This window comes from Pseudomonas sp. URMO17WK12:I12, assembly GCF_000514395.1.
Classification (GTDB): domain Bacteria; phylum Pseudomonadota; class Gammaproteobacteria; order Pseudomonadales; family Pseudomonadaceae; genus Aquipseudomonas; species Aquipseudomonas mucoides.
The window spans coordinates 1-115,343 of the sequence record NZ_AZVV01000003.1 but is presented as its reverse complement, the minus strand read 5'-3'; the positions used below and the strand labels follow the sequence as shown (position 1 = coordinate 115,343).

Genomic DNA, 115,343 nt, shown 5'->3' with positions numbered 1-115,343 from the left:
GGTGATCGATGAAATCCCGATGGCCTACAAAAACATCGACGACGTGATGCACGCCCAGCGCGAACTGGTGGAAGTGCTGCACACCTTGCGCCAGGTGGTGTGCGTCAAGGGCTGAACACTTCCACTCACCGAGCGATTACTTGTACTTGATCACGATGCCTTTGAGCTTGCGGCCCTGAATCGTTTCGATGTCGCGGCTCCACAGCGGCCCGCTGACATACGCGCCGACGGTCCCGATATGGTCGTAAACCACGACCACGGCATCGCCGCCAAGCTTGGCGGATTCCTCCCGCAGCTTTTCTTCAACCTGTGTAATCGGCGGGGCTGGGTCGACGCTGGCATCGATCAGCACTTCACCCAACCGAACATGCGGGCGAAGGGGCTCGGTGCGCAACACCACCACTTCACTGGCCAGTGTTGGGGCCGGATGTTCGACACCCACATAGGCTGTGGTCTGGGCATCGACGGTGGCGCAGCCATTGAGCGCGAGCAGGGCGGCGGCGAGCCCTCCCGCCAGCAGCGACATTTTGCAGCGGGTGGACCAAGGGGCATGGGCAGGCATAGCGGGTGTCCTCCGAACAATCCGTTGCCACGCGGGTGGCTTGTTGACGGTAGCAGACGGTCCGGGAGTTGCCAGAAAGCCCAACGTTCGCAGGTTGGGCTTTTTCAGGCCGGAGGCCAAAGCGTGTTACTGATCCTTCTCGCAGTTGACCATCCACGACACGCCGAACCGGTCCACCAGCATGCCGAAACGCGCCGCCCAAAACGTCTGTTCCAGCGGCATTTGCACGGTGCCGTCTTCCGACAAGGCATTAAAGACCCGTTCCGCTTCAGCGATGCTGTCGACATTCAGCGACACCGAAAAACCGGCCATGTCATCGACGGGACGATCCGGTGTGGTGTCAGACCCCATGATCGCCTGATCGCCCACCACCAGGCGGGTGTGAATGATCAGGTTATGAAGGTCTGTCGGCACGTGCTCGCCGGCCGGGGTTTCACCGAAGGTCATCATGGCTTCGATCTTGCCGGGCAAACTTTTCTCATAGAAAGTGAACGCCGCTTTGCAGTCGCCGTTGAAGATCAGGTAGGGGTTGATTTTCATGGTGTGCTCCCGGTAACGAAGGAGGCCGGGCGTGGCTGATCGACCCCCGGCCCACAGTAATTGGACGCCATTAGCAAAGCGTTAGAGGGAGGGTTTGGCAAAATTCGTTTAGATGATTTTTCTATTGAAGCGGGGTGTTTTATCGCCTGGACACGCGTGCACCTGACCTTGCATCAGGTGCTCACGCCACCGCGCGTGGCGCCGAAGGCCGCAGTAGACGCTCAATGGCCCCGCTCACCATGTTTTCCAGCAGTTCATCGCGCTCATGGTCGTTCAGCGGATGTTGCATCAACCAACTGGGGGCGCTGTTGAGCAAATTGGCGATGGCGTGTGCTGTGGCGCGTCTCGCCTGTTCACCGACCCGCGGTTTGGTGCCGAGCATCAGCAGCAGGCGGTGTTCGTATTGCTCGCGCAATTGCCGGACGCGCGCCTGTTGCTCGTCATTGAGGCAACCGCTGTCGCGTTCCGCCAGACGAAAATGCCACGGCATTTCCCGGTGCAGATTCAAATGCGCACGGATCAGGTTTTGCAGCTTGTCGCGTTTCGCCGGGCCCTTTTGATCGAGGCGATCCAGGGTCGCCAGCAGCTCTTCGTAGAACTCCTCGATCAGGTCGAGCAGCAAGTGCTGCTTGCTCGGGTAATGGTGATACAACGAGCCCGCGGAAAGCCCCAGGCACGTCGCCAGCTCACGCATGCCGACCTGACCGAAACCCTTGCTGGCAAACAACTCCAGCACTTTGTCCCGGTACTCGGCAAAGCGCGAGCAACGCTCAGGCATAGGCATGGAAGCCACGTCCTGTTTTACGACCCAGATAACCGGCGGCGACCATTTCCTTGAGCAGCGGAGCCGGGCGGTATTTGCTGTCGTTGAAGCCGTCGTAGAAGGCTTCCATGATGGCCAGTAAGGTATCCAGGCCGATCAGGTCGGCCAGGGCCAGCGGGCCGATCGGCTGGTTGCAGCCCAGGCGCATGCCCGCGTCGATGTCTTCGGCACTGGCCAGTCCTTCCTGGAACACCAGAATGGCTTCATTGATCATCGGCACCAGAATCCGGTTGACCACGAAACCCGGGCGGTTGCCGGCGGTGATCGCGGTTTTGCCCAAGGTGGTCGCCATGTCCAGGGCCAGGGCATGGGTGGCGTCGCTGGTTTGCAGGCCGCGAATCACTTCAATCAGGCCCATCACCGGCACCGGGTTGAAGAAGTGCAGGCCGATGAAACGCTCAGGCTGGCTGACGCTGGCGGCGAGTTGGGTAATCGACAGCGACGAGGTGTTGGAGGCAATCACGCACTCGGCACTGACCTGCGCGGCGATTTGTTGCAGCACGCGCAGTTTCAGGTCAAGGTTTTCGGTGGCCGCTTCGATCACCAGTTGCGCGTTTTTCAGGCTGTCGTATTGGGTGCTGGTGCGAATCCTGTCGAGGGCGACGTGTTTCTGTTCCTCGGTCAGCGTTGCCTTGGCGACCTGGCGATCGAGGTTTTTGCTGACGGTGGCCAGCGCTTTTTGCAGGGCGCTTTCGGAGATGTCGATCAGGGTCACGGTGAAGCCGGCCAGCGCACAGACCTGCGCAATCCCGTTGCCCATGGTGCCCGCGCCGATCACGCCGATGTTTTGCAGATTCATCTTGCCGTCCTTCCACTCATACCTTGCGATACCTTGGCCGTCACAACGGTCGAAGGCGTACTATTGGCCGCGAGTCTAGAACCGGCCGTTCAGTTGTCCTATGCCGCAACTGTTCAACGCTGCTGGTGTTTTTTGCCATTCAAGTGTCAGGGAGCGAAACGTTCACATGCGGGAAAACGACTCGGTTGCCGTTTATTTCGTGCAGGCCATGATCCACGCTCTGGGAGGAGATTCGCAGCGCCTGACGGCTGTGCTGGAACAGGCCGGTATCGACCCGGCGTTGATGGCTGATCCCACGGCGCGGGTGCCGGCCAGCGCGTTCGCCGAGCTGTGGCTGATTCAGATCCGCGAGTTGAACGACGAGTTTTTCCGGCTCGACTCCCACGGCATGCCGCCGGGCAGCTTCGCCTTGATCTGCCGCGCCTTGATTCAAGAACCCGACCTGCACAAAGCCATGCGCCAGTGCCTGGCCAATTTCGGCCTGTTCCTGCGCGACTTCCGCGGCACCCTGAGCGTGCGCGGCAAGCGCGCAATCATCAGCCTCGACACCCACGCGCAAAACGACGACGTCAGCCGTTTCGGCGAAGAGACGTTCCTGGTGCTGATGATCAGCCTGCTGTGCTGGCTCGGCGGACGACGCATTCCCATCGACCGCGCGGACTTCCGCCATGAGCGCGTGTCCCTCAGTGACGACCGCCTGCTGTGGGGCCCCAACCTGACCTTCGGCGCCGAGCGCACCGAAATCGAATTCGCCAGCCACTACCTGCGCCTGCCGGTGGTGCAAGACCTGGCCTCACTCAAAGTATTCCTGCGCACGGCCCCGCAATGGCTGGTGATCCGTTTCCGCAACCAACACGGCCTGGCCTCGCAAGTCCACCAGCGCCTGCGCAACAGCGACTACAGCGAATGGCCGACCCTGCAGGATTTCGCCCTCGAACAACACCTGAGCCCCAGCACTTTCCGCCGCAAACTCGAGCGCGAAGGCTGCTCGTATCAGGAGATCAAGGACGAAGTACGGCGCGGCGTGGCGTTTGAACAATTACGCCAGAGCAAGGCGAGCATCAGCGACATCGCTGAACGGCTGGGCTTTCAGGAACCGAGCGCGTTTCATCGAGCGTTCAAGAAATGGACGGGGGAGAGCCCGGGGCGGTATCGGGCGCGGTTTCAGGTGGGTGTGGAGTAAAGTCGACTGTTCTGGTGTATCAGTCATTCCAAGGAAAGCGCTGAAGGATATAGCGAGGTTTGCTGGAGCCGATTCGCTTGGCGCTTAATGTTATGTCGTAGGTTTTATAGAGATTCGCGTTCACCTCATTCGGATTGGGGATCGCTCTTGGGATACCTCCGTAAATAACCAAACCGTCGATGGTCCGAAATTCGAATGCCCGCTTATCCGGGAGCGCTCCAATAAACTCACCCGTGAACGTCTCTGTCGTTTCCTGGATGTTATCCAGGCTTAGCCGAGTCTTGCTTTTGCGGACCTGTTCACTGTCTGTGAACTGAAATTGACGGGTGGGGGTGGTCAGAGAACAAGAAGCGTCGTAGCTGGACAGCTTCCCCAGAAAATCTGCGACGCTCGACAGGGCTCTATCGGCCAATCTCGACACCGGTTCGGAGAGTTCTTCATCACTCTTCGTCGTGGCTTCGAGCAACTCGGTCATAAGGTCGATGGCTTGTGAAACCAAAGAGATCCCTTCCATTTCCGCTTGCGCCGCAGGAGGGACTTCCTCCAGTTCGAAGCCAAAAGAGCCGAGCGCCGTTCCCGTTATGAGTAACTGATTGTTTGACCGATTTGGAATAGGGCCTTTATCGGCAAGAGTTCCGGAGATTGACGCCGCAATGGTAGCAATAGCTTCACTGAACGCTTGCGTTGCTGCCGTACCAAATTCGGCCAATACCCCCTGAGTACCTAAAACGGGGGCGCCACGATAGGTAATGACGACCTTCGCAGGTTGGTGCGTGTTCTGACTATTCGCTTCAAGCGCTGATGTCGCTTGCGCAATTCGAGAGCGAATGGACATTGCGGATAGCTTGCTGAGCCCAGGTTTGGCTAGCTGCTTCTCCAGAAAGAGGAGCTCTGCCGACGTGTGCAGGTATTCGTTTCTATTCATGTGCTAGCTGTGTAAACCCACCACGTTGTTCACGGATGCTATTCGGCTAATTGGTGGCAAATAACTCAGGCTGGCATGCGGGCGATGCCAGTTGTACTCGTGCAACCATGACGTCAGGTAGGTCGCGCGCTGATCAATCAGCTCAATGTTCTCTGCAAAACTACCGTTCAGCCATTGGAATCCTTCAGCCATGCCCATCCTGTGCAGCTCAGAGCGATGCGAGAGATAGCCATGCAGAATTTGACATCGATCCTGACTGATCGCGAAGCGTTCTATGAAGGCCAAGAGATCAACCTCATAGGGAGATCGATCCATCCCGGCAGGGTTTTGTTCATTGATGGGAGGGATAAGTCCCTCCGGGTTCCATTCAGGTATCAATCCCGGCTTCCTTGCTCAGTGATCTGAAAGTCGGTCGATCCTCATCCTGACGTCCTCTTGCGTCAAGCGAACAAACGTTACAGTTGATTCGCATCACGCACATTGCCGGGCTGAAGTACCCTGTCACCTTGTTTGCCCTCTGCGAGCTTTCCCCCCATGCCAGCGGCCCTTAACCGCCTCACCGCTCTGTTCGACCAGGCCCGACGCGCCTTGCTTCTGGTCTGGGGCACCTCCCGTGGATTGTTCCTCGGCCTGGTCCTGGCCACCCTGATTGCCGGTGTCCTCCCGGCGCTGGCCGCCTGGATCGGTCAACGCATCGTCGACGCAGTGGTCAGCGCCATGCAGTTGCACGCGCAGCAGGGCAGTGCGCCGTTGTGGCCGGTGGTGCGTTATGTGTTGATGGAGGCGGGGGTGTTGGCGTTGTTGTCCGGTACGCAGCGGGCGCTGTCGGTTCAGCAGTCGCTGTTGCGCGTGCAGTTGGGGCAGAAGGTCAACACGATGATTCTGGAGAAAGCCCAGACGTTGTCGTTGGTGCAGTTCGAGAACTCCGAGTTTTACGACAAGCTGGTGCGGGTGCGGCGCGAGGCGTCGACCCGGCCGCTGGCGTTGGTGATGAAGTCGTTGGGGCTGATCCAGAACCTGATTGTGCTGATCAGCTTTGGCGTGTTGCTGGTGCACTTTTCGCCGTGGGCGCTGGTGCTGCTGGTGGTCGGTGCATTGCCGGTGTTTTTCGCCGAGGCGCATTTTTCCGGGGATGCGTTTCGGCTGTTCACCCGCCGGGCGCCGGAGAGCCGGCAGCAGAATTACATCGAGACGCTGCTTTCCCACGAGGGGTACATCAAAGAGGTCAAGCTGTTCGGCTTCGCGCCGCTGTTGTTGCAGCGTTATCGCGACACCTTCGCGCGGCTCTACGCCGAAGACCGCCGCTTGACGTTGCGTCGCGATGGCTGGGGATTTGTCCTCGGCCTGCTCGGCACGGCGGCGTTCTACCTGGCGTATGCGTGGGTGGTGGTCGATGCCGTTCACGGCCAGATCACCCTGGGGCAAATGACCATGTACCTGGTGTTGTTCAAGCAGGGACAAACCGCCGTCAGCAGCAGCTTGAGCGCCATCAGCGGGCTCTATGAAGATGGCCTTTACCTGTCGAATCTCTACGAGTACCTGGCCGAACCGGTGGTGGCCGATACCGGGACGCTCACGGAAGGTGCCGTGCCTGGCGATGGTCTGCGATTCGAGAACGTCGGCTTCACATATCCGGGGGCGAGTCATGCCGCATTGGAAAGCATTGACCTGCACCTGGTGCCGGGGCGCAGCCTGGCGCTGGTGGGGGAGAACGGCTCGGGCAAGACCACACTGATCAAGTTACTGACCCGTTTGTACCGCCCCGATCAAGGGCGCATTTTGCTCGACGGCAGCGATTTGCAGACATGGCAGGAGGTCGCGCTGCGGCAGCGCATCGGCGTGATCTTTCAGGATTACATCCGCTACCAATTCTCGGTGGGCGAAAACATCGGCGTCGGCGACACCTTGGCGTTCAACGATGAACAGCGCTGGCAGGATGCGGCGGCCCAAGGCATGGCCGCGCCGTTCATCGAGCGTCTGGATCGCGGGTATGCCACGCAGCTGGGACGATGGTTTGCCGGAGGGCAGGAATTGTCCGGCGGGCAGTGGCAAAAGATCGCGTTATCGCGCGCCTACATGCGCCGCAATGCCGATATCCTGATTCTCGATGAGCCGACGTCGGCCCTCGATCCGGCGGCGGAAGCGGCGGTGTTCGAGCATTTCAGCGAGCACACCGAAGGTCGCATGACGTTGCTGATTTCCCATCGGTTTTCCAGCGTGCGCAATGCAGACCACATCATCGTGCTGGACCAGGGCACGATCCTCGAGCGTGGCGATCACGACAGCCTGGTGGAGGCGGGCGGGCGTTACGCGCAGCTGTTCAACCTGCAAGCCCGGGGTTACCGCTAGGTTTGGCTTTCATCAAACCATCGATTGCCTGGCGATACTGACTGCCACCCAGAATCATGCTGTTGTTATGCGTCCCTCCGGGCACCAGCAGCAGGCGCTTGGGTTCATTGGCGGCATTGAATAATTGCTGGCTGAAGCGTGAAGGCATGAACGGGTCGGCCAGGCCGTGGACCACCAGCAGCGGCATGTCGATGCCGACGATCTTGTCGATGGAATCGAATTTCTGCGACACCAGCCAACGCACTGGCAGCCATTTCACGGGCAGGTTGCTGTCGGCCACTTGCGCCACGGCATCGCCCAGCGAGGTGAACGTGGACTCGATCACCAGGCCGCGCACGGGCACGGGGTCATGGTGCTTTTTCGCTTGTGCGGCCAGGTCTGCCGCGAGGTCGATGGCCACCGCGCCGCCCAGGGAATGGCCGTAGATCAGGCGCTTGTTGGCGTCCGGTTGCATCTGGGTGAAACGCTCCCAGGCCGCTCGGGCGTCTTCGTAAACACTGGCTTCCGAGGGCAAGTCACCTTTGCTTTGGCCGAACCCTCGGTAGTCGATGGCCAGCACCGAGTAACCCATGGCGCGCAATTGCTCGATGCGAAACGCCTGGCCCGTGAGGTTCCAGCGCACACCGTGCAGGTAGAGGATCGACGGCGCATCCCGGCGCGCGGCTGGCCACCACCAGGCATGCAGGTTTTGCCCGGCCTTGAAGCTGGCGGGTTTGATGTCGAACTCCTGCACATCGCTCGGCAGGCCGCGGTACCAACCGGCGGTGCCCGGCTCGATGCGAAACAGCAGCTCGCGTTCCTTGTATTTGAGCACGCCACAACTCACCGGCAGTCCGACGATCAGCGCGGCCATGCACAGCAACGGTAGCCAGCGACGGCCTAAGCGGCTCAACCAATTCGACAACATGCGATGGTCCGGAAGATCAGCAGGAAAGGACGGGTTTTAACAGATGCGTGGTGGGGGCGGGAAGAATTTCGACAGCCGTACGAGGTTGTGGGGTGAACGATCGGGCCCCATCGCTGGCAAGTCGAATCGTCGCACCGTCGGTCCCACATGGGATCCCCGGTGTTCACAAAACCACTGTGGGAGCCGAGCTTGCTCGCGATGGGGCCATTGCCGGCAAAGCGAAAATCCCGATCAATCCACCTTCAACACAATCTTCCCAACATGATCCCCAGCCTCCATCCGCGCATGGGCCTGTGACGCATCGTTGAGTGCATACACCTTGTCGATCATCGGCAGGCAACGCCCGGCGGCGAGCACTGGCCAGACGTACTCGCGCAACTGTTCAGCAATCGAGGCCTTTTCTTCGCGGGTGCGTGAGCGCAACAGGGAACCGGTGATGATCGCGCGCTTGGCCATGATCGCCAGCAAATCGACATCCTTGGCGTGAGCACCACCAAGAAAGCCCAGCATCACCAGTCGACCCTCCATGCCCAGCGCCGCAATATTGGGATTCAGGTACGAACCGCCCATGATGTCGAGGATCACGTTTACCCCTTTGCCGGCGGTTTTTTGCGCGATGACCTCGGCGAAATCCTGGTCGCGGTAATTGATCGGCTCGGCCCCCAACTGGCGGATCACCGCACACTTGTCCTCGCTGCCCGCCGTGGCGAATGCCTTGACGCCGAACTCGCGGCACAACATCAACGCGGTGGTGCCGATGCCACTGGTGCCGCCGTGGATCAGGGCGCGCTGGCCTTTGCTGGCGCCGCCCATCTCGAACAGGTTGGCCCACACCGTGAAGAAGGTTTCCGGGACTGCCGCCGCGTGCACCCAATCCATCCCCTCAGGGATCGGCAGTGTCTGGCCGGCCGGTGCCACGCAATACTGCGCGTAGCCGCCGCCGTTGGTCAGCGCGCAGACCTTGTCGCCAACAATGAATTCGCTGACGCCGGCGCCGATGGCCACCACTTCCCCGGCCACTTCCAGCCCCGGGAACGGGCTCATGCCGGGTTTCAGCGGGTACTTGCCGGCACGTTGAAGCGCATCAGGGCGGTTGATCCCCGCAGCGTGTACGCGAATCAACACTTCGCCCGCCGCCGGGGTGGGCACCGGCTCCTGACGCGGCTTCAACACCTCGGGGCCGCCGGGCTCGGTGATTTCAATCAGGGTCATGGTTTGAGGCAAGGTCATGTCGAAGTCCTGGGACAGAGAAGTCATAACAGTGGGACCGCATTGAGGGAGCGGTGATTCAGTTCAAAACAGGCAGCAAATCATCACGACGGTTGAGCAAACGCATGCCCTGTTCCAGCAGCAGTGCAACCACAATCGCACCGGCCGCGATGACAAACAACAAGGCGTGATGACCGCCGCTGGCATTGAACAACGCCGAATAGGCAAACCCGGCGATGGCCTGAAAGGTGGCGAACGAAACCGTCGCGCGGCTCCAGGCCACTTGCTGCTGATGATGCTGCGGGATCAGTTCGTGAACCCGTGCCAGCGCCAACGGGACGATGCCCGGCGGGAACGAGCCGAGAATCACCGCCAGCAAGGCCAGCGCCGTAAAGGAACTCGATATCGCCAACAGGCCAACGGCAATTGCTTGCACCACCAGCACCACGCGAATACTGACCTTCGCGCCGAACTGATCCGCCAGAAAGCCATAACTCACCGGCCCGATAATCGCGCCGAGGCCATACATCACCCAAATCAGTGCGCCGACGTGCGGCCCGGCACCGAGACCACGGGCGACGTAATCCACCAGAAACACCATGGCGGGCACCAGTCCGGCGGCCATGAACGCGTATTGAGCGAACAGCAGGTATACCCGTGGATCAGTGGCCGTCTTGGGCTCGTCGATTGACGGCGCGACGGCTGGGTGGTGCGCCTCTGACGGCCAGCCGAACCAACTGGCAGCGGTGAGCACCAGGGACAACAGACCGAGGCCAAACCAGGTCTGCTGCAAGCCAAGGCTCAGCAACGGCGGAACAATCGTCCCCGAACCGGCAATGCCCAGGCCAATCCCTAGAAAAATCGCACCGCTGGCCAACCCGCGGCGTGATGCCGGCACGTGGGGCAACACGGTCGCGGCCACCAGCACCATGATCGCGCCACCGGCAACGCCCGACAGCAGGCGCCAGCCAAAGAACCAACTCACCGACAAGGGAAAGCCACAGGCGAAAAACGACAATGTCACCGCCAACATCATCAGCCGCAGCGCGGTTTTGTTGGAGGTGCGTTGCGCGACAGGGCGGCCGATCAGGGCGCCAATCAGATAGCCCACGAGGTTGGCGGCGCCGAGGTAAACCACGTCGCTGGCGCAAAACCAGTGCGCCTGGATCAATGCGGGAATCAACGGCGTGTACGCAAACCGCGCCAGGCCAATGCTGACCAGACTGGCGCTGAGGCCGGCGAAGATCGGCAGCCAAATGGCGCGTCGCGAGGGGGTCGATGAGCTGTGCATGAGCAGGATCCTGAGAGGTGTTTGCTGGCCTTCAGCCTACCGCGATTATCTGATGCAATAACGCAGCGATTTTGCGTTATGGTGATGCGTATATGCATCGGTAGGAGAGCCGCATGAATTGGGATGACGCACGGGTATTTCTCGCGGTTTGCCGAGAGTCGACACTGCGCGGCGCCGCGCGGGTGCTGGGGGTCGATCAGGCCACGGTGGGGCGACGGATTACGGCGCTGGAAAAGTCATTGAGTGCCACGTTGTTCCTGCGCACCTCGGAAGGTTATGCACTGACCGCCGTCGGCGAGGCGGCGCTGGCGGCGGTGGAAAAAATGGAGCGCTCGGCGCTGGAGCTGCAGCGGCAGATCCAGGGGCTGGATGACCGCTTGACCGGGCTCGTCAGGGTCAGCACCACCGATTCCATGGCCATCGATTTTCTGATCCCGGCCATTGCGCGCCTGCATCAACAGCACCCCGACGTACGTGTGCAACTGGACGCCTCGACGCAGATTCTCAGCCTTGCCAAACGCGAAGCCGACATCGCCGTGCGCAATACCCGGCCGGATAACCCGGACCTGATCGCGCGACGAATCGCCCGCTGGCCGGTGGGGCTTTTTGCGTCGCAGGCGTATGTGGACACCCACGGCGTGCCGGCGCCGGGCTCGGCGTTCGAGGGGCATGATCTGGTGGTGTATCAGCCGTACTTGCAAAACCAGAAGGACATGACGCTGGTGTCGGAGCCGTTGCATCGCGGGCGGATTGTGTCGAGCCTGAGCTCCAGCCTGTTGGTGCGTCGATCGATTGCGGCGGGTATCGGGCTGGGGGAAATTCCGGTGTACATGGGGGAGAGGGACGGGTTGGTCAGGCTGTGGCCGGAACGCACCCGACCGCTGCCGTATGACGTCTGGCTGGTGACCCACGCCGACTTGCGGCACACCGCGCGGGTGCGGGCGGTGATCGATGAAATTGTCGCGGTGTTCTCCGGCACCGGCGAATAACACACCTGTAGCCGCTGGCGAAGCCTGCGTCCGGCTGCTACAGGGATTTGCGTTTAACAGTTATGGCATTTCAGGCAGCTCTTGCGGGCGCAGGTCGAATACCAGCACTTCAGCATCCGCACCGTTGCTCAACGTCAGCACCTGCTCATTGCGAACCCGCACGCCATCACCTTCCTGCAACTGCACGCCATTGAGTTCAACGCTGCCACGGGCCACGTGCACATAAGCATAACGATTCGCCGCCAGTTCCAGCGCAGCGCTTTCCTTGCCGTCGATCAGCGTGGCGTACACACGTGCGTCCTGTCGCACTTTCAGCGAACCCTTGTCGCCGTCGGGGGAGATGATCAGTTGCAGACGTCCGCGTTTCTTTTGCGTGCTGAAGTGCTCTTGCTGATAACGCGGTTTGGCGCCGCTGACTTGCGGCACGATCCAGATTTGCAGGAAATGCACGGGCCGTGTCGCCGAGTGGTTGTACTCGCTGTGGGCCACGCCACTGCCGGCGCTCATCAACTGCACATCACCCGGACGGATCACCGAACCGGTACCCAGCGTGTCCTTGTGTTCCAGCGCGCCTTCGAGCACGTAGGAGAAAATCTCCATGTCGCGGTGAGGGTGTTGGCCGAAGCCTTTACCGGCCGCCACGCGGTCATCGTTGATCACCAGCAGGTCTGAAAAACCCTGTTCTTTGGGGTTGCGATAGTTGGCGAAGGAAAAGGTATGGAACGACTTCAACCAACCGTGATTGGCCGCGCCGCGATCAGAAGCTTTGCGAAGGGTCAGCATGATGAAATCTCCTGTTGGGACGTTGATTCGTCCGAGTGAGGAGAAGGTTAATGGTTACTGGTGGGTGCAATAAGTAGATGAAAATTGAAACACTGTCCCGATGAGGTTGACAGTAGTGTGCGGACGATCACGCATTCTTTCCCGACACAGGCGCCACGATTGGCCATAATGCACAGCACCCTTTTAACGCCTTACACACAACCCCCTGTAGGAGTGAGCCTGCTCGCGATCCCGATGTGTCAGTCAACATTGATATCAACTGATACCCCGCCATCGCGAGCAGGCTCACCTACAGGGACCGGTGTCTGGCCGGTATTCTTTTTTGACTTCAGTGATTTCTAACCCATGAAAACCGTGGCAATGGTGTTATTCCCGGGCTTCCTCCTGCTCGACATGGCCGGTCCCATGGAGGTGTTTTCCATCGCCAACCGCTACCTGGCCCCGGCTGACCACTACGTCCTCACGACCATCGGCACCGAACCCGGCGCATTGCGTGCGTCCAACGGCGTCAACGTCCAGGCCGATCTGCACATTGATCAGGCAACTCAAGGCTACGACCTGCTGCTGGTGCCGGGCGGCCCCGGTGCCTATAACGAGAAACACCCGCCGTTGCTCAACTGGCTCACGGGCGCGGTGAATCGCGCCGGGCGATACGGTTCGATCTGCACGGGGGCTTTCGTGTTGGGGCACGCCGGTTTGCTCGACGGTTACCGCGTGACCACTCACTGGCACTACACCGAACGGCTGATCAAAGGCTTCCCCAAGGCCACCGTGGAGACCGATCAGATTTACGTGCTGGACCGTAACCTCATCACCTCCGGCGGCGTGACCGCCGGCATCGACCTGGCGCTGGCGGTAGTCGCCGAAGACCATGGCAAAAAAGTCGCGCAGGACGTGGCCAAAGTGCTGTTGGTGGTGATGAAGCGCCAGGGCGGACAGGCGCAATTCAGCCCGTTGATGGCCACGGTTGCACCGCACGAAACGCCGATCACCCGGGTGCAAAACTATGTGCTGGAACACCTGGATGAAGCGTTCTGCATCGAGCGCATGGCCGGTCTGGCAACCATGAGTGCGCGGCACTTCACCCGGGTTTTTGCCCGGGAAGTGAACATGACACCGATGGAGTTTTTGCAAAACGCGCGCATCGACCGCGCCAGAAGCCTGCTGGAAACCAGTGACCTGCCGCTCAAGACGGTGGCGTTCAAAAGCGGCTTTGGCAGCGTACGCCACATGCGTTTCCTGTTCGGCGAAAAGCTTGGCCTGACCCCCAGTCAGTACCGTGAACAGTTCAGCTAGCGTGTTGTGTCCGTCATGCGCACCTTGATGGCCGGGACGCTCCCTCCGTGGCCGTTGAACCGTCACGCAGGGCTGCCAAGATACCCCTGAACTCTTTGCAAGGGAGGTGCGGGAGCCTGGAAGGCGAGTGCGAAGGTGGGTTGTGGCACTTAGAGCCTGGCCAGGTTTTCAGCACGCGAACGTGCATGAACAGCCTTACAGATTTGATCAGCGAAGCGGTGCTGCATTTCGGCCCCTACGCGTTTCACCAACGGCAACGGCTGATCCTGGACGGTGATCGGCCGCTGCGCATGGGCGGGCGGGCCCTGGACATTTTGCAGGTGCTGGTCGAGCGCGCCGGGACGGTGGTCAGCAAGGACGAACTGATTGCCCGGGTCTGGCCGACGTCGGTGGTCGAGGAAATCAACCTGCGCGTGCACATTGCTGCGCTACGTCGCGCCCTGGGCGACGGGCAAAACGGTCAGCGCTACATCGTCAACATTCCCCAGCGCGGGTACAGCTTTGTGGCCCCGGTGCAGCACCTGCCGGCAGGCGCGCCTGTGTCGATCCAATCCATTCAAAAAGCTCAACACAACCTGCCGGCACGGCTCACGCCGGTGACCGGTCGTGACTCGATTGTCGGCAGTCTGGTGCGGCAGTTGCCGGTGCGGCGTTTGATGACGCTGGTTGGCCCCGGCGGCATCGGTAAGACTACCGTGGCGTTGCGCGTGGCCGAGTTGTTGTTGCAACACTATCAGGATGGCGTCTGGCTGGTTGATCTGGGGGCGATTGATGATCCCGCGCAAGTCGTTGACCATCTGACGCGCGCCCTCGAACCCGATGTCGGGACTGCCCTTGAGGCGTTGGCGCAGCGCCACGCGTTACTGGTGCTCGACAACTGCGAGCACCTGCTGCAGCGCTGTCGAACGCTGGTTGAAAGCCTGCTGGTCGCGGCGCCCCGGCTGTCGATTCTGGCCACCAGCCGCGAACCATTGTTGGCCGCCGGGGAAACGCTGGTGCGTCTACCGTCGCTGGCGGTGCCGCCCAACTCCGAGTGGCAGAGTGTGGCGCAAGTCATGGGCTATTCGGCCGTGCAACTGTTCGTCAGTCGCGCCCGCGCCCGTCAACAAGGCTTTGCCCTGCGCGAACAAGACCTCAGCACCGTTGGTGATATCTGCCGCAGGCTTGATGGTTTGCCCCTGGCCATCGAGCTGGCGGCCGCGCAAATCGACGCACTGGCATTGGTCGGGCTGCAATCCCAGCTCGACAATTGTTTTCAGCTGCTGACCCAAGGCCGGCGCACGGCCGTCCCCCGGCACCAAACCCTGAAAGCTGCGCTGGACTGGAGCTATGAGCAGTTGAACCCAAAGGAGCAAACGGTGTTGCAGCGCCTGGCCGTGTTCAAAATGGCCTTCACCCTGGACGCCGCCATGGCGGTGATCAATTGCTCGGTACTGCCGCCCGGATGTGTGATGCAAGCGGTAGAACACCTGGCACTCAAATCATTGTTGTCGGTGGAGGAGGGCCGCGGTGTGACCCGCTACCGTTTCCTCAACACCACTCGCCTCTATGCCTTGGAAAAACTCGAGCACAGCGGAGCGTTGCGCGATTTCGAAAGGCGCTACGCCCGTTTTATCAGCCGAGGGCGCTCCACGTCAGCTGGGCAACTGGCGTTGCAACTCGTCGAGTAACCGGCGGACGTTCATCAGGTCCGGTGTGGCAAAGCCTTCGGTGAATTGCTGGTAGATCGGTGCCAGCAGTTCATGGGCCTGTCGATAGCGACCCTGGCGCTGCCAGAGCCGTGCCATCGACGTGGCGCTTCGTAGCTCCCAGGCGAGGGCGCCCTGGGTTCTGGCCACGTTCAGTGCCCGCATCAGCACGGCCTCGGCCGCCTGGTTTTTCAACGGGCAATCCTCTTCCAGTAGCGCATTCGCTTTGGCCCGTAGAATTTCTGCCGTGCTCCAGCCGGCGATGCCGGTATCCGCGCGTTGCAACAAGGTGTCATCGACGAAACCGCTGTCCAGCGTGACCATGATGTCCTTGATCAACCCACTGCCGGGTGGGGGTGGCAAGTGCCCCTCTGCCTGGTCGATCACCTGCGCGTAGTGACGTGCCCACGTGTAGAACAACAGCACCGAATGTTTTTGTGCTTGCTCCAGCAGCAGGCGCAGGAGCTCGCGGGCGCTGCGGGTGTCGCCGTTGTAGTGGGCGATCAGGCAGCCGGCCAGGGCCAGGGTGTAACAAATGGAAGTGCCATGGTTGATCTGAATCGCGATGTCCAGTGCCTGGCGGGCCGTACGCCAGGCCTGCTCCGGTTGGCCCTGCAACCAGAGGATGCGCGCCAGAATCGTCAGGGACGCAACGCTTTGGTCGTATTGCACGCCAAAACCGTGGGTGAAGCGGTTGAGGTGACCACTGTGGGCCATGCGCTGGATCACTTCTTCGGCGTTGGCCCGGGCCCGCCCCTGATCCCCGGCAAAGTGCAACGCGAGCACGCGCAGTCGGTGGGTGCTCAACGCGAGCACGGCGTCGTCATGCCCGCCCAGTCGATCGAATTGCAGGCTCTGTTCCAACGCCAGTTGATAATTTCCGCAGCTTAGATTGACCGCCATGTGCCCGGACACCGCCCGCAACTGACCGGCCATGTCACGGCACTGTCTGGCCAACGTTCTGGCGCTGACGAAGGCGTCGATGGTTTCCACAGTGCCGCCCTGGGTGTGGTAGCAGGAGCTGCCGAGGGCCAGTTTCAGGCTCATTTTCAGCTGAGGGCAGGGCTCGGGTGTGGCATCGAGCAGTGCCAGCGCCTTGCGCACATAAATGCCATGTTCCTTGAGCAGCGACAGTTCCTGCCACAGCGGCATGGACGTTGCGGCCAACTGGATGGCCAATGTTTGCGAGCCGTGCCCGTTCAAGCCCCAATCAAGCGCCGCGCGAATGTCCTCCAGACCCCGGGCATACCGCTTGATCCACAGACTGGTCGGGATGAGCTCCCAGTCATTGCGTGCCTGGTGCATCAACGCCAGGCAGCGTTCGGCATGGCGGACTCGCGTGTCCGGCAGGTCGGCGGCCTGGTCGAGTTTTTCCAGGGCGTAGCTGCGTGTGGTGTCGAGCAGGCGATAGAACACGTCTTCGTCGCCCACTTCCACGTTCAGCAGCGACTTGGCCACCAGTTGGGTGATCGCACCAAACACCTTGTCGGGGTCGATGTGTTCACCAACGATCACCGCCGCTGCGGATTCCAGAGTGAATCCGCCCCTGAACACGCCCAGCCGGCGCAGGCAGGTTTGCTCGCAGGGCGTCAGCAGTTCGTAGCTCCAGTCGAGCGTGGCGCGCAGCGTCTGGTGCCGACCCAATGCCGGCTGACACCCTTGGGTCAGCAGGCGAAAACTGCCTTGCAGCTGCTCCAGCACGCCGCTCAAACCCAAGTGGCCGACTTGCGCGGCAGCCAGTTCGATGGCCAGCGGAATGCCGTCCAGGCGATGGCAGATGTCGATCAACAGTGGCAGCTCGTCATCACTCAGTTCGAAGGTGTCATGGCTGGCCATCGCCCGTTCGACGAACAATTGCAGCGCCGAGAACGTCATGGCCTGAGCGCGATCCAGCACGGCGATGGGCGGTGGGCAATCCAGCGACTCAAGGCGCTGGACGAACTCGCCTTCGGCCCGCAGGCTTTCGCGGCTGGTGGCCAGAATGTGCACCTCGGGCGCGGCGCGCAGGGTGCTTTCACAGAGCAGGGCGATGGCGTCGACCAGGTGTTCGCAATTGTCGATGACCAGCAGCATCTGGCGGTCGCGCAGGAAGGCCGCCAGTGCGCTCACGGGTTCGCCATCGTGCAGGGACAACTCGAGCAGCGTCGCCAAATGGGCGGTGATCATCAGCGGGTCGTTGATCGGTGCCAGGTCCAGCAGGCGAATGCCGTCCCGGTAGCGCCCGATCAACTGTTCGGCGACGCGCAGGGCCACGGTGGTCTTGCCGATGCCGCCGGGGCCGACGAGGGTGATGAAGCGCTGGCGTGCCAGTTGTGTCACCAAATGATCGACCAGGGACTGGCGCCCGATCAGTCGGGTGCGGCGCACGGGGAGGTTATGGCCGTTGGGCACCGGTCCTTCGAGTTCGGGGTGCTGCTCGATCCGTTCCAGCGAATAAGGCGCGACAAAGCTATAGCCGCGCTGTGCCACGGTGACGATGTAGCGCTGGCCGGCCTGGCCGTCGCCGAGGGCTTTGCGCAACGCCGCCATGTGCACCCGCAGGTTGATGTCCTCCACCACGCTTTTGGGCCAGACCGCCGCAATCAGTTGCTGCTTGCTGACCACGTGCCCGGCGTGCTCCAGCAGGATCAACAGAATGTCCATGGCACGTCGGCCCAGGCGCAGGGGCTGGTCGGCCTCCATCACCAGGCGTTGTCCGGGGTAGATCCGGTAGGGGCCGAAATGCACAGCCTGTTCGGGGGAAAGGGTCAACGTGTCGCTCCTGCTTGCATCCGTCTAGTACGCTGTTTTCGAGCATGTTCCGCAGGTTTTCGGATCAGTGCAATCCGGGTGGCGGATGACTGTCGGGTGTTCGCAGCGACTGTGTGTACCCGTCACCCTTGGCCGGTGCCGTGTTTACGGTAACAAAGCCGGGGTTACGGCTTTTGGCGCGCCAGGGAAAATTAACAACGTTTAACTCGTGCTGCGTCTGGTCTACGCCCAAAACTCTGGTTCTTCAACGTCCACCGGTCAGTCGTTGTAGGAATGAGCCTGCTCGCGATAGCGGTGTGTCAGTCACCAACCCTGTCGACTGATAGACCGCTATCGCGAGCAGGCTCACTCCTACAGGGGGGTGTTGGTATTTAAGTCAAGCAGGGATTTATTGTCATGAGGACGCTGGAATGAGCAACGTGGTGGTGGTCTATCACAGTGGCTACGGGCACACCCGTGTCATGGCGCAGGCCGTGGCCCAGGGGGTGGAACGGCACTTGGGCAGCACCTGCCTGTTGATTCCGGTGGAGGAAGTGGACGACCACTGGGACCGCTTGCACAGCGCCGACGCCATCATCTTCGGCTCGCCGACCTACATGGGCAGCGCCTCGGCACCGTTCAAAGGCTTCATGGAAGCCACTTCGGCGTTCTACCTGGCCCAACCCTGGCGCGACAAACTGGCCGCCGGGTTCACTAACTCCGGCAGCCTGTGCGGCGACAAACTCAACACCTTGCTGCAAATGGCCGTGTTCGCGGCCCAGCATTCAATGATCTGGGTCGGCCTCGACCTGCTGCCCGCGCGCTCCGGCACCGGCGTGTTCGATGGGCAGATGAATCGCTTGGGCAGCTCGCTCGGTGCCATGTCCCAATCCAATGTCGAACAACCCCCCGAACTGGCCCCGCCACCCGAAGACCGCTGCACCGCCGCGCACTTGGGCGAGCGCGTGGCGCGGCTGGCCGAACGCATGAACCACTCACCGGTTTGATACACCCCCGACACTCGCAAAGGAGATAACCCATGACAACATTCACCACCCGCGACGGCACCGAGATTTACTACAAGGACTGGGGCACCGGACAGCCCATCGTCTTCAGCCACGGCTGGCCGTTGAATGCCGACAGTTGGGAGTCGCAGATGATCTTCCTGGCGTCCAAAGGTTACCGGGTCATCGCCCATGACCGCCGGGGGCACGGGCGCTCCAGCCAGCCGTGGTCCGGTAATGACATGGACCATTACGCCGACGATCTGGCGCAACTGATCGAGTTGCTGGACCTCAAGGATGCGGTGCTGTTCGGCTTCTCTACCGGCGGCGGCGAAGTGGCGCGCTACATCGGTCGCCATGGCACGGGCCGGTTGGCCAAGGCCGGGCTGATCTCCGCGGTGCCGCCGCTGATGCTCAAGACCGAAGCCAACCCCGGCGGCCTGCCGATCGAAGTGTTCGACGGCATTCGCCAGGCGTCCCTCGTCGACCGTTCGCAGCTGTACATCGACCTCGCCAGCGGTCCGTTCTTCGGCTTCAACAAACCGGGCGCGAAACCGTCCCAAGGCATGATCGACTGGTTCTGGATGCAGGGCATGATGGCCGGCCACAAGAACGCCTATGACTGCATCAAGGCCTTCTCCGAAACCGACTTCACCGAAGACCTGAAGAAATTCGACATCCCGACTTTGGTGGTGCACGGCGACGCCGATCAGGTCGTGCCGTTCGAAGCAGCGGGCGTTGCTTCGGCAAAACTGGTGAAAGGTTCTACGCTCAAGATCTACCCAGGCGCACCGCACGGCTTGACGGATACCCACAAGGATCAACTCAACGCTGATTTGCTGGCGTTCCTCAACGGCTAACACTCGCTGCTACAGGTGCCCGGGCCCCTGTAGCAGCTGTCGAGCCCCGCGTTGGGCGTTATTGCGCGTGAAGTTGAGCGGTGTAGGCGGGTGGATGAGGGTGTGAGCGTACCGTGCGGCAGCGCCAGGCAAACGGATTGATGCCTTCGCTGCGGGTGAAGATGTGGCAGAAGTGCGCCTGATCGCAGAAGCCGCATTCGAGGCTGATTTGCGTGAGGCTCAAGTCGGTGTCGCGGATCAGCTGCTTGGCCCGTGCAATGCGTTGCAGACGTATCCAGTCCTGAGGCGAATAACCGGTGCTGCATTTGAACGCGCGGGAGAAATGACTGCGCGAGAGGGCGCAGGCCCGCGCCAGTTCAGTGACCTCGACGGATTCATCGAGACGGTCGAGGATCAGTTGTTTCGCCAGCCTTTCGCGCCATGGGGTCAGGCCGCCGGTGGTCTTCTTTGGCGATTCAGTGACTGCCACGCGGGCGACGTTTTGCTGAGAATGGGCCATGACAAATGTCCGTGTCGGTGAGCTTCATTCTTCGCCGCGGGGTGTTGGCAGGCGAGTTAAACGTTGTTAATTCCGTCCTCGCGCAAATCCGGCAAAGGCGCTAACTCAGCACATTGCTGCAATTTCTTCAGACGCAGTACTTCCACTATTGATGTCATCCGGTGGCGTTAGGCGTGGCCGCTTTTTTTTTATCGATCAAGGGTGAAGGCATGAAACATTCTCTGGTTTGCGCATTGGGGCTCGCGGTAGCGCTGGCATCCGGTACTTCCTCGGCGCAGGCACCGGCGCAAGTCGGCACACAGGCACCGGGCTACTTCCGCTTGGCGGTGGGCGACTACGAAGTGACGGCGTTATTCGATGGTTACAACGACCTGTCACCGAAACTGCTCAAGGGCCTGACACAAAGTCAGATTCGCGCATTGCTGGCCCGTCGCTCGATTGAAACGCCGGGTGTGCAAACCGCGTTCAACGCGTTTTTGGTCAACACCGGCAAGCAGCTGATTCTGGTGGACACCGGCGCCGGCCAGTGCATCGGCGCAACGGCCGGCATGCTCTCGGACAACATGAAAGCCGCCGGGTACGAGCCGTCCCAGGTCGATGCGATTCTGTTGACCCACCTGCACCTTGACCACGTCTGCGGGCTGGTCGACGCAGAGCAAAAACCAGTGTTTGCCAATGCCACGGTCTACGCGGCAAAAGCCGAGGCTGATTACTGGCTCGATCCTCAAGCCATCGCCAAGGCCCCAGAGGGCGCCAAGCCTTATTTCAAAATCGCCCAGGATTCCACCGCGCCTTACGTTGCGCAGGGTCGTTTCAAGACGTTCGAGGCCGGTCAATCGCCCGTGCCGGGTGTGGTCGATGCCACGCTGGAGAGCGGACACACCCCCGGCAGCACTACGTACCGCTTCACCTCTGAAGGGCAGAGCATTCTGTTCATGGGGGATCTGGTGCATAACCTCGCGGTGCAATTCGAGCACCCTGACGTGTCGATCGCTTTTGACGTCAACAGCCAGCAAGCGATCAAGAGCCGGGCCAAGGTGTTCAGTGACGCTGCCGCCAGCAAGACCTGGGTGTCGGCGGCGCACTTGCCGTTTCCGGGCATCGGTCACATCGCAACCGAGGGCAAGCACTTCCAATGGGTGCCGGTCGAATACGGGCCTTACAAACGTGCGGCCAAAGTACCGCTGATCGAGTAAAGTCCCAGCGTTTCGTGCCTGGCTCAACACACAAAGGAACCGTGCTTATGAACCGTAACGATCTGCGCCGCGTCGACATGAACCTGTTGGTGATTTTCGAGGCGCTGATGTTCGAAAAGAACCTGACCCGCGTCGCGGAAAAACTGTTCATGGGCCAACCGGCGGTGAGTGCGGCGCTGGGGCGGTTGCGCGATTTGTTTGACGATCCGTTGTTGCTGCGCAACGGGCGCGGCATGGAGCCGACCGCGCGGGCACTGGCGATTCTCAAGGAGTTGCAGCCGGCGATGGACACGATCTCGGGCGCCGTCAGCCGGGCCAAGGAGTTTGATCCGGCGACCAGTTGTGATGTGTTTCGTATCGGGCTGTCGGACGATGCCGAGTTCGGTTTGTTTCCGCCGTTGCTGCGGCAGCTGCAAGAAGAGGCACCGGGGATTGTGGTCGTGGTACGGCGCGCCAACTACCTGCTGATGCCGGCGTTGCTGGCCTCCGGGGAAATCTCTGTGGGCGTCAGTTACACCACCGACCTGCCGGCGAACGCCAAGCGCAAAAAACTGCGCGATATTCCCTGCAAAGTGCTGCGCGGGGACAAGCGTCCGGGCACGCTGACGCTGGATGAATACTGCGAACGGCCCCACGCCATGGTGTCGTTCTCCGGCGACCTGAGCGGCAACATCGACCTCGACCTGGCCAAGCTTGGACGTAGCCGTCGCGTGGTGTTGGGCGTGCCGCAGTTCAGCGGCTTGCGCGCATTGCTCGCCGGCACCGAGATGATCGCCACCGTACCGGACTATGCCGCGTGCGCGCTGGTGGAAGGCTGTGGGTTGCGTGCTGAAGACCCACCGTTTGCCATCGATGCAGCGCAATTGTCGATGGCCTGGAGCGGGGTGCATGACAACGACCCGGCGGAGCGCTGGTTGCGCTCGCGAATTAGTGAATTCATGTCGGGGCCTTTGCCCATTCCAGCCTGAACGTGGCGGCTTACGGACCGGGCAGATTCCCGCCTGCAGGAAACGGTGTGGGTATGACGGCCGGTTTCAAGGCAGAGCCACTCGTCTGAAAAAACCGTCTACCTGTCAGTTCTGACAGTAGCGACTATTCCCGATCCAGTGTGAGATAGGCCAGTACCCCAAGGGCAAGGTCGATCCCGCACTGAGAGCGAATGATGAATAATCTGACTGCCGTAACCACCCATGACTTGCCCCCTCCACGTATCAAGGAAAACCCGGTTTTCACCCTCCTGAGTCCGGTGGCGGTCAGGCATAACCTCACAGTCGTGGCGAACTACGACAGTCAGACCACGGACAGGATCCGCGTCACATGGCAAGGGGCACCGGGCACGCCGGCCGAGGGTTCCTATACCTCGGGCTTCGTCGAGGTCGGAAATACTCGCCCTGCGGAGCTACGAATTCCCAATTCGCTGGTGACCTTCAACCTGGGCCGTACGGTAACGCTGACCTACACCGTCATCAGTGAAGACGACCCGGAGCCCAGAACCTCGCAGCCATTGATTTTGTATGTGCTGCCACTGGCACAAGGCGATATGCCCAGACCGTTCATCCCGCAGGCGGACAACGCGGGTGAAGGCTTGGTTCTGAATGTGAATGACCTGACCGAATTCACGCTGCGAATAAATGGATGGCCCCTGATTGCCTACAATCAAAACCATTGGCTTCGGCTCAGGGGAACCAACGCCAACGGCAGTGCTTTCGAGGCTGTGTACTGGCCTCGCACGGTTGTCGATCAGCAATTGATCCTTCACGGCTTCTATGCCAAAAACTTTGTTGCCGATCCGCTTAAACGGCTCATGGATCGCAGCACTTTGATTCTGGAGTTCATGGCGACGCTGGATGGAAGCGATGATGAGACCACAGCGCTGATTTTTGCGCCGCGCAACTACATTGTAAGAACGGATGCACCGAAAACGCCGGTGATCCTGTCGGTAAGAGATCCACTCGGTCAGGACATCGCTGATGGAGGTGATACCGAGTATGGCAGCGTGACCCTGGAAGGTACCGCTACAGAGGGTGAAGATGTGGAAATCTTTGCCAGCAACATTCCAAAAGGCACGGCCACGGCCGATTCCGGTCGTTGGAAGCATCAGGTGACTGGACTGACCGACGGGTTACACGAGTTGAAGGCCAAAGCCTTGTATGGCGACGGCGCGGTATCCAATTCGTGGAGGATAAACGTGAGCCTGCAAAAGCGGCAGTTGTCGATCAAGGAAGCGCCCGATCACGTCAATCTGGATCCCCTGGCGGCGTTGCAAAGACTGACCGCAGTGCTGGATTCTGAAATGGCGCCTGGCGATCTGCTCACTGTGAGGTGGGCAGCCGCGCCCGGCACGCTGCCAGCGGGCTCACACACGACAAGCGCCGTTTTGGCCGGCAATACTCGACCCATCGAAATACCGCTGCCTGTTTCATTGGTCGCGTTTAGCCTGGGTAAAAAAGTAGAGCTGACGTTCACCTATACCCGCGGGACATCGGATCCGGTGACCTCTCAACCCTTTCCCCTTGATGTTCTGACGATCCCGGCGGTCGAGCTCATTGCTCCGGTGATTACCCAGGCGAACGGCACGACCGTGCTGGACCTGAAAGACGTCACGTCCGGCGCGACCCTCAGTTTTGGTGGCTGGCCACATATCGCCCAAGGGCAGCGCATCTGGCTGGATCTGGAGGGTGAAAACGCCAGTGGTGGCAGCCACAATCTCCAGACCTGGGCGGGCTCGCGCAACTCGGTGCACCGTGCTTGGGTCACGAACAATGGCTTTAGCATCACCATTGCGTACAGCTATCTATCGCTATTGAGGGATGGCAGCCGGTTGGCCATTCGCTTCCGGGTAAATATGGATCAGGTGGCAGATGACGCGACAGCGATGGTCTTCGGCACGCGTGAATATACTGTTCGAGCCGTTCCCTGAACCGGGCCGGTTTATCGATACGTTGATCGATCCTGCCCGTCATGCAGGTCCCCTGTGGGCGTGAGCCTGCGTCGCTTGGTAGATCTGTGCTCTTCCACAAAAAGAGCACACCCATCCAATTTTTCCCGTCCCCACACCGGCACTATCGAAAAACGTCCCGGCGCATCATTGCCGGTGGTTTTTCATTTGTGCAGGTAGCCCATGAACACGTCGCTACGGGATGAACGGGTCCAGGACTGGGGACTGCTGTTTCTGCGGGGCAGCGCCAGTCTGTTCCTGCTGTGGGTGCACGGCTTGCCGAAGCTGCTTGACTACAGCGCTCAACTGCACGTCATCGAAGACCCTTTCCACCTTGGCGCCAACCTGACGCTGATGCTGGCGATTTTTGCCGAGGTGCTGTGCCCGTTGCTGATCATTGTCGGACTGTTGGTGCGTTTGGCGTGCCTGCCGATCTTGTGTGTGTTGCTGGTGGCGATGGTGGTGGTGCATCCGCAATGGAGCCTCGAGGAAGGGCAATTCGGCTGGTTGTTGTTGATCTTGTTTACCAGCATTTTCATCGCCGGGCCTGGTCGGCTGGCGCTCAATGTCCGATTCACCGGAGCGTTGCGTTATGCCTGAAGCCAAACCTTTTGAAGAAGTCGTGACCCTGATCATCAAGCACCGGGTCAAGGCGGGTTTTGAAGTGCCTTACGAAGCCTGGCTGCGCAACATTGTCAGCATCGCCGGGCAGCAGGAAGGGCACTTGGGCGTGGACGTGATGCGCGGCAAAAACGCCGGGCTCGACATGTACACCTGCGTGCTGCGCTTTTGCACCACCGAGGCGATGCAGCACTGGCTCGATTCGCCGCAACGCCTGGAACTGGTCCGCGAAGCGACGCCGATGCTCGCCGACGGCGACCAGACCGAGGTCAACCCGGTCAATGAATTCTGGTTCGCGCCCCAGGCCGACGCCGCGTCGCCACCGCCGCCACGCTGGAAGCAGGCCGTGGTGACCTTGCTGGTGATTCTGCCGCACACCTTGCTGGTGCCGCTGATCTGGGGACCGCTGCTGCAACTCAACGCGGTTCTCTCCAATTACGTCGTAGCGACGTTCCTGATCACGCTCACCATCGTGCTGTCGGTGGTGTACCTGTTCATGCCCATGGCGACCCGATTATTCGCGCCCTGGTTATCTCCTTCCCCTCAGCCCAAGGAAACGCGATGAACGCCGATCTGATTCTGTTCAATGGCCAATTTCATACCGTTGACCGTGAAAACCCGCTCGCCAGTGCCGTGGCGATCAGCGACGGCCGCTTTATCGCGGTCGGCACCGATGCCGAGGCCATGGCCCTGCGCGGTTCGGGCACGCAGGTCATCGATCTCAAGGGCCGCTGCGTCATCCCCGGCCTCAACGACTCGCACCTGCACCTGATCCGTGGCGGCCTCAATTACAACCTCGAACTGCGTTGGGAAGGGGTGCCGTCGCTGGCCGATGCCTTGCGCATGCTCAAGGATCAGGCCGACCGCACACCAACGCCGCAATGGGTGCGCGTGGTCGGTGGCTGGAACGAATTCCAGTTCGCCGAAAAGCGCATGCCGACCCTCGAAGAACTCAACCAGGCAGCACCGGACACCCCTGTATTCGTCCTGCACCTGTACGACCGTGCCTTGCTCAACCGTGCCGCGTTGCGCGTGGCCGGCTACACCCGCAATACGCCGAACCCACCGGGTGGCGAGATCGTGCGCGATAGCAACGGCGAGCCGACCGGCATGCTGGTCGCGCGGCCCAACGCGATGATTTTGTACTCGACGCTGGCCAAGGGGCCGAAGTTGCCGCTGGAGTACCAGGTCAACTCGACCCGCCAGTTCATGCGCGAACTCAATCGTCTCGGTCTGACCAGCGCGATCGATGCCGGCGGTGGTTTCCAGAATTACCCGGACGATTATCAGGTGATCGAGCAGTTGGCCAAGGACCAGCAATTGACCATCCGTATCGCCTACAACCTGTTCACCCAGAAGCCCAAAGAAGAACTCACCGACTTCAAGAACTGGACCAGCAGCGTGACCCTGCACCAGGGCGACGATTACCTTCGGCATAACGGCGCCGGGGAAATGCTGGTGTTCTCGGCGGCGGATTTCGAAGACTTCCTCGAACCGCGTCCGGACCTGCCGCAAACCATGGAAGACGAACTCGAGCCGGTCGTGCGCCACTTGGTGGAACAGCGTTGGCCGTTCCGTTTGCACGCCACCTACAACGAATCGATCAGCCGCATGCTCGACGTGTTCGAGAAGGTCAACCGCGACATTCCGTTCAACGGTTTGCCGTGGTTTTTCGACCACGCTGAAACCATCACCCCGCAGAACATCGAGCGGGTGAGGGCGCTGGGCGGGGGTATCGCGATTCAGGACCGCATGGCGTTTCAGGGCGAATATTTTGTCGAGCGTTACGGCGCCAAAGCTGCCGAAGCGACGCCGCCGATCAAGCGCATGCTGGCCGAAGGCGTACCGGTCGGCGCCGGCACCGATGCCACGCGAGTGTCCAGCTACAACCCCTGGACCTCGTTGTACTGGATGGTCAGCGGCCGGACAGTGGGAGGGCTTGAGCTGCATGCCGAAGGCCTGTCCCGGCAGACCGCGCTGGAACTGTTCACCCACGGCAGCGCCTGGTTCTCTTCCGAGCAGGGCAAGAAAGGCATGATCAAGGTCGGTCAATTGGCGGACGTGGCGGCATTGAGTGCGGACTTTTTCAGCGTCGACGAAGAAGCGATCAAGTGGATCGAGTCGGTGTTGACCGTGGTTGGCGGCAAGGTGGTGTACGGCGCCGGTGACTTCGAAAAACTCGGGCCGGCCAGCGTACCGGTGCTGCCGGACTGGTCGCCGGTGGTCAAGGTCCCGGGCCACTGGCGTCCGACCTCGCCGATGCAGGCGCAGGCGCAGGCGCAGGTTCACCATTGCAGCGGGCCGTGCGGCGTGCATGCCCACAGCCATGAAAAAGCGCGCTTGTCGACTGCGCCGGTCAGCGATTTTGCCGGTTTCTGGGGCGCCTTTGGCTGCTCGTGCTTCGCGTTCTGACGATCACAACAAAGCGCCGATGGACTGTGTCGGCGCCCGACGTAATACCCATCCACCGAGGAGTTTCACATGAGCAACGTTCCGTACAAACGCCTGAACAAGGATGATGCCGTGGTCTTGCTGGTCGACCACCAGACCGGTCTGATCTCGCTGGTTCAGGATTTCTCGCCCAACGAATTCAAGAACAACGTCCTGGCCCTCGCGGACCTGGCCAAGTTCTTCAAACTGCCGACCATCCTCACCACCAGTTTCGAAAACGGCCCGAACGGCCCGATGGTGCCGGAACTCAAGGAGCTGTTCCCGGACGCGCCGTACATCCCGCGTCCAGGCCAGATCAACGCCTGGGACAACGAAGACTTCGTCAAAGCCGTCAAAGCCACGGGCCGCAAGCAGTTGATCATTGCCGGTGTGGTGACGGACGTTTGCGTGACGTTCCCTACGCTGTCGGCGCTGGCAGAAGGGTTTGAAGTGTTCGTCGTCACCGACGCCTCGGGGACCTTCAACGAAACCGTGCAACAAGCGGCATGGGCGCGTATGACGGCGGCGGGTGCACAACTGGTCAACTGGTTCTCGGTGGCCTGTGAGCTGCAAGGTGACTGGCGCAATGACATGGAAGGCCTGGCGAATCTGCTGTCGCCGCGTATTCCGAACTATCGCAATTTGATGAACAGCTATTCGGCGCTGACGTCGAAGTAAGTCCAGCCCCAATGAAAAGTGCCCGCCAATGCGCGGGCATTTTTTTGCCTGACGAATGCGCTTTTTGTAGCAACCGCCGAGCCTAGTCCGACTCCTGTAGCCACTGCTCGTCAGCTGCTACGCGAATTGGGTGTGTAATTGTTGGGGTGTCGATACCCTGAAAAACGGCTATAAAGTGTTCGACTGTCAATCAGGCTGTGACAATGAACCCGTTCGAAGATATGCGTATTTTTTGCCAGGTCATGGACTCCGGCAGCTTCACCGCGGCGGCAGATCAATTGGGGTTGTCCAAGCAATTCGTCAGCCGGCGTTTGATGCAACTCGAAGAGCACCTGGGCGTGCGCTTGCTCAATCGCTCGACCCGGCGGCTGGACGTCACCCCACTGGGGCAGAGTTATTACGAGTCGGCCTTGCGCCTGCTCGGTGAAGTCGAGCAAGTGGAGCAGGGCATCACGGGGCAAACTGCCGAGCCACGGGGCACGATTCGCATCAGCGCACCCTTGTCGTTTGCATTGGCGCATTTGGGCAGCCTGCTGCCGCTGTTCTTGCAGCGTTATCGCGACGTCACCGTGGAAGTGGACCTGAGTGATCGCCCGGTAGACTTGCTCAGCGAGGGGTATGACCTGGCGTTGCGTATCGGCATTCTTGAAGACTCAACGCTGATCGCCCGACGCATCGCCTCGATCCAGCGTGTGTACTGCGCCAGCCCGACGTACCTGGCCGAACGTGGCACGCCGCTTAAACCCGAAGACCTGCACGACCATGACTGCCTGCCGTACGGCCACGGTCGTCAGGTGCAATGGCGGTTTGAAGGGCAGGGCAAACCGCTGACCGTCAATGTCACGGGCCGGATGCGGGTCAATAACGGCGAGTTGCTCAAGGACGCGGCGATTTCCGGGATGGGGATTACCTATTTGCCGACATTTATCGTCGGTGCAGCCTTGAAGGACGGCAGGCTGGTGCCGGTGCTGGAGGCGTTTCAGCCTGAGCCGCTGAGGTTGTCGGCGGTCTATCCGCAACACCGCCAGAGCTCGCGCCCGGTGCAGGCGCTGATCGAGTTTTTGCGTGAACAGCTGGATCAGACTGAAGACGAACTCTAATCCTCACACAGTTCCCCCTGTAGGAGTGAGCCTGCTCGCGATGACGGAGTGTCAGACGACATCAATGTTGAATGACAAATGGCTATCGTCGGAACGCTGCCCGGAGCAGGCTCGCTCCTACAGTTGGTTTGTGGATGACCTGGGCTTAATGGTGATCAGGTCCTTTTGTCATCGCCGTTGACATGAACGCCACGGTCATCACCGACTTCGCCGTTGGCATGGACGCCACGGTCATCACCGACTTCACCATTGGCGTGGACGCCATGGTCATCGCCGATTTCGCCGGCGCGATGAACACCATTTTGGTTGTGTGACACTTCGCCGGAGCGATGAACGCCATTTTGGTTATGGGACACTTCACCGGAGCGATGAACGCCGTTTTGGTTGTGGGACACTTCACCGGAACGATGAACACCATGGTCATCGCCTACTTCGCCGTTGGCATGAACGCCATGATCGTCGCCAGGTTCGGCGTGCGTGCCATTGCGACCGGAGTTGGAGGAGGCTGTGTTGCCGGCATTACCAGGGCCGTGGTCGCTGCCGCTGTGACTGCTGCCGCTATTGCCGCCGCTGCCACTGTTGCCGCCACTGCCGCTTCCACCGTGACCACCGCTGTTGCCGCCGCCACCGTTGCCACCGCCGCCATTGCCTCCGCCGCCGCCATTACCGCCGCCACCGCCGCCATTGCCGCCGCCACCGCCGCCATTACCGCCGCCACCGCCACCATTGCCACCGCCGCCATGACCTCCGCCATTGCCGCCACCGCCACCGCCACCACCGCCGCCGCCACCCCCTCCGCCGCCGCCACCACCATCCTTGGCCTGAGCAGTCGACATACTGGACAGACTGTCCGGTATCAATACGGTGGACGCCGACAAGACCGCGCCAATAGCTACTGCCAGTAAAAGCTTGTTGATGTGCATGTCGTTCTCCGTCTTATTCAGGGTTGGAACGTTGATGAACAATGCAACGTGCTGCTCGATTCAATAGGTGAACACCACACCTTCCGAATTTATTCAGCTGAATCGCCGAAAAAAACGCAACGTAGCGCTATGCCTCATTCCAGAGCCTTAGTGAATGCTTGAGGCAAGCTCGAAGATCGGCATGTACATCAGGATCACGATGACCCCGATCAACAACCCGATAAACGTCATGAGCAGTGGCTCGAACAACCTGACAAACCATTCGAGCCAGCGACTGATTTCTTCGTCGTAGAAGTCGGCGCTGCGTTCCATCATTTGCCCGAGGTTGCCGGACTGTTCGCCGGCGCGCAGCAAGCGCAGGGACACCGGGGTCACCAGGTGATTAAGCTCCAGCGCGGCCGACAGCGATTGGCCCTCGCGCACCCGTTCGCAGGCTTCGTCCAGGCGTGTGCGCGAAGCCACGGTGAGCAAACCGCGCACCATGCCCATGGCGGTGACGAGGGGAATGCCGCCCTGCAACAGAATCCCCAGCGAGCGATAGAAGCGCGCCAGTTCGTACATGAAGATGCGTTGGTGGATGGCCGGGAGTTTTTCGATCAGGCGGTCCACGCCCCGACGAAAGGCCGGTTGGCGCTGGAGGAAGGCGAGGGCGACGATGATCGCCAGCAACCCGCCGAAGAATTCGCCCTGATGCGCATGGAGGAACATGCCGCTGGTCATCAACACTTGCGACAGCCACGGCAGGTTCGACCCCAGGCCTTCAAACACCAGGCTGAAACGCGGCACTACGTAACCCATCAAAAACAACACCACGCCACCGCCCACCACCAGCAACAGCATGGGGTAGATCGACGCGCTGACGATTTTTTGCCGAACCTCGTCCATGCGCTGGCGATAGCTGACATAGCGGCCCAGGGCTTCGCCCACGGCGCCGGTCTTCTCGCTGGACTGCACCAGTGCCACATACAACGGCGGGAATATGGCCGACAACTGACCCAGTGCCTGGGAGAACGATTTGCCCTCGTACAGCAAGCGCACCAGCTCACTCAAGGTTTTGCGGGCCTGTGGCGCGCTTTCTTTTTCGGCCAGGCTTTCCAGTGCATCGATCAGCGGCAGGCCTGCATTGAGTAGGGTGGTCAGTTCCTGGCTGAACAACACCAGGTTGAAGGTCTCTCGCTGTTGCAGACGCAAGGCGCGCCAGTGCCGTTCGGCATGCAGGCTGACCACCCGCAACCCCTGGTCTTCGACGATGCGCCGAGCCTCGCTGTGACCGGGGGCCTCGACCGTCATCGAGACCACGCCGGCCTTGCCCACGGCTTTGAGATGAAAGCGCATGGTCTTCCCCCGTCATTGCCAACTGGTGACTTCGGCGTTTTCGCCTTCACCACCGGGCTGCCCGTCCTTGCCCATGGACAGCAGATCGTACTCGCCGTTTTCGCCGGGATAGCGGTAGGTGTAGTTACGGCCCCACGGGTCCTGCGGCAATTTTTTCTGCAAGTAAGGTCCGGTCCAGCGGGTTTCATCGCTCGGCGCAGTGACCAGCGCCTGCAAGCCCTGCTCGGTCGACGGGTAGTGCCCGACCTCCAGGCGATACAAATCCAGCGCCTTGCCCAGGCCTTCGATTTGCGCCTTGGCGACCTTGACTTCGGAACGGCCCAGTTGGGCGAAATACTTCGGCGCGACGATGCCGGCCAACAGCCCCAGCACCACCAGCACCACCAGCAGTTCGAGCAGGGTGAACCCGCGTTGCGTACGCGGGGCACAGCACAGACGTTGATTCATGATGACCTCACACAGTCGGCAGAAGGGTCGCGATAAAGGCTTATGCAATTGCCATGCAAAGCCCCTGGCAACCTTCTGAACCTCCCGTGCTACGGCCTTTCACGCTTACGGCACAGTGCTTGCGTATGGCTGATTAACGATCGGCCAGTGGGGCATTACCCCCAATTTTCGGGGCCGGCCAGGGGAGGTAGAACAATGAAAACACTCACCACTGGATTGCTCGGATGCCTGCTATTGACCAGCGTCGCACAGGCCGATGTCTTCGTTTCCGTGGACGCCAAGGGCAGCTACGTTTTGTCCAACGTTCACCGCCCCGGCCGCACCTATGAACGGGTCATTCACGAGCCCACCGCAGCGGTCGTCAGCCTCGACCAGCAACCGCAGATGATCGCCGCGCAACCCTACGCCGAGCTGGTCTCGGCGGCTGCCAAAGCCAATGAAGTTCCGGAGGCGCTGTTACACGCGGTCATTCGCGCCGAGTCCCGCTACAACGCCGACGCAACGTCCGCCAAAGGCGCTGGCGGATTGATGCAGTTGATGCCCGACACCGCGCGGGAGATGGGGGTCAAGGATGTCTACGATCCGAAGGCCAACATCCAGGGCGGCGCCAAATACCTCAAGCGTCTGCTGACCCTGTTCGACAACGACATTGCCCTCGCGGTAGCGGCCTACAACGCCGGCCCGCAAGCGGTGCTCAGCCGTGGCGGGGCGATCCCGCCGTTCGCCGAAACCCAGCGCTACGTGCCGGATGTCCTGCGCCAATACCGGCGTTTGCAGGGCCTGGCCGTGGATGCGCCGTTGTAGTCGAAACCCCGTGCCGGCTTGCCCCAATAGTGGGGAATGATGGCCCCGGCAGAAAAGTGGGGAATTAGTGGGGAATATCCCCCGAGTTATTAAGTCGTCAACTTAACTGACTGAAAAACAACACAATTATTTTTGGCATGGCGATTGCTCCAGCGCACTTGTCGAGAATTGTTCCTTGTGAGCACCCAATGCGAGGTCCGTGATCATGTCCGGCATACCCCACGCTCATTACCTGATTAATCTGCTGTTGTTTTTCGCGCCCTTGTTTGGCATCGAGATGGCCGAGGCGGCCGCCCGTTGCGAACGCAATCTGGTGGCGAACGTCGTGGCGCTGGATCAGCCGCTGATGTTCAACCGCCTCGGCGCACAGAACGCCAACGGCATGATGTTCGCCCTGCGCCGCGACGTGGTCGACGACCACAACATGCCCCTCGCCCAAGGGGGCGCAGCGGTGCCGGGCAAAGTTTCGTTGCGGCCCGACAAGCGTCCGCGTCCACTGGTGCTGCGTGTAGCGGCGGGTGATTGCCTGACGATCAATCTGCAGAATTTGCTGGCGTATCAGGCCAACCCCGGCAAGCACGAAGAGACCGACGTCGAGGGCGCAGAAGGGGGAGCAACCGGTAATGCCGATCAGTTCAAGGTCGATGAGCAAGTCACTGACCGCCATGTCGGCTTCCAGGTCAACGGCCTGCAAGCGGTCAACAGCATTGACGACATCGCGTCCTTCACCGGGCGCAATGCCAACACGCTGATTCCGCCCGGTGCCACGCGGTCCTACACCCTGTACGCCGAGCGTGAGGGCGCGTTTGCCGCCAGCAGCCGTGGCGCCACATTTGGGGGTGAAGGTGATGCGGGCAACGTTGCCAACGGCCTGTTCGGTGAAGTGGTGGTGGTGCCCAAAGGTGGCCGTACCTATCGCAACACCGTGACCGAAGAAGAGATGCGCCTGGCCAGCACCGGCCGCACCCCGGCCGGTCAGCCGATTGTCGATTACCAGGCGCGCTACCCGCAGCGCGAACCGTGGATCCGTGAAGGCAAGGCCGGCACCCCGATCATCAGCATGGTCGATGGCAGTGAAATCATCTCCAGCGAGAGCGACGCGATCGTGATGGGCAGTAACGCTGATGGCAGCTTCCCGCCCGCGACTTATCCGCTGGAAGCTATCGGCAAACGCAACCCGGCGCTGCCTAACCGGCTGGAGCCGTTCCGCGATTTCGCCTCGCAGTTCCAGGATGAAGTGGCTGCGACTCAGGCGTTCCCGGCGTATTGGGCTGACCCGGTGATGGCCCACGTGCTGGAGCCGACCCGCGACGCGTTCATGATCAACTACGGTTCCGGCGGCATGGGCGCCGAGGTGGTGGCCAACCGACTGGGTGTCGGGCCGATGCACGATTGCCTGTCCTGCGCCTATGAAGAATTTTTCCTCAGTTCCCACACCGTGGGGGACGTGGCAATGCTGGTGGATGTACCGGCCAACGTCGGCCTGGAAAACATTCGTCCGGGCGAAACGCCACGCGCCGATCAGGTCGGGGTCAAGGCGACCATGGCGCTGTATCCGTCCGAGCCGGCCAACGTCAACCACAGCTACATCGGTGATTTCGTCAAATTCCGCAACACCCACAACGGCCACGAGCAACACATCTTCCACTTGCACGGGCACCAATGGCTGTTCAACCCCAACGACGATAACTCCGACTACGTCGATGCCCAGGGCATCGGTCCGGGCGCCGGCTACACCTATGAAATCGCCAATGGGGGTTCGGGCAACCGCAACCGCGTGGCCGGCGATGCGATCTATCACTGCCACTTCTATCCGCACTTTGCCCAAGGCATGTGGAGCATGTGGCGGGTACACGATGTGTTCGAGGAAGGCACCAGACTCGAAGTCTCCCAACAGGGCAACGACGGTTATCACAGCGAACCTTACGCGTTGCGCAGCGGTAAACCGGCGGCGGGCGCACGGGCCTTGCCGGATGGCGAGATCATTGCCGGCACGCCGATTCCTGCGGTCGTGCCGCTGCCGGGCAAAGCCATGGCGCCGATGCCGGGCAAAGTCGCGGTCGTCCCGAAGATCAGCGAAACCCTGGTGGCCGGTCATGACGATGACGACGAGGAGGGCGATGACGACGGCGAACATCACGGCGGTAGCGGTGGTGCCCAAGCCATCGGTTCCCTGGCCCTGGTGGATCGCAGTGAAGCCAACCGCAACGCTGACGGCAGCCTGAAAAACCCGGGCTATCCGTTCTGGATCGGTGGCATGGAAAGCTCGGTCGGCCAACGTCCACCAACTCCGCCGCTGGACATGCTCGACGCCGCCAAGGCGCAATCCCTGAAAACCAGTGGCAATGCCTTGTGGGCCAACCTCGATCCGGCGCAGTCCGGTGGCTGGGATGGCGGTCTGGGGCGGCATTCACTGGACGGGTTCTCATCGGGTGGTCAGGCGCACACCGTCACCACGTCGCTGGATTTCTCCAAGGAAGTGACCCGCGCCAAACCGATTTATATGCCCGAAGAGGGCACTGAAGTGGAACAGGCGGCCATGGCGTTCCACGCCCAAAAGGACCACCCGAGCTTCGCCGTGCTGCCGGGCAATCAAGTGGTGGCGCGTAACTTCCGCACCAACGGCGCGTTGCCGATGGCGGGTGCGCCGTACTACGAACCGTGCATGGATGATCGGCAAAAACGCCTGACCGCCAGCGCCGGCACCGGCGAGTTCAACAGCGGCGAACGGGTCGACGGGTTGTCGTTTACCGGTTCATCGACCTTCACCGCCGACCGTCCGCGCATCTATAAGGCTGCGAACATCCAGTTCGACGCGGTATACAACAAGGTCGGCTACCACTTCCCGCAAGCGCGCATCCTGGCGCTGTGGGAAGACGCCTGGCCGGTGATCACCAAACAGCGTCCGCCAGAACCGCTGGTGATGCGCATGAACACCTTCGACTGCGTGCAGTACCAGCAAACCAACCTGGTGCCGGCCATCTACGAGATGGATGACTATCAGGTGCGCACGCCGACCGACGTGATCGGTCAGCACATCCACCTGCCGAAATGGGACCTGACCGCCGCCGACGGCTCGGCCAACGGCTGGAACTATGAAGACGGCGTGCTTTCCCCCGGTGCCGTGCAAGAGCGCATCCACGCAATTCGTCTGTTCAACCAATGCGAAGGCACCGACCCGCGTGACGGCACACCGACTTGCCCGGTAGCCAAGCAGCATCCGTTCTTTGGTCAATATGGCCGGGCCGATTGGGTGGGCGCGCGCACAGCGATGCAGCGCTGGTTCGTCGATCCGGTGGTCAACAGCAAAGGCGTCGACCGTGGCCTGGGGACCATTTTCACCCACGACCACCTGGGCCCATCGACGCACCAACAGATCGGTCTGTACGCCACTGTGCTGGCAGAGCCGGCCGGTTCCACCTGGTTCCACGCCGAAACCGGCGAGCCGTTGTACAGCGGCGCGCGGCAGGACGGCGGGCCGACCTCGTGGCAGGCCGTGATTTCTACCGGTGACCTGGACGGCGACGGCAAGAACGACAGCTTCCGTGAGTTCTTCCTCGAATACAGCGACTTCCAGCACGCCTATGAAGCCGGTGTGTACGTGGGCGCCGGGCCGAATGGCGTGCCGGATGCGCAATCCTTCCCGGCCACCGCCGACAGCTTCCGTTATGCGATCAACCCGCCGGTGCGCAAGGAAGCCGCGACCCTGCTTGAACAGGTGGTTGAAGCCCGCGGCGGGCTGTCGCCGGGCTGCCCGAGCCGGCCTTGCCCGCAAGCCATCTCGGTGGATGACCCTGGCATGTTCGTGGTCAATTACCGCAACGAACCGCTGGCCCTGCGGGTGTATGACCCGAACAAGGTCGGCCCGGACGGCAAGCGCGGCATGCAGGCCGACGGCCTCGGTGGCGACCTGGCGTACGCCATGCAAAGCCGCACTGACCGGGCGATCCCGGCGATGAACCTGGCGCCCAACCTGGTCACTGCCGCCACCGGGCCCACCGGCGGCACCACGCTGTTCCCGCCACACATCAACAAGGGCGGCGCGGAACCGGGGGACCCGTTCACGCCGATGCTGCGCACCTACACCGGTGACAACGTGCGGCTGCGGGTGCATGCCGGCGGTCATGAAGAGGAGCACAACGTGACCCTGCACGGCGTGAAGTGGCTGCAAAGCGGTTCCGGTTTCGGCAACAGCTCCAACTCCGGCTGGCGCTCGTCGCAAATGATCGGGATCTCCGAGCAGATGGGCTTCATCGCGCCGGTCTCGATGTTGTCCAGTTCAGCGGCGATCACCGGGGATTACCTGTACTCGATGGACGCATCCCTGGAAGGTTACTGGAGCGGAATCTGGGGGGTGATGCGCAACTACACCGCGCAACGCAACGACCTGTTCGCGCTGCCGAACAACCCGAAACCGGCGGGCATGCGCAACACCGTGGCCTTCGATGGCGCCTGCCCACGGTATGGCGCCAACCCGAACGGCATCGGCACCCGGCCGACCGTGCAACGCAACTATGAAGTGGTCGCGGCGCTGGCCAACGACATCCTCGGCAATCCGCTTAACCTGTCCATGGCGGACCCGGCGGGCCTCGGCCAGCATGTCGGCGGCCCGTTGAATCCGGCGGGCGGTACGCTGGTGTACAACTCCCGCGCGGTGAGCATTCCACAGGTCACGGTAAACGATCCCCAGGATGGGACGACCTTCACCATCGGCGGGCAAAGCGGCCCGCTGCATGACCCGACCGCGATTCTGTACGTGCGCAAATCCGACCTCGACCCGGTCACTGGCAAGCTGAAACCCGGTGTGCCTGTCGAACCGCTGGTGCTGCGCGCGGCGGCCGGTGACTGCATCAACATCACCCTGGAAAACCGTTTGCCGAGCGTGATGCCGGACCTGGCCCAGACCGCTTCGGTGATGGGCATGGTCAAGCGTGACCGCAACGGTGGCGAAGGTTCGACCACCTTCAGCAACAACCTGATGCGGCCGTCCAGCACGGTGGGCTTGCACGCTCAACTGCTGGCGTACGACATCACCAAATCCGACGGCACCAACGTCGGCACCAACCCGATCCAGACCGTACCGCCACGTGTGGGCAACAGCGGTGCATACCCGACGCGTACTTATCAGTACTACGCCGGACACCTGGAGCGTGAAGGCAAGCCGATTACCCAACTGGGCCGCAGCGTCGACAACATCAACGCCACGGCGGTGGAGTTCGGCGGGCTGAATTTCACCCCGGCGGACGTGATCAAGCAGCCACAAAAAGGCCTCGGTGGCGCGATGAGCATCCTGCCGATCGGTGCCACCTGGGTTGAGGACGCGCGCAAGGTCAATGCGACAGTCACCGCGCCAGGGCAAACCACCTACCGCGACTTTGCGATGGTCTGGCAGAAGGCGCTCAACATGCGCTGGGCCAATGGCCGGCCGGTGGAAGGCATTGCCTCGGAAGCGGGTGTGCCGACCGATCCGCAGGACAACTCGAGCATGGCCATCAACTATAAAACCGAACCGATGTGGTACCGCTTCGGCCTGCCGCCGGACGCGCCGTTCGGTCACGCCGATGGCAACGGTTACGGCGACGTGCCCAACGCGCACATGGCCTACAGCAACGCGCTGGTGGGGGGCGATCCACAGACACCGGTGCTGTATGCCAAACCGGGGCAACCGTTCCGCACCCACATCCTGATGCCTACCGGTGGCAGCCGTGGTTCGACGTTCCAGCTGGACGGTCACGTCTGGTCGGTCAACCCGTTCCAGTCGGAGAAGAGCGACACCGGCGGTTACCCGATGATGACGCCGGGCGTGGGTTCGGTGCGGTTCGGCTACAACCCGATGTCGATGTACATCGGCGCCCACGAAAGCATCCTGCCGGCCGCGCACTTCAGCTTCATGCACCCGAGCGCCGGGGGCAGCAATGCGATACCGGGCGACTACCTGTTCCGTGACTACGCCGGCTACGGCAATACCGCCGGGCTGTGGGGGTTACTGCGGGTGACCAACGAACCTGAACCGGCACCGGCGCCGTAGACCGAGGGGATGGGAACGACATCAACCCTGTGGGAGCAAGCTCGCTCCCACAGGGGCTCGGTGGGGCAGTAATTGATCTGAAGGGGAGAGAGGGATGAACAGGACCATCAGAATCGCCAGTGGTGCGCTGGTTTTAGGCGTCGCGCTGATTAGCCTTGGCGTGTGGCGCACCGTGCCGCCGAGCATGCTCAGCGAAGTCGCCTTGCCCAACACCTGGAGCGGCCAGAGTCTCTCCCGTGACGGGGTGTCGGTGGCGCTTGAGGTCAAGCCTTTGGCCAAGGACGGTGTACTGCGCGAAGGCGAGTTTGCCGACGTGCAGTTCCGGGTCAAGGACAGCACTTCGGGCCAGCCATTGTCTGGCGTCAACCCTGGCGCCTGGCTCGACCCCGAAACCGTTGCCGCCGACCAGGCCCAGGGCCGCGAGCAAAGCTGCAAATCCCGGGTCGGGGTGTTCCTCAAATCGAGCATTGGCGCGCGGCCGCTGCTGGATCTGAACAGCTACTTCCTGCTGGTGATGAACCGCGATGCCAGTATTTCAGTGGTCGATCCGTCAGTGTCGGTGGGCGGCATCACCAGCACCATGGCCCGGATCGATCTAAAACAACCGCCGATGGATTGGGTCACCCCGAAGGACAACAAACGGGTGTTTTTGTCGATGCCAGCGGCGGGGGAAGTGGCGGTGATCGACAGCGAACAATTCAAATTGCTGGAGTCGGTGAGCGCCGGCAGCAACCCGGTGCGCGTGGCCCTGCAACCGGATGAGCGTCTGTTGTGGGTCGGCAACAACGCGTCAACCGCCGACGAGTCCGGCGTCACGGTCATCGACACCCGCAGCCTCAAGCCCCTCAAACACCTGGCCACCGGGGCCGGGCATCACGAAATCACCTTCAGCAAGGACAGCCGCTTTGCCTTCGTCACCAACCGCGACGACGGCACCTTGACCATCATCGACATCGCCAGCCTGACCGTCAGCAAGCAACTCAAGACCGGCTCGCACCCACTGTCAGTGGCGTACTCGCCGCTGTCCCAGGCGGTGTACGTCGCCGATGGCCAGGACGGCACCGTGACCGTGGTCGACAGCGCCAGCCTGGCGGTGCGCCGGGTGATCAAGGCGAAGCAGGGCTTGGGGCCGATGGGCTTCAGTGCTGACGGTCGCTTCGGCATTGTGCTCAACACCCTGGAGAACCAGGCCTCGGTGATCGACGCCGCCACCGATTCGCTGATCCATGAACTGGACGTGTCGGCCGAGCCCTATCAAGTGGTGTTCACCAAGGCCTATGCCTATGTCCGCGGTCTGGCGTCGGCCAAGGTCACGATGATCAACCTGTCGTCGCTGGGCCAGGGCCGTACGCCGATCAGCCAGGGTTTCGAAGCGGGGCCGCAAGCACCACGGCTGGCCGGTGATCTGCCGCTGGCGTCGAGCCTGGCGGTGTCGCGGGACGACAACGCGGTGTTCGTGGTCAACCCGGTGGACAACACCACTTACTTCTACGCCGAAGGCATGAACGCGCCGATGTCCGGGTACCCCAATCGCGGGCAAGTGGCGCGGGCGGCGATGGTCATCGACCGCAGTTTGCGCGAGGTCGAACCGGGGCTGTACAGCGCGCGGATCAAGTTGCCGTCGGCCGGGCGTTTCGACGTGGCGTTCCTGCTCAATCAACCGAACATCATTCATTGCTTCACCGCGTTGGTTGAGCCGGACCCAGCAATCGCGCAACACCCCGGCGTGCCCCAAGTGGAATTCATGCTCGACAAGTCCACGGCCACCCTCGGCAGTCCTTATGTGGTGCGCTTTCGCATCGTCCAGGGCCAGCAGCAGACCCGGCGCAGCGGGGTCAAGGATGTTCAGGTGCGCTACTTCCGTGCGCCGACGTCACGGGTGCAGGAAGTCGCGGCCCTCGACGTGGGCAACGGTATCTATGAAGCCCCGGTGACCCTGGACCAGAACGGCGCGTGGTACTTGCACGTTCGTGCGGCGTCGCTGGGTGCGAATTTCGACGACAAGACCTTTGCCAGCGTCCGGGTTCTGCCCGGCACTGCGAACTGAAGAGGACACCGACATGAACCGTATCGCACACCGGGGATGGCTGACGTTCTGCCTGTTGGCGGCCGGTATCGGTCAGGCCCTGGCGCATTCGGCGGACGAGCACGCCGGGCACGACATGCCAGCCAAACCCGCCACGTCCGAAAGCGCACAGGTCAAGTTCGCCGACGTGGCACTCGTGGACCAGAACGGCAAATCAGTGCGCCTGGAAAAGGACCTGATCAGCAACAAAATCGTGGTCATGAGCTTCATCTACACCAGTTGCACCACGGTCTGCCCGGTGGTGTCCTCGATCATGGGCAAGGTGCAAAAACAACTCGGTGCTCGGGTCGGTGGCGAGGTGCAACTGGTGTCGATCAGCGTCGACCCGCAGCGCGACGATGCCAAACGCCTGAACGACTACGCCCGCAATTTCCAGAACGGTCCGGGCTGGAGCTGGCTCACCGGCAGTTCGCAGTCGATCACTGAAACCCTCAAGGGCCTGGGCTCGTTCAGTGGCGACTTCAAGAACCATCAGCCATTGATCCTCGTCGGCGATGGCAACAGCCGTCACTGGACGCGCTACTACGGCTTCACCGACCCGGCCGTCCTGACCCGTGAAGTCGAGAAGATCAGCGGCCAGCGCAATGCCCACGCCAAACACACCGCCATTGCGATGGAGCAACAGCCATGAGAGCGCTCGCCCTGATCCTCTTCACGATGTGCTTTTGCATTGTCAGCTTGATGGCGTTTGCCCACGAAGGGCACCAAGAACCCGCGCCGGCGGTGGCCGGCGCGCAACCGGCGACCGGCACGCACGATGCGAAAACCTGGTTCACCGACACGCCGTTGCAGGATCAGAACGGCGAAACCCTGCGCTTCTACAGTGACGCGCTGCAAAACCGCGTGGTGCTGCTGAACGTGATTTTCACCCGCTGCAACGATGCCTGTCCGCTGATCACCCGCAAGCTCAAGGAAGTACGTGAGTTACTGGGCGACAAGGCCGATGGCATCACCTTTATCTCCCTTACCAGTGATCCGCTGCGCGACACGCCGGCGGTACTCAAGGCTTACACCTTGAAACAGGGCGTCGATGGACCCCACTGGTTTTTTCTTACCGGTGACAAGGCACAAATGGACCTTGTCCTGAGTCGTATCGGCCAGATCGTGCCGACCCCCGAACAGCATTCCACGCAGTTGATCGTCGGTGACGTGGCGAACAAGCGCTGGAGCAAAATCCGTCCCGATGCCCCGGCCGCCGCCATTGCTCAGCGCTTGCAGTTGCTGACCATGCCCGTGGCCGGTCGTTGAGCGCGCCATGAAAACGTCCCTGGTCCTCGGCCTGCTACTGCTCGGCGGCATGCATTGCACCGCCCACGCGTCAGCGCTCACCCCCAGCGAAAGTGCGGGCAAACGCCTGTACCGCGAGGGGCTGTCCGAGAGCGGTGAGCCGGTCATGGCCCGGGTTGGCGCGGCCGACATGATCTTGCCGGCCAGCAGCTTGCCGTGCGCCAACTGCCATGGCGCCGACGGTCAGGGGCGCCCGGAAGGCGGGGTGCGCCCGCCGGACATCAGTTGGTCGCGGCTCTCCAGCCGTTATGGCCAGGAGCAAGTCAACGGCCGTGACTATCCGGCCTACACCGAGGGCGCGTTGGCCCGAGCCATTGCCGAAGGTCGCGATTCGGCCAACAACCGACTCGATCCGGCGATGCCGCGGTTCGTGCTGTCGATGAAGGACCAGCGCAACCTCACGGCCTACCTCAAGCGTGTGGCCGATGACCGCGACCCCGGTTTGACCGCCGACAGTCTGCACCTGGGCACCTTGTTGCCCAGTCAGGGGCCGCTGGCCGATGAGGGCGCCACGGTGGCGGCGGTGCTCAAGGGCAGCGTGGAACGCATAAATCAGGCGGGCGGCATTCATGGTCGACAAGTGAATTTGACCATCCTCGACCCTGGCCCGGACCGCGCCAGTGCCGAGCGGGCACTGGAGCAACTGATCGAACAGGAACAAGTGTTCGCCCTGATCTCACCGCTGGCCCCGGCGCTGGATGTGGACCTGGCGGCGCGCCTGGAACAGGCCGGGATTCCGTTGATCGGGCCGCTCTCGTTACAAGGCATGGCGCAGGCCAGTCGGCAAATCTTTGAACCGTTGCCGGGGCTGCGCGAACAGTTGATCGCCCTGGCCGACTACGGTACCGCCAATTTGCGTGTGCTCAAGGGGCCGACGCTGATTACCTTTCCGGACGAACCGAGCCAGCGGCAGGCGGCGCAGGACCTCGGCCAATACTTGCAGGATCACGGCTGGCAAGAAGTGCGGTTGCAAGCCTACGACGAGGCACAAGACGAACTCCCGCTGGGCTCGCGCTCAGTGTTTTACCTGGGCAGTGGCAGAGGCTTCAGTCGTCTGGCCGAGCGTTTGCAAAAAGCGGGGCAGGTGCCTTACCTGTTCGCGGCCTCGAATCAGGTGGCCGGTGACGTGTTGCAAATGCCCAGCGGGTTTTCCCGACGATTGTTTTTGGCCTACCCGTTCGTGCCCAGCGACTGGACGCTGGCCGGGCGCCTGGCGCTGACGCAATTGCGCGAAAATCAGGGATTGGGCGGTCAGCACGCGGTGCTGCAAGTGGGTGCCTATAGCTCAATGCTGCTGCTGAGCGAAGGCATGAAGCAGGCCGGACGCGACGCCAGCCGCGAGAAGCTCATCAGTGCCCTGGAAGGCTTGCATGATTTCGAGACCGGGTTGACCCCGTTGATCAACTTTGGCCCTGGCCGCCGTCTGGGCTTGAGCGGTGCCCACGTCGTTACGGTGGACTTGCCCGACCAGCGCTTCTTTGTGGTTGCACCCTACAAACCCATTGCTGCCATGCCCTGACCGGAGGCCGATCATGAAACTCAACATTGCGCTGATGCTGCTGACACTGTGGGTCCCGGTCGCGTGGTGCAACAACGGCCCGGCCGCCGCGCGGGTCAATGGCGAGGAGATTTCCGAGTTTCGCCTGGAGCGCTATTTTGCCGAATTCCTCGAGGATCAGGGCAGGGCGGTGGGCAACATTCGCAGCCCCAAGGCTTATAAGCAGCTGCGGCAGAAAGCGCTGGACGCCTTGATCGACAAGGAGCTGTTGTGGCAAGAAGCCCTCAAGCGCGGCGTGGTGATCAGCGATGCCGACGTGCAACGCCAGGTTGACCAGACCCGACAAGCCATCGGCGGCCCCGAGGTGTTTGCCCGCCGGCTCCAGGACGCCGGTTTTGATGAAGCCAGTTTCACTGAATACACCCGCCGTGAAATGGCGGCCCAGCAAGTCTTTGCCGAACTCGTCCAGGCAGGGGGATCACCGGATGAAAAACAGGTCCGGGCGTTTTACGAAGAACACCGCGCCGACATGAGCCGGCCCGAAGAAATCCAGGCCCGGCACATCCTGGTCAAAGTGCCGCAAGGCGCCGATGCCGCCACAGTTGAAGCAGCGCGGCTACGCTTAGTAGAGATGCGCACGAAAATCAGCCAGGGCGAGGACTTTGCCAGTGTCGCCAAGGCCGGCTCCGAAGATGCGTCGGCCAGCGAAGGCGGGGACTTGGGCTATTTTCCTCGTGGGCGCATGCTGCCCGAGTTCGAAGTGGCGGCCTTCGCCCTGACGCCGGGGGCCGTCAGCGAACCGGTGCGTACGCCGTTGGGCTGGCATTTGATTTATCTCCAGAACCACTTGGAGGCAACCGATGTCTCAGAAACGCAGGGGCTTGAAATGGTCAGGGCTTATCTTGCCCGACAGCAACAGGCTCAAGCACGCCTGCAAGTCCTGGCGCAGCTTCGATCAAACAATCGAATCGAACGGATTGACGATGATTGAAGCTTCACCCCCAAATGTGGGGAAAGCTTCAGTGCAAATCCGGGCGCTTCCCCGTCTTTGGGGGACGGGGTTTGCGAGCGAAAAGGTTTTGTCATGGAAATCAACGCGATGTGTCGACCAAAAAGCGGCACTCAGTCTGGCATGAAGTGTGCGTTAGCCTAATTAAGGCGCGTACTCCCAGGCACGGATATCGGACCTGCGGTTTCAAGGAGTCCACCTTGTTGAACAAAATACTGGTTGTTGAAGACGAACAGCTGCTTGCACAAAACCTCCGGGATTATCTGGTGGCGCAAGGGCTGGATGTCCTGGTAGCGAACGACGGTGCGAAGGCCATCGGCGAAGCCGAAAAATTTGCACCCGATGTGATGGTGTTCGATTACCGCTTGCCCGATATGGAAGGCTTTGAGGTGCTCGATGCTGTCCGCCAGAACAGGAAGTGCCATTTTGTGCTGATTACCGGGCACCCCACCGCTGAAGTCTGTGAGCGGGCCCTGCAACTGGGAGTCAGCCATATCCTGTTCAAACCGTTTCCATTGGCGGAACTGGCCCGAGCAGTCTGTGACCTTTTAGGGATGGAGCGCGAACCCAAAACGGGCGTGAGCACCTCCGAAGGATTCGTCGAACGACGCCAGAGCAGGACCGAGAGTTTCCCGCTGCAGTTGTACGACGGGAGTTGGGTGCTTGCAGATCGCCGACGAAGTACATCGGCCTCCATGGCGCCAGACGACGAACAACTGCTCACCGGGGAGTAATTGGCGCGACCAGACGTTCCGGCACCCGCCGCGATGACTCGCCGCGCCGACAGGGCTCAAAGCCCCGGGCGTTGGAGAGCATGCCATGGACCGTCTATCCCTTGCCGTCGAACCGGCGTTGCTGGACTGTGTACCGTCTCGTTTTTCCAGTGAGCAACTGGCCCAGGCCCGGGCTCGAGCCACCAGTACCGGCGAACGGGTACTGGAAGCCCTCGGGGTGTTGTGCGAACTGGCTCCGATGCCCTTCATCCAGTGCCTCGGCACCACCCTGCATTATCCGGTGCTCGACACCGACAGCCTGTTCAAGGCCATCCCGGTATTTGACCGGGTCACCCTGGCCCAATGCCTCAAGCGCGAATTCATCCTGCTGCGTCACGAAGACGCGGTCATTGGCGTGTTTGCCGACCCCTTCGATACCTCGCGCCTGGCCTGGATCGACGACTGCCTGCACGGTGCGCCGCTGTACCTGGTGCATGCCGACGACCTGAAAGCCTACCTGGCGCGTCACGAAGAAAGCTTCCACGCGGTGGAATCGCTCAATGCCCAATCCGACACAGGCGTTGAAGTCGACAACCTGCAAAGCCTGTCCCTGACCAGCATCAGCGAAGACGCCAGCGTCGTCGTCAAACTGGTCAACTCGACCCTCTACGATGCCTTGAAAATGCACGCCAGTGACATCCACCTGGGCACCACCGGCAGCGGTCTGGTGATCAAGTACCGGATCGATGGCGTGCTCAACAACATCAGCAAAATCCAGGGCAGCGAGTTCGCCGAGCAGGTCATTTCTCGGGTCAAAGTCATGGCCGAACTGGACATCGGCGAAAAACGCGTGCCCCAGGACGGTCGCTTCAAGATCGGCATCAGCGGCCGGCAGATCGACTTCCGGGTGTCGATCATGCCGAGCATTTTCGGCGAAGACGCGGTGCTGCGGGTCCTCGACAAACAGGACCTGGCCGACAAAGTCAGTGGCGTGCAATTGCAGGCCCTGGGTTTTGAAGAGGAAACCCTGCGCCAACTGCGGCGCCTGGCCGCCGAACCCTACGGCATGGTGCTGGTGACCGGTCCGACCGGCAGCGGCAAAACCACCACGCTGTACGCGATGATCACCGAGATCAACCACGGCGTGGACAAGATCATCACCATCGAAGACCCGGTGGAATATCAACTGCCGGGCGTGCTGCAAATCCCGGTCAATGAAAAGAAAGGCCTGACCTTCGCCCGGGGTTTGCGCTCGATCCTGCGCCATGACCCGGACAAGATCATGGTCGGTGAAATCCGCGACCCGGACACCGCGCAAATCGCCGTGCAATCGGCACTCACCGGTCACCTGGTGTTCACCACCATCCACGCCAACAACGTGTTCGACGTGATCGGCCGTTTCACCCAAATGGAAATCGACCCCTACAGCCTGGTGTCGGCCCTCAACGCGGTGTTGGCGCAGCGGCTGATCCGCCTGGTCTGCGCCAGTTGCAGCGCGCCGGTCACCCCCACCGACGACGAATTGCTTGCCTCGGGCCTCGATCCAAAAGACGTCGGCCACTACCACTTTGTGCATGGCAAGGGCTGCGGCCACTGCCGGGGCACTGGGTATCGCGGGCGCAGTGCGATCGCCGAGCTGCTGCACCTGGACGACGAGCTGCGGCAAATGATTGTCGAGCGCCAACCCATTTCGAAGATCAAGGCCCACGCCTGTAAACGTGGCTTGCGGCTGTTGCGCGAGTCGGCCCTGGAACTGGTGCAACAGGGGCGTACCACGCTCGAGGAGATCAATCGTGTCACTTTTGTCTCGTGATCGGTATATCGCCGTGCTTGGCGCCAGCGGTGTCGGCCTCGGCCAACGCCGCGGCAGCGACACCCTGTGGCTGGGCAGCGTCGGCTTCATCGACGAAGGCTTCCACGCCTGGGCCGTCGCCCTCGAAACCCTCGACCGTTTGCTCGGCGAACACACGCAGGCCGGTGCGGAACTTTGCGTGGTGATCTCCGGGCACTTCAGCCGTTTCTGCCTGGTGCCCTGGAGCGAAGAAATCAGCAGCCCCGACGAACTGCTCGGCTTCGCTCAACTGTGCTTCGAAGACCTTTATGGCGTACCAACGCAGCCCTGGAGCATGGTGCTGTCGGCTGAGCCGGCGGGTTACGACCGGATCGCCACTGCACTGCCGCAAGACTTGCTGACGCGCCTGCGCAGTCTGGTCAGCGGTCGCGGCATGCGCCTGCGTTCGGTGCAGCCGTACCTGATGGCCGCGTTCAACCACTTCGACAAGAGCTTTGAGGGCGGCGACTTTCTGTTCGTCGTCGCCGAGCCGGTGCGCAGCGTGCTGCTGCTGGCACGGGAAGGGAAGTGGGCGGCGGTGCGTTCGGTGGGCAGCAGTGACAGCGATGCCGCACTGACCGCACTGATCGGCCGTGAAAGCCAATTGCAGGCCTCCACCAGCGAACGGCCGCTCAGCGTCTACCTGCACGCACCGGCGCGCATCGACTCGCATCCCGACGTGCCGGGCGTGCAGTTGCGCACCCTTGAAGAAGACCAGACAGCCGTACGCGACAGTTTGTACGTGATGTCTCGGGCGGTGGCCTGACATGCGCCCGCTGATGCTCGACTTCCAGCCGCGTCGCCGTTCCGGCCCATTGGGCTGGAGCTTGCTGGCCGGTGGTGTGGTGTTGGCGCTGGTGTGTTTCTTCGTCCAGCAACACCTCGACGAAGAGGCCTCGCAACAACAAGGCCATCTGCAACATGCCCAGCGTGCACTCACCGGCGACAACGGCAGCAAGGTCTCCCTGACCCCGGCCGAAACCCGTGAGCAGGCTCAGAACCTGGCCGAAATGCGCAAAGTCTCTCAACAACTGCGCCGGCCTTGGGAGCGTCTGTTCGCCATGCTCGAAGCCATGCCACGCGACAACGTTGCCTTGCTGACCCTGACCCCGGATGCGCGCAAAGGTCAGGTACGCATCAGCGCCGAGGCGCGGGATCTGGAAGCCATGCTCGAATTCCACCAACGTCTGGAAGCCAGCGACGAGCTGTCCGACGTGTCGCTGCTCAGCCACGAAATCGTCGCCAACGTGCCGGAACACCCGGTGCAATTCAACCTGTCGGCCAGCTGGGAGATCGGCGATGCGAATCCCTAAATTGATCGTCCACGAATACCTGCAAGGCCTGGGCGTTCCTGGCCTGGTGGGCATGGCGCTGCTGCTGGTCGCTTTGGTGTATGGCCTGGGCGGCTTGATGCCGGACTGGCAAGCGCTGCAACAGCTGAGCCAGCAGACCCGTGAAGCCGGCGAGTACCTGGCCAAGGTTGAAGACGGCAGCGTCGCCGCCCCGGTGGTGCCGCAGCGTCAACTCGACGATTTCCGCAGCAAACTGCCGTCGCAGCCACAGGCCACCGTGGCCATCGACAAGATCTACGCGCTGGCCAGTCAGGAACACATCACCCTGTCGCGCGGTGAATATTCGCTGGGCATCGACCCCAAGACGCACCTGGCCCGTTATCAGATTCTGCTGCCGGTGCGCGGCAGCTATCCGCAATTGCGACGCTTCCTGCACGCCTTGCTCGGCCAGTTGCCGGCGGTGGTGCTGGAAGACGTGGAGTTGCAGCGCAAGAAGATCGCCGACACCGACCTGACCGGGCGGATCCGCATGACCCTTTACCTGTCGAGGTCATGATGAATACCAAGCGCGTACTGGGTTGGATGGCGTTCTTCGGTGTGGCCGCGGGACTGGCCTGGGGACCTCAATATTTCCAGAAAACCGATGAGGGCGACGAGTCTGTCGCCGCCTCAACCACCCCGGTCAAAAGCAAAACCGGCACGCTGCCGGCTGTAACGGCCAACGGCAAACCGGTGGTGATCAAGGACCTCAGCCCGTCCGGCGACCTGTTCACCGCCCGCAGCTGGAAGGTCGCGCCGACCCTCGCCAGCGTCATCGAACAACCCGTCAACCAGACCCCGGTGGTACAAGCCCCCAGCGTACCGCCGATGCCTTTCCAGTTCATTGGCAAGCTCAATGACCGTTCCGACCTGCAAGTGTTTTTGCAGAACGGCGAAAAAATATACGTCGTACGCAAAGGGGATGTGATCGACGAAACCTGGCGGATCGAGCGGATTTCCGATGTGGAACTCAGTTTTGTCTACTTGCCTCTGCATTTGTCCCAGACCTTGTCTGTGGGGAGCGCGCAATGAACACATCCCGTTTGCTGTTGAGTGTCTGCATCGCTGCAGCGCTGGCCGCGTGCAGTTCGGCGCAGCTCGCCAACCAGGAGGCGTCCCAACTGATCGAGTCGGGGCAATACGAGGCCGGCCTGGCCCGTATCGAAGAAGGGTTGCGTGAAGACCCTCGCGACACCGAACTGCACCTGGCCCTCAACAGCGGACGAGCGCTGGCGGTCACGAATTTATTGAGCCAGGGCGACATGGCCCGCGCCACGCGTGATTTCCCCTCGGCACGAATGGCCTATGGCCGAGTACTGAACATCGAGCCACACAACCGTCGCGCCCAAGAGGCGCTGAGCCAGCTCGACTACCTGCGCAGCATGGATGAAAAACTCGAACTGGCCCGTGGCGACCTGCGTCGCGGAGACATCTACGGCGCCGAACGCCAGGTCAAACAGATCCTCGAACTCGACCCCAAGAATGAAGGTGCTCTGGAACTGCAAGGCAACATCCGCCTGGTGCAGAGCCGCAACGTGGTCCCGTACCCACAACTGCGCACCCGCCTGGACCGCCCGGTGACCCTGGAATTTCGCGACGCCAACCTGAAAACCATTTTCGAAGTGCTGTCCCAGGTGGCCGGTCTGAATTTCATCTTCGACAAAGACCTGCGCCCGGACATGAAAGCCACGATCTTCGTGCGTGACGTGCGCATCGAGGACGCGGTGGAACTGCTGCTGCAACAGAACCAGTTGCACCAGAAAGTGGTAAACGAAAACACCTTGCTGATCTACCCGGACTCGCCGCAAAAGCTCAAGGACTATCAAGAGTTGGTGATGCGCACCTTTTACCTGACCAGCATTGATTCCAACACCGCGCTGAACATGATCAAGACCATGCTCAAGACCCGTGACGTGTTCGTCGATGAGCGCCTCAACACCCTGACCATGCGCGACACCGAAGACGCTGTGCGCATGGCCGAAAAGCTCCTGCAATCGCAAGACCAGTCCAACCCGGAAGTGGTGCTGGAAGTGGAAGTGATGGAAGTGGCCCGTCAACGGATTCTCGACCTTGGCCTGCAATGGCCGAACACCTTCGGCGTGATCAACACCGACGGTTCGCCGGTGACGATCCTCGATCAACTCAAAGGCATCGACTCCAGCCGGATCTCCATCTCGCCGTCGCCGCAAGCCAAGATCAACGCCCAGGACAACGACATCAACACCCTGGCCAGCCCGGTGATTCGTGTCAGCAACCGTGAGCAGGCGCGCATCCACATTGGTCAGCGCGTGCCGATCATCAGTGCGACCTCGGTGCCGTCGACTCAAGGGCCGGTGATCACCGAAAGCGTCACCTACCTCGACGTCGGTCTGAAGCTGGAAGTGCAGCCGATCGTGCACTTGAACAACGAAGTGGCGATCAAAATCGCTCTGGAAGTCAGTAACGCCACGCCGCTGGAACCGACCCGCCAAGGCACCATTCCGGTTCAGGTTGATACCCGCAACGCTCAGACCACGCTGCGCCTGCATGACGGCGAAACGCAGATCCTCGCCGGCCTGGTGCGTAACGACCACGGCGCCACGGGCAACAAGATCCCCGGTCTTGGCGACATCCCGGGCCTTGGCCGCTTGTTCGGCAGCAACAAGGACACCGTCGGCAAATCCGAGCTGGTGCTGTCGATCACCCCACGGATCGTGCGCAACCTGCCGTACCAGAGCCCGTCGGACATGGAATTCCCTACCGGCACCGAAACCAGCATGCACATCCAGGCGCCGGATCGGCGGATGGAGCCACGAATTCAGAACGAGCACATCGACCGCTCGGTGCCTGGCGTGACCACCGAAGTGACCGTCGGCCGGCCGGTGGCTTCCGCCACTCCTCAAGTCACTGTTGAGAAGCCTTGATCATGAACGCCTCGCAACGCGGTTTTACCTTGATCGAAGTCGTCGTGACGCTGGCCCTGATCGGCCTGCTGGCCGGTATGGCCGCGCCGCTGACCGAGACCGTGGTGCGCCGGGGCAAAGAGCAGGATTTGCGCACCGCGCTGTACCAGATTCGCGACGCCATTGACGCCTACAAGCGCGCCTTTGACGCCGGCTACATCGAGAAGTCGCTGAACAGCAGCGGCTATCCACCCAATCTTCAAGTGCTGGTCGAAGGCGTGCGCGATGTGCGCAGCGCCAAGGGTGCCAAGTTCTACTTCTTGCGCCGCGTGCCCCATGACCCGCTGACAGCGGTCAAGCGTGACGACGAAGGTGGCTGGGGGCTGCGCTCTTACGACAGCACGGCTCAAAACCCGCGGGAGGGTGAAGACGTCTTTGACGTTTACTCCAAGGCCCGGGGCAAGGGGCTCAACGGCATCGCCTACCGGGAGTGGTGAGCATATGCGTCGGCAAAAGGGCTTTACCTTATTGGAGTTGATGGTGGTCATGGCAATCATCGCGACGCTGATGACCATCGCCTTGCCACGCTATTTCAACAGCCTCGAAACGTCGAAGGAAACCACACTGCGCCAGAGCCTGTCGGCCATGCGCGAAGCATTGGATCACTACTACGGCGACACCGGACGCTACCCCGATTCCCTCGATCAACTGATCGAACAGCGTTACCTGCGCAACGCGCCGATGGACCCGATTGCCGAGCGTAAAGACACCTGGGTGCTGGTCGCGCCGCCGGATGGCGTGGCGGGCGGGGTGGCCGATATCAAAAGTGGAGCCACAGGGAGGGCGCGCGATGGCAGCCTTTATTCCGAGTGGTAAGCCGGCTGACGAGGCGGGGTTCACCTACCTGGGCGTGCTGTTTCTGATCATGGTGATGGGCATGGGCCTGGCCAGTGCCGGCGAGTTGTGGGCAACCGCCTCGCGCCGCGATCGGGAGCGTCAGTTGCTGTGGGTCGGCACCCAATATGCCCAGGCCCTGCGCAGCTACTACCGCAGTTCACCAGGCCTGGCGCAGTACCCGAAAGAACTGGCGGACCTGCTGCAGGACGAGCGTTTTCCCTCGCCCAAACATCATCTGCGCCAGCTGTACCCGGACCCGATTGGCGGGGGTGAGTGGACGCTGATGCGCGGTTTCGACGGGCGCATCACCGGCCTCAACAGCCCCTCGACGGATACGCCGCTCAAGCAGAATGATTTCCCCAGCCAATGGTCGGATTTCGCCGGCATGGCCAGCTACAAAGACTGGCAGTTCGTGGCCGAGAAGGCCTTCCTCGACGGTACGTCCGGCCCGCCGAAAAGCCAGTCTGCACGGCCTCAGGGGCTGTCGCCATGAACAGACACTGGCTCGCTGTACTGATCCTCACGTGTGTAGCGTCTTTCGCCAGCGCCGGCGAAGAAGAGGAAATGCTCGGCTTCATTGTCGATGACACGATCTCGCACATCGGCCACGACTTTTACTACTCGTTTAGTGAGCGTCTGCGCGCCACCAGCCCGATGGATTTCAACCTGGTGGTACGTGAACGACCTTCGGCTCGCTGGGGCAGCCTGGTGACCGTGGAATATCGGCAGCGACTGGTTTATCGGCGTTTCTTGCCGCCGAACACCGTGGACCTTCAGGAGGAAGCCTACCAGGCGGCCGACATGGTTCGCGCACAGATAGCCCAGCAGAAGCTGGAGGCCTTGTTGCAAGACACCACGGACCTGGAGAGGGACGAATTATGAAAACGACAACGTTCTTGCAGTGCACCGGTTTTTTACTGTTCGGGCTTGGCAGCGCCAGCCTGGTCCAGGCCACGGAGCTGGTGTACACGCCCATCAACCCTTCGTTCGGCGGCAACCCGTTGAACGGCACCTGGCTACTCAACAACGCCCAGGCGCAGAACGACTATGACGATCCGGACCTGAAAAACCGTACCGCCGTGGCCGGGACCACAGCCCTGGAGCGATTCACCAGTCAGTTGCAATCGCGGTTGCTGGGGCAAGTGCTGGACAACATTTCCTCCGGTAATTCGGGGAGTCTTTCTACTGACGCTTTTATCGTCAACGTTGTCGACGACTCCGGTGCACTGACCATTGAGGTGACGGACCGATCGACCGGTGAAGTGTCGGAAATCCAGGTGAATGGCCTCGCTCCTTAAAGGGCTTTGGGTCGATGGGGAGTTAGGGACATGAAAAAAATAATTGCGCTAGGGCTGATGTTGGCAACCTTACAAGGGTGTGGTTTGCGCGAGCCGATGTCGGCCGAGCAGGACACCAAGACCCCGACCCTGACACCTCGGGCGTCGACCTATTACGACTTGTTGGCCATGCCTCGACCCAAGGGCCGGTTGATGGCGGTGGTGTATGGTTTTCGTGACCAGACCGGGCAATACAAACCGACCCCGGCCAGTTCGTTTTCAACCAGCGTGACCCAGGGCGCGGCGAGCATGTTGATGGATGCGTTGCAGGCCAGCGGCTGGTTTGTGGTGCTGGAGCGGGAAGGGCTGCAGAACTTGCTGACCGAGCGCAAGATCATTCGCGCTTCGCAGAAAAAGCCCAATACGCCGGTGAATATCCAGGGTGAACTGCCTCCGTTGCAAGCGGCGAACATGATGCTCGAAGGCGGGATCATTGCTTATGACACCAACGTTCGCAGTGGGGGGGAAGGGGCGCGTTATCTGGGGATCGATATTTCCCGGGAGTACCGGGTGGACCAGGTCACGGTGAACTTGCGGGCGGTGGATGTTCGCAGTGGGCAGGTGTTGGCTAACGTGATGACCAGTAAGACGATCTACTCGGTGAGCCGTAGTGCCGGGGTGTTCAAGTTTATCGAGTTCAAGAAGTTGCTCGAGGCTGAAGTCGGTTACACCACGAACGAGCCGGCGCAGTTGTGTGTGTTGTCGGCGATCGAGGCGGCGGTCGGGCATTTGCTGGCGCAGGGGATTGAGCGGCATTTGTGGCAGGTAGCAGGTGATAACACGCCGGATGCCGATGCCACGCTTGACCGGTACCTGACTCAGTCGAAGGTTGATCCGGAGAGTGAGTAAACCGAGGCGGCCTTCGGGCCGACCTGGTTTTTGTTGTTGGGTGTACATATCCGTTGCTGCGGTAACGGCCGCTAATGGTTTCGCTCTTACAGCGAGTCCCTTTTGTCAAACGCGGTACGTGTCAAGGTACCTGTCGCCTTGGTACTTCCGCTGCTAACCCATTGCGCCGTTAACTTCAGGGCGTTCCTTCGTTCCGGTATCCATCCGGGGACACTGCCCTCCGGTCGGCTTCGCTTCGACCTACATGCAGCGTGTTCGACTGCGTCGAACGGCGCTGCGCGCCACTCCCCGGATGCACACCTCCACTCAGCCTCCCGAGGGGGCGGGTGGATCAAGATCAAGAGCTGCAGGCGAGCTAACGCTCGGCCTGATGAGTGGTGAGAAGCCAGGGCTGTACGCCGATTCATTGTAGGAGTGAGCCTGCTCGCGATGGCAGCCTGACAGCCGACCAATCCCTATCAGATGTACTCAATCCTACAATTGGATTGGTTTCTGCCGGGAATTTAGCGCTGTAGTGCGGGTTTTGGTAGTTCGAGGTTGTCCATCATTCGGTTCGCGGCCAGTTAGGCGGCAAAATCGCCGGCCATCACGCTGGCCTGGGCCAGGGATTCACAGGTGTGGGCCAGCAGGTCTTCGTCTTTGAGGTCCGGTGCGAGGAGGAACATGGTGCTGGGTTTGCGGGTGAACGGTGATTTCAGGACCGAGGGATTGAGGTAGTGATTCAGTGCGCGTTCGGCGGCGTCGTGGAATTTTTTGGAATCGACGGATTCGTAGAGGGAAACGTCGTCGGTTTCGGGGAGATTTGGTGTTTCTTTGATCATGGTGAAGCTCCATTCGAAATAGGGAGTTCGCCACGACTGCGACCAAGCAGTGGGGTGGCAACCTGTACGCAGGTTGGTCGACCAGGGAATGGAACCCGGCAGGGCCTAAGCCCTCCCACGCACGGCTCGCCATGAAACAAGCATGAAAAGTGCGCCATTCCAAACCTGGGCGACCAAACCCGGTCGCTGAATTTGCAGCGTCGCGAAGGCTGTTTAACATTCAACATTGAAGTCGACTGACACTCCGTCATCGCGAGCAAGCTCGCTCCCACACTTATTTAATGATCGTTCCCAAGCAGAGCGTGGGAGCAATCACACGCAAAAAAACCGCGACCCTCACCAAAGGCCGCGGTTTTTTTCGCCTTGCGATTATTGCTGCAACACGGTTGCCTGGTTGGCGCTACCAAACTGCTGCACGGTCGCCGTCTGGCTTACGCCGCTTTGATCAACACTGGCAATGTTGCCGGTGCCGCCCTGGGTCACATAGGCGACGTTCATGGTGTCCGCCTGTTTGACGGTGATCATGTTGTCGCTGCCATACAGCTGTGTGGTGTAGGCCTGGTTGCCGCTGCCCGACTGGTCGAACTCGGTGCTGTTGCCAGTACCGTTACTGCTGCCCTGGGCCAGGTTGGTGGTGCCGCGCTGGTCTGCGATGAGGATGTTGTCGCTGCCGTTCTGGTCGAAATACAGCTCGTTGTAGGAATCAGCCTGGCTGACCTTGGTTGAGTTGCCGGTGCCGGACTGGTTGGTGGTCATGATGTGGCCGGCGCCGTTCTGGGTGAAGTTGGCGACGTTGTTGGTGCCCACCTGATTGACGGTCGCACGCTGGTTGCTGCCGAACTGGCCACCCGTTTGCGGGCCTTTCCAGTTGCTGGCGTAGACCTTGTTGCCAGTCCCCACCGAATTGGCGTTGAGCACATGGCTATTGCCGCTTTGGTAGGTGAAATGCACGTTGCCGGTGCCCGCTTGATACAGCGCGACGGTCGAGCCGAGGGATTCGAACTGGTCGGCATAGATCGCGTTGAGGTCGCCGACTTGCAGCACCGTCGCCACGTTGTTTTGGCCGAAGCTCTGGTCGACCACGGTTTCGTTGGTCTGCCCCATCTGATTGATGGTGGTCTGGCTGGCAGTCTGGCTGTCTTGCCAGACTTCGCTGCCGTTGCCATCGCCGAGCTGGTTGATGCTTATCGTGCCGCCCAGTCCGTTGCGTTGATCGCCATAGGCATAGTTATCGTTGCCCGACTGGTTGATGTTGATTTGGCCACCCACGTGAAACACCTGCTCGGCGGTGCCGTAGTTGGTGTTGCCGAGCTGGATGATGGACGCAGTGTTTTCCACGCCCAACTGCATCTGTTCGATGTTGGCCTCGTTGTTGTCGCCTTGCTGGAAGGTCGTGCCGGTGGAGCCGTCCTGACTGTCCTGATAGATAAACGAGAAGTTGCCGTTGCCCAGTTGTTGTTGCAGTGCCTGGCTGGCGCCCACGCCAATCGACTGACTGGCATGGCTGGTGTTGAACGTGCCGACCTGCTGCTGGGTGATGGTGCTGCCGTTTTCGTACAGTTGCTCACCATAACCGGCGTTGTAGTCACCGACCTGGGTCTGTTCGATGGTACTGCTGGCATTGTCCTGCAACGTCGCCGCATCGTTGCCCGATCCAGCCTGTTGCTGGGTGGACGTGCTGAAACTGGCCGTGGTCTGTTTCACGTTGGCGATGTTGGCATCGCCGTTCTGGTTCTGGATGGACGTGCTGTCGTCGGCCATCGCCTGGGCACTGAGGATGACCAGTATGGCGGCGGTGAGGGGCATTAATTTGAACATGATGGAACCTCCAAGTGGTGCAGTGCTTTAGCGATATTGTTTGACGGAGACGCTCATGCCGTTCCCGGACTGGGTCACGGCGCTGGAGAGCCCCGTGCCGGCCTGGACGATGCTGGCGTCGTTGTTATTGCCGTTCTGGGAAATCTGCGCACGGTTGTGGCTGCCGGTTTGTGTGATCGAGGCATCGTTGCCGGAACCTTGCTGGTTGATCATGGCCATCAGGTCGTTGCCTTGTTGCAGGATGTAAGCCTCCTGATTGCTGCCCGACTGGACGATATTGCCGAGCAACGACTGGCCGTTCTGTTGCACCAGTGCGATGTTGGCCTGGCCGTTCTGGTCGATCAGCGCGTGCTGGCCAACCGGTGGGGGTAACTCGCCCAGGTCGCCACCGGGACCGAGGTCGTTGTTGTCCATCAAGTCATCGGCGCGCACACCCGCGCTGCTGCAAAGCAGAAGCAGGCAGAGCAGGGCGGCGGTCGACGTTTTCATGGCTGAGTCCTTGGTTGAGGGCTTGCCCCACCGGCCATTGCGGTCGGTGGGGCGAGCGTTTACTGCACGGTGACGGAGACGTTGCGCACCGAGCCCGGGGTTGAACGGATGGTGGCCGTCGGGTTGAGCGATGGGGCGACCGTGGTGTTGGTGACCGTCAGGGTCCAGCGTCCGGTAATCGCCACGGTGGCGGTGCCCAGGGTGACCAGCCCGGCCGGTGTGGTGACCTGGACGGTGACCGTGTTGCCGACGATCGTCGACGAGGTACCGGCGAAGTTCCAGGTGAAGCGGTTGCCGGCACGGGCGGTGACCGTGGCAGCCGTCACGTTGAAGACTTCAAGGACCAGCGGTGGCGACACCTGCACGGTGACCGTGGCCGGTGCCGACAGGGCGCCGAAGCTGTCCCGGGCGACGTAGGTGAAGGTCGTGGTGAAAGGCAGCAACACCGTAGCCGGAGGCGTATAGGTGATCGCCGTGCCGTTGATGGCAACAGTGCCGCGTCCTGCTGCCGGTTGGGTGAGGCTGGCGACGGCCAGCGGCAGGTTGCCTTCAGGGTCAGTGTCGTTGGCCAACACGTTGATCGTGACGGCTGCAGCCTGGGTCGAGACGCTGTCGTTGACAGCCACCGGCGACTGGTTAGGCGCCACAGTGACGGTCACGGTCACCGGATCGGTCGAGGCCAGGCCCTTGGCGTCTTGAACCTTGTAGGTGAAGGTCGTGGTCAACGGTGCATTGACGATGGCGGGCGGGGTATAGACCACATTGTTGACGGCCAATGCCACGGTGCCCTGGCCAGCGGCCGGTTGTGCCAGTGCCGTGACGCTCAGTGGTGTGTTGCCGTCCGGGTCGCTGTCGTTGGCCAGCACGTTGAGGGTGACCGGCACGCCAAAGGTGGTGCTGCCCACATCGGCAACGCCGATCGGCGCCTGGTTCTGACCGGTATCCGGTGCGGTACCGACTACAACAACCGGCTCGGTGTCACTGCCGCCCGCGGCCGACTTGATCGTCACGGTGGCCGGTGGCTGCAGCAGATCCGGAACGGTCAGGCGTTGCAGCGTGCCGTTCTTCGACAGCCGCCCATAACCCTGAGCGACCATGTCCGGTATGCCCACTTCGTCGGTGGAAGTGGCTTCGATCAGCAGGCTGTGATTGCTCCAGTTGTAGCGGGCGGTCTGGATTTTCACCACATCGCTGAGTTTGCTCGACACGGAGGTCGGACGGGTCGAACCGGTCGGGTTGGTGGCGGTGATCACGACGACCGGAGGCACGGCGCCGTTGGCCAGGAGGTGCTGGCCGAAGAACTGGCCGTTGTTATCGCCGACCATGGTGGTCTGACAAGGCGAAACAGGCGGGCCGGGGACCAGGGCGATGCTTTCGCGGAAGCACAGGGCCGAGCCGTTGTCGGCTTTGCCAAAGACTTCGACGCGGGTGCTGTTGCCTCCTGTTCCGCCGGTGCGCCGGTACGTGGCGCGGCTGATTTCCACCGGTGTTTGCGCGCGGCTGTCGAGCACTTTGCCGGACAGGGTGAAGAGGCTAGTCTCGATAGTCCCGGCGGGCCCCTGGATGCGCACGAAGTTGGTGTTGTTGGGGCTGCCGGTCACGGCTTCGGTGAGGTTCGGATCGCCGACGAAGGTTTCGACGGCGCCGGTTTCCGGGTTCACTTCCGTGTATGGGCCGTTCACGCTGCGCAGGAATGGCCCGATGGCACCGTTGACCGCACCGCTGAAGACCCCTGGCGCACCGACGCCGACGTCTCTGGTGATGTTGATCGCACGACGGCCGGGGGTGGTGACGTTGACCGTTTCCACGCCGTAAGGGTGGGTGATGGTGTAGGTGCCGGCGACGGGAATGTTGATCCTCATACGGATCCGCGCGAAGCTGATCTGATCACCGTCGAGCGGGTTCCCGCCGGCAAATGCCGCTTCTATCCCGGCGACGTAGGCGTCCATCCCGTAGCCTGCGGCGTTGTTGGGGATGGTGGTCTCGGCGAGGAACCAGAAGGATTCGTCTGGCCAGTTATCCGGGAACACCATCGGCTGGGTGTCGTCGAAAATGCCCGGTGCCGGCAGCAGGGTGCACATGTAGGCTGGCGGTACAGAGGCGCCTACCCGCGAGCTGACGGCTTTGGACTGGCACAGCTCCATCGACAGCAGATTGTTGTCCTGGTACCAGATCGGGAATTTCCCGGTGGCAAAGGTATAGGGGCCGGGGTCGACGGCAGCGAGTTGCGCGAAAGCACTGCCGGACAGCGATAGAGTCAGTCCCAGGGCGTTGAGCGCCAGGCGTGGCCAATTGTTCATGATGCCTCCTGATGAGGATCTGGGCATGTGAGCGTTCATTGCACGATGACCACTTCTTCGGTGTCGCTGCCGCCATTGGATGACGTCACCCGAACCTGGGCTGGCGGAATCGGCGAGATGCCGGTGGCCAGGCTTTTCACGGCACCATCACCACTGAGCGCGCCGATGGCGGCCCCGGTACCCGAGGTGGCGGTGAGCACCGGTGGCGAGGTTTCATCACTGGTCGAGGCGACGATGGTGATCTGGCCGTTGCTCAGGCTGTACTCGGCACGGGAAATCACCACCAGGTCACTCAGGGGCATGGGCAGGGTCGTCGGCGTGCTGCTGGCGATGGCCAGGTGGTTGTCGGCGGTCACTTGCAGGGTGTTCGGCAACGATGGATTGGTCGACGACTGCGCGTACCAATGGCCGGTACTGTCGGCTTCGGTGAAGTTCAACACCGGGTTGTTGCTGTCCAGGGTCACCGTCGCCGGTGCGGGCGGAGCCATGACGAAGACGTCTTGCTGAGCCACCGGTGCGCTGGTACCGGCATGCCGTGAGTAGGTGCTGCGCTGGGCGATGACCGGGGTTGGCCGGACCACCGTCGACAGCTTCCCGGAGACGGCAAAGAGGTTGGTGCGCAAGTCCAGGCCATTGGGGCCTTCGATGCGCACGAAGTTGGTGTTGAACGGACTGCCGGTGACGGCTTCCGGGAGGTTCGGATCGCCAACGAACTGTTCGGCGGCACCGGTGACCGGGTTGGTCTCGGTGTAGGGGCCGTTGACGCTGCGCAGGAACGGTCCGACATCGCCCTTGAGCGCGCCGTCGTAGGTTTTCGCTGCGCCGATGCCGATGTCCCGGGTCATGTTGATCGCCCGCCGCCCGGGGGTATCGACGGTGAACACTTCGACGCCATAGGGGTGCGTCACGACGTAGGTCCCGGCCGTGGGCACATCGATACGGATGCGGATGCGCGCAAAGCTGATCTGGTCGCCTTCCACTGGGTCGCCGCCGCTGAAGGCTGCTTCAACCGCAGAGACATAGGTCAGGTCGATGCCACGGGTTGCATCGACGATGGTGGTTTCGCCGGTTGCCCAGAACGCTTCGTCGGGAAAGTTGGTCGGGAAGACCATTGGTTGGGTGTCGTCGAAAACACCCGGTGTGGGGATCAACGAGCACATGTAAGTCGGGGCGCCGGGTGCGCTGGCCACCCTGGAACTGACGGCCTTGGACAGGCACAGATCAAGGGTGCGACCGTGCGTGTCTTGATACCAGGCGGCGAAATTGCCGTTGGCGGGCAGGTAAGGTCCGGTGTCGACTGCAAACAGCGCCGCCTGCGCAGCGCCTTGGGCCAGAGCGGACACGATCAGGGCGATCGTGGTTTTGGACAGTAAAGGGTGCATGAGTATTCCCTCTATCAGAAGACCTGCCCCTTGGGGGTGGGTCAGTTGAGAGGGCTTCGGCAACTTCCATACCAATCTTTGAAAACCACCGCCTCAGGCCCGCAGTGAAAGCCTGTGGCACTGGCGCAGCAAAATCGTGCCGGGCGTTGAAGCGGGCGACTGTCCCCAGTTTTGGGGGGCTATGGGGGCAGTGGGGCAAACGGGGGAAGTGGGGGGGACAAAACCCGAAGCCGGGCAAACATCGGGCAGTGGGCTATAAACCTATAGGGAGCACCCGGAAACCACATCGATGACTATTCAAGCCACAGCCCTGCTCAAAGAAGAAGGCGACATTCGCCTGAGTTCGCGCAAACAGCCGTTCAACCTGCTGCGCTGGTTTTCGCTGATCAGCATGGCGGTGATCGGCACGGTGGCTGTGGCGTTGGGCGCAGTGTCCACGCGCTTTGTGATTACCGAGAGCGTGCAGCGTGATGCGTTGCTGACCTCACAGTTCATTGAAGCGATTGCCTCGGCCGAGGTGCGCCATGTGTCCATTCCTCACGTGCGGACCATGGGCGAGTTGCTCGACCCGCGCAAAGACAAGGATTTCCCCGATGTCGACCCGCAGGCCCGAGCCAGTGCCCGGGGTGAATTCCTCGATCACATCCAGCATTTGCCCGATGTGATCCTGGCCAACATCTACGCCCCGGACCGCATGGTGATCTGGTCCACCAACCCTGAATTGATGGGCACCACGATCCATGCCGACGAGGACCTCGATCAGGCATTCGGCTCCAAGACCCCGGTGTCCGCCAGCTATCACAACGTAGACAAGGCGCGCATGGAGCAGAAGTTCGTCACGCCGCCGGACTACATCTTCATCGAGAATTACATCCCGCTGTTCGACGCCGACCGCAACAACGTCACCGCAATGGTCGAGATCTACAAGGAACCCAAGGACCTGATCGAGCGTATGGAGCGCGGCCTGGCCCTGATCTGGCTGGCCACGGCCCTGGGTGGCGGGCTGATCTACCTGGGCTTGTACTGGATCGTGCGGCGGGCGGCGAATCTGTTGGCCACGCAACAAAAACAACTGATCACCAACGAAACCTTTGTCGCCCTCGGGGAAATGTCTTCGGCGGTTGCCCATAGTTTGCGCAACCCGTTGGCGACCATTCGTTCCAGCGCCGAGTTGGCCCTTGAATTCGACAGTGGCCCGGCCCACAAGAACATCAACGACATCATCGGTCAGGTGGACCGCATGTCGAAATGGGTCCGGGAATTACTGCAGTCTTTGCGACCGCTCAATGACGAAGCGGAGCCGGTGAACCTGGTTGCCTGCTTGCATGACAGCCTGCTCGCCTTCGAGCATCAGATCGCCAAGGCCAATGTTCACGTAGTGTTCGAGCCGAAGGAAACACCGATGGTGTTGAGCCAGCAGGTGCAGCTGACGCAGATCCTCAACAGCTTGCTGGCCAATGCACTGGAAAGCATGGATAAGGGCGGCACGCTGACGATCTTGCTGGAACCGACCGATACCAAAGGTATTTGTGTGAGCGTCAGCGACAACGGCAAAGGGATGAACGAGGAGCAGCGCAGCATGGCGTTCCGGCCGTTTTTTACCACCAAGCAAGGTGGCTTGGGCGTCGGGCTGGTGCTGGTGAAGCGCATCATGGATCGTTTCGGTGGCGCGGTGACCCTGGACAGCCGTGAAGGCGAGGGCACGACCGTCCGTTTGTCGTTTAAACGATTCCCCTGAAACTGGGTGTGAACTTTCCCCGTTAGCGGGTGTCAGGACCCAGTCGTTTTTTCGGCGTATGGCACATTGATGTTGATAAGCCATTGTTTTTTCGGGTGTTAATACTTTCGTATAAATTAGTTACAAATCTGGCGAGCTCCTTGCAAAACCCCCATCACCCCCTTCATGACTTCGAGGCGGCTGGTGATGGACACAAAAGCGCGTTATCCCTTCAAGTGGTTTGGCCTGTTGACGCCTCTGGGCGTCCTTCTGACGATGACGCTGGGCACAGCGAATCTGCGTGCCAGCCCGATTGATGACGAGCGACAGCCAGAACCGTCCGACCCTTCGGCCTACTACGACGAACCGGCTGACGAAGCCACGGCGTTGAATGCCATTTTGACCATGCCGGAGGCCAACGAAGATTCCTTCGACCTGCCCGATGGTGTCAAAGGCACCCGCATGACCACGCGGCAGGAAAATGTCCTGCCGCCGGCGGTGCAGACCAGTTTCAACTACCCCACCAATGGCAAGCCGAGCCCGTTGTTTGGCGCCCAGCCATTCACTCAGCAGTTGGTGCTGTTCGAAGAGTTCGGCCCGGAAAAACTCGACCCCACCACACCGGCGGCGCCGCTGGGTTTTCCGCCGGCAGCGGTAGGCCCGTTGCCACAACAGGACCCGACCAATGCCGCCCGCAGTGCACCACCGAGCGCGGCACTCGATGCCTTCATGCGTCAACCGGGGCTGACACCGTTCCCCAGCCAGTATTCCAACGTGGTGGATCGCAACCCGTGGCAGGCGCAGATTGAAGTGTTCCTCAACCGCCATATCGGCTCGTCGGCTGAAGGTCGTCCACCAGGAAAAGGCTGGTCGCATCAACGCTGGAACGAGTTCTACCCGCAAATGGCCTACAAAACCGTGCAAACCGGGGCGAGGCTCAACAGCGGTTGGCGTGACAGCCTGCAAATGCACCACTACGCCGTGGGCGAGTTCGGCCCCGGTGGCCTGTATCACAACGTCGCCGGGGTGCCGGCTACCGATGGCACAGCCAAAGGGGTCGACGCGCGTTTCCACCCGAGCATGCCGGTGCAGAATCACAATTCGGTCTGGACCTTCGACGGCACGCTGCCGCCTAAATTGCTGATGGTGCGTTATGGCCAACCGGTACTGATGCGTCACTACAACGGCTTGCCGATCGACCCCGCCGCCAACATGGGCTTTGGCTTGCACACCATCAGTACCCACGAACACAACGGTCATGCTCCGGCCGAAAGCGACGGTTATGCCAACGCGTTTTTCTTCCCCGGGCAGTATTACGACTATCGCTGGCCGATCCAGTTGGCCGGTTACGACACCATCAACACCGACGCTCATGATCCACGCGCGGCATTCCCTTGCTCGCCAGGTGAGACCCTGTGGACCAACGATATGAGCCCGAGCCGCAAGACGTGCGAGAACGGCACGATCAAGATCCGTGGCGACTGGCGCGAAACCATGAGCTCCCACTGGTTCCACGACCACATGCTCGATTTCACCGCGCAGAACGTCTACAAGGGCAACGCGGCGATGATGAACTACTACAGTGCCCTGGACCGTGGCAACGAATCGGTGAACGATGGCGTCAACCTGCGTTTCCCCAGCGGCAGTGCCTTGCCGTGGGGTAACCGTGACTATGACGTCAACCTGGTGTTCGCCGACAAGGCCTGGGATCAGAACGGTCAGCTGTGGTTCAACCCCTTCAACACCGATGGCTTCCTCGGTGACCAGGTGCTGGTCAACTGGCAGTGGAAACCGAGCCTCGATGTCCGCGCCCGCAGCTATCGGTTTCGCATGCTCAACGGCTCGGTATCGCGTTACTACAAGTTTGCGCTGGTGCGGGAAATCAAGGGCACCAGTGGCGAGTTCCAAGGGCCTAAAGGCTCGGGTGTGTCCTATGCCCGCGTGCCGTTCCACATGATTGCCAACGACGGCAACATCATGGAACACAGCGTGCCTTTCGACGGCTCCATGGACCTCGACGCCGACGGCGATAAACAGAACCACAACGCAATCCTGCCCACCCAGGGCATTGCCGAACGCTTCGACATCATCGTCAACTTCGCGAAAAACGGCATCAAGCCGGGGGACAAGATTTTCTTCGTCAACCTGCTGGTCCACGACGATGGCAAAGGCCCGAAAGAACCGGTGTCGCTGGCCGACGTGCTCTCTGAAAATTACAAAGCGGTGATCAAGCAAACCAGCAAAGGGCCGATGTGGGACAAGGGCGACCCTGCGGTGGGCAAAGTGTTGCAACTCAACGTCAAGGCCTACACCGGTCAAGACCTGGCGATGAACCCTGCAGCCTACGAACCGGCCAAACCGGGCAAAGCTGAAGGCCTGGTGATGATCCCGCTGAAGATCCATCGCGACAACGCTACTGACAAGGCACTGCTGGCCCAGGCACTTCACCGCACCTTTACCTTCGGCCGTTCCGACGGCACCGATGAAGCACCGTGGACGGTCAAGACCGACGGCGGCTTCGGCTTCCACATGGACCCACGGCGCTTGAACACGGCGACCCACTTGGCCAACGGTCCGACCGATGCCGGTGCTGCGGGTTTCGGCACCCTGGAGGTCTGGAACATCAAGGCCGGCGGCACGGGCTGGAGTCACCCGGTGCATGTGCACTTCGAGGAAGGGATCATCCTCAGTCGCGGCGGCAAGGCGCCACCGGAATGGGAAAAATGGGCACGTAAGGACGTGTACCGCATCGGCTCGGAAAAAGATGGCCTGGATAACGTCGAGATGGCGATCAACTTCCGCGAATTCGCCGGGACCTACATGGAGCACTGTCACAACACCCAGCACGAAGACAACTCGATGTTGCTGCGTTGGGACATTGAGAAACCCGGGCAATTCCAATTGATGCCCACACCGCTGCCAAGCTGGGATGGTGTGCGCTACGTCAACTCCGCCGCGCTGCCAACCTTCCGCACTGGCGACGGCTTCGGCCCTAAAGTGGTGGTCAAACCATGAAACGCCGCGAGGGAGCCGACCTGCACGTGCACACGCCGCGCTCCCGCGCCCTGGGCATGCACCTGATTCTGGTACTGGTCACTTGTCTGCTGGCCAGTCAGGTATTGCTGGCCCATGAGGGTGTGCTGTCGCCGACGGAATCGGCGACACCCTGGGGCGGCGACTATTTCCCCAACACTCTGCTGACTGACCAGGACGGTCAGCAGGTGCATTTTTTCGATGACCTGATCAAGGACAAGGTGGTGGTGATCAACTTCATCTTCACCTCGTGCAGCGACTCTTGCCCACTGGAGACCGCGCGCCTGCGCCAGGTGCAAAAGCTGCTCGGCGACCGGGTCGGCAAGGACATCTTTTTCTACTCCATCAGCATTGACCCCTTGAGCGATACACCCGAAGTGCTCAAGGCCTATGCGCAACGGTTCAAGATCGGTCCGGGCTGGAAATTCCTCACCGGGGAATTTGCCGACGTCACTGAGCTGCGCAAGAAACTCGGGCTGTTCATTGAAGGCGTCGACAACGGACGTAGCAAGGACCACAACCTGAGCCTGATCGTCGGCAACCAGAGTACCGGTCGCTGGATGAAAGCCTCACCGTTCGAAAATCCATGGATTCTGGCCGATCAGTTGGCCAACACCTTGCAGAACTGGAAAAAGGCCAGCGCGGAAGAAAGCTACGCCGACGCTCCGCAAATCCGCCCACCAAGCAATGGCGAAGAATTGTTCCGCACCCGCTGCGCGTCCTGCCACAGCCTGGGCCCAATGGACGGGCAGGGCCTCGGCATGCGCAGCATCGGCCCGGACCTGATCGGCGTGACCCGCCAACGCGACCCGGCCTGGCTCAACCGCTGGATTCGCGAGCCGGACAGCATGCTCAAGGAGAAAGACCCGATTGCCGTGGAGCTGTTTGAACGTTTCGACAAAATACCGATGCCCAACCTGCGCCTGGATGAGAAATCCGCGCAGTCGATTGTGGATTTTTTGCAGGAAGAAACCGAGCGCCAGCAGCCTTTGCAAGCGGCACAGGCGCAATAGCGGCGAAATACTATCATTGGGTCATCAGGCACGTTCAATGCGACCTACACTGATCCGTGACATGGCTGAACAGGCTAGATACGAGCATCCAGGACAACCCTATGGCGACAATAGAACAACAAAAAGAACCTGCGCCGGTCACGCCGGCAGCAAAGGGCCAAAACCGGTTGGGACAGTTCAATCTGCTGCGCTGGTTTTCCCTGGGCAGCTTTCTGATCATCGCCGCCGTGGCGCTGGGGTTGGGCTATGTGTCCACGCGTTTTGTCGTCGATGAGAGCATCGAACGTGACTCCATGCTGACCGCGCAATTCATTCAGGCCATCGGTGATGCGGAAATTCGCCATGCGGGCATCCCCCTCACAAGAACCATGGGCGAGATGCTCGATCCGCGCGATGACAACGCCTATTCCGACGTCAATCCAGGCGCCCGTGCTGCGGCCCGCATAGAGTTTCTCGATCATGTCGAACACTTGCCGGACACGCTGCTGGCGGTGGTGTACGCCCTGGATCGCACGGTGGTCTGGTCGACCAATCCACAAATGATCGGCATGCGCGTCGAAGGTGATGAAGAATTGGACGAGTCCTTTGAAATGAAGGAAACCGTCTCTACCAGCTATCACCAGATCGACGAGGAGCGTCCCGAACAGATGCTGTTGCGCGAGCCCAAATATCTGTTCGTCGAGAACTACATCCCGATGTTCAACGCCGACAAAAGCAAAGTAATCGCCATGGTCGAGATCTATAAGGAACCGGTGGACCTTGTGGAGCGCATCCAGCGTGGTTTCAAGGCAATCTGGATCGCGACAGTACTTGGCGGCCTGGTCATTTACCTCGGGTTGTTCTGGATTGTGCGCCGGGCTGCAACGTTGCTGCAGAGCCAGCAACAGCAACTGATTACCAATGAGACGTTTGTTGCACTGGGGGAAATGTCCTCGGCGGTGGCGCACAGTTTGCGCAATCCGCTGGCGAACATTCGCTCCAGCGCCGAACTGGCCCAGGAAATCGCCAGCCAGAGTGCGCAGAAGAACATCGGCGACATCATCAACCAGGTTGATCGCATGTCACGCTGGGTTCGGGAATTGCTGGTGTCGTTGCGGCCCATGAATGACGACTACGAAACGGTCGACCTGGTGCTGGCCATCGATGACACCCTGAGTGCCTTCGATGCGCTGATCAAACGTTCGAACGTGGAGGTGCACTTCACACCTCAAACCTGCCCACCGGTCGTCAGCCAACAGGTGCTGCTCACGCAAATTCTCAATAGCCTGTTTGCCAACGCCCTCGAAGCCATGCCCAAGGGCGGCCACTTGACCGTCGAGATCGAACAGGCGCAGCCGGGCCATGTGCGCATGACCCTCAGTGACACCGGCAAAGGCATGAGCACGCAGCAGCAACAGATGGTCTTCAAGCCGTTCTTCACCACCAAACAAGGCGGGCTGGGCGTAGGCCTGGCCCTGGTCAAACGAATAATGGAGCGTTTCGAAGGCTCGGTCGACCTGACCAGCCAGGAGCAGGAGGGAACCCGCGTCTGTCTCAATTTTAAAGTGGCAACGGGAGGGGAATATGGAGCACAGCATATTGCTGGTCGAGGATGACGAAATCCTCGCCGAGAATATTCAGACCTACCTGGAGCGCAAAGACTTCGAGGTGACGGTCTGCCACTCTGCTGAAGATGCACTGGAGCAATTGAGTACGTTCGCCCCGGACGTGGTGCTGACCGACAACTCGTTGCCTGGCATGAGTGGTCACGACCTGATCCAGAAGCTGCGCATCAGCGCGCCGGATCTGAAAGTGATCATGATGACCGGCTACGGCAATGTCGAAGATGCCGTGGTGGCGATGAAGGAGGGCGCTTTTCATTACGTCACCAAACCGGTGGCCCTTCCCGAGCTCAAGCTGCTGCTGGACAAAGCGTTGGCCACGGACCGCATGGAGCGCACGCTGTCGTTCTATCAGGAACGCGAGGCGCAGAAGTCCGGCGTGCAGGCCTTGATCGGCGAATCGGCGCCGATGAACTACCTGAAGAACACCATCGCCCAATTGCTCGACGCCGAGCGCCGCATGGCCAACGCCGACCTGCCGCCGGTGCTGGTGGAAGGCGAGACCGGCACCGGTAAGGAACTGGTGGCGCGGGCACTGCACTTCGACGGCCCGCGCAGCAAAGGCCCGTTCATTGAATTCAACTGTGCATCGATCCCGTCCAACCTTGTGGAGTCGGAACTGTTCGGCCACGAGAAAGGCGCCTTTACCGACGCCAAGGACCGACGGACCGGCCTGGTGGAAGCGGCCGATGGCGGCACGCTGTTTCTCGATGAAGTCGGTGAAATGGACCTGTTGCTGCAAGCCAAACTGCTCAAGCTGCTGGAAGACCGGACCATTCGCCGGGTCGGCGCGGTGAAGGAGCGCAAGGTCGATCTGCGGGTGATCAGCGCCACCAACTGCAACCTCGAACAAATGGTCCAGCAAGGCAAGTTTCGCCGTGACCTGTTCTTCCGCCTGCGGATCATTTCCATCAAGGTGCCGCGCCTGTATGCCCGTGGCGAAGACATCCTGCTGCTGGCCCGGCATTTCCTGTCGATCCACGGCAAACGCTATGGCAAGCCGAACCTGCATTTCAGCGATCAGGCTGAAGAGCTGCTGCTCAGCTACAGCTGGCCGGGCAACGTGCGCGAGCTGCGCAACATGCTCGAGCAAACCGTGCTGCTGGCTCAGAGCGATACCATCGCCGCGCACCAGTTGAACGTCTGCCTGAGCCTGGTGGACGACCCGCCGATGTATCAGCATGAGCCGCAACACCATGAACCGCGTCCGGTCTACAGCGGCACGGAGTCGATGAACCTGCCGGAAGTCGAGCGCGACATGGTGCGCAAGATGCTCGACAAGACCGACTGGAACGTTACCAAGTCCGCTCGGCTATTGGGCCTGAGCCGCGACATGCTGCGTTACCGGATCGAAAAACTCGGCCTGGCACGTCCGGATAAACGCCAGTGGTAGCGCTTATTGCAGCACCGGGCCCTGACGGCTGAGGCATTCGAGCAGGCAGGTCGGGTCGAGGACTTCCTCGTTCACATAGACGCCATGCTCGGCATCGTAGGTGCGAATGAACACCCGGGTGGAGGCATCGGCGATTGTCGGCAAGCGTGAGTCGGAGAACACGTGCTGGCTTGAAACCGGCACGAAAGTTTGGGGCGACGTCGGGATGTACGACCCCGGCGGAATGATGTTCATGGAGGGGGGAACCGGGTGAGCGAAGGGCTGGTCGGCCCCGTAATAGTTGAATTCACTGCTGTAGTCGGTGGTCGGCGTCAGGCTGTCGTCCGCGTGGGCGGCGCTCGCCAGTGTCAGGCAGACAGTGAGCAGCATCAGATCGGATTTTTTCATGGCAACACCTGTGCATTCGGTTTTCGCGCAATTCCCCAAGGTCATTAACTATAGCTGTCGTGCGGGCACGCGTTCGCGATGCCCGGTTTACAAGATTCCAACAGGTTTTTTCAGCACTCCGATCTAGACTTGGGCCGGTCAATCAAGACCCGAATCTGGAGCGTGCAATGGAAATGCCGACACAAGAACAAGCCATCGCCAGCAACCGCGAGGCGTGGAATGACTCCGCCCGACACCACAAAGACACCCGCGAATGGCGCGATTTGGTGAGTGCCGTGGGGCAGCGGGATTTTTCCTGTCTGGATGCGACGTTGACTGGCGTGCTGGAACAGGTGGGCGTCGACGGCCGGGATGTGGTGCAACTGGGCTGCAACAACGGCCGTGAAAGTCTCTCGCTGTATGCGCTGGGTGCCCGCAGCGTGGTGGGCGTCGATCAGTCGGCCGCGTTTCTCGATCAGGCGCGGGAGTTGGCGTCGCGCTCACCCCATCAGCCTGAATTTATCGAAGCCGATATCCATCAGTTACCGACCTCGTTGCATCAGCGTTTCGACGTGGCCCTGATCACCATCGGCGTGTTGAACTGGATGCCGGACATCGGCGAGTTCATGCAGCATGTCGCGCAAACCCTCAAGCCGGGCGGGGCGCTGGTGGTGTACGAAACCCATCCGTTCCTGGAGATGTTCGACCCTGAATCGGCCGATCCGTATCGCCCGCACAGCTCGTATTTTCGCAGCGAACCGTTTGTGCAGAATCAGCCGATTGTGTACGAAGGCAAGGTCGAACAGCCGGCTGCGGCGTCCTACTGGTTTGCTCACACCCTCGGGGACATCTTCACCGGTGCCCTCGATGCAGGGTTGCAGATCAACCACTTCAAGGAATACCCGCACTCGAATCGGGAGGAAGTGTATGACCGGTATGAGCGGCAGGTGGCGCAATTGCCGATGTGTTTTTCGTTGGTGGTGAGGCGAGCACTGTAGTCCCGGAGCGAAGGCCTTATACAGGCTTTCGCGCCCCATACCTGAGCCCTTGGCTATTTGTGTCATTCCACGTGCTTTTACCACATAGCCGATAGCACGAAGAAACTCCTCGTTGTCGCCGTCGGATGTTCGCCAAAAATCCCCTGTAGGAGTGAGCCTGCTCGCGATAGCAATCGTTCAGTCACATCAGCTTTGAATGCGCCAGCGCCAGCGCCAGCGCCATCGCGAGCAGGCTCACTCCTACAGTTTTGACCTTCATGAGACACAGCGTTTGTGTCCGGCGTAGATCCCTGTGGGAGCGAGCTTGCTCGCGATGACCGCACCACGGTTTATCTGTCAGCCATCAAACCTGAGAGCCCGGATTTTCAGCGGTTCAAATCATCCGCCTCATGCCGTTCAGGCACCTGGCTTTCCTCATCGCCCCACGTACGATTGACGCGCTGCCCGCGCAGGACCGCAGGTCGCTTGGCAATTTCCTCCGCCCAGCGTTGCACGTGGGTGTATTCGTGTGCAGACAGAAACTCGGCCGCCGAGTACACCTTGTCCCGCACCAGTTGGCCGTACCAAGGCCAGACTGCAATATCGGCGATGGTGTAGTGATCGCCCGCCAGGTAGGGGCTTTCGGCCAGTCGGCGATCGAGGACATGCAGCTGCCGCTTGGTCTCCATCGTGAAGCGGTTGATCGGGTATTCAAGTTTCTCTGGCGCGTAGGCATAGAAATGCCCGAAGCCGCCGCCCAGGTAGGGCGCTGCGCCCATTTGCCAGAACAGCCAGTTCAAGGTTTCGGTGCGTCCTGCCACATCGGTGGGCAGGAAAGCGCCGAATTTTTCCGCCAGATACAGCAGGATCGAACCGGACTCGAACACGCGGATGGGCGGCTTCGCGCTATGGTCCAGCAACGCCGGGATCTTGGAGTTCGGGTTGATCTCGACAAAGCCGCTGGAGAACTGATCGCCGTCGTTGATGCGGATCAGCCAGGCGTCGTATTCCGCGCCGGTATGCCCAAGCGCCAACAACTCCTCCAGCAGAATGGTCACCTTCACCCCATTGGGCGTGGCCAGTGAGTACAACTGCAACGGGTGCTTGCCGACCGGTAAGGTCTTGTCATGGGTCGGTCCGGCGGTTGGCCGGTTGATGTTGGCGAATTCGCCGCCAGACGGGGCGTTGTTTTTCCAGACCTTGGGAGGAATGTAGGTTGCTTTGCTCATGAGACGGACCCCCATTGTTGGCGTGCTGTGATCACAGACTGCAGATGGACAATGCTGTGAACCATGGCAGAAGGCCGTTCAGATGTCACTGATGTCTGGTGAGGGGCCCCTGTAGGAGCGAGCCTGCTCGCGAAAGCGGTGTCACTGACACCGCAACGCTCAAGCACACATCAAGCCTGCGCCGCACTCGTCACCACTGGCCGGCCCGGTTTGCGCAGTGGGTCCAGGCGTGAGCCGGTATAGGTGGATTGGCGGTAGAAGCGCCAGCGGCCGAACAGACCATAGACGTGAGTCACGCGCCCCTGTTCTTGATACCCCATGCGGATGTGCAGTTTGAGGGCCGGGATGTTGTGGGTTTCGCAGGTGTCCACCACCTTGTCGCAGCCTTGCGCCTGCATCGCTTCCCACAGGGCGACCTGGACATCCACCGACAGGCTGGTGCCGAAGTAGGCTCGGGTCATTTCGCCGCCGAATTCAAAGAACTCACCGGGTTTGACCGGGAACCAGCAGCCGTAATAGTGACGGTCGTGATAGTCACGTGTACTGCCCCAGATGAACGCGCAGGCATGGCCTTCGTCGTCCAGGTACATGTGCCCGGTGTGACCTTCGGCGGCGAGTTCGGCCATGGTGCCGACGCGGTCACCAAAATGCTTGGCGAATGCCGTGGCGTTTTCCGGGGTGATGATCACCTTGCGTAAGCCCGAGTAGGGACGCAGTTTGTGCGGCGGCACCGGGCTGACCAGGTCGCGCTCCATCCACAACAGTTCCCAATGGAAAAACACGTAGCGCTTCCACAGCGTATTGAACGTGCGGCTCAGACCTTTTTGTTTGATGCGTTCGCGAAGCTTGTCGAGTGCGTTCATGAAGCCCTCCTTGACGAAGGAATGGTCTTGCGTGGATGAAAGTAGTGTGGGTATAGCGCACAGTGGCCATTTAATGGCGCTGCCATCTCCGGCCTTTTGTTTCAACGTATGTAACCGTTCGGACACATTTTCAGGCGTTAAAAATCCGTGTGGTGTTTATTCCATTACGGCCTCCGCACGCTCGCTGAACGACTTGCCCACCACGGTGTAGGCGACTCGCTCCACCCCCGGCAAACGTTGCTCCAGCAGGGCACTCAACGACTCGCCCTGATCCAGATAAGCATCGCCAAAATCGGCACCGAGTTGATTGGGGTGCGCGACAATTTCCAGCAACCCATCGAGCGGCGGCGCCGCATTGCGCAGATCAACCGGGGTACACACATAGTCAGCGGTGGCGCCGGCCAGATGGGTTAAGCGCCGATTGAGCAACTCCTTGAACACGCGTTTGGGCAGGCTCAGGTTTTGCCCCAGGTTGCGCGCCAGCCGGACCGGCACCCCTTGACGGGCAGCGAAGCGGGCGACGATTTCACCGATGGGCCAGATGTTGTGTACGTGTTGATGGGAGTCCAGATGGCTGGGGCGCACGCCGTTGTCCAGGCAACGCTGCCATTGCGCTTCGAGTTCTTCGAGCACCGCCGCCCGATCCCGGCGACTGAGCCACAGACGGTGGCGGGGCAGGTTGAGGTCGAACACGCCGGCGCTGTCGCAGAACGTCCGGCGACCCAGAATCGACCGGCTCAGGGGCCGCCCGTACGTGAGGTTGAAGTGCAGCCCGATCCGCCCTTCGAGCATCGGGTGCCGTGCCATCACACACGCCGCTTCGAAGGCCGGCATGTTGGCCATGGCCGTGGCGGAACTGATGACCCCGGCCTGAAAGGCCCCGAGGATCACCGCGTTTTCGCAGGCACTAAGGCCGAAATCGTCAGCGTTGACTATGACTTGGCGAGGCATGTTCGCTCTCCATGATGGTTTTTGCCGGCTCGACGGCTTTGGCGACAGGCGCGGCAACCGGTGCGGGTTTGACCGCTGCTGCCGCACGCCGGGCTTTCCACTGTTGCCAGGCCGGTTTGAGTCGCTGCCAGAAGCGCAACGCCAGGCCCAAGGCGAGACCGCTGGGGCGCCAGGAATAGAAACTCCAGCGCCAGTGCTCCAGCTGTCCACTCATGCGTTCGTGCAGTTGATGGCTGGAGTTTTCCAGGCTGACCCGCGAGGCATCGATCCAGCGCCAGTTCTCGTCCAGCCCCCAGCGAATCCATTCTTCAAGCAGCACCCGGCCGCTGCCCAGGTCGGCGTATTGCGGCAGGAAGGCCAGGTTGTAGTCGTACAGCCGACCTTGCTCCAGCAACCCGAGACGGTAGCTGATGCAACGGCCGTCCAGTTCCAGCACCACCGCCCGCACCAGCCCCTGTTCGGCGAGGGCGGTGAAGGCGCGGTCCATCCATTGTCGATGACGCTCGTCAGAGAAAATCCCGACGCCTTCGTCACCTTTCCAGCTCACCGCTTCGACTTCGCTGATGGCCTGCAGCAAAGGGCCCATGGTCAAGGCGTCCGGGGTGATCCGTCGAACCTGAGCACCACACGCGGCGATGCGTTTACGCGCACGCCGCAGTTTGTAGCGCGGGTCGCCGGACACTTCCTGATGGTCGGCCTCGCTGATCAAGTGCACCGGCACCCGGCAGCTGAGTCGGCGTTCGCCGGTCGAGCTGTGGGTCATCCATTGCGTCAGCACGCTTTCCTCGCCAACTGGTTCCGGGAGTTCATTGAGTTGCAGCAAGGCATGGGGCAGCCGTCGACGAATCTCGACCAAGGCCTTGCGCATATCCTCGGCGTCCAGGTTCGTGAGCAAGGCGAGGCGGTCGGCGAGGGGATAACCCAAATGATGCAGCACCCGAAACGGCAACCCGGCGAACCGCTCGACGGACGCCACCAGCGGCAGGCACAACTGCAACTCATTGCCTTGCCAGCCCAGCAGCACGTGCAGGTGCTGCCCGGCAGTCAAAGCCTGTTCAGACGCGGCCATCCAGGCCAGCGTGTTGAACGGCGTGTGGTCCGTCACCCGCAGACGCAGCGCTTCGTAAGCCGCTGCCGGGAAGTCAGCGGCGCACAGTGAGGTGCGCCATTCCAATCGTGCCGCCATAAGGTCAGGTCGCCGAGGCTGGGACAGGTTCACGGGCCGGTTTGCGCAAGGCATCCAGACGCGAGCCTGTGTAACGGGTTTCGCGGAAGAAGCGCCAGCCAAACAGGCTGTACACGTTCATGATCCGCCCTTGCTCCTGATACCCCATGCGCATGTGCAGCTTGAGGGCCGGAATGTTGTGGGACTCGCAGACATCCACCACCTTGTTGCAGCCCTGGGCCTGCATGGCTTTCCACAGTTCCAGTTGCACGTCCACCGAGAGCGTGGTGCCCCAATACGCACGGGTCAGTTCTCCGCCGAATTCGAAGAACTCGCCTTCCTTCACCGGGAACCAGCAACCGTAGTAATGCTTGTCGTGATAGTTGCGCGCGGCCCCCCAGATAAACGCCACTGCATCGCCTTTATCGTCCAGGTGCATGTGCCCGGTGTAACCCTCGCGGGCCAGTTCGGCCATGGTCTCTACGCGGTCACCAAAGTAGCGGGTGAACGCCACGGCATTCTGCGCGGTAATGGTTTCCACCCGCAGTGGCGGGTACGGCCGCAGCTTGTGTGGCGGCACCGGGCTGACCAGGTCGCGTTCCATCCACAACAGTTCTTCGTGGAAAAACACGTAATGCTTCCAGACTTTTTTGAACGTGGCGCTCAGGCCTTTCTGTTTGATCTGTTCACTGAGTTTGTGCAAAGCACTCATGTTATGTCTCCTGACGGCGTTGGCCGTGTTGGGAGTGATGCATCGCGCGGCAAGGGCCTGCGCGGAAAACCAATTCAGGGTGTTCATGAGGCGCTCCAGCCCAGAGCGAACAGGGTTTCCCCTGGCAGATCGAAGCGGACGCGCCCGTTCTGGCAGGTGAAAGGCGCGTCGCGGCTGCGGTTGTCCGCGCCGAAGTAACGCAATGAGCCTTTGAGCAGCGGGCAGGTGATGCCGGCCAGGCTCACCTGCTGCAAACGCTTGCCTTTGTTGACCCCCAACAGGCTGCGTTTGACGTCGTCGGCCATCGCCAGTACGTCGACTTCGAAGGCGTTGTTTTCCATTTGCATCACGTTAGCGAGCCAGTGCTGCTGAATGAACTGCTGGGCAAAACCCACCGGTTTCAATTCGAAGTGATCGTCGCCGAGGACTTTCAACATGCCCTTGGGGTAGTTCGGTTCATCGGCGGCCTGGAACCAGTTGAGCATTTCCAGTAAGCCGTCCTGGGACGAGTTGATGACCACAGATGCCCACCACAGCGAGGCGAAATGCGTGTCCTGATCATAGGGGCTCAGGCTGGAACCGCTGGACATGTTGGTCTGGTCCAGCAACAAGGCTTTGCGTGGTCGGCCCTTGCCATCGAGGCCAACCAGATCGGCGGCGCGGCGCACGCTGTCACGGTAGACCCGGGTTGCCAGCAAGTCGCGAATCATCCATTCGTGCCAAGCGAGGGCATCGACGTTATCGCCCGATTCCGCCAGCAAACGCCGGGCCCAATCGATGCCGCGCTTGTCGGCGGCGTTGTCGGCGAACGGACCGTTGACCAGTCGTGAACTGGCCGGCATGGCGATGCGCACACCGGCCTTGGCATTGGCCGGATTGCTGCGCACTTGCCGGGCCATGCTATTGAAAATGCTTTGGTACTGGGCGTAGCTCGAATAGTTGAGATTCGGCTCGTCAGCGAAACCGATGTAGTGCGTGCCCTTGCCACCGAGGGCGCGGGTCGAGGCGAGCCAGGCGTCGAGGCCGGTGTTGCTCATGGTGTCGGCGCGCAAATCGGCCTGGCGCTGGCTGCCGGCCAACAGCGTGATGTCTTGATAAATGCCGAAGCGGTCCTGATACACCTGGCGGAACGCATCTTCGTACTGCGGCTTTTTCGCGGTGACGTCGACAAAGGTGTAGTAGGCGCCGGCTTGCGGCTTGAGCGCATCGAGCACCGCATAACTGGAGGGCGGCGGCATCACGTAGGGCAGGGCGATGCCGAGGTTCGGCGTCGGGCCGAGCACGTCTTTGCCCAGCGTCAGGCGCACATCACCTGCGTCTTCGCGCAGCGGTTTGAGCTGCTGCGGGTCCTGGGCGAACAGGTTGGCGGTGCCGTCGAGCCAGAACGCGACTTTGCCGCTGCCTTGCAGGCGCAGGCGCCACACTTGTTCGTTTGAGGTGACCGGTAACTCGACCTGATCGAACTGCCAATAGGCCCGATAAGGTTTCAGCGCCACCGACACCTGTTTGCCGTCGCCCACCCGTTGCGCTTGCAGGACGCTGACGCCGCCGTGGAACTTACCGGCCAGCACCGCGTGTTCACCCGGCGCGACCTTGAAAAACAACTCGTCGCCGTCATGGGTTTCGGCGCTGAAATGCACCTTGGCCGGGGCGAACAGCGCCACGGTGCTGTCGTCGTGTTCAACCTTGTAGCGGCGAAAGCTGTAACCCGGAATCTCCAGTTGATAGCTGGCCGCATTTGGCGCCAACGGCCAGCTCTGGGTGCCGCTCAATTCACTGGCGGCAATCTTGCGTTCAGCCTGAAGCTTGCCTTTGCCGTCGAGCAGGTACAGCTGTTCTTCGTTGGCATCCGCTTGCCACGCCGGAGTCCAGCGCACCGTCAGCGTGTCGGGACGCTCCGGTTGCAGGTACAAGCTGCCGTCGCGAATGTCCGCCCAGCGCATCGGCCCGGCGTAGGCGTCGAGGGAAAGACCCAGGCTCACCAGCAGCGCGAAATGCCTCATGCCGATTTCCGTTGCAGCATCAGCAGCATCGGTGCCACGTCGCTGGGCAGGATGATCAGGGTTTGCCACACCGGCACGCCGCTCAAGCGGCAGTACATGACCAGCAGCGCGATGGTGACCGCCAGATAAGCGATGGACGAAGCGGCCGCCGCGCCGACGATGCCGTATGCCGGGATCATGATCAGGTTCAGCGCCAGATTCAGCAGGGCACCAAGGCCCATCAACAGTGAGATGGTGCCGGGGCGGTTTTTGCCCAGCAAATCGAGGCGCAGGATGCTTGCATAGCACAGGCCGAGCAGGCCCGGCAGCAATGCCAGCAACGCCGGATACGCCGGTTGATACGCCGCGCCGAACAGCGTGACGATCAGCCATTCACCGATCACCGCCATGGTCAGGCAGGCGCCGAGCATCACCGTCGCGGTCAGGCGCAGCGCCAGCGGCGTGACCTTGTCGATGCCTTCTTCCTGTTGCAGCAGGCGTTTCATCAGCGGCGTGGTGACCGCTTCCGGCACGATCAGCAGCAACTCGGCGGCGGCGCTGGCCATGGCGTAATGACCGAGCGCGGTACTGCCGAGCAGGGCGCCGATGAACAGGTAATCGGAACGCAGGATCACTTGCTGGAACAACAGATCCGGATGGCTGCGAGCGCTGTAGCGCAGCAGTTCGTTCTGGCTGGCGCGGTCCCATTGCAACTTCAGCGGTTGATCACGTTTGAGCCAGACCCAGCCCGCCAGCACCACCAGGCTGATCCCCGCCAGCCAACTGATCAGCGCCGCTTCGAGGGCCGACTCTTTCCACATCCAGAACAGCGCGAGGAACAGCAACAGCGGCGCCAGGGATTCCACCAGGCGCAAGGCGTTGAACGCGACCACGCCGCCCGAGGCGTTGTGCAGTGTCAGCAACCCGCTTTTGAGCACGGTCAACGGCACCGCCAGCAACAGCAGCCAGGCGAGCAGGCCCAGTTGCGTGGTGATGTCGAGTTCGCTGCCGAATTCGCGCACCAGCGCCACCACCAGCAAGGTCAACATTGCCGCCAGCAGACAGCCGAACACCAACACTTGACTTAGCAGCAAACCCATCGGCCGCTGCTTGGCCGCTTGATACCCGACCGCCGAGTTCAGCCCGCCGCTGGTGGCGGCGCTGATCAGGTCAGGCAGGGTGCTGAGCAGGGCAAACAAGCCGCGTTCACTGGGGCCGAGAATCCGCGCCAGCAACACGTTGCGCAGCAAACGCAGCGCAATCATCGCCAGTTTGGTGCCCATGCTCAGGGCGAGGTGCTTGAGGTAATAGCTACGGCTCATGCGCGGGCCCCGCGATACAAACGCCATGACAGCAGTTGTGGGTTGCGCGCCACGCGTTGGCTGACGCCGAAACGCGGCAGGTTCAAAGGGTCTTCGCTGCCGCGATAAATCCCGGTGCCGGTGCCCAATGCAAACGGGAAGTCATGCAAGGCGACCTGATCGCGCACTCGTGCATCGTTGTCGCCGTTGGGGTAGCAATAGACCGGCAACGGCCGGTTGCAACCGTGTTGCAGGGCATCGCGGCTGCGGCTCAGCTCTTCATGCAAGCGTTGATCGTCGAGGCCGGTAAGGATTGCGTGACTGGCGCCGTGCGGGCCGAAACGCACCAACCCGGAAGCTTCCAGCGAACGCACCTGATGCCAGTCCAGCGCCTGGGGCAACGACTCGTCCGGGCAGGCATCGGTCAGTTGGTTCAACGTCATCGGGCTCAGGCTTTTCAGGCTTTGCAGAAAATGCAGCAGCGCCAGGCTGCGGCGTTCCTCATCCAGTTCCGTGAACCGCACCGGCAAGGGGCGGCCAGCCTGTTGCAGTGACTCGATCAAGCGCACTCGGGCGGGCTCACCGTGGCTGCCCCACAAGGTTTCACCGATGCTTTCCCACCAGAACCGCTGACGGCTGCCGATGAAATCGGTGGAGAGGAAAATGCTCGCCGGCACCTGGTATTTTTGCAGCAGCGGGTAGGCATTCACCGCGTTGTCACGCCAGCCGTCATCGAAGGTCAGGGTGATTTTCGGCCGGTCCGAGCGGATTTTTCCCGGGTGCAGAATCTCCATCAGCGGCACGCAATCGAAGTGTTTTTTCAGCCATGCCAGCAAGTGCTCGAACGCCTTGGGCCCGACGCACAATTCATTGCGGTGGGGCAGGGCGGCGGCCTGATCGTCGGCCAGCACCCGGTGCAACATCAGGATTACCCCGGCGCCTTGCAGCTGACTACGCCCGACCGGCGAATTGAGGTAGAGCCAACCACTGGTGCGCTTTAGTAATTGTTTGATCGCCATGGCTCAATCCTTTCAACGATTCTGTTCGGGGTTCCACTGGGCGTACCGTTGGCCGCGCAGGAACTGCCACAGGCCGATGCTCATACCGGCCAGCGTCACCAGCAGGAACGCGGCGAGGCGAAAGGGCTTGGGCAAGCGGTGTTGCGAATCCAGCAGGCCGGCGATGGCAATGGCATAACCAATCAGTTGCGCGATCAGGCTCAGGCGATAAAAACCGTGGTCGTCCCACAGCCAGAAATTGCTCAGCAGCAACGGCAACAACAGGATCGGTGCCAGACGCCGGATCAGCTTGTGGCTGATCAAGGCAATCGAATACAGGCCATGCTTGAGCGGATTGAGCAGCTCGCTGCGCTGCGCCAGGCTTTGCAGGCCGCCGACGGTGACACGCTGGCGGCGACGGAATTGCTTGTCGGCCTCATCGACGCCCTGGTCGATCACTTGCGCCTCGGGCACATAGACGATGCGTTTGAAGGCGACCGGCGCGCAGGTACTGATGAAGAAGTCGTCGTTGACCTCCGCCGGCACGTTCTGGAACAGCTCGCGACGCAAGGCCAGCAACGCGCCGTCAGCGGAAACCATGCAACCGGTGCGATTCTCGACCCGGCGCAGCCAGCCTTCGTAATGCCGATACAGGCTGTCGCCGACGCTCAGGCCACCGCCCGTCACGGGGATCACCATGTGCCCGGCACAGGCGCCGACCTGCGGATCGCTCAGCGGTGCGAGCAAATGGCCGAGGGTGTCGCGCGACCATTGGTTGTCGGCGTCGGTGAACACCAGAATGTCGCCGGTGCTCAGCGCCACGCCGGCATTCAGGGTCGCGGCTTTGCCCTGGCGCGGCAGGTCGAGCACGGTAATGCGCGGGTCAATCACATTGCGTGCGCAGGCCACCGTGTCATCGGTCGAGCCGTCGCTGGCCAAAATGATCTGCAGCGAGGCCGGCGTGTAATCCTGGGCGAGTAGGGTGCGCAACTTGTGTTCGATGTGCCGCGCTTCGTTGTGCGCGGCAATCACTACGCTCACGTTCATCGGTTCCGGCGCGCCATGACGGCGCGCCGCGAACAGCGGCGACAACAGCGTCAGCAACAAGGGATAACCGAGGTAGGCGTAAACCGGGAGCAGCAGGCACAACCAGAAAATGAATTCAGCCACGGGCGGGCCTCCTGGCATTCCAATGACACAGGCTGAGAACGAGCGCGGCCCCGGCCAGGTGCAGGCGCACCCAGTGCAGGCCCCAGAGTTGCAGGGTCAGGCCGACGTCGCGGTGTTTGCGGCTCTGGCGCAGGCTCATGATCAGCGCCGGCACGGTGGTGATGGTCAACATGACCGCCGCGTGATGCGGAAAGCCGTCGCACAGGGCAGAGATCGCCAGCAAATCGAGAAACCAGGCCCCCAACGACAACAACGGAAAGCGCAGCAGTCGCAGGCTCGCGCCATGGGTGCGGAGCAATTGCACGTGGCTGCTCTGGCGCCACATTTCCTTGCCCATCCACTCGCGCCAGTTCATTTCGTAACCCCAATGCAGGGCCACGCATTCATTGACTGCGAGAATCCGCGCGCCGGTCTGGTGCAGACGCAGGGTGAAGTCCTTGTCCTCGCCGGTGCGCAGGCTTTCGTTGAAGCCATCGACCTTGTCGAACCAGCTGCGACGCATCAGCAGGTTGGAACTGGGCAACCAATCCACCTTACGCAGGCTCTGACTCGCAGGGCGCAGTGTGCGGCGCTGCCAGGCCGTGGCGTACCACGGCGCTGCGGCCGGGGTGTGCAAATCCAGGCCGAACACATCGGCCTGCCCCTTGCTTTCGAGAGCGACCAGTCGCGTCAGCCAGTCTTCGGGCATCTCGACGTCGGCGTCGATGAACGCGAGCCATTCACCGGTGGCGATGGCGACTCCGCGATTGCGCAGGGCGCCGATCAGGATCCCCGGCTGCTCCAGGACTTGCGCACCGAATTGCCGGGCAATCTGCGGGCCTTCATCGTGCGAGCCGTTGTCGACCACGATCAGCTCGCAATCGAGGCCGGCCGCGTGGGCGGCTTTTTTCGCGGCCAGCAAGGTGCGGGCAATGTGGCGCGCTTCGTTGTACATCGGAATCACAATGCTGATTCGGCTCATGCCTTGGCCTCCCTTGGCGGGCTTTCTTCGGCTTTCACACGCAGTACGCTGGTCAGGGCGAGCATGATCCACACGTACTTCTGGTTGGGCGCACTGAGGAACATCAGGAACAGGGTCAACGACAGAAAGCTCATCGCCAGGTGCGTCATCAAGTCCGCTTGCTCGCGGTTGGCTCGCTGCATCCAGATGCGTCGGGCGCGGATCAGGTTGTACAAGCCGAGGGCGAGCATGCCGACGAACAGCAGGCCGGCGGGAATCCCCAGTTCACTGAAGATTTCCAGGTAGGTGTTGTGGGCGCGGCGGTACAGGTCGCCGATTTTGCGGTTGGCCGAAAACGCCTTGGCGTAACCGGTGGTGGCGTAGTGCAGCGGGAAGGTGCCGGGGCCGGAGCCGAGCAGCGGGTTCTCGCGGATCATCGCGCTGCCGACCACGATGTACGAGGCACGGCGGCCGAGGGATTCGTCCTGACTCTTGGCCCCTGCGCTCAAGATACTCAGGGACTGGATGCGGGCGATGTAACCGGCGGGCATTGCATAAATGGCCAGGGGAATCACGATCACCACGGCGAGCATGGCAAACCCCAGATGCCGTGGGCGGATCCGCGTCAACTCGGTGCGGTAGTGCCAGGCACCGATGATCAGGCTGAGAAACAACACCACCAGCCCGGAGCGCGATTCGGTCTTGGTCATGCCACCGAGCAACAGCAGGCAGCAACCGCCCCAGAACAGACGATGCAGCAGGTTCGGGCTGCGGATCACCAGCCACAGGCCGAGCGGCACGGCGAAGGCGATCAGCATGGCGAAGGCGTTCGGGTCTTCGAGCAACCCGGCGGCGCGCCCCTGATCCTGATATTTGCTGGAGAACATTGCCAGCACGCAGGTCATCGTGACGCTGGCAGTGACCAGTTTGGCGAACAGATCGAGATTCAAGTCCCGCCCGATCATCAGAGTGATCACAAACAGAATCAGGCCAACACTCAACTCCCGCAGATGCCCCAACGACATGCCCATGTCATCGGTGTTGAGCAGGCTGAGCAGGTACAGCACCAGAAACCAGATCAGGTAGCGCCAGGTATTACTGCGCAGGCGCTCGGACGGAATCTGCCGCAGGGCCAGTTGCAGCATCAGGATCACCGCCAGCGACGCGCCGATGAACTTGGTGCCCGACAGCGAACTGTCCTTGAAGAACCCTTCGAACGGCACCAGCGCCGCGATGCCGAGCAGACCCCAGGTGGGTTTGCGGTACAGCAACGCAACACCGACCAGACCCAGCACCGCCCCCGGCGCCAGAAAAGGATAAGGACTGGCCAGCAAACCGAGGCAGACAAGGCCAAGCAGACTGACGATCGAGAGCGGAAAGATCACGCGCGTGCCTCCCGTGCAGTACGGATATAAAGCTGCGACCAGCGTTCGGCCAGGGCCTTGAGGTCGTAACGATCCAGTTGGGTACGTTTTGCGTTGTCGATCAATTGCGCCGCCAGTGCCGGTTCCATCAGCAAGGTGTCGATCTGGCGGGCGAGGGCGGCGCTGTCGGCGGGCGTTGCCAGCAAACCGTTGTGCCGGTCTTGCAGCACATCGGGAATGCCGCCGACGCCGAACGCCACCACCGGCACTCCGGCCTGCATCGCTTCGAGCAGAATCATTGGCGTGCCTTCGGTGCGCGAGCTGATCACCAGCGCATCGAGTTGGCGCCACCACCGCCCCATGTCGGTCTGATAACCCGGCAAGGTGATGCGCGTTTGCAAACCGGCGGCATTGATCCGTCCCAGCAGCGTTTCCCGTTCCGGGCCGTCGCCGAGCATCACGGCGTCCAGTTGCGGGTGTTGCTGACACAACGGGATCAGCGCATCGAGAAACAGGTCCGGGCCTTTTTCACTGCTCAGGCGCCCGACGTATCCGGCCAGCCAACGCTGACGGTCAACGTTGGGTGACCACTGCGTGGCAGCGGCGGGCAAGCCATTGGGAATCACCTGCAACTTATCGGCCCGCACACTGGCCTGACGGCACAGCGTGGCGATGCTTTCGGCGACGCAAACCACACGATCCACCGAGGCGGTGCGGCACAGTTGCAGGCTCAGCCAGGTGTAGAACTTCTGCTTGCGACTGCGCGGAGTGAAACCGTGCTGGGTGATTACCAGCGGCAAGCGCAACAACGTCGCGCCGACCCAGCCAAACAACAGGCCTTTGAAATTGTGCGTATTGATCAGCGGTTTTTCCCCACGGCGCTGACGTAAATGCGCGAGCAACTCCCCCAGCCCGGCGCAACCACGGCAGTCCACCCCGGCCTCGCGAAACCGGGCGATCAATGCGGGCGGCGCATCGAGAAACAGCACTTGGTGCTGCCCCGGCGTCGCCAGGCAGTGGTCGAGCAGCATCCGCTCAGCCCCATAGAACCCACCGCTGCTGAGCAAATGAATGATCGGCAGGGCGGTGGCAGGGTTGAGCGGCGCGTTCAATTGCGCACCCAATGCACGAGGCGTGGCACGGACCAGTTCTTGTGTGGGTTGATCGGCTCCACGCTTTGATCGTTGATCACCAACAGCACCGGTAAGCCCAATTCGTGGGTGATTTGCGCAGGCGCCTTGAAGCGGTGATCGAAGAACTCACGCACGTAGACCAGGGCAATCGCCAGCAGCAGACCGGTGAGCAAGCCGAACGGGATGATCAGGAACGGCTTGGGAAACGCCGCTTCGGTCGGTTCATACGGTGGGCTCAGGACACGGGCGTTGGACAGGTCGGTGTCCAGCGATCGGGCGGTGCTGCTTTCGGCAAAGCGCTGGGCGTAGGTCGAGAACGCTTTGTGCAAGGCATCGATCTCGGTGTCCATCTGCCGCAGTTTGCTCTGGGTTTCCTGCAACTGGTGGATGCGGTTCTTGAACTCGGCAATGCGCGCGGTCTTCTGGTCGATCACCGAGCTGACAATCGCCAGGTCGTTGGTGCGTTCCTGAATCCGGTTGCTCACCACTTTCAAAAACTGCTGACGGGTGCGAGTGATCTGTTCGCGGGTCAGCAACATCGGCTCACTGCTGGGCTGGAAGATGGCCAGGTCGTTCATGTAGCGGCTGACCTGGTTGGTCAGTGCCTCACCCATCTGTTTGATCTCGCGATCTTCAAACGCCACGTTGTCCACGGTGGTGGTGAAGGTGTAGGGGAAGGTGTAGTCGTTGAGCTTGTTATTGCTGGCGGCGGCCAGACTGGTTTTCAGGTAGTCGAGCCAGCGTTGGCTTTGCAGGCGGCGGTCCTGATACAGGTTGAGCGCTTGCTCCTCGGTGTTGATCGCGTTGAGGCGGAAGGTGATTTCTTCCTTCGGATCAGACGAGCCGACACCTTCGAGCAACGCCAGCCGGGTGCCTTCCAGGCCATCAAGGCGCACCTGATATTGGTGCTTCTTGGTTTCGTAGAAGGTTTGTGGCAGGTCGATCGATTGCAGGTCCTGACGGCTGGCCAGGTAGTTTTGCAACAAGGCCGCGACAAACTGCGTGCCTTGATGCGGATCACCGAAGCTGTAGATGATCGAGATCACGTTGGACCCCGGCAGGGTTTCAATCTTCAGTTTGTCGATGGCTTCCTGGGTCAACGTATCCAGCGTGGTGTCGCGCACCGGATCGGTTTCCATGCCCAACGCGGTTTTCACCGGGTTGATCACGTACTCACGCAGTGGCGAGGTGATGAAGCGTTTGATCGGTTGCAGCACCAGTGTGTTGAACACGCCGGGGGCCGGGGTGTACTCGCCCTTGTCGCGCAACTCGCTGATGGTCTGCCGGATCAGGGCCGGGGAGCGCAGGATATTGCTCTCGGTTTCCATGTCCGCCAGCGAGGGTGGAATGAAGGTGGCGTTGTCCACGGTCAGTGACGTGGTGGCGTCACCCTGGGAAAGTTTTTTCGACTGCACGATGACTTGCGCGGTGATGTCGAAGCTCTGTTTGAGCACCAGCGGCAAGACCAGGGCGATCACTGCAAAGACCAGGAATACCCGCTTCACCAACTGCTTGTTGGCAAAGAAGATCCTGAAGAACTCGTGCAGGTAGTTTTCCTTTGGATTCATGTCAGGTCACCTGAGAGTCAGTTGTTGTTATTGCTGTCTTTGTTGTCGACGCGGTAGCCGAAGCTGAAGCCCACACCCTGGAACAACACGACGTCTGCCAGTTGCCGCGCAAGCTCACCGGCGCTGGCCAGTTTGGTCTTGGGCACGAAGAGCATGTCGTCCGGTTGCAGGTAGGCGATTTGCGAAGCATCGCCGGCCAGGGCTTTTTCCACGTCATAATGCACGGCCTTAACCTGATTGCCGTTGCGGCGCATGATCACCACCGAATCGAGCCGTGCCTTGGCATTGCTGCCGCGTGCCAGCGTCAGCGCTTCAAGCACCGAGACCGGCCGGCGAATCGGGTAGGAGCCCGGTTGGCCGACTTCACCCAGCACATAGATTTCGTTGCCGGCGGTGGACTTGAGCAGTACGTCGACGGTCATCCGTCCTGGCAGATCGGCGTAGCGTTTGTTGAGGAAGGTTTCCAGTTGATTGACGGTCATGCCTTGCAGTGGCACGGCGCCGATTTCCGGGAAGCTGGCATAACCGTCGGTGCCAACAGTGATCTCCCGGCTCATGCCGGTAGCGGGGTGGTTCAGGGCACTTTTGAGGTTGGATTCGTTGCTCAGCGGGCTGATCACTTGCACGGTCAACTGGTTGCGGTTGGGCTGGAACAGCTGTTTGCGCTGATACGCCCGCTGGATTTCCTCACGCGCCTGCTCGCTGGACAGCCCGGCGATCTTCACTGAGGTGTTGGCGCCTGGCAGTTCGATGGTGCCGTCAGGCAACACCAGTTGATTGCCGTTGAGCTGGCTGGCGGCGGTGAAGTTCAGGCCGATCTGGTCACCGGACTGGATGCGGTAGGCGTCCGAGCCGCTGGTGCTGATGTGGAAGATCACGTCCAACACGTCCTGTGGCCGCAAGGTCTGTTCGACCTTGGGCATGTCGGTGGCCTGGGCGTTGGCCGGTGAGGCCGTGAGGATCTGCACTGGCATTTGGGTTTCGGTCGAATTGCTGGTGCAACCTGCAAGCGGCAGCAACAGCAGGACAAGCATTCTGGCGTTCATGGCGTCATCCTTTTCTGGTTGCTTACAGGTTTTTGTACAGCCATTTCGGCATGTAGTACTTGCGACGGTTGAACACGCTGCCGACCATTTTTGCGCCGGCCTGGGTCAGTCGCTGAACCGCGGCTTGTGCCACTTCCCAGCGGGTGTCTTCCGCGCGCACGACCATGATCACGCCGTCCACCTGCGTGCTGATGACCAGGGTGTCGGCGGCGGAATACACCGCGTCGGCGTCGATCACCACAAAGCGATACTGGCTGCCGAGTTGATCGAGCAAGGGGCTCATGCTTTCGGCAGTCAGGTGTTCATTGCCGCGGGCATAACGGCCGTTGGGCAAAATGTCGAAGGGCAGGCTGGCGACGTTCACCACACAGTCCTGCAGCATCGGCGGGCTCTGGTTGTTGAACATCAAGTCGCGAAAGCCGCGTTCCTTGGTCAACCCCAGTTGCTGCGTGAGGTTGTTCGAGGACTGGCTGGCGTCGACCAGCAGCACCTGGCCGCTGCTCATCTGGGCCAGTTGACTGGCCAGTGCCAGCGCGCTGGTGGTGGTGCCCGCGCCGGGGTTGGCGGCGGTCAGCAGTAGGATCCGCAGATCTTGATCCAGCACGGTCGAAGTCAGGTTGGACTCGCTCGGGTTGGCGATACTCAGGCTTTTGGTTGATGAACCGTCCATTTAACTCGCTCCGTGGCCGCTGAATACTTTGAAGGGGGTTTTCAACAGGATCTTCAGATCAAGCAAGAGGCTCTGCTCGGCGATATAGCTGAGATCCAACTCAACGCGCTGGTCGAAGTCGATATTGCTGCGCCCGGAGATCTGCCACAGGCCGGTCATGCCGGGGTAGATGCTCAGGCGTGCGAGGTGGTTATCCTTGTAGCGGTAGGCGTTGAACGAAGTAGGCCGTGGGCCCACCAGGCGCATGTCGCCGGTCACTACATTGATCAGGTTTGGCAGCTCATCCAGGCTACTGCGCCGCAGGAATCCACCGATGCCGGTGATGCGCGGGTCCTTGTCGATCTTGAAGTCGATGGCGTCGGCGCCATGTTTGTTCAAGTGCCGCAGGGACTCCTTGAGCTCCTCGGCGTTGGCCACCATGGTGCGGAATTTGTACATGCCGAAGGCGCGACCGCGGTAGCCGGTGCGTTTCTGCACGAACATCACCGGCCCCGGGCTGCTGAACTTGATCGCCAGCGCCAGGCCCAGCAGTACCGGCGAAATCAACACCAGAATCATCAACGCACCGAGGCAGGCGACCACCCGGTTGGTGCGTGACAACGTCCAGGGTCGACCGCCGTCACGGCCAGTCATCCAGCCACGCCCCTGCATGTGAATAGCCGCATCCATGCGAATCCGGTGCTCGGGATCGAGGCGTTTGTCCCTGCGCATTTGTTTGAGGGGCACACCTTTTTCATGTCCAGTCATAGAGTCCTCCGCTGAAGTTCAGCCGCAAGCGGCGCGTGGGCGATAGGCAGTTGGTAGTAATCGCGGAACCAGGCGATGAAACGCCCGAGTCCTTCATCCAGCTCGATACAAGGCTGAAATCCGGTAGCCCGCGCCAGGTCACTGGCGTCGGCGCAGGTATTGAGGACGTCGCCCGGCTGCAAGGGCAGCAACTCGACGATGGCCGGTTGACCAAGGTGTTTTTCCAGCAGTGCCAGGTAGTCCTTGAGTTCCACCGGGTGCTGGCCGCCAATGTTGTAAATGCGCCACGGCGCCATGCTGCTGGCCGGGTCCGGTTGCTCGCGGTCCCATTCAGCGTTGGCCTGCGGTGGGCGATCGATCAGACGGGCGATGCTTTCGATGATGTCGTCGATGTAAGTGAAGTCGCGTTGATGCTGGCCGTAGTTGAACAGCTTCAGCGGCTGGCCCTCGGCGATGGCGCGGGCGAACTGGATCGGCGACATGTCGGGCCGGCCCCAGGGCCCGTACACCGTGAAAAACCGCAGCCCGGTGCAGGCAATGCCAAACAGGTGGCTGTAGCTGTGGGCCATCAGTTCATTGGCTTTCTTGGTCGCGGCATACAGCGAGAGCGGGTGATTGACGCCGTCCTGCACGGAGTACGGCGTGTGCTGGTTGGCGCCGTACACCGAACTGGACGAGGCGTAGATCAGGTGTTGAACCGGGTGCCGGCGGCAGCTTTCGAGAATGTTGAGGAAACCGCTCAAGTTGCTGTCGAGGTAGGCCCGAGGATTCTCCAGTGAGTAACGCACCCCGGCCTGGGCGGCGAGGTGGATCACCACCTCGGGTTTTTCACGGGCGAACAGGGCTTCGATGGCCGACGTATCGGCCAGGTCCACCGTTGCGAGCTGGAAAGGGCCGACCTGCTCCTGCACCCAATCGACGCGATCGCGCTTGAGTTGCGGGTCGTAGTAATCGTTGAAGTTATCGAGGCCGAACACCTGGTGCCCGTCGCGCAACAACCGCAACACGCAATGGGCACCAATAAAACCGGCCGCTCCGGTGACGAGGATCTTCATGGGCGCGGCGCCTCGGGTGCAATGTGTCGCAAACCGATACCGCTGTAGTGCAAGCCGGCGGCAGCGACGTGCTCCGGGTTGTACAGGTTGCGACCGTCGACGATCACCCGCGAACGCAATTTGCTCGCCAGCAGGTCGAAGTCGACCACGCGGAAGTTCTTCCACTCGGTGCAGATCACCAGCGCATCCGCATCTTCCAGGGTGTCGTCGCGGGTGGCGCATAAATGCAGGTCTTTGCGATAACCGTAGAGACGCCGGCATTCGGACATGGCTTCCGGATCATAGGCCTGTACCGTCGCGCCTTCGGCCCACAGGGCTTCCATCAGGTAACGGCTGGGCGCTTCGCGCATGTCATCGGTGTTGGGTTTGAACGCCAGGCCCCAGATCGCGATGGATTTACCGGCCAGTCCATTCGGGAATTGTGCCTTGAGCTTGCCGAAGAGAATGTGGCGCTGGGTGTCGTTGACGTCGGTGACACTGCGCAACAGGCGCAGCGGCATGCCGTTTTGTTCGGCGGTGTGCAGCAGGGCGCGCAGGTCTTTGGGGAAGCACGAGCCACCGAAGCCGCAGCCTGGGTAGATAAAGTGGTAACCGATGCGCGGGTCGGAACCGATGCCCCGGCGCACCGCTTCGATGTCAGCCCCCAGCAGTTCGGTGAGGTTGGCCAGTTCATTCATGAAACTGATGCGCGTGGCGAGCATGGCGTTGGCGGCGTACTTGGTCAGCTCGGCGCTGCGGTTGTCCATGAACATGAGCTTTTCATGGTTGCGGCAGAACGGCGCGTAGAGTTCGCTCATCTGGCTGCGGGCTTCATCGTCGAGCGTGCCGACGATGATCCGGTCCGGGCGCATGCAATCGGCCAGGGCACTGCCTTCCTTGAGAAACTCCGGGTTGGACACCACCCGCACATTCAGCGCGCTCTTGCCACGGCGCTTGAGTTCTTCGTTGGCGGCGGCAGCCACCTGGTCCGCGGTACCGACCGGTACGGTGGACTTGATGATGAAGGTGCGATCGGCCTCCATATGGTTGGCGATCTGGCGGGCGACACTCAGCACATGGCTGAGGTCAGCGGAACCGTCTTCATCGGCGGGCGTGCCCACGGCGATGAAAATCAGCTCGGCGTGTTCGACCGCATCGCTGGCCTGGGTGGTAAACAGCAGCCGACCGGCCTTGATGTTCTCTTCCAGCGTGCTGGAAAGCCCAGGTTCGCTGATCGGTGGCACTGCTTGTTGCAGTTGTTTTATTTTATTTGGATCAATGTCGACACACAGGACGCGATGTCCGACATCGGCCAGTGCCGCTGCTTGTATCAGGCCAACATAGCCCGTACCAAATACGCTCACGTCCATATTGGCGTGCCTCGTAAGACGGTTGAGATAACGAAAATAAGACTGTCAAAAGGGGTATAGCCCAGCGTTGGGAAAGCGTGTCAGCAAAATGACATTCTCTTGTGGTAGCCAAACCCCTATTTTGGGGGCCAAATGCCATCAAGTGCTTGTCGGTGCTGGATTTGTCGCGGTTTTGAGGGGTTTTTAAGGACCTGAAGAAAACGATGGACGGTCTAGTGCCTTGAAAGTCCGGGGAATTTTCCCCACAAGTGTGTCAGATTTGAGTCAACGTTTTTTTGACGCTTTGTGTAAAAGTCCGACAATTCTTGCGCTTTGATGGCCCGGTGCTAGTGTCAAAAAATGGCCGACAATCTATTGGCCAAAAGCCCTTCATGAGTACCTAAAGAGAATGATTCGATATCTCAAAGAAGTACTGTTAGTTCTCTATTTACTTAAGAACTACGACTATTACCTCGAACGTTTAAGTGCGATGGGCATCGGTTTTCCGGTGCTTCTTTTCGGCGGCATGTTTATCGCGCTGACGGTGGCGCTGTTTATGACGGCGTACATCCGGCAGACGCTGGTCCGCCATCTGTTCGCCCTGGTGATGTTCGTGTCGGCGGTGTTTTTCGATGTCTATACGCGGGTCACGGCTGATTACCTGACCTACAGCAGCTTCGTGTCGCTGGTGTATTCGGGCGGCTTCATCCAGGAAGCGATCTACCAGTACCGTGATGCAATCATCAGTGGCCTGCTCGGCGGCATGCTGCTGTTGTTCGGCATCGGCCTCAAACCGCGTCGGCGCATGCCACTGCCCGGTGCGTTGCTGGTGGCGGCGCCGGTGCTTGGGGTGCTGCTGCTGAGTGCGGTGTTGTTCGTGCGGGCCGGCGAGGGCGCCCGGGGCTTGCCGATCATGTACACGCCGCTGGCCTACCTGAACCTGTTTACCTATGAAGCCCTGCACAACACTGTCGGCCCGCGTGAGCCGGTGAGCCTGGCGCGTAACGACGTACCGGTGGGCCACGACATCGTGTTGATCATCGACGAGAGCATTTCCGGCAACTACCTGGACATCAACGCGCCGTTCGGTGTGCACAGCAACCTCAAGGAACCGCGCCCGGGTGTCGATATTTTCAACTACGGGTATGCAGCCTCGATTGCCAATTGCAGCGCCGACACCAACGTCACGTTGCGCTACGGCGGTACCCGTGCCGACTACATGCGCATCAACACGACGATGCCGTCGATCTGGCAGTACGCCAGGAAGGCCGGTCTGCGCACCGTTTACATCGATGCTCAGCGCACCGGCGGCAACCTGCAGAACCTGATGAACGATGCCGAGAAAAAGGACATCGACGAGTTCGTGCAATTCGACCAGACCAGCGTGCGTGATCGCGACATGGCGGCGGCGGCCAAACTGGTTGACCTGCTCAATGACGGCAAGCCGGAATTGGTGGTGATCAACAAGGTCGGCGCGCATTTTCCGGTTCACGATAAATACCCGGACGGGTTCATGGCGTACCGTCCGACCTTGCCGCGCGGGCAGTTTGTCGAAGTGGCCGATACCGGAAAGCGTGACGGGTTTAACGGTCAGCCGGATGACTGGGTGTTGTACCGCAATGCCTACAAGAACACCTTGCTGTGGAACGTCGGGGAGTTTTTCTCACGGGTGTTCGCCCAGGCTGATTTGAGCAATGCGCTGTTGATCTACACCTCGGACCACGGGCAAGACCTTCATGAACGGGGCAATCCCGGGCTCAATACCCATTGCGGCGGTGACCCGGTGGAAGAAGAGGGATTGGTGCCGCTGGTGGTGATTCAGGGCAGCGGGTTGAAGACTTTGGACTGGTCCGCGCAATTGGCCGCGAACAAAGATCGCTCCAGCCACTACAACATCTTCCCGACGTTGTTGCAGTTGATGGGGTATGACCTGGCGGGGGTTGAGGCGCTTTACGGAAAACCGTTGAGTGTGTCGACGGCTGATGAGTTTACGTTCAATTATCGGTTCAATGCGCGGCTGGGGGCGAAGCCGGAGTGGAAGCATATTGATTTGGAGAGCATTGTGACGCCGTCTCAGACGCCGACGAGTGTGGCGGTGGGGCAGTGAATTTTGTTGTTGTCTGGGCGGGCCTTTTCGCGAGCAGGCTCGCTCCCAGATTGGATTTGCGGTGTACACAACCCCCCCTGTGGGAGTGAGCCTGCTCGCGATGGCGTCGCCCATTCACCCGTGATCTGAAGGCTGAGCCCACCGCGTCCGATACACTATCCTTGCCTCACGCTTCTTCACGGAATTGCCCATGCTTCAGGTCCAAGGCGTCTTCAAAAGCTACGCCACCCCGCAAGGCCTGCTACCGGTGCTGCAAGGCGTCGACCTGATCCTGAAACCCGGCAGTAGCCTGGCGTTGATGGGCGAGTCAGGCAGCGGCAAAAGCACGTTGCTGCACCTGATTGCCGGGCTGGACAAGGTCGACCGGGGCAGCATCCGCAGCGGTGAGCATCGGCTGGAGCAGATGAGCGAAGGGCAACTGGCCCACTGGCGGCGTACCGAAATCGGCCTGGTGTTCCAGCAATTCAACCTGATCGGCAGCCTGCGGGTCGAGGACAACCTGGCGTTTCAGGCGCGGCTGGCAGGGCGGCATGACCCGCGCTGGCAGGCGCATCTGGTGCAACGCCTGGGGCTGAGCGATGTGCTGCGACGCTATCCCGAGCAACTGTCCGGCGGCCAACAGCAACGCGTCGCACTGGGCCGCGCATTGGCTTCGCAGCCGAAATTGCTGCTGGCCGACGAGCCCACCGGCAGCCTCGATGAAGCCACCAGCGACGAAGTGTTGAAGCTGCTCCTGGAATTGCTCGACGACACGTCCACCACGTTATTGATGGTCACGCACAGCCCACGGGTGGCTGCGCGGCTGGCGGAAAAAGTGGTGTTGCACGGTGGCCGCCTGGCTGGCGCGGACGAGCGCTGAGGTGCGGGTTTTTCGCGAGACGTTACGGGCGCTGCTGAGCCATTGGCGGCAACACCCAGTGCAATTTTTCAGCGTGCTGACGGGGTTGTGGCTCGCCACCAGTTTGCTCACGGGCGTGCAGGCGTTGAACAGTCAGGCGCGGGAAAGCTACGCACGGGCCAGTCAATTGATCGGCGGCGAACCACAAGCCAGCCTCAGCGCGCCCGGTGGCGGGACGTTTTCTCAGGCGTTGTTTGTCGACTTGCGCCGTGCCGGGTGGCCGGTGTCGCCGGTGCTGCAAGGACGGGTGACGCTCAAGGGCCATGAAGAGCAGCGCTTGCAGTTGATGGGCATTGAACCGGTGTCGCTGCCGGCCGGCTCATCCGTGGCGGGGCAGGCGTTACCGATTGAACAGGTTGTTGAGTTTTTCAGTGCGCCGGGCAGCACCTGGATCTCGCCGCAGACCCTGCAAACCCTGGGCTTGCAGGAAGGTGAGCGTCCGCTGAGTTCGAGCGGTGAGCCTCTGCCACCGCTGCACGCACAAACCGACATGGCCCCCGGTGTGTTGCTGGTGGACATCGGCTTCGCCCAGCAGATTCTCGGTCTGCCGGATCAACTGTCGCGCTTGCTGTTGCCGAAGGATTTCAGCGCTGCGTTACCCGACGCGTTCAAGGATCAACTCCAGCTCAAGACAAGCGGTGAGGAGAACAATCTCGCGCGCCTGACCGAGAGCTTTCACCTGAACCTCGATGCCTTGGGCTTTCTGTCGTTCGTGGTCGGCCTGTTCATCGTCCATGCAGCCATTGGCCTGGCACTGGAACAACGCCGAGGCCTGCTCAGGACCCTGCGCGCCTGTGGCGTCAGCGCGCGCATGCTCATCACCTGTCTGGCGGTTGAACTTGGCGGTTTGGCGCTGGTGGGTGGCCTCGCCGGTGTGGTCAGCGGCTACCTGTTGGCCAGCGTGCTGTTGCCGGATGTCGCCGCCAGCCTGCGCGGCTTGTATGGCGCTGAAGTGGCGGGGCAGTTGAGCCTCAGCTCGTGGTGGTGGCTCAGCGGTATCGGCCTGAGTCTGCTCGGTGCATTGCTGGCCGGTGCCAACAGCCTGCTGCGGGCGGCGCGTTTGCCGTTGCTGGCATTGGCCGATCCACAAGCCTGGCATCAGGCCCACGCACGCTGGTTGCGGCGCCAGGGTTGGGTGGCGGCGACGGCGGCGGTGATTGCGCTTAGCGCTTTGATCTGGGGCGACAGCCTGGCCAGCGGATTTGTGCTGATGGCGGCGCTGTTGCTCGGTGCCGCACTGGCGCTGCCGGTGTTGCTCAATGCCGTGCTCCACCTGGTTTTGCAGCGCAGCCATTCGGTGCTCGGCCAATGGTTTATCGCCGATTGCCGTCAGCAACTGCCGGCCCTGAGCCTGGCCTTGATGGCGTTGCTGTTGGCGTTGGCGGCCAACATCGGCGCCGGCAGCATGACCGCCGGTTTCCGCGAGACATTCAGCAACTGGCTCGAACAACGCCTGACCGCCGAGCTCTACGTCAATCCGCAAACCCCGGCGCAGTCCCGCGAGCTGAACACCTGGCTCAAACAGCAACCGCAACTCTCGGCGGTGCTGCCCAGCTGGCAGGTGTCGATCCAGTTGCAGGGCTGGCCGGCGGATATTTTTGGCGTGATCGATCACCCGACCTATCACCAGCATTGGCCGCTGCTGGAGTCCTTGGGTGACAACCCGTGGGATCGACTGGCGAAGGACGACGCGCTGATGCTCAGCGAGCAATTGGCCCGACGCCTGAAGGTACGTCTCGGTGATCACCTGACGATTCCCACCCCAGGCGGCCCGTGGTCGCCGCGCATCGTCGGGATCTACGCCGATTACGGCAACCCCAAGGGCCACTTGCTGGTTAACGTCAACCATCTGCTGCACGGCTGGCCACAGCAGGCGCCCAACCGATTTAATCTGCGCATCGAGCCGGCATTGATCCCGGCGTTTGTCAGCGCGTTGCAGGCGCGTTTCGCGCTCGACGACAACCGCATCGTCGATCAGGCGCGGCTCAAGGGCTGGTCGACGCAAGTGTTCGAACGCACTTTCGCCGCCACGGCCGCGCTCAACAGCCTGACCCTGTGTGTGGCGGGCGTGGCGTTGTTCATCAGCCTGCTGACCCAAAGCCAAAGCCGCCTCGGGCAGTTGGCGCCGCTGTGGGCGCTGGGCGTGACGCGTCGGCAATTGATGCTGCTCAACCTCGGGCAAACCTGGCTGCTGGCAGTGTTGACGCTGGTGCTGGCGTTGCCGCTGGGGATCGCGCTGGCGTGGTGCCTGGATGCGGTGATCAACGTCCAGGCGTTCGGCTGGCGCCTGCCATTGCGGGTATTTCCGATGCAACTGTTGCAGTTGATGGGGCTGGCGTTGTTCGCGACGTTACTGGCCTCGGCGTGGCCGTTGTATTCGCTGTATCGCACGCAACCGGCGGACCTGCTGAGGACGTTTGCTCATGAGGATTAAGCTCGGCTTGCTGCTGGTCATTCTGTTGAGTGGCTGCGACAACTCCACACCTGTCGAGAAAGGCTTCGCCGGTCTCGGGGGCGAGGCGGCAACGTTTACTCCGGTGGTGCCCGGTCGTGTGTTCAGCTTCCCGGCGGATCACGGGCCCCATGACGGTTATCGCATCGAGTGGTGGTACGTCACCGCCAACCTCAAGGACGCGCAGGGCCGTGAATTCGGCGTGCAATGGACGCTCTTTCGCAGCGCCTTGAAAGCAGCGCCCGAAGTGGCTGGCTGGGCTAACCAGACGATCTGGCTGGGGCACGCGGCCGTGACCTCGGCGACGGTGCATCACGCGGCCGAACGCTACGCCCGCGGCGGCGTCGGTCAGGCGGGCGTGAGCGTGGCGCCGTTCAATGCGTGGATCGATGACTGGCGTTTCAGCAGTCAGGGATCTGATCCTTTAGCGGATCTTCAACTCAGTGCGCGGGACAAGGCTTTCGGTTACCAGCTTCGGCTGACATCCACGCGGCCGCTGGTGCTGCAGGGCGATAAAGGTTTCAGCCAGAAATCCGAACAGGGCCAGGCGTCGTATTACTACAGCCAGCCGTTTTTTCAGGCCAGTGGCTCGCTGGACATCGACGGTAAAACCTACCAAGTCAGCGGCCCGGCCTGGCTCGACCGCGAATGGAGCAGCCAGCCACTGACTGCCAACCAGACCGGTTGGGACTGGTTTTCCCTGCACCTCGACAGCGGCGAGCAGGTGATGCTCTACCGCATGCGCAACAAGAACGGCGCGCCTTACCTCACCGGTACCTGGATCGACGCCGAGGGGCAGACTCAGCAACTGCACGCCGACGACATCCGCCTCACACCGCAAGACACCGCCAAAGTTGCTGGCCGTACGATGCCCGTGCGCTGGTCGATCAAAATCCCCGGCAAGCACCTCGACATCACCCTCAACGCCCTCAACCCCAACGCATGGATGGATTTGCGCATTCCTTACTGGGAGGGGCCGGTGCAACTGAGCGGCAGCCATGCCGGGCAGGGCTATCTGGAAATGACCGGTTATTGAGGCGGAACTCTCGGCTGATCGACGTCCTCCTACGTTAACAAGCCCGTTCACTGGAGCCCACCATGAGCGACGACCTCAAACCGCCAGACCTTGCCTCATGGCAGCGCCTGTTCGACGACAAAGCCTACTGGCAACAATCCCCCGACGCCCATTACGCCGAACTGCTGCGGGTGGCCGACGACTTGCTGGGGCAGGGCGCCATCGACCTCCAGCAGTGGCAAGACTTGAAGGCCAGGGCCGAGCAATCTCACAAAGACTCGCCGGCCGTGAACGTCGCCCAGGAAGTCGATGATCCTGAAGCCTGAGGCGGCCCCAACGAACGAGAAAGTGATGCCTTACAAGACACTTGGCTGACTTGGCGCAAGGAAAGTGGAAAAAGCACCGACCACAACGAGCCCACTGGGCAAGAAACTGTAAAAACTCTTTGAAGAGCGTCTATGCTCATTTGCACACATCGCGCTGACGCCTGTGCCAGAGCGGTCTGCTGCCCTTTATTACCAAGGAATGTATCGCCTATGAAACTCCATGCACTGACCAAAGCCATCACCCTCGCTACCTTGCTGTCCGCTGTCAGCCTCGGCGCCATGGCTGCCGATATCCCGCTGGCTGGCGTCGTGTTAGAGGATCAGACCACCGCCACCGTCGTCTCGGTCGACGCCGCAAACCATCAAGTCGTGCTCAAAGGGCCTGAAGGTAAAGAAGTTTCTGTACAACTGACCGACAAGGCGAAAAACCTTGGCAACTTGAAAGCCGGCGATCAAGTCGATATCAAAGTCGTTCACGCCGAAGCGGCCTACCTCGATACCGACGTCTCGAAGGCCCTGCCAGGTTCCGCCGAACGTACGGGCGACGTTCGCGCAGCGCCAGGTTCCGCCAAACCGGCTGGTGAAGCTTACCGCCAGGTTGAAGTTCAGCTGAAAATCACCCACATCGACCTGAAGAAAAACCAGGTGACCTTCGAAGGTCCGAAGGGTAAATCCAAAACGGTTGACATCGTAAGACCGGAAGTTCAAGCCAAACTCAAAGACCTGAAAGTCGGTCAAACCGTTGTCGTCACCTACACAGACATCCTCCAAGTGCATACTCACGCCCCTAAAAGCTGAGTATTGACTCTATAAAATGATTGTTCTTGTATAAGTTTTTTGTACAAGAACAATCAGTTTTAATGTTCTAAGTGGTGAGTTTTGGTGGCGGTTTAAATAGTATTGCAACCGACATTTTGTTAAACATTGTGTTTGAAAATTTCATGTTCGCTAAGCGGACATATTCGAAAACTTCTATTAAAATGCCCCCGTTCGCCCAGTGTCACGGCTCTTTACCAGTGCATGGAATGCCGAGGCCATCGCACTGGGCGGACACCTTCCTTTGAAATGTTGGCAATGAATATATATAAAAAACGGGCGATCGTATGATCGCCCGTTTTTTTATGCGGTGTGTTTTTGTAAGCGTCTGCCAATAACGTCCAGCAAGTCGCAGCCGTCGCGCAGTGGAATTGCAATTACCCGGGCTAAGTCCTGAAGTAGCGCGTTGTCGGCTTTGAGCGAATCACCCAAGGATAGAGTTTCCACCAGTTGGGTGACACTGCGGATTCGGTAGGCGGCTGTGTCGTGCAACACATCGAGAGGCGCTTCCGTATCAATCAGCAGGGAAGGGATCAGGCAGTCGATGCCGGTGATGGGCATGTATCGAGCCATGGTTGGGCCTCCTTCTCTCAAGATTGGGTGCTTTGGGGGGCTTCGGATGCGTCGCCAGGAGGGTCGAGATTGTCCAGCGCACGGTTCACCAACAATTCGCCTACTACCGCCAGCTGCTGGATTGATAGCGCGAGGCTGCGGTGTGAGCCTTCGAGTTTGCAGGCCAGGTCGGTGGTGAGGACGTGGCTGATGGGGTCGGGGGTGTTCGGATCTCGGAGGCGGGCGCTGATGGTGCGTTGGGTGGCTTGGCTGAGATCGATTGGGTCGATGGAATCGGGTGGACATTTTTTCATGGTGAAGCTCCTGTAGGGACGGAGCCGCAAAGCGGCATTTGCATGCCTTGATCGTGTTCGGTCTGTCAAAACCGGTCGCTGAGGTTGCAGCGGCTGGGGGAGGTTATCTGGGGGAGTGGGGGAATGAAAAGGAATGAAAAGGGGACGGATTTATTTTCTTGCAAAAGTGAAAAGGGGACGGATTTATTTTCTTGAATGAAAAGGGGACGGATTTATTTTCTTTCGTAAAAATAAATCCGTCCCCTTTTTTTAAGCCAATTTTGGCGGTCAGTGCCAGGGTAAATGCTTCTTCCGACGCGAACCGGGAAGTTTCCAGTAACTCTAAGAACCACTCTGCATTTAACGCAGAGAAAAGTTTCAACCATTCAGCATTATTGGCCTTGTGAGCTGGGACAGCAGATCCACCCAGTCCATGTCCCTTGCCTTCAAAAAAAAGAAAATAGTCATCGGCGTAACAATACCCGATCAACTTTGGCCACTCAGAACTATGGGGGAGCTCCGGTACAAGATCCTTTTCGGCAATTACGTAATAATTTCGGACCTTGGACTCCTGAGGTAGGCGGGAGCCGGAAAGCCAGATAAGGCATTGGGTCGCCCTGTCAATGTCGTCCATCCAGGCAGATTCTTTTTTATCCAGCTCAATAAATGCCCCACCTGATTCCTTAAGATAGAACATCATCCAACCCTCACGTCCTTCGTTGACGATCAAGTAGCTTTGTCCATAACCTTCGACAGTGAGTGACCAGCAGCCGAAAAATACTCGCTGGTCCGAGAATTCGTTAATGGTGAAGCCGGCACGCTGAATTGCATTTTTCAGTTCGGAATAAGGCATCGGTAGGCTCCCGTCATGAAATAAATCCGTCTATTTAACCGCTTTTTCGGAGATCTTTATTGTTAAAGATTCTCTAAATCAGTTGGTCCGCCATCATTAATCAGCTTTGATAGTCGCCTGTTGTAAATCTCGATGTCCTGTGCGTTCGTCGTTTTGTTTATTTCTTGGCGCAGGAATTCCATACATTTAGATATTGTCAGTTTTTCCTTGCTAGACATATCCCTGATTAGGTCAAATCCATCTTCCGATAAAACTGGGGCTTTTTTTCGCATGTAGTAATAGCACCCTATATTTTCGAGAAGATCGTTCGCGTCTTCTACGGTGCTTTTTACAGTCGTTACGTATTTTTCAAATGCATTTTTTAGAACTGACGCTGGATTTTTTTGTGTCTTGAGAAAGCCGCAAAGTCCTTGCCAGTTAATGATGTGTAACTGAGTTCCCCAGTCAGGATCTTTTGTGAAATAAATGCCGATACCTCTGAAGTATTCTGGGAATTCATCTCTGTTTAACGCTTTTTCAAAATTGCTGATCATTGAAGTTGTTCCCAGTCATCAAATTGGCTCAAAAGTTTATTCATGTCCGCTCCGTGATTGATTTTTTCAGATCCAATCAGAGCTGCTTCCTTCGAGAATGTCTACAAATACAGGTAGAGACTGATTTGTTTTATTCAATGAGATTAGTATGATGGCGTCGCCTAGCTTCAGTGCGCCACAACCATCTTCTTCATTAGATATTAATTCGGCCGTTATGTGTAGACTTCCGGTAATGAAAAGGGGACGGATTTATTTTCTTTCGTAAAAATAAATCCGTCCCATTTTTGTTCGCCTTTTTTTACTTTGTCCCCTTTGTTTTTTAGTTGGCTATAGGGGCTGTTGGTTGTGTTCTAAAAAATATAAATCGGAACTCGAATTGTCAATTTTTTTGATTTTTTTTATCTGTGCGTATTGGTTGAGTTCTGCTTCAACTATTTTTAGGTCTGTGTATTTTTGGTGTTTTTCTGGGAATTCGCATGCGTAATTGTAAAGCCGCCATGCGTCAAATCCATTTGTTCTTTCGTTAGGGCCGTAGTCGAAATCTATACAGAATTCTGGGTATTCGATCATGCAACCTCTGCCATGAAGTTGGTAGCTTATACCAGGGCTTAATTCTCCGCGTTGCTCGATTTTTTTTTCACGCCATAACGCTAGGAGAGATCTCGAGCCGAATTTCCTTTCGAGTAATACTAGTGAATCCTCAGCAGCGGTTAAAAAATCGAAAATTAATGACTCAAGCTCTATGTTCTTCATCTTCTAGGACGCTCCAGTCTGTCATTGCCAACATTTTTTGCAGAATCTAACACGTCATAATGCGAAAAGGGGACGGATTTATTTTCTTTCGTAAAAATAAATCCGTCCCCTTTTTTTATTTTTACACGTTTTTTACAACTCCCGAAAACAGAGTGGAGTCACTTTCTACAAAGGCTTTCTATTTTGATTACTAAAAAAACTATTGTAATCTGATAAAGCTTTTTCCCAGTTTTTGAATAGCTGATCCTCAGATCCTTCGATGCCTTCTGATGCCGGCATGTATCTAATTAGAGGTGAAAGTTCCTCTGGGTAATCGAAGTCTGAATATATCTGCTCCACTATATTTAATGGGTCGCTGTAGCTATCTTTATTATCAAACAAAAATGAAAGCAGTAAAAAAATCCATGGTTTTGCTTTGTCTGTTTCAATAGCTGGTTCGTTGGTAGCAAGTCCGCGGAGTAAATCGAGTGTCAAGTAGCTTTCTTTCGGTAATAAAGACGCAAGGCTAATGGCCTCTTGTGAAGATTTTTCAGTTAAACCCTCGCAAGCGAATTCAGATACTCCCTTTTCGTTTATGAAGCTGTGTTCCAGTCCATAAAGAAGCTCACTCCAGTTTAGCCAGGGTGCGTGTGCATATACGTAGGAGCCGTCAAGTAATAAGTCTTTCATACGTTGCCTACTTTGGCATTCTCGATGGTATTTGGTTTGGTGTGCCAGTAATTCTGCCCTCTGGTATAAATCTCTGGTGTGTTAATTGCAATTTCGAGTTCACAATCCATTCGAAGACTCCGCGTTTATCGCTCATTGTCCCTTCGAGTTGAGTGCGAAAAAGAGAAAAGGGGACAGATTTATTTTCGAACAAACAGCGAAAAGGGGACGGATTTATTTTATTTCGATTTATTTTATTTCGTAAAAATAAATCTGTCCCCTTTGTTTGGTCCCCGTTGTTTGTGGCAAAGCGACGAGTATCTCCCGCCATGGGCCGGTGATTTCTGAAGTCAAGTTCGACCTGCTGTTCAGGTTTGGATGGCATGCAAAGTCAATCGAAAAGTCGGAAAACTACAGAGCGTCGCTTGATTTTTATTTCCTCTTCTCAATATCAGTCAGTTTCGTAGTTGGCCCATCTGACTGCAAACGCTCAAGTACGATTTTCGGCCAGCGATTACGGGACCTACGTTTGGCAATGTTGTAGGTGAAATCTTGTATGCGACTTGAAGGATAAAAAAATAAGTTTGCTAAAAGCATTAAAAAATCAATACCGCTAAGGTAGTTTCTTCCTGCGGAGGCGGATCTTTTTTCAGCAATAGTCTGACGTGTGTGTTTTAGAAATTCAGATTGCTTTAAATTTGCTTCTAGCTGGCTTTTAACGAAGGCGTCAGACTGGCTGTGAGTACCGGTTTTGTCAAACCAAGGCCCGTTATTCATGTAGGATCGGATATATTCCCAAAATCCTTTTTGCATGTCGAGTGTTTTTCCTGAGGGGCTGCCAAGACTTACCATGAGCATATTTTGAGGATTATCGAATTGTTGGACGACCACTTCAAGAGATGCATTGTTTATTCCTGCTGTATAAGGGCCGATCATCTGAAACTCGCAAACAACAGCTTGGGCTACATTCCATGGTGAGTGAAATAGTTCGCCATTATTGTCGAAATAAATCTCTTTAGTGCGTCGGTTAAATAATACCGGTAGAGGGAGTGGGCGGAGAATTTCCCAGAAAAATGGAATCAGAAGCATCGGTATACCAACTAAAAGGCCGTTCACTCCGCCTTCAATTTTTCCTGTAGAAAAAAACCAAATAGCCATCAGTAGACAAGGAACAGCTCCTAGGGCCATCAACCCAGTGACCAGACCACGATCAGTATCGGAGCTGGTTTTTAGTGATAAATAGTTTTCTGTATGTTCATCTGTAATAAAGAGCTCCATCGGAGCTTGCCCGGTGGGCTCATTTGCCGTCAGAACGACACTGGACGCTTCGCCATATTTGGTACGCGCTTCTTGAATGATATCTTTCAAAGCCATGCTATATCCTTAATTTCGATGGAGGGTAAGGTCATCCCCTCCATCGGTGAGTAGGACAGTTTGCCGCTAATGCTATTCAATGCTCTACCTTCTCGATCCGTATGGTAGACGCGTCTGTACGTTGCGACACCAGCTTCTGTTTTTACACGTGTACCTTCGTGTCGGTCGAAACTATTTTCGGTCCATTTGACTTTTTCACGCTTTCCTCCATAGCCGAAAATCCCTCCCCAAACCTCTTCCCCTTCGAAGATTATCATGTCGTCGGTAAGCGTGTTTTTACCAGGCAATCGGAGGATTAAATAGGGAGAAAAGGGGACAGATTTATTTTCGAACAAACAGAATCGAAAAGAATCGAAAAGGGGACGGATTTATTTTATTTCGTAAAAATAAATCTGTCCCCTTTGTTTTTTTGTTTTTGTTTTTGTCCCCTTTGTTTTTCCTTTGTTTTTTTTGTTTGTGCCAAAAGAGTAATAGTGCCAATTTTTTGCCTTTGCGATTATCCTACGCTTCAAGCATGAAGGATTCTATTTTTTCAATAAATGCCTTTTTGTTTTTTGTTCTGAACTCTTCTAGGAATATTTCGGAATTTTTTATGGGTTTTCCTTTGTTGTCATATTTTATTGTTAAAAAATCAATCACAAACTCTCCTTCGGGATCTCCTTCTGGTTCGACCCTTGAGTCGAAGCAGTGACCTGTGCTGCGACGTACCCCCCCTAATAAAGCTGCGCTACTAAACCAGCCAGTGGTTTGTGGTGTTAGTTCAACTTCGAATAAATTGTTGATTGTGATTGTCCACCCGCTGGGGACGCGGATCGGATGGAGTTTGTATTTCAGTTCGGTATTCATTTTACTTGATTTTTCCCATGTATTTTTGAACCTGTTCAGGTGAGGCTGGGAAGCTGTGTATTACTGGTTCCCCAGCTTTCGTTAATTCTATTCTCACCCAGTGCGTCAAATCACCATTGTTGTAGCCAACAGGAGTATTTGATCGATAAAACATGTACCTGGAACCGCCGTGATCAAATACGTTCCCGCCCCGTACTGCGGAGTATGCCGCTTGTTTTTCGAAGCCACTGACGTTGTTTGCTATGTCTGGTAGATAGGAAGCTTCGGGTTTTCCGTCTCTTGTTCCTCGTCCTAGGCTCAACGATCTTGCTTGTTCCGCTGACTGAGCATTTGTATGTTTAGTCGCATGTCGGCCGTCTGGGCGCTTTGGAAATGAAAAGGGGACGGATTTATTTTCTTGCGTGAAAATAAATCCGTCCCCTTTTTCTCTTGGCTGACGCTGTGTGCTTGCAGACGGCCTTGTTCGTCGTACTGGTACTCACTGAGTAGCAGGCCCTGTTGGCGTTTTTGTTCGAGGCCGGCGAAAAGGGGACGGATTTATTTTCTTTCCTAAAAATAAATCCGTCCCCTTTTTTTTCGGAGCGTGGTTAGCCCTGTCCTATTTTATTTGTTTTTATCTATTTAAATCTTTAAAGGGATTCGAACTCGGTAGTGCAACCAAGTTTTTCAGCCTTTGGATTTCTTGTTCGAATGTGTAGTTTGGCAGGTCTTTATTTTGTTTGTCATACTCGTTCCTGAGAAGTCTAAATAGCTTGCCTGTTTTTTCTTTTGTTTTGCTGTTGAGACTGTTAATAAGGTCATAGTTGTCGGCAGATAAAAATTCAAACTTGTACTTTATTACGTAATAGGCTGTGATGTTCGAAAGTAATCCTGCCGCGTCTTCGTAATTTTCTCCGAGGTACTTTGCATACTCTTCAAATATATTTGTCAGTAAGCTTCGTGCTGCGCTTTGCGTTTTAAGTACGCCGCACATTTCCTGCCAGTTGCTGACATAAAGATGATCGCCCCAATCAGATCCCCTCGCGAAGTAAATGCCGTTTCCCTTGAAAAAATCGGCGATTTCATTCTGATCTAGAGCCGTTTCGAAAGTGGTTTTCATTGAAGCTTTTCCCAGTCATCAAAATTTTTCAACAGCGTTCCCACGTCACTATTATGGGAAACGCTATCTGATCCGATCAGAGCAGCTTCTTTTGTCCCACTTTTGGTTGCCCCGCCAGGAACCCATTCGTTCGGGTACGCACCATTTCTTTTCCATTAGGCATTTCATAGCGGAATCTTGGGTCGTCAGGCTTGATTTTAACGATATATATGCCCTCGCCCTCTAGAGTTTTTGCGCCAAGGTTTAGCTCGCTATTTAGCACCCGCCAATCGTTGTCGGCAGCTCGGTATTTCGTCGCCGAACTCCGTTTTCTTTAGCAACTGGCCTTTGAGGTCGTATTCATAAGCGGTACGACGACCGTCGAAGCCGGTTTCCTGCTGGATTAGGCCGTTAGAGTAGTAATCGAGTTGGTAGTGTTCGCCACGTTCGTTTTCGATCTCACTGAGCAGTAGGCGCGCATTGTCGTAGCGATAGCGCAGTTGGCTACTATCCGGATTGATACGACGGCTGACTAGATGCAGGTTTACGACTTAGCTCAAAAAGCGGTCCCTTCCATTTTGTCTTAAGTAGTGCAACTGAAGCTGTTGAGGAACCGCATCCTTAATTATGTAATGAAGCGCCGCCTACTTTCGCTCTATCCAAATTCGACATGCCTTTAAACGAAAGAAGAAACTCTTTAGCCTTGACTGGAGACCGGCTAATGGGTGTCCCGTTTCATTAGGGTTTTTAGTTGTCTTTTTGGGCGTTGTAGGTTCGTAGCATTTCCTCTGAACCGTCCCAGTTCGGGGGCGTCTCCCAATTTTTATTTTTCTTTTGCCCAATTATTGCGCCAATAAATGTATTTTTTTCATCATAAAAAATGCGACCGTCCCAACTGGCACTGTCAATGAAACGCATTGATAGTATTGCGTCAGGCGCCATACTTGAAAGCGCATTTATAAGCTCTTCAAATCCAGGCATTACCGATGAAGTTGTGTTTGCAATTTCTTTTTGAGTGGTGAGTTCTTTTTTATACGCATCGCTAGTTTTTTTTATAATGTAATCGTTTTTAAAAATGAAACTTTCTTCAGTTGATTTTTTTAATAGTTGGGCCGATTTTATCCCGCCGTCTGCGAGATGAAAATTCTGCTGTAACAAATCTAATATATTCATGGCTTAAACACCTCGATATCCCCGCTGCGGGGTCCTTTCAAGAGAACTTCTTGCTCCCCCCAACGATCTTCCAAATACTGCCATGACCACTTATCGCCTTCTTTTGGGGCGCCAATTTTAACTCTCAGAATAAGTCCATCCTCTTTCGCAAATTGCCTGGCGATATCAGGTGATCTTGTCCATGAAGTATAGGGGCTGTCTCCCGAGTGTCCTCCATAATTGTGATCGTCAGGATTTACTACGCCATCAATTTTTCCGGGAGTTACCTTTCCGGAAAATGCGTCATTTTCGGCAGGATGGCCCTTATGAACACCGCGATACAGATATCCTTCCTCTGGAGTGCTTGGGAGACGAGGAAGACTCTCGTAGTCCGTTTCGCGAGATTGGTTTGATTGCTTCTCATCAGGACCGTCGCACGGTTCGCAGCTCAACCCTAATGGATCCACCCATCCTGTAGGGTTAGGCACGTACTGGTAGTTGTTCAACCCGCCTGCAAGCTTGATCGGATCCGGCGTCAGATACCGTCCAGTGCCAGGATTGTAGTAGCGATGCCGGTTGTAATGTAAGCCCGTTTCCGCATCGAAGTACTGACCCTGGAAGCGCAGCGGGTTGTCGATTTCCTCAACGTCGAGAGTGGCGAGGTTGCCATACGCGCGGTATTTCGCCGACCACATGATTTCGCCGCTGTAGTCGGTGAGTTCCTGTGGGGTGCCGAGGTGGTCGAGTTGGTAGTAGAACGGCTCGGCTTTGAGTGGGCCTTCGCCGTCGAGCATTGCCAATGGGCGGAATGACCCCGGTTCGTAGATGTAGCTGCGATAACGGTTGTCGGCGCTTTCGGCGATTAGGCGTTCGCCTTGCCACAGGAACTCCGTCGTGTGGCCATCTACGGTTTTGGCGATGCGGCGGCCAAAGGCGTCATATTTGTAGGTTGCATAGCTGCCGCCGGGGAGGCTAACGCCGATCAGGCGGTGCTGGCAGTCGTAACGGTACTCGGTGACAAGTTTCTGTCCGGTTCCTCGACGTTCGCGCGCCAGGTTGCCGTAGGCGTCGTAATCGTAGTGGCGGTCGCCCTGCATGAGCAGGCGGTTGCCTTTGAGGTTGGCCAGGTTTGCGGTTGGCTGGTCGCCCTGGCCCAGGAGGTTGCCCGCCGGGTCGTGCGCAAAGCTTTCCGGGGTGCTGCCACGGACGTTGATCAGGCGATCAAGCGGATCGTAATGGTAGCTGCGATTACCTTTGCGGCTGTCGTCAATGCCCGCGAGGTTGCCATTGGCATCGTAGGCGTAGCGCCGCTGGAACAGGTTGCGATCTTGCTGACCCACCGTGTGGGCTTGCAGTCGGCCTTGTTCGTCGTACCGGTATTGGCTGAGCAGCAGGCCTTGTTGACGTTGCTGCTCGCGGCCGGCGCTGAACTGGTGCGAAAAGGGGATTTCTGAAGCACGGGTCGATAGGGTTGAGCCAGTACACCCGGATCAATTCCTGAAGTAAAGCTCATCCAGTTGCCGTTTCCGAATCCGCAGATATTCCTCCCATACCTTAGGGAAATCTTCATCTTTAGTGAGGGGGAAGGTCAGATAAATGTACTTGCCTTTAACACTTATATACTCGCGTGCACGTTTGAAGGCAGGTTGTTCGTACATCGAGATGCTTTCATCGTATCCGTCATGGCTGTGGGAGATGCTTACCCTGTGCGGAGCGATCATACCTCGCGCAAAGTCAATCACCCATCCTTGATCCAGCCCAGTGCTCAAATAGCCGAAAACACCATCGTTTGAGAGTCGAATGCATGTTTTCGCCTGAGCACCATCGTCATCGTTGACGACAATGATCTTGTCTCTGAAGTACTGGATTTTTCGCTGATCCGGTCCCTGCAGAACCAGATTCCAGCCTTCAGCTGACATGCGAAATTCCCCCTGATTCTCGAACTCTGCAATCCAGCCGTTTGAAAGACTGATCTGGTGTTTATTCATGAGAGGCCCTGCTTGTTTGATTTATAGGGTAGATGTACTGCGAGTGGTGACTGTCTAACTTTCCTGATTTTTCGGGATCTTGGCGTTTTGTGGTTACGGAAAGTCAGAGAGCCAAGTCAGACATTGGGCTGGCTTATCGGTATCGTCCATCCAAGCCGATTCTCTCTTGTCCAGCTCTGTAATTGTTCCCGCCGCACTAGCTCGATAACAAATCATCCAACCATTGCGTCCTTCATTGACGATCAGATAGGTTGCTCCATGGCCTTCGACAGTCAACGACCAATAACCGAAAAATGCGCGCTGGTCCGAGAATTCGATTACGGTGAACCCGGCACGCTTAACCGCATTGAAAAGAATACGATATAAAAACCAAAGATTTACAAATGCTTTCATTCGAACAACGGCTTCAAAAACTAAAAAAGACGCGCAGCCAGCAGCTGGTCTTGTCGTCAGCCTGGCCTTCGCGGTCCCAGTGGAATTCCACTTTGACGCGGCCGTACTGATCGCAGTGGATCTCTTCACCCTTGGGCCCGGTGACCACGGCGCTTTGGCTGCCGAGGATGCGCGGTTTCTTTTGCGTCAGCGGCGGACGGTTCGGCACGTCCCATGGGGTGGCCTGGAAGCGGTTGCGATAACCCTGGTGGAAATCGCCCTTGAGGCTGGTGGTGTCGCTGGTGACCGATTCTTCCAGCACCTGCGGCTGTTTGCCTTCGTGCAGGACTTCGGTCAGCAGCCAAAGGTCGTTCCATTTGGCTTTCGGGTGTTGGGTCAGGGCCAGGAAATGGCCGCTGACCAGCAACGGCTGATCGCTTTTGCCTTCGGCCAGCTGGAAGTCGCTGCGGTGGCGTTCCAGGTTGCGCTTGGCCAGGTGTTTGCCGCGCTCTCGGTCGATGAAACAGCCTGGTAAATACCGAGATATTGAAAGGCTTTGTGCGGGACTTTGTTGTGCGGGCAGGGGATGTTAATGTTCGGTCTCTGTTGCATTTTATAAGGATATTTCCAGTGCTACGTCAGCTCGTACTTGCCCTGCCAGCCATGATGTTTTTAGTCGGTTGCGAGGCGGAATCCGGTCCTTTGCCTACCAGCAAGAGTCTTGCACCAGAGAAAGTCTCCACCATCGCTGCCACCATTGCGAAGACTTACCCTCATCTTTCCAGCGAACTGCGCGGGAAGGTGCTCAACACCGTCGTGCAGTCCATCGACAATATGGTGTTTGTCGAGGGTGGACAGTTTGATATGGGGGACTTTGGCTGGATTTGTGAATATGATGAAAAGGATGTGTGTACCTGGCCCTGCGGGCAAGACCCCAAGCAGCTTTGTAACATTAGCAGAGATGGGAATGATGATTTTGTACATCCAGTCAAGCTAAGTAGCTACTATTTTTCTAAGTTTCAGACTAGGTTGATTGATTTTGACTTGTATTTTGCCGCGATGGGACAACCATTGTTTGATGCTGAAGATCGAGAGCGCGAAGACTTAAAGTATCTATATGCGCCTGATCTTCCAGCGCCCACCAAAAGTTGGCAAGAAGCAAAAGATTATTGTCTTTGGATTGGCCGGTTAAGTGGGTATCCAGTTGATTTGCCGACAGAGGCGCAATGGGAGTATGCGGCGCGTAGTCGTGGTCAGCATGTACTGTATCCCACTGATAATGGTAGTTTAAACTTTGGGCGTAATTTTCCAGCTAAAAGTACAGGAAATACATATGCGGTTGATAGTTTTACTCCCAATCCGCTAGGTATATATAATATGTCTGGAAATGCTACAGATTGGGTTAGCGACTGGTACGGGAAGGATTATTATCAGCATTCTCCATTGGAGAATCCACGGGGTCCTGAACTTGGTACTCAGAGGGTCCGGCGTGGGTCAAATTATCCTGAGGGACCTATAGCTGCAGCTCCAGTTGTTCGGCGCTGGGCTGATGCCCCATCAAAAGATGCACACTATCCAGGAACCAGTTTTCGTTGTGCTATACAATCGGATAAATCTTTATAGTATCCGGAGTAGGGGGCGCCAAGGGTGCCCCTACTGGTCGTCTGTCTTTAAGCTAATCCGTCAAATAAGTTACTACGTCGAGCAGCTACTAAAACATTTTCTTTGCGCCACGGTAAACCTGGTGTCCAAGCCAGCATTCCCTTAGGTTGAGCGGATGAATTGGTACTTATTGCTAACGAACCGATAAAACGGTTGAATTCTCGTTGTTCGCTTCCGTCTAGAAGAGCATTTAGACGGTCTAAACTATGTATTGCGTTTACTTTGCTGCCATTTTTAGAACAGTGCTCCAACACCTCGATGAAGTGACGCCAACTTCGCAAATGTGACAGCAACAAGACAACAGCTTTTTCCTGATTCTCCGCCCAGCTTTCAACAAAGCTCTCCGTTAATAAATAAAGCATGGGGCCAAGGGTTTCTGGCGGCATCATTTGGAGTGGGATTTTTTTACCATTAACATTGACGAATTGATTACTAAGCAAATATGTCGCAAGGCTTTGAGCTTCTTCCTTTGTAGCCTTTCGTCTCAGCCACCAACGTTCCATGCTATCGAAACCTTCTACGAAAGCTTTTCCAGCTGCTTCCCCCGGATGTGTTGCAACATGAAATAACCCCTTGGCCATGTAGCTAAACGCTTCTTCCGTCACTGCCAGCTGATAATGAAAGTCTGCTTTCGACAATGCACTGCAAAAAATAAATGCAAGATTCCCTACCTGTTCCAAATCTACTGCTGTACCAAATCCACCGCCGGCACCCGGACCAAATACCAGGCTGGCCTTGCAGTTGATTGCCAAGCGATCTGCATTGATCTCAATACCGAAATCAAAACCCGCTCCAATGCCAAGCGCCACATTGCCTTCAGCCTTGACCTCAACTAGACTCGCCCAGTCTGTACTGCCACTATCATTCGCCTGTCCCGCGACAATTTTGCCGCCCCCTTGCTTGGCCGGATCAAGCCACTTCAACGTTCCGGTCAATGTGCCGCCACCTTGTACACCGGCGAAGGCGTTGCCCTTCAAACCAACGCTGCCTCCGCGCTTTTTATCCACCGCCATGCTCGGTGTGCTGAGCAACGCTGTAGCCCCCGACGCTTCAACTTCTTTGGGTTTATATTGCGCTTTGACGCCAGCCTGACCTTGGGCTGTCGCCCCGGCGAAACACGATAGCTCCACTTTTCCGTCGAGACGGAAAATGCCGATGTCACTCACCACTTCTTTGCCTTCGGCATTGCGGTAAGGCATCCGCACCACGTAACCGCCCTGATCGGGGAAGAAACTCTTGAGCGCAACAGAGCCTTCCGCCAGCGAGATCGCTGCACTGCCTTTCACGCCCACTTCGATGTTGCCTTTACCGGGCTCCCAGCTGTTGATGCCGGCGCTGGCGGTGGCGGCAAAACGGAAGGCGTGAGCTTCGGCGGAGACGGCGTATTTCGCGGAGTCTGCCTGATTGGAAGTCCAGGAGCATTCTTTGTGCAGGGCATTAAGCAGGTTGTCGTCTTTGCTCGTCCAGCTCGTAAACTTGGCTTCCAGACTACCAAGGGGGCTGGTTTTTCGGCTTTCATTGACGGCGGACTTGATGTCCTTGAACAGCTCTTTAGCCAGGTTTTTATCGAGTGGCTTGCCCTGCATTACCTTCGTGCTGACCTTCACTTTCCAGTCAAGTTGTTCCCGGTAACTCATCGGTATGTAGTGCCGGCGACTTGGGTCGCTGAACGAGATGACTTCGATAACGGTAATGCCCGTTTTTACTTGTCGACCCTTTTGGCTTTCGGTGGCTTTTCCCTTGCCATGCTTGATGTCCGGCGCAGCGCTGTTGGCGCTGGTGGAACTGTCGCCGGCTTCTGCCTTTCCTTGCGCTGCGATCTTGGTTCGCAGGGATTCAATCTCGGCGTTCAGTTCGAGTACTTTTTTGGCTTGCAGCTGTTTCCAGTTACTCTCCAGATAATTGCCTTCAAATGTTGCCTTGGGCTCATACCGCTGGTACCAGTCACGTGCCTGCTGCACCGTTGCCAACTGTCCCTGCAAGTCTTCTTTACGAGTTATGGTGGCGGTCGCTTTTTTTTCCGGCGGTGGCTCTGAGCGCTGTACCAACCCGGCATCTTCAGCCTTGACGTTCCAGGCGTCTTTGACACATCGCGAGCAGGCGCAATAGGTCTGAGGATTTGATGCCTTGGTGCATTTACTCGCTTCGGTGGCTTTGGCCAGGTTCTGGTGCAGCTCGTCCATGAGTTTCTGGACGAGGTCAGTCTGTGTTTTTAGTGCTTTCGACTCTTTTTCCGTCAGAATATAAAAAGTGTCTTCACCGGTGATATGCACCACGTCCACCAGTTCGTCCTTGCATTGAGCTTCGCCCTTGACACTGGTGGTGCTCTGGTTGTCCGCATGCTTGGGCGGCGGCAACACTTTAGTGGCTGGTAGCTGCAACACCCAACCGGCTTTGATGTGGTTGGGGTCGGTAATAATGGGGTTAAGTGCCCGTAGATCCGCCACAGAGCATTTGTTTGCGCTGGCAATATTGCCGAGGATATCGCCGCTTTTGACGGTATAGGTGTTGCTCATTACTCATCGTCCTTGTGATTCAGAGGCTTTCCAGCTGAGTCAATTTTTCACCCAGCGCCACGTCGTTACGAGCCAAAAGTTCCGCATCCGGGCCATTCGCCCAAAAGGAATCTCCACGGCTTATGGCGAGGCGTAGCCAGCGCTCCTGATCTGCCATTTGTTGGTAGCCCGCTTGTTGTCCTGCCAGCAATTGACGATGTACAAACTCGACAGTGTCTTGGGCAGGCAACACTTCGCGATAGTCTTCGGCAAAGCGTGCTGCAATGACCTTCAATCGACCTTGCTCGATCAACTCTTCGCGATCCCGATTCAGGTACAGCCAAGCGGGAGGTTGCAGTGCGGCCGCTGGGCTCTGGGGCGCCCTGGCGTAGTACCGCCAGCCCATTTCGTTACGCCAGGCCATACTGGTGAATGGCCCAATAAACTGGTTGCGCTCAGTTTCATTAAGGCTGCGCAGCAAGGGCTCTAACCATCGAGGATCGAAAAACCGCATCATCTGTTGCGGCGCGTCGTCGGTGCGCACAGTGAGCAGACTTCGCCAATGTTCAACCCCGTTGTCCAGGTCGTGCTCGTTGCTTAGCCAGGCCACACAGCCGGCATCGGACTGCTCCAGCAGGGCACTGGCATACGCCGTTGATTCGCCTTTTGCAGGGCACACGATAACGTAAGGTCCAGCAGGTTGAAGTTCGGCATATGGCGTATTGAGGAACAGTGGAATACACCGAGGGCGAGATTGTTCGTCACCTTGAAACAGACGCGCCAGCAAATCCACATCAAAGCTGCCATCCAGAATCAGACACAGGGTGCCCAGGGACGGAGGTCGTTCGAACGGCGAAGGAATAGAATCGATCATGCTGATTTACCCGGCTGGTGAATGGGGCAATGGCCGGAAGCATCTAGGTGGCACGAAGGGATAGGTAGTAGCACTCCCGTTTTTGCTTGCGCTTTATACGAAGCCAGGGAAGGCGCAACGACCTGCCCAGCCTTATCCGCATCCGCCTGCTTCAACGGTCCAGGCAACAACGGCGCCGCCCCCGTCCCGCTTCCCGGCCCGCCCCCGGAGTTCATATTGATCACCGGCCCGCTAATGGTCACGCCGCCAGCATCGATCTTGATAAAGCTGCCACCCCCGATCAGCGTCAACTCACTGCCCGCTTCAAGCACGACTTTCATGCCGCTGCTCAGGTGGATTTCCTGGCCGGCTTCAATGAACTGCCCGGTGCCGATCTTGATGTGCTGATTCACGCCCACGGTCAGGTGGTCGTTGGCGCGGGCTTCGACTTTGCGATCGGCATAAACCGTGTGGTGTTCTTCGGCCTT

General features: G+C 59.3%; 101 protein-coding genes and 7 pseudogenes (1 of these 108 running past the window's edge). 49 read left to right on the top strand and 59 right to left on the bottom strand.

Annotated elements, in window-relative coordinates; translation table 11 throughout:
- Positions 1-115: the final stretch of an RtcB family protein gene (locus tag D882_RS0100530; protein ID WP_027921430.1), read on the top strand. Its footprint begins 1,112 nt before the window's first position; 115 of the gene's 1,227 nt are visible here — the last part of the coding sequence; its start codon lies beyond the left edge, outside the window; the stop codon is at positions 113-115.
- 21 nt (positions 116-136) lie between these two features.
- Here the strand turns inward: D882_RS0100530 and D882_RS0100525 are convergent, their stop codons facing one another.
- The 4 genes from D882_RS0100525 to D882_RS0100510 form a co-directional block, all read right to left on the bottom strand.
- Positions 137-562: a hypothetical protein gene (locus tag D882_RS0100525; RefSeq protein ID WP_027921429.1), complete on the bottom strand. Its 426-nt coding sequence runs from the start codon at positions 560-562 to the stop codon at positions 137-139.
- Positions 563-688: 126 nt separating this feature from the next.
- Positions 689-1,102, bottom strand: a complete 414-nt coding sequence (locus D882_RS0100520; RefSeq protein ID WP_027921428.1) for a VOC family protein — start codon at positions 1,100-1,102, stop codon at positions 689-691.
- Positions 1,103-1,283: 181 nt separating this feature from the next.
- Positions 1,284-1,886: a TetR/AcrR family transcriptional regulator gene (locus tag D882_RS0100515; RefSeq protein WP_027921427.1), complete on the bottom strand. Its 603-nt coding sequence runs from the start codon at positions 1,884-1,886 to the stop codon at positions 1,284-1,286.
- Positions 1,873-2,724: a 3-hydroxybutyryl-CoA dehydrogenase gene (locus D882_RS0100510; protein ID WP_027921426.1), complete on the bottom strand. Its 852-nt coding sequence runs from the start codon at positions 2,722-2,724 to the stop codon at positions 1,873-1,875. The genes D882_RS0100515 and D882_RS0100510 overlap by 14 nt, the downstream gene beginning before the upstream one ends.
- Positions 2,725-2,890: 166 nt before the next feature.
- Here D882_RS0100510 and D882_RS0100505 point away from each other — a divergent pair, with 166 nt between their 5' ends.
- Positions 2,891-3,907, top strand: coding sequence for an AraC family transcriptional regulator (locus tag D882_RS0100505; protein WP_027921425.1), 1,017 nt, complete (start codon positions 2,891-2,893; stop codon positions 3,905-3,907).
- Between the two features lie 19 nt (positions 3,908-3,926).
- Here D882_RS0100505 and D882_RS0100500 read toward each other — a convergent pair whose 3' ends face one another.
- From D882_RS0100500 to D882_RS1000000133380, 3 genes and pseudogenes are all read right to left on the bottom strand, one after another.
- Positions 3,927-4,832 (bottom strand): hypothetical protein, encoded by a 906-nt coding sequence (locus D882_RS0100500; protein ID WP_027921424.1) that lies wholly within the window; start codon positions 4,830-4,832, stop codon positions 3,927-3,929.
- 3 nt (positions 4,833-4,835) lie between these two features.
- Positions 4,836-4,967: pseudogene (locus tag D882_RS1000000133005) on the bottom strand (integrase core domain-containing protein); the annotation flags it as partial.
- 24 nt (positions 4,968-4,991) lie between these two features.
- A pseudogene (locus D882_RS1000000133380) lies at positions 4,992-5,210 on the bottom strand (hypothetical protein); the annotation flags it as partial.
- Between the two features lie 156 nt (positions 5,211-5,366).
- Here D882_RS1000000133380 and D882_RS0100485 point away from each other — a divergent pair.
- A complete protein-coding gene (locus tag D882_RS0100485; RefSeq protein ID WP_027921423.1) occupies positions 5,367-7,181 on the top strand; it encodes an ABC transporter ATP-binding protein in 1,815 nt (604 codons plus the stop codon).
- Here the strand turns inward: D882_RS0100485 and D882_RS0100480 are convergent.
- The 3 genes from D882_RS0100480 to D882_RS0100470 form a co-directional block, all read right to left on the bottom strand.
- A complete protein-coding gene (locus tag D882_RS0100480) occupies positions 7,153-8,088 on the bottom strand; it encodes an alpha/beta hydrolase (protein ID WP_027921422.1) in 936 nt (311 codons plus the stop codon). The two genes, D882_RS0100485 and D882_RS0100480, sit on opposite strands and share 29 nt — an antisense overlap.
- 231 nt (positions 8,089-8,319) lie before the next feature.
- Positions 8,320-9,318, bottom strand: a complete 999-nt coding sequence (locus tag D882_RS0100475) for an NAD(P)H-quinone oxidoreductase (RefSeq protein WP_027921421.1) — start codon at positions 9,316-9,318, stop codon at positions 8,320-8,322.
- Between the two features lie 58 nt (positions 9,319-9,376).
- A complete protein-coding gene (locus tag D882_RS0100470) occupies positions 9,377-10,588 on the bottom strand; it encodes a YbfB/YjiJ family MFS transporter (RefSeq protein ID WP_027921420.1) in 1,212 nt (403 codons plus the stop codon).
- Between the two features lie 113 nt (positions 10,589-10,701).
- Between D882_RS0100470 and D882_RS0100465 the strand changes: the two genes are divergently transcribed.
- The gene (locus D882_RS0100465) at positions 10,702-11,577 is read left to right on the top strand and encodes a LysR family transcriptional regulator (RefSeq protein ID WP_027921419.1); all 876 of its coding nucleotides are present in this window, start codon (positions 10,702-10,704) and stop codon (positions 11,575-11,577) included.
- 60 nt (positions 11,578-11,637) lie between these two features.
- Here the strand turns inward: D882_RS0100465 and D882_RS0100460 are convergent, their stop codons facing one another.
- On the bottom strand, positions 11,638-12,360 hold the full coding sequence (locus D882_RS0100460) for a pirin family protein (RefSeq protein WP_027921418.1): 723 nt from the start codon (positions 12,358-12,360) through the stop codon (positions 11,638-11,640).
- Between the two features lie 345 nt (positions 12,361-12,705).
- On the opposite strand from D882_RS0100460, the gene D882_RS0100455 reads away from it, so the two are divergent.
- Both D882_RS0100455 and D882_RS0100450 read left to right on the top strand, forming a co-directional pair.
- The gene (locus D882_RS0100455; protein WP_027921417.1) at positions 12,706-13,656 is read left to right on the top strand and encodes a GlxA family transcriptional regulator; all 951 of its coding nucleotides are present in this window, start codon (positions 12,706-12,708) and stop codon (positions 13,654-13,656) included.
- Between the two features lie 185 nt (positions 13,657-13,841).
- Complete coding sequence (locus D882_RS0100450) at positions 13,842-15,326, top strand: winged helix-turn-helix domain-containing protein (RefSeq protein ID WP_027921416.1); 1,485 nt, start codon at positions 13,842-13,844, stop codon at positions 15,324-15,326.
- Here the strand turns inward: D882_RS0100450 and D882_RS0100445 are convergent.
- The gene (locus tag D882_RS0100445) at positions 15,291-18,095 is read right to left on the bottom strand and encodes a winged helix-turn-helix domain-containing protein (protein ID WP_027921415.1); all 2,805 of its coding nucleotides are present in this window, start codon (positions 18,093-18,095) and stop codon (positions 15,291-15,293) included. The two genes, D882_RS0100450 and D882_RS0100445, sit on opposite strands and share 36 nt — an antisense overlap.
- Positions 18,096-18,505: 410 nt before the next feature.
- Between D882_RS0100445 and D882_RS0100440 the strand changes: the two genes are divergently transcribed.
- Together D882_RS0100440 and D882_RS0100435 are read left to right on the top strand one after the other, a co-directional pair.
- Positions 18,506-19,081, top strand: a complete 576-nt coding sequence (locus D882_RS0100440; RefSeq protein WP_027921414.1) for a flavodoxin family protein — start codon at positions 18,506-18,508, stop codon at positions 19,079-19,081.
- Between the two features lie 32 nt (positions 19,082-19,113).
- On the top strand, positions 19,114-19,938 hold the full coding sequence (locus D882_RS0100435) for an alpha/beta fold hydrolase (RefSeq protein WP_027921413.1): 825 nt from the start codon (positions 19,114-19,116) through the stop codon (positions 19,936-19,938).
- 58 nt (positions 19,939-19,996) lie between these two features.
- Here the strand turns inward: D882_RS0100435 and D882_RS0100430 are convergent, their stop codons facing one another.
- The gene (locus tag D882_RS0100430; RefSeq protein ID WP_027921412.1) at positions 19,997-20,437 is read right to left on the bottom strand and encodes a helix-turn-helix domain-containing protein; all 441 of its coding nucleotides are present in this window, start codon (positions 20,435-20,437) and stop codon (positions 19,997-19,999) included.
- Positions 20,438-20,646: 209 nt separating this feature from the next.
- Between D882_RS0100430 and D882_RS0100425 the strand changes: the two genes are divergently transcribed.
- The 8 genes from D882_RS0100425 to D882_RS0100390 all read left to right on the top strand — a co-directional run bounded on the left by D882_RS0100425 (position 20,647) and on the right by D882_RS0100390 (position 29,400).
- A complete protein-coding gene (locus D882_RS0100425) occupies positions 20,647-21,633 on the top strand; it encodes an MBL fold metallo-hydrolase (protein ID WP_027921411.1) in 987 nt (328 codons plus the stop codon).
- A gap of 47 nt (positions 21,634-21,680) precedes the next feature.
- Complete coding sequence (locus D882_RS0100420; RefSeq protein ID WP_027921410.1) at positions 21,681-22,601, top strand: LysR family transcriptional regulator; 921 nt, start codon at positions 21,681-21,683, stop codon at positions 22,599-22,601.
- A 191-nt stretch (positions 22,602-22,792) separates the two neighbouring features.
- Positions 22,793-24,553, top strand: coding sequence for a hypothetical protein (locus D882_RS1000000131590; protein WP_155953684.1), 1,761 nt, complete (start codon positions 22,793-22,795; stop codon positions 24,551-24,553).
- Positions 24,554-24,754: 201 nt separating this feature from the next.
- Entirely contained in the window at positions 24,755-25,171 is a 417-nt protein-coding gene (locus D882_RS0100410) for a DoxX family protein (protein WP_027921409.1), read from the top strand.
- A complete protein-coding gene (locus D882_RS0100405; protein ID WP_027921408.1) occupies positions 25,164-25,757 on the top strand; it encodes an antibiotic biosynthesis monooxygenase in 594 nt (197 codons plus the stop codon). Before D882_RS0100410 ends, D882_RS0100405 begins: the two co-directional genes overlap by 8 nt.
- A complete protein-coding gene (locus D882_RS0100400) occupies positions 25,754-27,604 on the top strand; it encodes an amidohydrolase (RefSeq protein WP_027921407.1) in 1,851 nt (616 codons plus the stop codon). Before D882_RS0100405 ends, D882_RS0100400 begins: the two co-directional genes overlap by 4 nt.
- Before the next feature lie 69 nt (positions 27,605-27,673).
- On the top strand, positions 27,674-28,300 hold the full coding sequence (ycaC, locus tag D882_RS0100395) for an isochorismate family cysteine hydrolase YcaC (protein WP_027921406.1): 627 nt from the start codon (positions 27,674-27,676) through the stop codon (positions 28,298-28,300).
- Between the two features lie 203 nt (positions 28,301-28,503).
- On the top strand, positions 28,504-29,400 hold the full coding sequence (locus D882_RS0100390) for a LysR family transcriptional regulator (protein ID WP_027921405.1): 897 nt from the start codon (positions 28,504-28,506) through the stop codon (positions 29,398-29,400).
- A 155-nt stretch (positions 29,401-29,555) separates the two neighbouring features.
- Here D882_RS0100390 and D882_RS1000000133000 read toward each other — a convergent pair whose 3' ends face one another.
- From D882_RS1000000133000 to gspG, 3 genes are all read right to left on the bottom strand, one after another.
- Positions 29,556-30,323 (bottom strand): hypothetical protein, encoded by a 768-nt coding sequence (locus tag D882_RS1000000133000; protein ID WP_027921404.1) that lies wholly within the window; start codon positions 30,321-30,323, stop codon positions 29,556-29,558.
- A gap of 147 nt (positions 30,324-30,470) precedes the next feature.
- A complete protein-coding gene (locus D882_RS0100380) occupies positions 30,471-31,658 on the bottom strand; it encodes a type II secretion system F family protein (RefSeq protein ID WP_027921403.1) in 1,188 nt (395 codons plus the stop codon).
- 12 nt (positions 31,659-31,670) lie between these two features.
- On the bottom strand, positions 31,671-32,105 hold the full coding sequence (gspG, locus tag D882_RS0100375) for a type II secretion system major pseudopilin GspG (RefSeq protein WP_027921402.1): 435 nt from the start codon (positions 32,103-32,105) through the stop codon (positions 31,671-31,673).
- A gap of 195 nt (positions 32,106-32,300) precedes the next feature.
- Here gspG and D882_RS0100370 point away from each other — a divergent pair, with 195 nt between their 5' ends.
- The 20 genes from D882_RS0100370 (at position 32,301) to D882_RS0100275 (ending at position 54,657) form a co-directional block, all read left to right on the top strand.
- A complete protein-coding gene (locus tag D882_RS0100370; RefSeq protein ID WP_027921401.1) occupies positions 32,301-32,909 on the top strand; it encodes a lytic transglycosylase domain-containing protein in 609 nt (202 codons plus the stop codon).
- A gap of 205 nt (positions 32,910-33,114) precedes the next feature.
- Positions 33,115-38,937 carry a manganese-oxidizing multicopper oxidase MnxG gene (mnxG, locus tag D882_RS0100365; protein ID WP_027921400.1) on the top strand — a complete coding sequence of 1,941 codons (5,823 nt, stop codon included), beginning with the start codon at positions 33,115-33,117 and terminating at the stop codon, positions 38,935-38,937.
- A gap of 94 nt (positions 38,938-39,031) precedes the next feature.
- Positions 39,032-40,984, top strand: a complete 1,953-nt coding sequence (locus D882_RS0100360) for a cytochrome D1 domain-containing protein (RefSeq protein ID WP_027921399.1) — start codon at positions 39,032-39,034, stop codon at positions 40,982-40,984.
- Between the two features lie 13 nt (positions 40,985-40,997).
- Positions 40,998-41,654: an SCO family protein gene (locus tag D882_RS0100355; protein ID WP_027921398.1), complete on the top strand. Its 657-nt coding sequence runs from the start codon at positions 40,998-41,000 to the stop codon at positions 41,652-41,654.
- Positions 41,651-42,271, top strand: a complete 621-nt coding sequence (locus D882_RS0100350) for an SCO family protein (protein WP_027921397.1) — start codon at positions 41,651-41,653, stop codon at positions 42,269-42,271. Before D882_RS0100355 ends, D882_RS0100350 begins: the two co-directional genes overlap by 4 nt.
- A gap of 7 nt (positions 42,272-42,278) precedes the next feature.
- Complete coding sequence (locus tag D882_RS0100345; protein WP_027921396.1) at positions 42,279-43,829, top strand: ABC transporter substrate-binding protein; 1,551 nt, start codon at positions 42,279-42,281, stop codon at positions 43,827-43,829.
- Between the two features lie 13 nt (positions 43,830-43,842).
- Entirely contained in the window at positions 43,843-44,799 is a 957-nt protein-coding gene (locus tag D882_RS0100340; RefSeq protein ID WP_027921395.1) for a peptidylprolyl isomerase, read from the top strand.
- Between the two features lie 218 nt (positions 44,800-45,017).
- Complete coding sequence (locus tag D882_RS0100335; protein ID WP_027921394.1) at positions 45,018-45,551, top strand: response regulator; 534 nt, start codon at positions 45,018-45,020, stop codon at positions 45,549-45,551.
- A gap of 85 nt (positions 45,552-45,636) precedes the next feature.
- A complete protein-coding gene (locus D882_RS0100330) occupies positions 45,637-47,343 on the top strand; it encodes a GspE/PulE family protein (protein WP_027921393.1) in 1,707 nt (568 codons plus the stop codon).
- Positions 47,324-48,127 carry a hypothetical protein gene (locus tag D882_RS0100325; protein WP_027921392.1) on the top strand — a complete coding sequence of 268 codons (804 nt, stop codon included), beginning with the start codon at positions 47,324-47,326 and terminating at the stop codon, positions 48,125-48,127. The genes D882_RS0100330 and D882_RS0100325 overlap by 20 nt, the downstream gene beginning before the upstream one ends.
- 1 nt (position 48,128) lies before the next feature.
- Positions 48,129-48,674, top strand: a complete 546-nt coding sequence (locus tag D882_RS0100320) for a PilN domain-containing protein (protein WP_027921391.1) — start codon at positions 48,129-48,131, stop codon at positions 48,672-48,674.
- Entirely contained in the window at positions 48,661-49,209 is a 549-nt protein-coding gene (locus tag D882_RS0100315; protein WP_027921390.1) for a GspMb/PilO family protein, read from the top strand. The genes D882_RS0100320 and D882_RS0100315 overlap by 14 nt, the downstream gene beginning before the upstream one ends.
- The gene (locus D882_RS0100310; RefSeq protein WP_027921389.1) at positions 49,209-49,724 is read left to right on the top strand and encodes a hypothetical protein; all 516 of its coding nucleotides are present in this window, start codon (positions 49,209-49,211) and stop codon (positions 49,722-49,724) included. The genes D882_RS0100315 and D882_RS0100310 overlap by 1 nt, the downstream gene beginning before the upstream one ends.
- Positions 49,721-51,595, top strand: a complete 1,875-nt coding sequence (locus tag D882_RS0100305; protein WP_027921388.1) for a secretin N-terminal domain-containing protein — start codon at positions 49,721-49,723, stop codon at positions 51,593-51,595. Before D882_RS0100310 ends, D882_RS0100305 begins: the two co-directional genes overlap by 4 nt.
- A 2-nt stretch (positions 51,596-51,597) precedes the next feature.
- On the top strand, positions 51,598-52,071 hold the full coding sequence (locus D882_RS0100300) for a type II secretion system protein (RefSeq protein ID WP_027921387.1): 474 nt from the start codon (positions 51,598-51,600) through the stop codon (positions 52,069-52,071).
- 4 nt (positions 52,072-52,075) lie between these two features.
- The gene (locus D882_RS0100295; protein WP_027921386.1) at positions 52,076-52,450 is read left to right on the top strand and encodes a type II secretion system protein; all 375 of its coding nucleotides are present in this window, start codon (positions 52,076-52,078) and stop codon (positions 52,448-52,450) included.
- A complete protein-coding gene (locus D882_RS0100290; RefSeq protein ID WP_027921385.1) occupies positions 52,425-52,964 on the top strand; it encodes a type II secretion system protein in 540 nt (179 codons plus the stop codon). The genes D882_RS0100295 and D882_RS0100290 overlap by 26 nt, the downstream gene beginning before the upstream one ends.
- Positions 52,961-53,353: a curli production assembly/transport protein CsgE gene (gene csgE / locus D882_RS0100285; protein ID WP_027921384.1), complete on the top strand. Its 393-nt coding sequence runs from the start codon at positions 52,961-52,963 to the stop codon at positions 53,351-53,353. Before D882_RS0100290 ends, csgE begins: the two co-directional genes overlap by 4 nt.
- Positions 53,350-53,769 carry a curli assembly protein CsgF gene (locus D882_RS0100280; protein WP_027921383.1) on the top strand — a complete coding sequence of 140 codons (420 nt, stop codon included), beginning with the start codon at positions 53,350-53,352 and terminating at the stop codon, positions 53,767-53,769. The genes csgE and D882_RS0100280 overlap by 4 nt, the downstream gene beginning before the upstream one ends.
- A 30-nt stretch (positions 53,770-53,799) precedes the next feature.
- Complete coding sequence (locus D882_RS0100275; protein WP_027921382.1) at positions 53,800-54,657, top strand: CsgG/HfaB family protein; 858 nt, start codon at positions 53,800-53,802, stop codon at positions 54,655-54,657.
- 563 nt (positions 54,658-55,220) lie between these two features.
- Here the strand turns inward: D882_RS0100275 and D882_RS01000000130670 are convergent.
- The 5 genes from D882_RS01000000130670 to D882_RS0100250 form a co-directional block, all read right to left on the bottom strand.
- Complete coding sequence (locus D882_RS01000000130670) at positions 55,221-55,478, bottom strand: hypothetical protein (RefSeq protein WP_050590119.1); 258 nt, start codon at positions 55,476-55,478, stop codon at positions 55,221-55,223.
- Positions 55,479-55,847: 369 nt separating this feature from the next.
- Positions 55,848-57,296 carry a curlin gene (locus D882_RS0100265; RefSeq protein ID WP_027921381.1) on the bottom strand — a complete coding sequence of 483 codons (1,449 nt, stop codon included), beginning with the start codon at positions 57,294-57,296 and terminating at the stop codon, positions 55,848-55,850.
- A gap of 27 nt (positions 57,297-57,323) precedes the next feature.
- The gene (locus tag D882_RS0100260) at positions 57,324-57,785 is read right to left on the bottom strand and encodes a curlin (RefSeq protein ID WP_027921380.1); all 462 of its coding nucleotides are present in this window, start codon (positions 57,783-57,785) and stop codon (positions 57,324-57,326) included.
- Between the two features lie 59 nt (positions 57,786-57,844).
- Positions 57,845-60,085 carry an Ig-like domain-containing protein gene (locus tag D882_RS0100255; RefSeq protein WP_027921379.1) on the bottom strand — a complete coding sequence of 747 codons (2,241 nt, stop codon included), beginning with the start codon at positions 60,083-60,085 and terminating at the stop codon, positions 57,845-57,847.
- A 35-nt stretch (positions 60,086-60,120) separates the two neighbouring features.
- Positions 60,121-61,467, bottom strand: coding sequence for a hypothetical protein (locus tag D882_RS0100250; protein WP_027921378.1), 1,347 nt, complete (start codon positions 61,465-61,467; stop codon positions 60,121-60,123).
- A 289-nt stretch (positions 61,468-61,756) separates the two neighbouring features.
- Between D882_RS0100250 and D882_RS0100245 the strand changes: the two genes are divergently transcribed.
- The 5 genes from D882_RS0100245 (at position 61,757) to D882_RS0100225 (ending at position 70,224) form a co-directional block, all read left to right on the top strand.
- Complete coding sequence (locus D882_RS0100245; RefSeq protein ID WP_027921377.1) at positions 61,757-63,205, top strand: ATP-binding protein; 1,449 nt, start codon at positions 61,757-61,759, stop codon at positions 63,203-63,205.
- Positions 63,206-63,391: 186 nt separating this feature from the next.
- The gene (locus D882_RS0100240) at positions 63,392-66,199 is read left to right on the top strand and encodes a multicopper oxidase domain-containing protein (protein WP_027921376.1); all 2,808 of its coding nucleotides are present in this window, start codon (positions 63,392-63,394) and stop codon (positions 66,197-66,199) included.
- Positions 66,196-67,230 carry an SCO family protein gene (locus D882_RS0100235; protein WP_032833367.1) on the top strand — a complete coding sequence of 345 codons (1,035 nt, stop codon included), beginning with the start codon at positions 66,196-66,198 and terminating at the stop codon, positions 67,228-67,230. The genes D882_RS0100240 and D882_RS0100235 overlap by 4 nt, the downstream gene beginning before the upstream one ends.
- A 101-nt stretch (positions 67,231-67,331) precedes the next feature.
- Positions 67,332-68,825: a HAMP domain-containing sensor histidine kinase gene (locus D882_RS0100230; RefSeq protein WP_027921374.1), complete on the top strand. Its 1,494-nt coding sequence runs from the start codon at positions 67,332-67,334 to the stop codon at positions 68,823-68,825.
- Positions 68,794-70,224 carry a sigma-54 dependent transcriptional regulator gene (locus tag D882_RS0100225; RefSeq protein WP_027921373.1) on the top strand — a complete coding sequence of 477 codons (1,431 nt, stop codon included), beginning with the start codon at positions 68,794-68,796 and terminating at the stop codon, positions 70,222-70,224. The genes D882_RS0100230 and D882_RS0100225 overlap by 32 nt, the downstream gene beginning before the upstream one ends.
- A 3-nt stretch (positions 70,225-70,227) precedes the next feature.
- Here the strand turns inward: D882_RS0100225 and D882_RS0100220 are convergent, their stop codons facing one another.
- Positions 70,228-70,611, bottom strand: coding sequence for a hypothetical protein (locus D882_RS0100220; protein WP_027921372.1), 384 nt, complete (start codon positions 70,609-70,611; stop codon positions 70,228-70,230).
- 167 nt (positions 70,612-70,778) lie between these two features.
- On the opposite strand from D882_RS0100220, the gene D882_RS0100215 reads away from it, so the two are divergent.
- Complete coding sequence (locus D882_RS0100215; protein WP_027921371.1) at positions 70,779-71,588, top strand: bifunctional 2-polyprenyl-6-hydroxyphenol methylase/3-demethylubiquinol 3-O-methyltransferase UbiG; 810 nt, start codon at positions 70,779-70,781, stop codon at positions 71,586-71,588.
- On the opposite strand, the pseudogene D882_RS1000000132995 reads toward D882_RS0100215, so the two are convergent.
- The 19 genes and pseudogenes from D882_RS1000000132995 to D882_RS0100125 all read right to left on the bottom strand — a co-directional run.
- A pseudogene (locus D882_RS1000000132995) lies at positions 71,589-71,714 on the bottom strand (DNA-binding protein); the annotation flags it as partial.
- 239 nt (positions 71,715-71,953) lie between these two features.
- Positions 71,954-72,796 (bottom strand): glutathione-dependent disulfide-bond oxidoreductase, encoded by an 843-nt coding sequence (gene yghU / locus D882_RS0100210; protein WP_027921370.1) that lies wholly within the window; start codon positions 72,794-72,796, stop codon positions 71,954-71,956.
- Between the two features lie 170 nt (positions 72,797-72,966).
- Positions 72,967-73,659, bottom strand: coding sequence for a GNAT family N-acetyltransferase (locus tag D882_RS0100205; protein WP_027921369.1), 693 nt, complete (start codon positions 73,657-73,659; stop codon positions 72,967-72,969).
- Positions 73,660-73,815: 156 nt separating this feature from the next.
- The gene (locus tag D882_RS0100200) at positions 73,816-74,610 is read right to left on the bottom strand and encodes a ChbG/HpnK family deacetylase (protein ID WP_027921368.1); all 795 of its coding nucleotides are present in this window, start codon (positions 74,608-74,610) and stop codon (positions 73,816-73,818) included.
- Positions 74,582-75,796: a GNAT family N-acetyltransferase gene (locus D882_RS0100195; RefSeq protein ID WP_027921367.1), complete on the bottom strand. Its 1,215-nt coding sequence runs from the start codon at positions 75,794-75,796 to the stop codon at positions 74,582-74,584. The genes D882_RS0100200 and D882_RS0100195 overlap by 29 nt, the downstream gene beginning before the upstream one ends.
- Positions 75,797-75,800: 4 nt before the next feature.
- On the bottom strand, positions 75,801-76,487 hold the full coding sequence (locus D882_RS0100190; protein ID WP_027921366.1) for a hypothetical protein: 687 nt from the start codon (positions 76,485-76,487) through the stop codon (positions 75,801-75,803).
- A gap of 83 nt (positions 76,488-76,570) precedes the next feature.
- A complete protein-coding gene (locus tag D882_RS0100185; protein ID WP_027921365.1) occupies positions 76,571-78,490 on the bottom strand; it encodes a hypothetical protein in 1,920 nt (639 codons plus the stop codon).
- Positions 78,487-79,791 (bottom strand): lipopolysaccharide biosynthesis protein, encoded by a 1,305-nt coding sequence (locus D882_RS0100180; protein ID WP_027921364.1) that lies wholly within the window; start codon positions 79,789-79,791, stop codon positions 78,487-78,489. Before D882_RS0100180 ends, D882_RS0100185 begins: the two co-directional genes overlap by 4 nt.
- Positions 79,788-80,789, bottom strand: coding sequence for a polysaccharide deacetylase family protein (locus tag D882_RS0100175; protein ID WP_027921363.1), 1,002 nt, complete (start codon positions 80,787-80,789; stop codon positions 79,788-79,790). Before D882_RS0100175 ends, D882_RS0100180 begins: the two co-directional genes overlap by 4 nt.
- Positions 80,790-80,801: 12 nt before the next feature.
- Positions 80,802-81,938, bottom strand: a complete 1,137-nt coding sequence (locus tag D882_RS0100170) for a glycosyltransferase (RefSeq protein ID WP_027921362.1) — start codon at positions 81,936-81,938, stop codon at positions 80,802-80,804.
- Complete coding sequence (locus tag D882_RS0100165) at positions 81,931-82,899, bottom strand: glycosyltransferase (RefSeq protein WP_027921361.1); 969 nt, start codon at positions 82,897-82,899, stop codon at positions 81,931-81,933. Before D882_RS0100165 ends, D882_RS0100170 begins: the two co-directional genes overlap by 8 nt.
- Entirely contained in the window at positions 82,896-84,263 is a 1,368-nt protein-coding gene (locus tag D882_RS0100160; RefSeq protein WP_027921360.1) for an O-antigen ligase, read from the bottom strand. Before D882_RS0100160 ends, D882_RS0100165 begins: the two co-directional genes overlap by 4 nt.
- On the bottom strand, positions 84,260-85,354 hold the full coding sequence (locus tag D882_RS0100155; RefSeq protein ID WP_027921359.1) for a glycosyltransferase family 4 protein: 1,095 nt from the start codon (positions 85,352-85,354) through the stop codon (positions 84,260-84,262). The genes D882_RS0100160 and D882_RS0100155 overlap by 4 nt, the downstream gene beginning before the upstream one ends.
- On the bottom strand, positions 85,351-86,943 hold the full coding sequence (locus tag D882_RS0100150; RefSeq protein WP_027921358.1) for a Wzz/FepE/Etk N-terminal domain-containing protein: 1,593 nt from the start codon (positions 86,941-86,943) through the stop codon (positions 85,351-85,353). The genes D882_RS0100155 and D882_RS0100150 overlap by 4 nt, the downstream gene beginning before the upstream one ends.
- Before the next feature lie 17 nt (positions 86,944-86,960).
- Positions 86,961-87,989: a polysaccharide biosynthesis/export family protein gene (locus tag D882_RS0100145; protein WP_027921357.1), complete on the bottom strand. Its 1,029-nt coding sequence runs from the start codon at positions 87,987-87,989 to the stop codon at positions 86,961-86,963.
- Between the two features lie 22 nt (positions 87,990-88,011).
- On the bottom strand, positions 88,012-88,659 hold the full coding sequence (locus D882_RS0100140) for a CpsD/CapB family tyrosine-protein kinase (protein ID WP_027921356.1): 648 nt from the start codon (positions 88,657-88,659) through the stop codon (positions 88,012-88,014).
- On the bottom strand, positions 88,660-89,406 hold the full coding sequence (locus tag D882_RS0100135) for a sugar transferase (RefSeq protein ID WP_027921355.1): 747 nt from the start codon (positions 89,404-89,406) through the stop codon (positions 88,660-88,662).
- Positions 89,403-90,461: an NAD-dependent epimerase gene (locus D882_RS0100130; protein ID WP_027921354.1), complete on the bottom strand. Its 1,059-nt coding sequence runs from the start codon at positions 90,459-90,461 to the stop codon at positions 89,403-89,405. The genes D882_RS0100135 and D882_RS0100130 overlap by 4 nt, the downstream gene beginning before the upstream one ends.
- Complete coding sequence (locus D882_RS0100125) at positions 90,458-91,810, bottom strand: UDP-glucose/GDP-mannose dehydrogenase family protein (RefSeq protein ID WP_027921353.1); 1,353 nt, start codon at positions 91,808-91,810, stop codon at positions 90,458-90,460. Before D882_RS0100125 ends, D882_RS0100130 begins: the two co-directional genes overlap by 4 nt.
- Before the next feature lie 388 nt (positions 91,811-92,198).
- Between D882_RS0100125 and D882_RS0100120 the strand changes: the two genes are divergently transcribed.
- From D882_RS0100120 to D882_RS0100095, 6 genes are all read left to right on the top strand, one after another.
- Positions 92,199-93,896, top strand: coding sequence for a sulfatase-like hydrolase/transferase (locus D882_RS0100120; protein WP_027921352.1), 1,698 nt, complete (start codon positions 92,199-92,201; stop codon positions 93,894-93,896).
- A 190-nt stretch (positions 93,897-94,086) separates the two neighbouring features.
- The gene (locus D882_RS0100115; protein WP_027921351.1) at positions 94,087-94,755 is read left to right on the top strand and encodes an ABC transporter ATP-binding protein; all 669 of its coding nucleotides are present in this window, start codon (positions 94,087-94,089) and stop codon (positions 94,753-94,755) included.
- Position 94,756: 1 nt separating this feature from the next.
- Positions 94,757-97,228, top strand: a complete 2,472-nt coding sequence (locus D882_RS0100110; protein WP_027921350.1) for an FtsX-like permease family protein — start codon at positions 94,757-94,759, stop codon at positions 97,226-97,228.
- Positions 97,218-98,282 (top strand): lipocalin-like domain-containing protein, encoded by a 1,065-nt coding sequence (locus tag D882_RS0100105; RefSeq protein WP_027921349.1) that lies wholly within the window; start codon positions 97,218-97,220, stop codon positions 98,280-98,282. The genes D882_RS0100110 and D882_RS0100105 overlap by 11 nt, the downstream gene beginning before the upstream one ends.
- Before the next feature lie 62 nt (positions 98,283-98,344).
- Positions 98,345-98,587, top strand: coding sequence for a hypothetical protein (locus D882_RS0100100; protein ID WP_027921348.1), 243 nt, complete (start codon positions 98,345-98,347; stop codon positions 98,585-98,587).
- A 210-nt stretch (positions 98,588-98,797) separates the two neighbouring features.
- Positions 98,798-99,385, top strand: a complete 588-nt coding sequence (locus D882_RS0100095) for a hypothetical protein (protein WP_027921347.1) — start codon at positions 98,798-98,800, stop codon at positions 99,383-99,385.
- Between the two features lie 321 nt (positions 99,386-99,706).
- On the opposite strand, the gene D882_RS0100090 is transcribed toward D882_RS0100095, so the two are convergent.
- From D882_RS0100090 to tssI, 15 genes and pseudogenes are all read right to left on the bottom strand, one after another.
- Positions 99,707-99,976 (bottom strand): hypothetical protein, encoded by a 270-nt coding sequence (locus D882_RS0100090; RefSeq protein WP_027921346.1) that lies wholly within the window; start codon positions 99,974-99,976, stop codon positions 99,707-99,709.
- Between the two features lie 17 nt (positions 99,977-99,993).
- Positions 99,994-100,269 (bottom strand): DUF6124 family protein, encoded by a 276-nt coding sequence (locus D882_RS0100085; RefSeq protein WP_027921345.1) that lies wholly within the window; start codon positions 100,267-100,269, stop codon positions 99,994-99,996.
- Positions 100,270-100,372: 103 nt separating this feature from the next.
- Entirely contained in the window at positions 100,373-101,101 is a 729-nt protein-coding gene (locus D882_RS1000000131735; protein WP_032833366.1) for a hypothetical protein, read from the bottom strand.
- A gap of 62 nt (positions 101,102-101,163) precedes the next feature.
- Positions 101,164-101,634: a hypothetical protein gene (locus D882_RS0100075; protein WP_027921344.1), complete on the bottom strand. Its 471-nt coding sequence runs from the start codon at positions 101,632-101,634 to the stop codon at positions 101,164-101,166.
- Positions 101,635-101,961: 327 nt separating this feature from the next.
- Positions 101,962-102,387 carry a hypothetical protein gene (locus tag D882_RS0100070; protein WP_027921343.1) on the bottom strand — a complete coding sequence of 142 codons (426 nt, stop codon included), beginning with the start codon at positions 102,385-102,387 and terminating at the stop codon, positions 101,962-101,964.
- 165 nt (positions 102,388-102,552) lie between these two features.
- Positions 102,553-103,056: a DUF2247 family protein gene (locus tag D882_RS1000000131730; protein WP_081743841.1), complete on the bottom strand. Its 504-nt coding sequence runs from the start codon at positions 103,054-103,056 to the stop codon at positions 102,553-102,555.
- 411 nt (positions 103,057-103,467) lie between these two features.
- The gene (locus D882_RS1000000132810; protein WP_027921342.1) at positions 103,468-104,409 is read right to left on the bottom strand and encodes a hypothetical protein; all 942 of its coding nucleotides are present in this window, start codon (positions 104,407-104,409) and stop codon (positions 103,468-103,470) included.
- A 501-nt stretch (positions 104,410-104,910) separates the two neighbouring features.
- Entirely contained in the window at positions 104,911-105,255 is a 345-nt protein-coding gene (locus D882_RS1000000132535; RefSeq protein WP_155953681.1) for a hypothetical protein, read from the bottom strand.
- A 613-nt stretch (positions 105,256-105,868) separates the two neighbouring features.
- Entirely contained in the window at positions 105,869-106,354 is a 486-nt protein-coding gene (locus tag D882_RS01000000130660; protein WP_228758649.1) for a hypothetical protein, read from the bottom strand.
- Between the two features lie 290 nt (positions 106,355-106,644).
- Positions 106,645-106,878 (bottom strand): annotated as a pseudogene (locus D882_RS1000000133375) (hypothetical protein); the annotation flags it as partial.
- Between the two features lie 202 nt (positions 106,879-107,080).
- Complete coding sequence (locus tag D882_RS01000000130655) at positions 107,081-107,506, bottom strand: hypothetical protein (protein ID WP_032833365.1); 426 nt, start codon at positions 107,504-107,506, stop codon at positions 107,081-107,083.
- A gap of 404 nt (positions 107,507-107,910) precedes the next feature.
- A pseudogene (locus D882_RS01000000130650) lies at positions 107,911-108,924 on the bottom strand (RHS repeat domain-containing protein); the annotation flags it as partial.
- A 51-nt stretch (positions 108,925-108,975) separates the two neighbouring features.
- Positions 108,976-109,473, bottom strand: coding sequence for a hypothetical protein (locus D882_RS1000000132530; RefSeq protein ID WP_027921338.1), 498 nt, complete (start codon positions 109,471-109,473; stop codon positions 108,976-108,978).
- Between the two features lie 93 nt (positions 109,474-109,566).
- On the bottom strand, positions 109,567-109,866 hold the full coding sequence (locus tag D882_RS1000000131725; RefSeq protein WP_177327587.1) for a hypothetical protein: 300 nt from the start codon (positions 109,864-109,866) through the stop codon (positions 109,567-109,569).
- A 28-nt stretch (positions 109,867-109,894) separates the two neighbouring features.
- Positions 109,895-110,377: pseudogene (tssI, locus tag D882_RS0100025) on the bottom strand (type VI secretion system tip protein TssI/VgrG); the annotation flags it as partial.
- A 98-nt stretch (positions 110,378-110,475) separates the two neighbouring features.
- Between tssI and D882_RS1000000131720 the strand changes: the two are divergent.
- On the top strand, positions 110,476-111,468 hold the full coding sequence (locus tag D882_RS1000000131720) for an SUMF1/EgtB/PvdO family nonheme iron enzyme (protein WP_081743840.1): 993 nt from the start codon (positions 110,476-110,478) through the stop codon (positions 111,466-111,468).
- A 47-nt stretch (positions 111,469-111,515) separates the two neighbouring features.
- Here the strand turns inward: D882_RS1000000131720 and D882_RS0100015 are convergent, their stop codons facing one another.
- The 3 genes and pseudogenes from D882_RS0100015 to D882_RS01000000130645 form a co-directional block, all read right to left on the bottom strand.
- Positions 111,516-114,023 (bottom strand): LysM domain-containing protein, encoded by a 2,508-nt coding sequence (locus D882_RS0100015; protein ID WP_081743830.1) that lies wholly within the window; start codon positions 114,021-114,023, stop codon positions 111,516-111,518.
- Between the two features lie 19 nt (positions 114,024-114,042).
- Positions 114,043-114,876: a DUF4123 domain-containing protein gene (locus D882_RS0100010; RefSeq protein ID WP_027921334.1), complete on the bottom strand. Its 834-nt coding sequence runs from the start codon at positions 114,874-114,876 to the stop codon at positions 114,043-114,045.
- A pseudogene (locus D882_RS01000000130645) lies at positions 114,873-115,343 on the bottom strand (type VI secretion system tip protein VgrG); the annotation flags it as partial. The pseudogene D882_RS01000000130645 and the gene D882_RS0100010, both read right to left, overlap by 4 nt.

Excerpts from the sequence above, each read along its gene's own strand:
- D882_RS01000000130670 (WP_050590119.1), bottom strand. The coding sequence starts at position 55,478 with ATGATCAAAGAAACACCAAATCTCCCCGAAACCGACGACGTTTCCCTC.
- D882_RS0100440 (WP_027921414.1), top strand. The coding sequence starts at position 18,506 with ATGAGCAACGTGGTGGTGGTCTATCACAGTGGCTACGGGCACACCCGT.
- D882_RS0100315 (WP_027921390.1), top strand. The coding sequence starts at position 48,661 with ATGCGAATCCCTAAATTGATCGTCCACGAATACCTGCAAGGCCTGGGC.
- mnxG (WP_027921400.1), top strand. The coding sequence starts at position 33,115 with ATGTCCGGCATACCCCACGCTCATTACCTGATTAATCTGCTGTTGTTT.
- D882_RS0100480 (WP_027921422.1), bottom strand. The coding sequence starts at position 8,088 with ATGTTGTCGAATTGGTTGAGCCGCTTAGGCCGTCGCTGGCTACCGTTG.
- D882_RS1000000133000 (WP_027921404.1), bottom strand. The coding sequence starts at position 30,323 with ATGCACATCAACAAGCTTTTACTGGCAGTAGCTATTGGCGCGGTCTTG.
- D882_RS0100280 (WP_027921383.1), top strand. The coding sequence starts at position 53,350 with ATGAAAACGACAACGTTCTTGCAGTGCACCGGTTTTTTACTGTTCGGG.
- D882_RS0100240 (WP_027921376.1), top strand. The coding sequence starts at position 63,392 with ATGGACACAAAAGCGCGTTATCCCTTCAAGTGGTTTGGCCTGTTGACG.
- D882_RS0100340 (WP_027921395.1), top strand. The coding sequence starts at position 43,843 with ATGAAACTCAACATTGCGCTGATGCTGCTGACACTGTGGGTCCCGGTC.
- D882_RS0100130 (WP_027921354.1), bottom strand. The coding sequence starts at position 90,461 with ATGAAGATCCTCGTCACCGGAGCGGCCGGTTTTATTGGTGCCCATTGC.
- D882_RS0100345 (WP_027921396.1), top strand. The coding sequence starts at position 42,279 with ATGAAAACGTCCCTGGTCCTCGGCCTGCTACTGCTCGGCGGCATGCAT.
- D882_RS0100075 (WP_027921344.1), bottom strand. The coding sequence starts at position 101,634 with ATGATCAGCAATTTTGAAAAAGCGTTAAACAGAGATGAATTCCCAGAA.
- D882_RS1000000132535 (WP_155953681.1), bottom strand. The coding sequence starts at position 105,255 with ATGAATACCGAACTGAAATACAAACTCCATCCGATCCGCGTCCCCAGC.
- gspG (WP_027921402.1), bottom strand. The coding sequence starts at position 32,105 with ATGAATCAACGTCTGTGCTGTGCCCCGCGTACGCAACGCGGGTTCACC.
- D882_RS0100450 (WP_027921416.1), top strand. The coding sequence starts at position 13,842 with ATGAACAGCCTTACAGATTTGATCAGCGAAGCGGTGCTGCATTTCGGC.
- D882_RS0100120 (WP_027921352.1), top strand. The coding sequence starts at position 92,199 with ATGATTCGATATCTCAAAGAAGTACTGTTAGTTCTCTATTTACTTAAG.
- D882_RS0100235 (WP_032833367.1), top strand. The coding sequence starts at position 66,196 with ATGAAACGCCGCGAGGGAGCCGACCTGCACGTGCACACGCCGCGCTCC.
- D882_RS0100455 (WP_027921417.1), top strand. The coding sequence starts at position 12,706 with ATGAAAACCGTGGCAATGGTGTTATTCCCGGGCTTCCTCCTGCTCGAC.
- D882_RS0100265 (WP_027921381.1), bottom strand. The coding sequence starts at position 57,296 with ATGTTCAAATTAATGCCCCTCACCGCCGCCATACTGGTCATCCTCAGT.
- D882_RS0100305 (WP_027921388.1), top strand. The coding sequence starts at position 49,721 with ATGAACACATCCCGTTTGCTGTTGAGTGTCTGCATCGCTGCAGCGCTG.
- D882_RS0100380 (WP_027921403.1), bottom strand. The coding sequence starts at position 31,658 with ATGCGCTTTCATCTCAAAGCCGTGGGCAAGGCCGGCGTGGTCTCGATG.
- ycaC (WP_027921406.1), top strand. The coding sequence starts at position 27,674 with ATGAGCAACGTTCCGTACAAACGCCTGAACAAGGATGATGCCGTGGTC.
- D882_RS0100420 (WP_027921410.1), top strand. The coding sequence starts at position 21,681 with ATGAACCGTAACGATCTGCGCCGCGTCGACATGAACCTGTTGGTGATT.
- D882_RS0100175 (WP_027921363.1), bottom strand. The coding sequence starts at position 80,789 with ATGGCGATCAAACAATTACTAAAGCGCACCAGTGGTTGGCTCTACCTC.
- D882_RS0100330 (WP_027921393.1), top strand. The coding sequence starts at position 45,637 with ATGGACCGTCTATCCCTTGCCGTCGAACCGGCGTTGCTGGACTGTGTA.
- D882_RS0100390 (WP_027921405.1), top strand. The coding sequence starts at position 28,504 with ATGAACCCGTTCGAAGATATGCGTATTTTTTGCCAGGTCATGGACTCC.
- D882_RS0100485 (WP_027921423.1), top strand. The coding sequence starts at position 5,367 with ATGCCAGCGGCCCTTAACCGCCTCACCGCTCTGTTCGACCAGGCCCGA.
- D882_RS0100150 (WP_027921358.1), bottom strand. The coding sequence starts at position 86,943 with ATGAATCCAAAGGAAAACTACCTGCACGAGTTCTTCAGGATCTTCTTT.
- D882_RS0100275 (WP_027921382.1), top strand. The coding sequence starts at position 53,800 with ATGAAAAAAATAATTGCGCTAGGGCTGATGTTGGCAACCTTACAAGGG.
- D882_RS0100290 (WP_027921385.1), top strand. The coding sequence starts at position 52,425 with ATGGCAGCCTTTATTCCGAGTGGTAAGCCGGCTGACGAGGCGGGGTTC.
- D882_RS0100090 (WP_027921346.1), bottom strand. The coding sequence starts at position 99,976 with ATGGCTCGATACATGCCCATCACCGGCATCGACTGCCTGATCCCTTCC.
- D882_RS0100500 (WP_027921424.1), bottom strand. The coding sequence starts at position 4,832 with ATGAATAGAAACGAATACCTGCACACGTCGGCAGAGCTCCTCTTTCTG.
- D882_RS0100295 (WP_027921386.1), top strand. The coding sequence starts at position 52,076 with ATGCGTCGGCAAAAGGGCTTTACCTTATTGGAGTTGATGGTGGTCATG.
- D882_RS0100070 (WP_027921343.1), bottom strand. The coding sequence starts at position 102,387 with ATGAAGAACATAGAGCTTGAGTCATTAATTTTCGATTTTTTAACCGCT.
- D882_RS0100310 (WP_027921389.1), top strand. The coding sequence starts at position 49,209 with ATGAATACCAAGCGCGTACTGGGTTGGATGGCGTTCTTCGGTGTGGCC.
- D882_RS0100190 (WP_027921366.1), bottom strand. The coding sequence starts at position 76,487 with ATGAGTGCTTTGCACAAACTCAGTGAACAGATCAAACAGAAAGGCCTG.
- D882_RS0100205 (WP_027921369.1), bottom strand. The coding sequence starts at position 73,659 with ATGAACGCACTCGACAAGCTTCGCGAACGCATCAAACAAAAAGGTCTG.
- D882_RS0100300 (WP_027921387.1), top strand. The coding sequence starts at position 51,598 with ATGAACGCCTCGCAACGCGGTTTTACCTTGATCGAAGTCGTCGTGACG.
- D882_RS0100095 (WP_027921347.1), top strand. The coding sequence starts at position 98,798 with ATGAAACTCCATGCACTGACCAAAGCCATCACCCTCGCTACCTTGCTG.
- D882_RS0100465 (WP_027921419.1), top strand. The coding sequence starts at position 10,702 with ATGAATTGGGATGACGCACGGGTATTTCTCGCGGTTTGCCGAGAGTCG.
- D882_RS0100460 (WP_027921418.1), bottom strand. The coding sequence starts at position 12,360 with ATGCTGACCCTTCGCAAAGCTTCTGATCGCGGCGCGGCCAATCACGGT.
- D882_RS0100505 (WP_027921425.1), top strand. The coding sequence starts at position 2,891 with ATGCGGGAAAACGACTCGGTTGCCGTTTATTTCGTGCAGGCCATGATC.
- D882_RS0100425 (WP_027921411.1), top strand. The coding sequence starts at position 20,647 with ATGAAACATTCTCTGGTTTGCGCATTGGGGCTCGCGGTAGCGCTGGCA.
- D882_RS0100320 (WP_027921391.1), top strand. The coding sequence starts at position 48,129 with ATGCGCCCGCTGATGCTCGACTTCCAGCCGCGTCGCCGTTCCGGCCCA.
- D882_RS1000000131735 (WP_032833366.1), bottom strand. The coding sequence starts at position 101,101 with ATGCCTTATTCCGAACTGAAAAATGCAATTCAGCGTGCCGGCTTCACC.
- D882_RS1000000132810 (WP_027921342.1), bottom strand. The coding sequence starts at position 104,409 with ATGGCTTTGAAAGATATCATTCAAGAAGCGCGTACCAAATATGGCGAA.
- D882_RS0100140 (WP_027921356.1), bottom strand. The coding sequence starts at position 88,659 with ATGGACGGTTCATCAACCAAAAGCCTGAGTATCGCCAACCCGAGCGAG.
- D882_RS0100525 (WP_027921429.1), bottom strand. The coding sequence starts at position 562 with ATGCCTGCCCATGCCCCTTGGTCCACCCGCTGCAAAATGTCGCTGCTG.
- D882_RS0100100 (WP_027921348.1), top strand. The coding sequence starts at position 98,345 with ATGAGCGACGACCTCAAACCGCCAGACCTTGCCTCATGGCAGCGCCTG.
- D882_RS0100010 (WP_027921334.1), bottom strand. The coding sequence starts at position 114,876 with ATGATCGATTCTATTCCTTCGCCGTTCGAACGACCTCCGTCCCTGGGC.
- D882_RS0100250 (WP_027921378.1), bottom strand. The coding sequence starts at position 61,467 with ATGCACCCTTTACTGTCCAAAACCACGATCGCCCTGATCGTGTCCGCT.
- D882_RS1000000132530 (WP_027921338.1), bottom strand. The coding sequence starts at position 109,473 with ATGAATAAACACCAGATCAGTCTTTCAAACGGCTGGATTGCAGAGTTC.
- D882_RS0100430 (WP_027921412.1), bottom strand. The coding sequence starts at position 20,437 with ATGGCCCATTCTCAGCAAAACGTCGCCCGCGTGGCAGTCACTGAATCG.
- D882_RS0100360 (WP_027921399.1), top strand. The coding sequence starts at position 39,032 with ATGAACAGGACCATCAGAATCGCCAGTGGTGCGCTGGTTTTAGGCGTC.
- D882_RS0100255 (WP_027921379.1), bottom strand. The coding sequence starts at position 60,085 with ATGAACAATTGGCCACGCCTGGCGCTCAACGCCCTGGGACTGACTCTA.
- D882_RS1000000131730 (WP_081743841.1), bottom strand. The coding sequence starts at position 103,056 with ATGAAAGACTTATTACTTGACGGCTCCTACGTATATGCACACGCACCC.
- D882_RS0100435 (WP_027921413.1), top strand. The coding sequence starts at position 19,114 with ATGACAACATTCACCACCCGCGACGGCACCGAGATTTACTACAAGGAC.
- D882_RS0100350 (WP_027921397.1), top strand. The coding sequence starts at position 41,651 with ATGAGAGCGCTCGCCCTGATCCTCTTCACGATGTGCTTTTGCATTGTC.
- D882_RS0100145 (WP_027921357.1), bottom strand. The coding sequence starts at position 87,989 with ATGAACGCCAGAATGCTTGTCCTGCTGTTGCTGCCGCTTGCAGGTTGC.
- D882_RS0100115 (WP_027921351.1), top strand. The coding sequence starts at position 94,087 with ATGCTTCAGGTCCAAGGCGTCTTCAAAAGCTACGCCACCCCGCAAGGC.
- D882_RS0100400 (WP_027921407.1), top strand. The coding sequence starts at position 25,754 with ATGAACGCCGATCTGATTCTGTTCAATGGCCAATTTCATACCGTTGAC.
- D882_RS0100475 (WP_027921421.1), bottom strand. The coding sequence starts at position 9,318 with ATGACCTTGCCTCAAACCATGACCCTGATTGAAATCACCGAGCCCGGC.
- D882_RS0100510 (WP_027921426.1), bottom strand. The coding sequence starts at position 2,724 with ATGAATCTGCAAAACATCGGCGTGATCGGCGCGGGCACCATGGGCAAC.
- D882_RS0100185 (WP_027921365.1), bottom strand. The coding sequence starts at position 78,490 with ATGAGGCATTTCGCGCTGCTGGTGAGCCTGGGTCTTTCCCTCGACGCC.
- D882_RS0100405 (WP_027921408.1), top strand. The coding sequence starts at position 25,164 with ATGCCTGAAGCCAAACCTTTTGAAGAAGTCGTGACCCTGATCATCAAG.
- D882_RS0100515 (WP_027921427.1), bottom strand. The coding sequence starts at position 1,886 with ATGCCTATGCCTGAGCGTTGCTCGCGCTTTGCCGAGTACCGGGACAAA.
- D882_RS0100220 (WP_027921372.1), bottom strand. The coding sequence starts at position 70,611 with ATGAAAAAATCCGATCTGATGCTGCTCACTGTCTGCCTGACACTGGCG.
- D882_RS0100180 (WP_027921364.1), bottom strand. The coding sequence starts at position 79,791 with ATGAGCCGTAGCTATTACCTCAAGCACCTCGCCCTGAGCATGGGCACC.
- D882_RS01000000130660 (WP_228758649.1), bottom strand. The coding sequence starts at position 106,354 with ATGAAAACCACTTTCGAAACGGCTCTAGATCAGAATGAAATCGCCGAT.
- D882_RS0100520 (WP_027921428.1), bottom strand. The coding sequence starts at position 1,102 with ATGAAAATCAACCCCTACCTGATCTTCAACGGCGACTGCAAAGCGGCG.
- D882_RS0100410 (WP_027921409.1), top strand. The coding sequence starts at position 24,755 with ATGAACACGTCGCTACGGGATGAACGGGTCCAGGACTGGGGACTGCTG.
- D882_RS0100225 (WP_027921373.1), top strand. The coding sequence starts at position 68,794 with ATGGAGCACAGCATATTGCTGGTCGAGGATGACGAAATCCTCGCCGAG.
- D882_RS0100195 (WP_027921367.1), bottom strand. The coding sequence starts at position 75,796 with ATGGCGGCACGATTGGAATGGCGCACCTCACTGTGCGCCGCTGACTTC.
- D882_RS0100200 (WP_027921368.1), bottom strand. The coding sequence starts at position 74,610 with ATGCCTCGCCAAGTCATAGTCAACGCTGACGATTTCGGCCTTAGTGCC.
- D882_RS0100085 (WP_027921345.1), bottom strand. The coding sequence starts at position 100,269 with ATGAAAAAATGTCCACCCGATTCCATCGACCCAATCGATCTCAGCCAA.
- csgE (WP_027921384.1), top strand. The coding sequence starts at position 52,961 with ATGAACAGACACTGGCTCGCTGTACTGATCCTCACGTGTGTAGCGTCT.
- D882_RS0100355 (WP_027921398.1), top strand. The coding sequence starts at position 40,998 with ATGAACCGTATCGCACACCGGGGATGGCTGACGTTCTGCCTGTTGGCG.
- D882_RS0100260 (WP_027921380.1), bottom strand. The coding sequence starts at position 57,785 with ATGAAAACGTCGACCGCCGCCCTGCTCTGCCTGCTTCTGCTTTGCAGC.
- D882_RS0100125 (WP_027921353.1), bottom strand. The coding sequence starts at position 91,810 with ATGGACGTGAGCGTATTTGGTACGGGCTATGTTGGCCTGATACAAGCA.
- D882_RS0100165 (WP_027921361.1), bottom strand. The coding sequence starts at position 82,899 with ATGAGCCGAATCAGCATTGTGATTCCGATGTACAACGAAGCGCGCCAC.
- D882_RS0100105 (WP_027921349.1), top strand. The coding sequence starts at position 97,218 with ATGAGGATTAAGCTCGGCTTGCTGCTGGTCATTCTGTTGAGTGGCTGC.
- D882_RS0100370 (WP_027921401.1), top strand. The coding sequence starts at position 32,301 with ATGAAAACACTCACCACTGGATTGCTCGGATGCCTGCTATTGACCAGC.
- D882_RS0100230 (WP_027921374.1), top strand. The coding sequence starts at position 67,332 with ATGGCGACAATAGAACAACAAAAAGAACCTGCGCCGGTCACGCCGGCA.
- D882_RS1000000131725 (WP_177327587.1), bottom strand. The coding sequence starts at position 109,866 with ATGAAAGCATTTGTAAATCTTTGGTTTTTATATCGTATTCTTTTCAAT.
- D882_RS0100245 (WP_027921377.1), top strand. The coding sequence starts at position 61,757 with ATGACTATTCAAGCCACAGCCCTGCTCAAAGAAGAAGGCGACATTCGC.
- yghU (WP_027921370.1), bottom strand. The coding sequence starts at position 72,796 with ATGAGCAAAGCAACCTACATTCCTCCCAAGGTCTGGAAAAACAACGCC.
- D882_RS1000000131590 (WP_155953684.1), top strand. The coding sequence starts at position 22,793 with ATGATGAATAATCTGACTGCCGTAACCACCCATGACTTGCCCCCTCCA.
- D882_RS0100470 (WP_027921420.1), bottom strand. The coding sequence starts at position 10,588 with ATGCACAGCTCATCGACCCCCTCGCGACGCGCCATTTGGCTGCCGATC.
- D882_RS0100015 (WP_081743830.1), bottom strand. The coding sequence starts at position 114,023 with ATGAGCAACACCTATACCGTCAAAAGCGGCGATATCCTCGGCAATATT.
- D882_RS01000000130655 (WP_032833365.1), bottom strand. The coding sequence starts at position 107,506 with ATGAATATATTAGATTTGTTACAGCAGAATTTTCATCTCGCAGACGGC.
- D882_RS0100215 (WP_027921371.1), top strand. The coding sequence starts at position 70,779 with ATGGAAATGCCGACACAAGAACAAGCCATCGCCAGCAACCGCGAGGCG.
- D882_RS0100135 (WP_027921355.1), bottom strand. The coding sequence starts at position 89,406 with ATGACTGGACATGAAAAAGGTGTGCCCCTCAAACAAATGCGCAGGGAC.